Source organism: Streptomyces sp. NPDC006309 (genome assembly GCF_040613095.1).
Lineage (GTDB): Bacteria > Actinomycetota > Actinomycetes > Streptomycetales > Streptomycetaceae > Streptomyces.
In genome coordinates this window covers 319,358-430,443 of the sequence record NZ_JBEXRO010000003.1, presented here as the reverse complement: position 1 = coordinate 430,443, position 111,086 = coordinate 319,358, and the positions used below count along the sequence as shown (strand labels likewise).

General features: G+C 72.6%; 106 protein-coding genes, 1 tRNA gene, 2 pseudogenes and 1 riboswitch (2 of these 110 running past the window's edge). Of the genes and pseudogenes, 63 read left to right on the top strand and 46 right to left on the bottom strand.

The window, feature by feature from the left end; genetic code table 11:
- Positions 1-485, bottom strand: partial view of a DUF2993 domain-containing protein gene (locus ABZ117_RS06765; RefSeq protein ID WP_356818046.1) — the 5' portion only. 253 nt of this gene lie to the left of the window's left edge; the window shows 485 of its 738 coding nt (coding positions 1-485); its start codon is at positions 483-485; the stop codon falls past the left edge of the window.
- A 130-nt stretch (positions 486-615) separates the two neighbouring features.
- Here ABZ117_RS06765 and ABZ117_RS06760 point away from each other — a divergent pair, with 130 nt between their 5' ends.
- On the top strand, positions 616-879 hold the full coding sequence (locus ABZ117_RS06760; protein ID WP_356818044.1) for a DUF3099 domain-containing protein: 264 nt from the start codon (positions 616-618) through the stop codon (positions 877-879).
- Positions 880-1,013: 134 nt separating this feature from the next.
- Here the strand turns inward: ABZ117_RS06760 and ABZ117_RS06755 are convergent, their stop codons facing one another.
- Positions 1,014-1,376 (bottom strand): DsrE family protein, encoded by a 363-nt coding sequence (locus tag ABZ117_RS06755; protein WP_356818042.1) that lies wholly within the window; start codon positions 1,374-1,376, stop codon positions 1,014-1,016.
- Positions 1,377-1,433: 57 nt separating this feature from the next.
- Here ABZ117_RS06755 and ABZ117_RS06750 point away from each other — a divergent pair, with 57 nt between their 5' ends.
- The 5 genes from ABZ117_RS06750 (at position 1,434) to ABZ117_RS06730 (ending at position 4,545) form a co-directional block, all read left to right on the top strand.
- Positions 1,434-1,592 carry a hypothetical protein gene (locus tag ABZ117_RS06750; RefSeq protein WP_356818040.1) on the top strand — a complete coding sequence of 53 codons (159 nt, stop codon included), beginning with the start codon at positions 1,434-1,436 and terminating at the stop codon, positions 1,590-1,592.
- Between the two features lie 238 nt (positions 1,593-1,830).
- Positions 1,831-2,406, top strand: a complete 576-nt coding sequence (locus tag ABZ117_RS06745; protein WP_356818039.1) for an FABP family protein — start codon at positions 1,831-1,833, stop codon at positions 2,404-2,406.
- A 200-nt stretch (positions 2,407-2,606) separates the two neighbouring features.
- Positions 2,607-3,443 carry an alpha/beta hydrolase gene (locus ABZ117_RS06740; RefSeq protein WP_356818037.1) on the top strand — a complete coding sequence of 279 codons (837 nt, stop codon included), beginning with the start codon at positions 2,607-2,609 and terminating at the stop codon, positions 3,441-3,443.
- Positions 3,436-4,020 carry a WHG domain-containing protein gene (locus ABZ117_RS06735; protein ID WP_356818036.1) on the top strand — a complete coding sequence of 195 codons (585 nt, stop codon included), beginning with the start codon at positions 3,436-3,438 and terminating at the stop codon, positions 4,018-4,020. Before ABZ117_RS06740 ends, ABZ117_RS06735 begins: the two co-directional genes overlap by 8 nt.
- 111 nt (positions 4,021-4,131) lie before the next feature.
- Entirely contained in the window at positions 4,132-4,545 is a 414-nt protein-coding gene (locus ABZ117_RS06730; protein ID WP_356818035.1) for a hypothetical protein, read from the top strand.
- Between the two features lie 176 nt (positions 4,546-4,721).
- Here ABZ117_RS06730 and ABZ117_RS06725 read toward each other — a convergent pair whose 3' ends face one another.
- Positions 4,722-5,300: a TetR/AcrR family transcriptional regulator gene (locus ABZ117_RS06725; protein WP_356818034.1), complete on the bottom strand. Its 579-nt coding sequence runs from the start codon at positions 5,298-5,300 to the stop codon at positions 4,722-4,724.
- 89 nt (positions 5,301-5,389) lie between these two features.
- Between ABZ117_RS06725 and ABZ117_RS06720 the strand changes: the two genes are divergently transcribed.
- From ABZ117_RS06720 to ABZ117_RS06705, 4 genes are all read left to right on the top strand, one after another.
- The gene (locus ABZ117_RS06720; protein ID WP_356818033.1) at positions 5,390-5,836 is read left to right on the top strand and encodes a DUF1772 domain-containing protein; all 447 of its coding nucleotides are present in this window, start codon (positions 5,390-5,392) and stop codon (positions 5,834-5,836) included.
- A 144-nt stretch (positions 5,837-5,980) separates the two neighbouring features.
- Positions 5,981-6,151 (top strand): hypothetical protein, encoded by a 171-nt coding sequence (locus tag ABZ117_RS06715; RefSeq protein ID WP_356818031.1) that lies wholly within the window; start codon positions 5,981-5,983, stop codon positions 6,149-6,151.
- A gap of 28 nt (positions 6,152-6,179) precedes the next feature.
- Entirely contained in the window at positions 6,180-6,617 is a 438-nt protein-coding gene (locus ABZ117_RS06710; protein WP_356818030.1) for a transcriptional repressor, read from the top strand.
- 9 nt (positions 6,618-6,626) lie between these two features.
- Positions 6,627-7,592, top strand: coding sequence for a folate-binding protein (locus ABZ117_RS06705; protein WP_356818028.1), 966 nt, complete (start codon positions 6,627-6,629; stop codon positions 7,590-7,592).
- A 252-nt stretch (positions 7,593-7,844) separates the two neighbouring features.
- Here ABZ117_RS06705 and dtd read toward each other — a convergent pair whose 3' ends face one another.
- Positions 7,845-8,270 carry a D-aminoacyl-tRNA deacylase gene (gene dtd, locus ABZ117_RS06700; protein ID WP_356818026.1) on the bottom strand — a complete coding sequence of 142 codons (426 nt, stop codon included), beginning with the start codon at positions 8,268-8,270 and terminating at the stop codon, positions 7,845-7,847.
- Positions 8,271-8,479: 209 nt separating this feature from the next.
- On the opposite strand from dtd, the gene ABZ117_RS06695 reads away from it, so the two are divergent.
- The 5 genes from ABZ117_RS06695 to ABZ117_RS06675 all read left to right on the top strand — a co-directional run bounded on the left by ABZ117_RS06695 (position 8,480) and on the right by ABZ117_RS06675 (position 14,771).
- The gene (locus tag ABZ117_RS06695; RefSeq protein ID WP_356818024.1) at positions 8,480-9,100 is read left to right on the top strand and encodes an aerial mycelium formation protein; all 621 of its coding nucleotides are present in this window, start codon (positions 8,480-8,482) and stop codon (positions 9,098-9,100) included.
- Positions 9,101-9,604: 504 nt separating this feature from the next.
- On the top strand, positions 9,605-10,513 hold the full coding sequence (locus tag ABZ117_RS06690; protein ID WP_356818022.1) for a winged helix-turn-helix domain-containing protein: 909 nt from the start codon (positions 9,605-9,607) through the stop codon (positions 10,511-10,513).
- A gap of 114 nt (positions 10,514-10,627) precedes the next feature.
- Entirely contained in the window at positions 10,628-11,506 is an 879-nt protein-coding gene (locus ABZ117_RS06685) for a winged helix-turn-helix domain-containing protein (RefSeq protein WP_356818020.1), read from the top strand.
- A gap of 62 nt (positions 11,507-11,568) precedes the next feature.
- Positions 11,569-12,249 carry an HAD-IA family hydrolase gene (locus ABZ117_RS06680; protein WP_356818018.1) on the top strand — a complete coding sequence of 227 codons (681 nt, stop codon included), beginning with the start codon at positions 11,569-11,571 and terminating at the stop codon, positions 12,247-12,249.
- 293 nt (positions 12,250-12,542) lie between these two features.
- Complete coding sequence (locus ABZ117_RS06675; RefSeq protein ID WP_356818016.1) at positions 12,543-14,771, top strand: aminoglycoside phosphotransferase family protein; 2,229 nt, start codon at positions 12,543-12,545, stop codon at positions 14,769-14,771.
- A 94-nt stretch (positions 14,772-14,865) separates the two neighbouring features.
- Here ABZ117_RS06675 and ABZ117_RS06670 read toward each other — a convergent pair whose 3' ends face one another.
- Positions 14,866-17,250 carry an excinuclease ABC subunit UvrA gene (locus tag ABZ117_RS06670; protein WP_356818180.1) on the bottom strand — a complete coding sequence of 795 codons (2,385 nt, stop codon included), beginning with the start codon at positions 17,248-17,250 and terminating at the stop codon, positions 14,866-14,868.
- Between the two features lie 176 nt (positions 17,251-17,426).
- Here ABZ117_RS06670 and ABZ117_RS06665 point away from each other — a divergent pair, with 176 nt between their 5' ends.
- The 3 genes from ABZ117_RS06665 (at position 17,427) to ABZ117_RS06655 (ending at position 19,071) form a co-directional block, all read left to right on the top strand.
- On the top strand, positions 17,427-17,900 hold the full coding sequence (locus tag ABZ117_RS06665; RefSeq protein ID WP_356818014.1) for a helix-turn-helix transcriptional regulator: 474 nt from the start codon (positions 17,427-17,429) through the stop codon (positions 17,898-17,900).
- An 82-nt stretch (positions 17,901-17,982) separates the two neighbouring features.
- Positions 17,983-18,612, top strand: coding sequence for a hypothetical protein (locus ABZ117_RS06660; protein WP_356818013.1), 630 nt, complete (start codon positions 17,983-17,985; stop codon positions 18,610-18,612).
- Between the two features lie 108 nt (positions 18,613-18,720).
- Positions 18,721-19,071 carry a DUF2516 family protein gene (locus ABZ117_RS06655; RefSeq protein WP_356818011.1) on the top strand — a complete coding sequence of 117 codons (351 nt, stop codon included), beginning with the start codon at positions 18,721-18,723 and terminating at the stop codon, positions 19,069-19,071.
- Between the two features lie 1,044 nt (positions 19,072-20,115).
- Here ABZ117_RS06655 and ABZ117_RS06650 read toward each other — a convergent pair.
- The 3 genes from ABZ117_RS06650 to ABZ117_RS06640 all read right to left on the bottom strand — a co-directional run bounded on the left by ABZ117_RS06650 (position 20,116) and on the right by ABZ117_RS06640 (position 23,818).
- Entirely contained in the window at positions 20,116-21,417 is a 1,302-nt protein-coding gene (locus ABZ117_RS06650) for a fused response regulator/phosphatase (RefSeq protein WP_356818009.1), read from the bottom strand.
- Between the two features lie 282 nt (positions 21,418-21,699).
- A complete protein-coding gene (locus tag ABZ117_RS06645) occupies positions 21,700-22,869 on the bottom strand; it encodes an NlpC/P60 family protein (RefSeq protein WP_356818008.1) in 1,170 nt (389 codons plus the stop codon).
- A gap of 211 nt (positions 22,870-23,080) precedes the next feature.
- Positions 23,081-23,818 (bottom strand): class I SAM-dependent methyltransferase, encoded by a 738-nt coding sequence (locus tag ABZ117_RS06640; RefSeq protein WP_356818178.1) that lies wholly within the window; start codon positions 23,816-23,818, stop codon positions 23,081-23,083.
- A 340-nt stretch (positions 23,819-24,158) separates the two neighbouring features.
- Here ABZ117_RS06640 and mshA point away from each other — a divergent pair, with 340 nt between their 5' ends.
- Both mshA and ABZ117_RS06630 read left to right on the top strand, forming a co-directional pair.
- The gene (gene mshA / locus ABZ117_RS06635; protein ID WP_356818006.1) at positions 24,159-25,496 is read left to right on the top strand and encodes a D-inositol-3-phosphate glycosyltransferase; all 1,338 of its coding nucleotides are present in this window, start codon (positions 24,159-24,161) and stop codon (positions 25,494-25,496) included.
- Positions 25,489-25,989 carry a YbjN domain-containing protein gene (locus ABZ117_RS06630; protein ID WP_356818004.1) on the top strand — a complete coding sequence of 167 codons (501 nt, stop codon included), beginning with the start codon at positions 25,489-25,491 and terminating at the stop codon, positions 25,987-25,989. The genes mshA and ABZ117_RS06630 overlap by 8 nt, the downstream gene beginning before the upstream one ends.
- A 300-nt stretch (positions 25,990-26,289) precedes the next feature.
- Here ABZ117_RS06630 and ABZ117_RS06625 read toward each other — a convergent pair whose 3' ends face one another.
- A complete protein-coding gene (locus tag ABZ117_RS06625; RefSeq protein ID WP_356818002.1) occupies positions 26,290-27,084 on the bottom strand; it encodes an AraC family transcriptional regulator in 795 nt (264 codons plus the stop codon).
- Between the two features lie 49 nt (positions 27,085-27,133).
- On the opposite strand from ABZ117_RS06625, the gene ABZ117_RS06620 reads away from it, so the two are divergent.
- The gene (locus ABZ117_RS06620; protein WP_356818000.1) at positions 27,134-27,559 is read left to right on the top strand and encodes a DUF2000 domain-containing protein; all 426 of its coding nucleotides are present in this window, start codon (positions 27,134-27,136) and stop codon (positions 27,557-27,559) included.
- A gap of 14 nt (positions 27,560-27,573) precedes the next feature.
- Here the strand turns inward: ABZ117_RS06620 and ABZ117_RS06615 are convergent, their stop codons facing one another.
- From ABZ117_RS06615 to ABZ117_RS06600, 4 genes are all read right to left on the bottom strand, one after another.
- Positions 27,574-28,047, bottom strand: coding sequence for a carboxymuconolactone decarboxylase family protein (locus ABZ117_RS06615; protein ID WP_356817998.1), 474 nt, complete (start codon positions 28,045-28,047; stop codon positions 27,574-27,576).
- Positions 28,048-28,157: 110 nt separating this feature from the next.
- The gene (locus ABZ117_RS06610) at positions 28,158-29,414 is read right to left on the bottom strand and encodes an MFS transporter (RefSeq protein ID WP_356817996.1); all 1,257 of its coding nucleotides are present in this window, start codon (positions 29,412-29,414) and stop codon (positions 28,158-28,160) included.
- Positions 29,415-29,631: 217 nt separating this feature from the next.
- On the bottom strand, positions 29,632-31,623 hold the full coding sequence (locus ABZ117_RS06605) for a stealth family protein (RefSeq protein WP_356817995.1): 1,992 nt from the start codon (positions 31,621-31,623) through the stop codon (positions 29,632-29,634).
- A gap of 12 nt (positions 31,624-31,635) precedes the next feature.
- Positions 31,636-33,456 carry a stealth family protein gene (locus tag ABZ117_RS06600; protein WP_356817993.1) on the bottom strand — a complete coding sequence of 607 codons (1,821 nt, stop codon included), beginning with the start codon at positions 33,454-33,456 and terminating at the stop codon, positions 31,636-31,638.
- A 192-nt stretch (positions 33,457-33,648) separates the two neighbouring features.
- On the opposite strand from ABZ117_RS06600, the gene ABZ117_RS06595 reads away from it, so the two are divergent.
- The 4 genes and pseudogenes from ABZ117_RS06595 (at position 33,649) to ABZ117_RS06580 (ending at position 38,719) form a co-directional block, all read left to right on the top strand.
- On the top strand, positions 33,649-34,410 hold the full coding sequence (locus ABZ117_RS06595; protein ID WP_356817991.1) for a phosphoglyceromutase: 762 nt from the start codon (positions 33,649-33,651) through the stop codon (positions 34,408-34,410).
- A 199-nt stretch (positions 34,411-34,609) separates the two neighbouring features.
- Positions 34,610-35,932: a VanZ family protein gene (locus ABZ117_RS06590; RefSeq protein WP_356817989.1), complete on the top strand. Its 1,323-nt coding sequence runs from the start codon at positions 34,610-34,612 to the stop codon at positions 35,930-35,932.
- Positions 35,926-36,177: pseudogene (locus ABZ117_RS06585) on the top strand (IS5/IS1182 family transposase); the annotation flags it as partial. The gene ABZ117_RS06590 and the pseudogene ABZ117_RS06585, both read left to right, overlap by 7 nt.
- A gap of 469 nt (positions 36,178-36,646) precedes the next feature.
- Positions 36,647-38,719 (top strand): SpoIIE family protein phosphatase, encoded by a 2,073-nt coding sequence (locus ABZ117_RS06580; RefSeq protein ID WP_356817987.1) that lies wholly within the window; start codon positions 36,647-36,649, stop codon positions 38,717-38,719.
- A gap of 99 nt (positions 38,720-38,818) precedes the next feature.
- On the opposite strand, the gene ABZ117_RS06575 is transcribed toward ABZ117_RS06580, so the two are convergent.
- Positions 38,819-39,298 (bottom strand): ATP-binding protein, encoded by a 480-nt coding sequence (locus ABZ117_RS06575; protein WP_356817985.1) that lies wholly within the window; start codon positions 39,296-39,298, stop codon positions 38,819-38,821.
- Positions 39,299-39,475: 177 nt separating this feature from the next.
- Here ABZ117_RS06575 and ABZ117_RS06570 point away from each other — a divergent pair, with 177 nt between their 5' ends.
- From ABZ117_RS06570 to ABZ117_RS06560, 3 genes are all read left to right on the top strand, one after another.
- On the top strand, positions 39,476-40,390 hold the full coding sequence (locus tag ABZ117_RS06570; protein ID WP_356818177.1) for a helix-turn-helix transcriptional regulator: 915 nt from the start codon (positions 39,476-39,478) through the stop codon (positions 40,388-40,390).
- Entirely contained in the window at positions 40,347-40,484 is a 138-nt protein-coding gene (locus tag ABZ117_RS06565) for a DUF397 domain-containing protein (RefSeq protein ID WP_356817983.1), read from the top strand. Before ABZ117_RS06570 ends, ABZ117_RS06565 begins: the two co-directional genes overlap by 44 nt.
- Positions 40,485-40,764: 280 nt before the next feature.
- Entirely contained in the window at positions 40,765-41,622 is an 858-nt protein-coding gene (locus ABZ117_RS06560; protein ID WP_356817982.1) for a hypothetical protein, read from the top strand.
- 256 nt (positions 41,623-41,878) lie between these two features.
- On the opposite strand, the gene ABZ117_RS06555 is transcribed toward ABZ117_RS06560, so the two are convergent.
- Complete coding sequence (locus ABZ117_RS06555; RefSeq protein WP_163010735.1) at positions 41,879-42,034, bottom strand: hypothetical protein; 156 nt, start codon at positions 42,032-42,034, stop codon at positions 41,879-41,881.
- 493 nt (positions 42,035-42,527) lie between these two features.
- Positions 42,528-43,217, bottom strand: a complete 690-nt coding sequence (gene phoU / locus ABZ117_RS06550; RefSeq protein WP_356817980.1) for a phosphate signaling complex protein PhoU — start codon at positions 43,215-43,217, stop codon at positions 42,528-42,530.
- 233 nt (positions 43,218-43,450) lie between these two features.
- Between phoU and ABZ117_RS06545 the strand changes: the two genes are divergently transcribed.
- Both ABZ117_RS06545 and ABZ117_RS06540 read left to right on the top strand, forming a co-directional pair.
- Positions 43,451-44,698 carry an ATP-binding protein gene (locus ABZ117_RS06545; protein WP_356817978.1) on the top strand — a complete coding sequence of 416 codons (1,248 nt, stop codon included), beginning with the start codon at positions 43,451-43,453 and terminating at the stop codon, positions 44,696-44,698.
- Positions 44,695-45,375: a response regulator transcription factor gene (locus ABZ117_RS06540; protein WP_010358452.1), complete on the top strand. Its 681-nt coding sequence runs from the start codon at positions 44,695-44,697 to the stop codon at positions 45,373-45,375. The genes ABZ117_RS06545 and ABZ117_RS06540 overlap by 4 nt, the downstream gene beginning before the upstream one ends.
- 84 nt (positions 45,376-45,459) lie before the next feature.
- Here the strand turns inward: ABZ117_RS06540 and ABZ117_RS06535 are convergent, their stop codons facing one another.
- The gene (locus ABZ117_RS06535) at positions 45,460-46,158 is read right to left on the bottom strand and encodes a DUF461 domain-containing protein (RefSeq protein WP_356817976.1); all 699 of its coding nucleotides are present in this window, start codon (positions 46,156-46,158) and stop codon (positions 45,460-45,462) included.
- Between the two features lie 661 nt (positions 46,159-46,819).
- Here ABZ117_RS06535 and ABZ117_RS06530 point away from each other — a divergent pair.
- The 7 genes from ABZ117_RS06530 to ABZ117_RS06500 all read left to right on the top strand — a co-directional run bounded on the left by ABZ117_RS06530 (position 46,820) and on the right by ABZ117_RS06500 (position 53,678).
- Positions 46,820-47,302: a CarD family transcriptional regulator gene (locus ABZ117_RS06530; protein ID WP_003953493.1), complete on the top strand. Its 483-nt coding sequence runs from the start codon at positions 46,820-46,822 to the stop codon at positions 47,300-47,302.
- A gap of 337 nt (positions 47,303-47,639) precedes the next feature.
- A complete protein-coding gene (ispD, locus tag ABZ117_RS06525; protein WP_356817974.1) occupies positions 47,640-48,392 on the top strand; it encodes a 2-C-methyl-D-erythritol 4-phosphate cytidylyltransferase in 753 nt (250 codons plus the stop codon).
- On the top strand, positions 48,382-48,894 hold the full coding sequence (ispF, locus tag ABZ117_RS06520; RefSeq protein ID WP_356817973.1) for a 2-C-methyl-D-erythritol 2,4-cyclodiphosphate synthase: 513 nt from the start codon (positions 48,382-48,384) through the stop codon (positions 48,892-48,894). The genes ispD and ispF overlap by 11 nt, the downstream gene beginning before the upstream one ends.
- 55 nt (positions 48,895-48,949) lie before the next feature.
- Positions 48,950-49,354: a PPOX class F420-dependent oxidoreductase gene (locus ABZ117_RS06515; protein ID WP_356817971.1), complete on the top strand. Its 405-nt coding sequence runs from the start codon at positions 48,950-48,952 to the stop codon at positions 49,352-49,354.
- A gap of 59 nt (positions 49,355-49,413) precedes the next feature.
- Positions 49,414-50,817: a cysteine--tRNA ligase gene (gene cysS / locus ABZ117_RS06510; protein ID WP_356817969.1), complete on the top strand. Its 1,404-nt coding sequence runs from the start codon at positions 49,414-49,416 to the stop codon at positions 50,815-50,817.
- A 94-nt stretch (positions 50,818-50,911) separates the two neighbouring features.
- Entirely contained in the window at positions 50,912-51,853 is a 942-nt protein-coding gene (gene rlmB, locus ABZ117_RS06505; protein ID WP_356817967.1) for a 23S rRNA (guanosine(2251)-2'-O)-methyltransferase RlmB, read from the top strand.
- 157 nt (positions 51,854-52,010) lie between these two features.
- Positions 52,011-53,678 (top strand): DoxX family membrane protein, encoded by a 1,668-nt coding sequence (locus ABZ117_RS06500; protein ID WP_356817965.1) that lies wholly within the window; start codon positions 52,011-52,013, stop codon positions 53,676-53,678.
- A 119-nt stretch (positions 53,679-53,797) separates the two neighbouring features.
- Here ABZ117_RS06500 and ABZ117_RS06495 read toward each other — a convergent pair whose 3' ends face one another.
- The 3 genes from ABZ117_RS06495 to ugpC form a co-directional block, all read right to left on the bottom strand.
- A complete protein-coding gene (locus ABZ117_RS06495; RefSeq protein WP_356817964.1) occupies positions 53,798-54,529 on the bottom strand; it encodes a nucleotidyltransferase family protein in 732 nt (243 codons plus the stop codon).
- A gap of 83 nt (positions 54,530-54,612) precedes the next feature.
- Positions 54,613-55,077, bottom strand: coding sequence for a hypothetical protein (locus tag ABZ117_RS06490; protein ID WP_356817962.1), 465 nt, complete (start codon positions 55,075-55,077; stop codon positions 54,613-54,615).
- 196 nt (positions 55,078-55,273) lie between these two features.
- The gene (gene ugpC / locus ABZ117_RS06485; protein ID WP_356817960.1) at positions 55,274-56,410 is read right to left on the bottom strand and encodes a sn-glycerol-3-phosphate ABC transporter ATP-binding protein UgpC; all 1,137 of its coding nucleotides are present in this window, start codon (positions 56,408-56,410) and stop codon (positions 55,274-55,276) included.
- A gap of 219 nt (positions 56,411-56,629) precedes the next feature.
- Here ugpC and ABZ117_RS06480 point away from each other — a divergent pair.
- From ABZ117_RS06480 to ABZ117_RS06465, 4 genes are all read left to right on the top strand, one after another.
- Positions 56,630-56,704 (top strand) — tRNA-Thr (locus tag ABZ117_RS06480).
- Positions 56,705-56,833: 129 nt separating this feature from the next.
- A complete protein-coding gene (locus ABZ117_RS06475) occupies positions 56,834-57,487 on the top strand; it encodes a rhomboid-like protein (protein ID WP_356817958.1) in 654 nt (217 codons plus the stop codon).
- Positions 57,488-57,497: 10 nt separating this feature from the next.
- Positions 57,498-58,904, top strand: coding sequence for an FAD-dependent oxidoreductase (locus ABZ117_RS06470; protein WP_356817956.1), 1,407 nt, complete (start codon positions 57,498-57,500; stop codon positions 58,902-58,904).
- 32 nt (positions 58,905-58,936) lie between these two features.
- Positions 58,937-59,419 (top strand): GNAT family N-acetyltransferase, encoded by a 483-nt coding sequence (locus tag ABZ117_RS06465; RefSeq protein WP_356817954.1) that lies wholly within the window; start codon positions 58,937-58,939, stop codon positions 59,417-59,419.
- Positions 59,420-59,441: 22 nt separating this feature from the next.
- On the opposite strand, the gene ABZ117_RS06460 is transcribed toward ABZ117_RS06465, so the two are convergent.
- Together ABZ117_RS06460 and ABZ117_RS06455 are read right to left on the bottom strand one after the other, a co-directional pair.
- The gene (locus tag ABZ117_RS06460; protein ID WP_356817952.1) at positions 59,442-60,959 is read right to left on the bottom strand and encodes an MFS transporter; all 1,518 of its coding nucleotides are present in this window, start codon (positions 60,957-60,959) and stop codon (positions 59,442-59,444) included.
- 89 nt (positions 60,960-61,048) lie between these two features.
- On the bottom strand, positions 61,049-62,209 hold the full coding sequence (locus ABZ117_RS06455; protein ID WP_356817950.1) for an FAD-dependent oxidoreductase: 1,161 nt from the start codon (positions 62,207-62,209) through the stop codon (positions 61,049-61,051).
- 141 nt (positions 62,210-62,350) lie between these two features.
- On the opposite strand from ABZ117_RS06455, the gene ABZ117_RS06450 reads away from it, so the two are divergent.
- Entirely contained in the window at positions 62,351-63,055 is a 705-nt protein-coding gene (locus tag ABZ117_RS06450; RefSeq protein WP_356817948.1) for a pentapeptide repeat-containing protein, read from the top strand.
- Between the two features lie 10 nt (positions 63,056-63,065).
- On the opposite strand, the gene ABZ117_RS06445 is transcribed toward ABZ117_RS06450, so the two are convergent.
- Positions 63,066-63,566 carry a hypothetical protein gene (locus ABZ117_RS06445; RefSeq protein ID WP_356817947.1) on the bottom strand — a complete coding sequence of 167 codons (501 nt, stop codon included), beginning with the start codon at positions 63,564-63,566 and terminating at the stop codon, positions 63,066-63,068.
- A gap of 70 nt (positions 63,567-63,636) precedes the next feature.
- On the opposite strand from ABZ117_RS06445, the gene ABZ117_RS06440 reads away from it, so the two are divergent.
- Positions 63,637-65,028 (top strand): M1 family metallopeptidase, encoded by a 1,392-nt coding sequence (locus ABZ117_RS06440; protein WP_356817945.1) that lies wholly within the window; start codon positions 63,637-63,639, stop codon positions 65,026-65,028.
- A 69-nt stretch (positions 65,029-65,097) separates the two neighbouring features.
- Here the strand turns inward: ABZ117_RS06440 and ABZ117_RS06435 are convergent, their stop codons facing one another.
- A complete protein-coding gene (locus ABZ117_RS06435) occupies positions 65,098-65,673 on the bottom strand; it encodes a TerD family protein (protein WP_356817943.1) in 576 nt (191 codons plus the stop codon).
- A 177-nt stretch (positions 65,674-65,850) separates the two neighbouring features.
- Here ABZ117_RS06435 and arfB point away from each other — a divergent pair, with 177 nt between their 5' ends.
- Complete coding sequence (gene arfB, locus ABZ117_RS06430) at positions 65,851-66,288, top strand: alternative ribosome rescue aminoacyl-tRNA hydrolase ArfB (RefSeq protein WP_356817941.1); 438 nt, start codon at positions 65,851-65,853, stop codon at positions 66,286-66,288.
- A gap of 41 nt (positions 66,289-66,329) precedes the next feature.
- Here arfB and ABZ117_RS06425 read toward each other — a convergent pair whose 3' ends face one another.
- A complete protein-coding gene (locus tag ABZ117_RS06425) occupies positions 66,330-66,899 on the bottom strand; it encodes a flavin reductase family protein (RefSeq protein ID WP_356818175.1) in 570 nt (189 codons plus the stop codon).
- A gap of 396 nt (positions 66,900-67,295) precedes the next feature.
- Between ABZ117_RS06425 and cdgB the strand changes: the two genes are divergently transcribed.
- Together cdgB and ABZ117_RS06415 are read left to right on the top strand one after the other, a co-directional pair.
- Positions 67,296-68,951 (top strand): diguanylate cyclase CdgB, encoded by a 1,656-nt coding sequence (gene cdgB / locus ABZ117_RS06420; protein WP_356817939.1) that lies wholly within the window; start codon positions 67,296-67,298, stop codon positions 68,949-68,951.
- 118 nt (positions 68,952-69,069) lie between these two features.
- Positions 69,070-70,005: a carbohydrate-binding protein gene (locus ABZ117_RS06415; RefSeq protein WP_356817937.1), complete on the top strand. Its 936-nt coding sequence runs from the start codon at positions 69,070-69,072 to the stop codon at positions 70,003-70,005.
- Between the two features lie 62 nt (positions 70,006-70,067).
- On the opposite strand, the gene ABZ117_RS06410 is transcribed toward ABZ117_RS06415, so the two are convergent.
- The 3 genes from ABZ117_RS06410 to ABZ117_RS06400 all read right to left on the bottom strand — a co-directional run bounded on the left by ABZ117_RS06410 (position 70,068) and on the right by ABZ117_RS06400 (position 73,301).
- A complete protein-coding gene (locus ABZ117_RS06410; protein WP_356817936.1) occupies positions 70,068-70,997 on the bottom strand; it encodes a 1-phosphofructokinase family hexose kinase in 930 nt (309 codons plus the stop codon).
- Positions 70,998-71,112: 115 nt separating this feature from the next.
- Positions 71,113-72,240 (bottom strand): N-acetylglucosamine-6-phosphate deacetylase, encoded by a 1,128-nt coding sequence (nagA, locus tag ABZ117_RS06405; RefSeq protein ID WP_356818173.1) that lies wholly within the window; start codon positions 72,238-72,240, stop codon positions 71,113-71,115.
- A 110-nt stretch (positions 72,241-72,350) separates the two neighbouring features.
- Positions 72,351-73,301: an ROK family protein gene (locus ABZ117_RS06400; RefSeq protein WP_356818171.1), complete on the bottom strand. Its 951-nt coding sequence runs from the start codon at positions 73,299-73,301 to the stop codon at positions 72,351-72,353.
- Positions 73,302-73,443: 142 nt separating this feature from the next.
- Here ABZ117_RS06400 and ABZ117_RS06395 point away from each other — a divergent pair, with 142 nt between their 5' ends.
- From ABZ117_RS06395 to otsB, 3 genes are read left to right on the top strand one after another with little or no spacing between them, the layout of a single operon-like run.
- Positions 73,444-74,688 carry an extracellular solute-binding protein gene (locus tag ABZ117_RS06395; RefSeq protein ID WP_356817934.1) on the top strand — a complete coding sequence of 415 codons (1,245 nt, stop codon included), beginning with the start codon at positions 73,444-73,446 and terminating at the stop codon, positions 74,686-74,688.
- 35 nt (positions 74,689-74,723) lie between these two features.
- On the top strand, positions 74,724-74,948 hold the full coding sequence (locus ABZ117_RS06390) for a DUF3263 domain-containing protein (RefSeq protein ID WP_121788170.1): 225 nt from the start codon (positions 74,724-74,726) through the stop codon (positions 74,946-74,948).
- A 35-nt stretch (positions 74,949-74,983) separates the two neighbouring features.
- On the top strand, positions 74,984-75,841 hold the full coding sequence (otsB, locus tag ABZ117_RS06385) for a trehalose-phosphatase (protein WP_356817932.1): 858 nt from the start codon (positions 74,984-74,986) through the stop codon (positions 75,839-75,841).
- A gap of 1,003 nt (positions 75,842-76,844) precedes the next feature.
- On the opposite strand, the gene ABZ117_RS06380 is transcribed toward otsB, so the two are convergent.
- Together ABZ117_RS06380 and ABZ117_RS06375 are read right to left on the bottom strand one after the other, a co-directional pair.
- Positions 76,845-78,290 (bottom strand): trehalose-6-phosphate synthase, encoded by a 1,446-nt coding sequence (locus tag ABZ117_RS06380; RefSeq protein ID WP_356817930.1) that lies wholly within the window; start codon positions 78,288-78,290, stop codon positions 76,845-76,847.
- 74 nt (positions 78,291-78,364) lie between these two features.
- Positions 78,365-79,309 carry a glucosyl-3-phosphoglycerate synthase gene (locus ABZ117_RS06375; protein ID WP_356817928.1) on the bottom strand — a complete coding sequence of 315 codons (945 nt, stop codon included), beginning with the start codon at positions 79,307-79,309 and terminating at the stop codon, positions 78,365-78,367.
- 154 nt (positions 79,310-79,463) lie between these two features.
- A riboswitch (SAM riboswitch) is annotated at positions 79,464-79,620 on the top strand.
- A gap of 17 nt (positions 79,621-79,637) precedes the next feature.
- Between ABZ117_RS06375 and thrC the strand changes: the two genes are divergently transcribed.
- The 5 genes from thrC (at position 79,638) to ABZ117_RS06350 (ending at position 85,229) form a co-directional block, all read left to right on the top strand.
- Positions 79,638-80,921: a threonine synthase gene (gene thrC, locus ABZ117_RS06370; protein ID WP_356817926.1), complete on the top strand. Its 1,284-nt coding sequence runs from the start codon at positions 79,638-79,640 to the stop codon at positions 80,919-80,921.
- Positions 80,918-81,193, top strand: coding sequence for a MoaD/ThiS family protein (locus ABZ117_RS06365; protein ID WP_356817924.1), 276 nt, complete (start codon positions 80,918-80,920; stop codon positions 81,191-81,193). Before thrC ends, ABZ117_RS06365 begins: the two co-directional genes overlap by 4 nt.
- 440 nt (positions 81,194-81,633) lie before the next feature.
- The gene (locus ABZ117_RS06360) at positions 81,634-81,837 is read left to right on the top strand and encodes a cold-shock protein (RefSeq protein WP_004929928.1); all 204 of its coding nucleotides are present in this window, start codon (positions 81,634-81,636) and stop codon (positions 81,835-81,837) included.
- 413 nt (positions 81,838-82,250) lie between these two features.
- Positions 82,251-83,873, top strand: coding sequence for a chaperonin GroEL (groL, locus tag ABZ117_RS06355; RefSeq protein WP_356817922.1), 1,623 nt, complete (start codon positions 82,251-82,253; stop codon positions 83,871-83,873).
- A gap of 234 nt (positions 83,874-84,107) precedes the next feature.
- Positions 84,108-85,229, top strand: a complete 1,122-nt coding sequence (locus ABZ117_RS06350) for an NADH:flavin oxidoreductase (protein ID WP_356817920.1) — start codon at positions 84,108-84,110, stop codon at positions 85,227-85,229.
- A 29-nt stretch (positions 85,230-85,258) separates the two neighbouring features.
- On the opposite strand, the gene ABZ117_RS06345 is transcribed toward ABZ117_RS06350, so the two are convergent.
- From ABZ117_RS06345 to ABZ117_RS06325, 5 genes are all read right to left on the bottom strand, one after another.
- Positions 85,259-85,828 (bottom strand): hypothetical protein, encoded by a 570-nt coding sequence (locus ABZ117_RS06345; protein ID WP_356817918.1) that lies wholly within the window; start codon positions 85,826-85,828, stop codon positions 85,259-85,261.
- A 437-nt stretch (positions 85,829-86,265) separates the two neighbouring features.
- Positions 86,266-87,423: an acyltransferase gene (locus ABZ117_RS06340; protein ID WP_356818169.1), complete on the bottom strand. Its 1,158-nt coding sequence runs from the start codon at positions 87,421-87,423 to the stop codon at positions 86,266-86,268.
- Positions 87,424-88,235: 812 nt separating this feature from the next.
- Positions 88,236-89,747, bottom strand: coding sequence for a PTS transporter subunit EIIC (locus tag ABZ117_RS06335; protein WP_356817916.1), 1,512 nt, complete (start codon positions 89,745-89,747; stop codon positions 88,236-88,238).
- A 16-nt stretch (positions 89,748-89,763) separates the two neighbouring features.
- Positions 89,764-90,687, bottom strand: a complete 924-nt coding sequence (gene murQ / locus ABZ117_RS06330) for an N-acetylmuramic acid 6-phosphate etherase (RefSeq protein WP_356817914.1) — start codon at positions 90,685-90,687, stop codon at positions 89,764-89,766.
- Between the two features lie 121 nt (positions 90,688-90,808).
- On the bottom strand, positions 90,809-91,714 hold the full coding sequence (locus ABZ117_RS06325) for a MurR/RpiR family transcriptional regulator (protein WP_356817912.1): 906 nt from the start codon (positions 91,712-91,714) through the stop codon (positions 90,809-90,811).
- Between the two features lie 55 nt (positions 91,715-91,769).
- Here ABZ117_RS06325 and ABZ117_RS06320 point away from each other — a divergent pair, with 55 nt between their 5' ends.
- Together ABZ117_RS06320 and ABZ117_RS06315 are read left to right on the top strand one after the other, a co-directional pair.
- Positions 91,770-92,153 (top strand): hypothetical protein, encoded by a 384-nt coding sequence (locus ABZ117_RS06320; RefSeq protein WP_356817910.1) that lies wholly within the window; start codon positions 91,770-91,772, stop codon positions 92,151-92,153.
- A 7-nt stretch (positions 92,154-92,160) separates the two neighbouring features.
- Positions 92,161-92,436 carry a DUF4031 domain-containing protein gene (locus tag ABZ117_RS06315; protein WP_356817908.1) on the top strand — a complete coding sequence of 92 codons (276 nt, stop codon included), beginning with the start codon at positions 92,161-92,163 and terminating at the stop codon, positions 92,434-92,436.
- Here ABZ117_RS06315 and ABZ117_RS06310 read toward each other — a convergent pair.
- Positions 92,418-93,509, bottom strand: coding sequence for a GNAT family N-acetyltransferase (locus ABZ117_RS06310; protein WP_356818167.1), 1,092 nt, complete (start codon positions 93,507-93,509; stop codon positions 92,418-92,420). The genes ABZ117_RS06315 and ABZ117_RS06310 overlap by 19 nt on opposite strands.
- Before the next feature lie 36 nt (positions 93,510-93,545).
- Positions 93,546-94,190, bottom strand: coding sequence for a hypothetical protein (locus tag ABZ117_RS06305; protein ID WP_356817906.1), 645 nt, complete (start codon positions 94,188-94,190; stop codon positions 93,546-93,548).
- A 128-nt stretch (positions 94,191-94,318) separates the two neighbouring features.
- Between ABZ117_RS06305 and ABZ117_RS06300 the strand changes: the two genes are divergently transcribed.
- A complete protein-coding gene (locus ABZ117_RS06300) occupies positions 94,319-95,017 on the top strand; it encodes a copper homeostasis protein CutC (RefSeq protein ID WP_356817904.1) in 699 nt (232 codons plus the stop codon).
- 12 nt (positions 95,018-95,029) lie between these two features.
- Here the strand turns inward: ABZ117_RS06300 and ABZ117_RS06295 are convergent, their stop codons facing one another.
- Complete coding sequence (locus tag ABZ117_RS06295) at positions 95,030-97,072, bottom strand: UvrD-helicase domain-containing protein (RefSeq protein WP_356817903.1); 2,043 nt, start codon at positions 97,070-97,072, stop codon at positions 95,030-95,032.
- Positions 97,073-97,426: 354 nt separating this feature from the next.
- Between ABZ117_RS06295 and ABZ117_RS06290 the strand changes: the two genes are divergently transcribed.
- Together ABZ117_RS06290 and ABZ117_RS06285 are read left to right on the top strand one after the other, a co-directional pair.
- Complete coding sequence (locus ABZ117_RS06290) at positions 97,427-98,449, top strand: glycosyltransferase 87 family protein (RefSeq protein ID WP_356818165.1); 1,023 nt, start codon at positions 97,427-97,429, stop codon at positions 98,447-98,449.
- Positions 98,450-98,502: 53 nt separating this feature from the next.
- Positions 98,503-98,838 (top strand): hypothetical protein, encoded by a 336-nt coding sequence (locus ABZ117_RS06285; protein ID WP_356817901.1) that lies wholly within the window; start codon positions 98,503-98,505, stop codon positions 98,836-98,838.
- Between the two features lie 15 nt (positions 98,839-98,853).
- Here the strand turns inward: ABZ117_RS06285 and ABZ117_RS06280 are convergent, their stop codons facing one another.
- Positions 98,854-100,497 carry a DNA repair helicase XPB gene (locus ABZ117_RS06280; RefSeq protein WP_356817899.1) on the bottom strand — a complete coding sequence of 548 codons (1,644 nt, stop codon included), beginning with the start codon at positions 100,495-100,497 and terminating at the stop codon, positions 98,854-98,856.
- Between the two features lie 99 nt (positions 100,498-100,596).
- Positions 100,597-103,272, bottom strand: a complete 2,676-nt coding sequence (locus ABZ117_RS06275) for a helicase C-terminal domain-containing protein (protein WP_356817897.1) — start codon at positions 103,270-103,272, stop codon at positions 100,597-100,599.
- 97 nt (positions 103,273-103,369) lie between these two features.
- On the opposite strand from ABZ117_RS06275, the gene ABZ117_RS06270 reads away from it, so the two are divergent.
- Positions 103,370-104,410, top strand: a complete 1,041-nt coding sequence (locus tag ABZ117_RS06270) for a hypothetical protein (protein ID WP_356817896.1) — start codon at positions 103,370-103,372, stop codon at positions 104,408-104,410.
- A gap of 80 nt (positions 104,411-104,490) precedes the next feature.
- Positions 104,491-105,123, top strand: coding sequence for an HAD family hydrolase (locus tag ABZ117_RS06265; protein ID WP_356817894.1), 633 nt, complete (start codon positions 104,491-104,493; stop codon positions 105,121-105,123).
- On the opposite strand, the gene ABZ117_RS06260 is transcribed toward ABZ117_RS06265, so the two are convergent.
- Entirely contained in the window at positions 105,099-105,350 is a 252-nt protein-coding gene (locus tag ABZ117_RS06260; protein WP_356817893.1) for a hypothetical protein, read from the bottom strand. The two genes, ABZ117_RS06265 and ABZ117_RS06260, sit on opposite strands and share 25 nt — an antisense overlap.
- Positions 105,351-105,513: 163 nt before the next feature.
- Between ABZ117_RS06260 and ABZ117_RS06255 the strand changes: the two genes are divergently transcribed.
- Complete coding sequence (locus ABZ117_RS06255; protein WP_356817891.1) at positions 105,514-105,897, top strand: cold-shock protein; 384 nt, start codon at positions 105,514-105,516, stop codon at positions 105,895-105,897.
- 13 nt (positions 105,898-105,910) lie between these two features.
- Here ABZ117_RS06255 and ABZ117_RS06250 read toward each other — a convergent pair whose 3' ends face one another.
- The 4 genes from ABZ117_RS06250 to ABZ117_RS06235 form a co-directional block, all read right to left on the bottom strand.
- The gene (locus ABZ117_RS06250) at positions 105,911-106,789 is read right to left on the bottom strand and encodes a 1,4-dihydroxy-6-naphthoate synthase (protein ID WP_356817889.1); all 879 of its coding nucleotides are present in this window, start codon (positions 106,787-106,789) and stop codon (positions 105,911-105,913) included.
- Positions 106,779-107,546 (bottom strand): futalosine hydrolase, encoded by a 768-nt coding sequence (locus ABZ117_RS06245; protein ID WP_356818163.1) that lies wholly within the window; start codon positions 107,544-107,546, stop codon positions 106,779-106,781. The genes ABZ117_RS06250 and ABZ117_RS06245 overlap by 11 nt, the downstream gene beginning before the upstream one ends.
- Entirely contained in the window at positions 107,519-107,992 is a 474-nt protein-coding gene (locus ABZ117_RS06240; protein WP_356817887.1) for a DUF2771 domain-containing protein, read from the bottom strand. The genes ABZ117_RS06245 and ABZ117_RS06240 overlap by 28 nt, the downstream gene beginning before the upstream one ends.
- Before the next feature lie 148 nt (positions 107,993-108,140).
- The gene (locus ABZ117_RS06235) at positions 108,141-109,484 is read right to left on the bottom strand and encodes an MFS transporter (protein WP_356818161.1); all 1,344 of its coding nucleotides are present in this window, start codon (positions 109,482-109,484) and stop codon (positions 108,141-108,143) included.
- Positions 109,485-109,854: 370 nt separating this feature from the next.
- Between ABZ117_RS06235 and ABZ117_RS06230 the strand changes: the two genes are divergently transcribed.
- Positions 109,855-110,781 (top strand): DUF3027 domain-containing protein, encoded by a 927-nt coding sequence (locus tag ABZ117_RS06230; protein WP_356817885.1) that lies wholly within the window; start codon positions 109,855-109,857, stop codon positions 110,779-110,781.
- A gap of 32 nt (positions 110,782-110,813) precedes the next feature.
- Here ABZ117_RS06230 and ABZ117_RS06225 read toward each other — a convergent pair.
- Positions 110,814-111,086 (bottom strand): annotated as a pseudogene (locus ABZ117_RS06225) (ATP-binding protein) (its annotated part continues 126 nt past the right edge of the window); the annotation flags it as partial.

The following is a 111,086-nucleotide window of genomic DNA, read 5'->3' as shown; positions in this document are numbered from 1 at the left end:
GCGACGGTTCCCTCCACCGCGACCTTGATCTTCCCGTTGCCGCCGTCGGAGAGCCCGACGATCCGGGCGGTGACCCCGGGAGCCACCTCGGTCGGCTCGGACTTGGCGGTCTTCAGCAGTTCGGCGTACGAGACCGTCGCGGTCCCGGTCGCCGCGTCCGCGATGGCGGAGCTGTAGTCGCCGGAGAACTTCACGCCCTTCATGTGGGCCTTCAGGTCGTCCACGCGGATGGTCGTGCCGGCCTTGCCGGTCGCCGCCCGGTAGCCGTCGATGCCGACCTCGACGTCGTCGAGGGAGCCGCCCGCCAGCTGGGTCAGGAACGGGAAGCCCTTGATGTCGACGTCCGGGGTGGACGCCAGGTTCTCCGTCGCCTTCAGCTTGTCCGCGGCCTTGCCCTCCGCGAAGTGCACGGCGACCCGGTCCGCGATCACGAACAGCCCGCCCAGGATCACGACGAGGATCAGCAGTATTCGCAGGGCGCGCATGTGGTGGGTCCCCCGGGTCGGTGACGGTGGTCGGGATGCGTACGTCCACGCCACGGTAACCCCGCGGGTGCCGGGGGGACGGCCATTGTCGATCAGTTGTGACAGGGCCGTCCGGCCCTACCCTGGAAGCATGTACGCCCGGCGGCGGCACCTCTACTTCGCCATGATGGGGATCTGTATCGGCCTCTTCGTCCTGGCGTGGGGGGTCGTGCGAATGTGGTCCGTGCCGGCGGCCGTCGGCATGTGCGTCGTGGCCATGGTCATCCCGCCCGTGGCGGCGATGGTCGCCAACCGCCGCGGCCCGGAGGACCGCTGGTGGGACGACCCCTCAGGGGACCCGGAGTCGGACGACTGGTGGGACGAACTGGACGGCAGGAAGCGCCCGCGCTCCTGACGCCGGCCGCGGGGCTCAGACACGAGCGGTCGTGGGGCTCGGCACACGAGCGGCGTGGGGCTCGATACACGAGCGGTCGTGGGGCTCGATACACGAGCGGCGTGGGGCTCAGTACACGAGCGGTCGTGGGGGGGTCAGTACACGAGCGCCTGGGTGTCGTCGGCCAGCGCCTCCTGCACGAACACCTGCGCGCCCGCGATCCGCACGCCCTCGATGACGTCCTTCTCGGTGATCTCCCGGCGGGCGGCGCACTGCGTGCACAGCGTGAGGCGCCCGGCCGCGAGGACCGAGTCGAGCAGGTCCGGCAGCGGCGCCGCGTGCGGCAGCTCGAACTCGGCGGCCCGGCCCGGCAGCGCGAACCAGGACGACTCCCCGGTCAGCCACAGGGAGACCTCGACGCCACTGGCCACGGCCACCGCGGCCACCGTGAACGCCTGCGAGCAGCGCTCGGGGGCGTCCGCCCCGGCCGTCACCTTGATCACGAGCTTCTTCGCCATGACCGAAGCGTAATGCGCTTGCCCACAACTGCATGCGCTGCCATCAGTCCCCTGTGCGTGCCCAAGCCCTCCGAGGGCCGGCCGGGCAAGCCTGCGGCCACCGGACCGAGCGCCCTGCTGCTGCCCTACGGCGAGGACCGGTACGGGCGCGGTCCGGACGTGGCCGAGCTCGGTTCCGACACCGAGCTGTCGCCGTCCCGTTCCGGCAGACCGTGACCCTCTCCGGACCGAGCTGCTCACCTCAGCAGACCTCGTCGGGAGGGTGGGGTCCGGGCCGCGTAAGCTGGTCTGCGGCTCTGTCGTCCGTCCACCTCCGCTCAAGGAGCACCCGTGGAACTCTTCTACGAAATCCTGCTCGTCCTGGTCTGCGTCGGCGTGCTGGCCTTCGCCGGTCTGACCGTGAAGAAGCTGTACCAGGGCCAGCGCTGACCCACCCCAAGGAAAGCTGTCGCTCATGATCGAGATCCCGTCCGACCTGCACAAGGACCTCGTCCCGCTCGTTTTCCTGCTCGGCAACTGGGCCGGTGCGGGCGTGTACGACTTCCCCGGCTCGCAGAAGTGCAACTTCGGGCAGGAGGTCGCCTTCACCCACGACGGCCGGGACTTCCTCGAGTACCGCTCCCACACCTGGGTGCTGGACGGTGACGGCAACAAGGTCCGCCCGCTGGAGTCCGAGCACGGCTTCTGGCGGATCGACGCCGACCGCAAGGTCGAGGTGACGATGACCCGCGACGACGGCGTCATCGAGATCTGGTACGGCGAGCTGGCCGACAAGAAGCCGCAGATCGACCTGGTGACGGACGCCGTCGCCCGCACGGCCGCCTCGCAGCCGTACAGCGGCGGCAAGCGGCTGTACGGGTACGTGAAGGGCGACCTGATGTGGGTCGGCGAGAAGCAGACCCCCGAGGTACCGCTGCGCCCCTACATGTCGGCCCAGCTGAAGAAGGTCGTCACCCCGGACGACGTCGAGCGCTGGGCGAAGGCCCTGCCGGACGACCTCCCGGACGACGGCATCGCCTTCTTCAAGTAGGCGTTCCCGCCCCCATCTTCCCGATGGCCCCAGCGCACTGCGCCGGGGCCATCAGGCGTTTCAGGCGGCTCGCGTCCGTTTCCGGTTCGCCACCGGAGCGTGAGGACTGGGCACGTGGTTGACACTCTTGGCTATGGACATTAGCTTCTTGCTAGTCGCATTAGCTTGTAGCTATTGCGCTTAACCAACAGGGGGATGTCATGGCTGAGTTCGTCTCCGTCCCGGGCGGCATCATCGCCTACGAGACGGCTGGAGAAGGCCCGCTGGTCGTTCTGGCCCACGGCATGGGGGACAGCCGCACGGCCTACAGGTTCGTCCTGCCGCGTCTGGTGGCGGCGGGGTATCGAGTGGCCGCGGTCGACCTGCGGGGCTGTGGGGAGTCGAGCGCGCAATGGCCTTCCTACTCGCGCACCGACATCGCGGGCGATCTGCTCGCGGTGATCCGCCACATCGACAGCGGCCCGGCCGTCCTGGTCGGCCACTCGATCTCCGGCGGCGCCGCCACCATCGCGGCCGCCCAGGATCCCGGCCTGGTCAGGGGCATCATCGAGCTGGGCCCCTTCACACGTGCCCAGTCGATCAAACTCGGTGACTTCCGCTCGAAGAGCTACCGCAAGGGTGCCTTCCGGCTGCTCGGCGCCAGCCTCTTCGGCAGCGTGGGACTGTGGTCCCGCTATCTCGACCATGCCTACCCGGGCCGTAAGCCGGCCGACTGGACCGACCGGCTGGCCGGCATCGAGGCGATGTTGGGCGAGCCCGGCCGGATGCGGGCGATGCAGAAGATGGGGCAGTCGGCGCCGACCGACGCCGGCGCCCAGTTGGGCAACGTACGGTGCCCTGCCCTGATCGTGCAGGGCTCGCTCGACCCCGACTGGGTCGATCCGCGCGCCGAGGGCGAGGCGATAGTGGCTGCAATGCCGGCCGGTGTCGGAGAGCTCGCGGTGGTCGAGGGAGCCGGCCACTACCCGCACGACCAGTACCCCGAGGAGACGGTGTCCCTCATGCTGGCCTTCCTGGAAGCACACGTCCGTGCCTAGGGCGGGCCTCGATAGGAGCGCCGTCGTCGCGGCGGGAGCAGCGCTCGCCGACGAGGTCGGTTTGGCCGACCTGACCATGGGGCTGCTGGCCGACAGGCTCGGCGTACGGCCGCCGTCCCTGTACAAGCACGTCGGCTCCCTGCACGAACTGCGGCACGGCATCTCCGTCCAGGCCAAGGGCGAATTCGCCCGTCAGCTGGCCCGGGAGTCCGTCGGCCGTTCCGGCCCGGACGCGGTCCGGGCGTTCGCCGACAGCTACCGCCACTGGGCCCTGGAGCATCCCGGCCGCTACGCCGCCACCGTCCCCGCTCCGGTAGCCGGTGACGAGGAGGACCGCCGCGTCAGCGAAGAGGCGTTGCAGGTTCTGCTCGACGTGCTTGCCGGTTTCGGCTTGCCCGACGCGCGGGTGGTCGACTCCGCACGGGCGCTGCGATCGGCACTTCACGGGTTCGTCACCCTTGAGGGCGCCGGTGCCTTCGAGATGCCCCGCGACGTCACGCGAAGTTTCCGCTTCCTCATCGACACCCTGATCGCCGGCTTCCAGGCCGACCCTCCTGATCACGCCTCCGAAGGATGACATGGCCGCCACCGATCCCTCCCTATCCACCCTTAGCCAGCTGTGAACGGGAAGACTCCGGCCGAACCGTTGTCCGAGGCGCCCCCTGCCGATCGAGGTCAGGAGGCCGCCGTGAACACCGTGAGGAACAAGACGCAACGGCCGGGGCACGACTACGTCCGAGGTGGCGTGCGCTTCGCCGGCGAGGTGACCGCTTGGGTGTGCACCCCCTGGGCCCTGTGGTCGCACTCCATCCCGCTGGCGATCGGCGCCGTCCTGCTGCTCATCGGGCTGCCTGCCGTCTTCAGCACCCCGGACGACCGGCCCGGCGGAGACGCGCCCGTCGCGGTGCCGGGCATCGTCACCATCTTGCTGGTCGTGCTCCATCTGGTGGCGGCGGCAGCGTCTGCGTGGGCACTGTGGGGGACGTGGATCGCCGCAACGGTGACTGTCCTGTGCCTGATCGTGCCGTTCACCGAGCTACCGCGCTGGCGAGCCCTGTTGAGTGCGACCCATGATCGAACTGAGCGCCCAGCGCGCCGGTGACTGCGAAGACCTGGGCTCTGTTTTCAGCATCGCAGCCTCCGGGGTGGGTGCCCCGTCTGGGGTGCGGGGTCCGGCGGTCTGCGGCTGCGCCGTGTCGGTGCGAGTGATCGGAAGCGTCGCTGCGGGCAGGCGGCGGGGTCCGAGGGCCCCGGCTGCGTGCCCGCCGGGACGGTGTGTCAGACCATGGCGAGCCGGTCCACCAGCAGCTCCACCCTCGGCTCGGCGTCCTCGGGCAGCAGACGGCCCGCTCGGGTCAGGGTCGCCAGGCCGTGCAGAGCCGCCCAGAACACCTCGGTGAACATCCCCGGGTGGACGCCGTCGCCGGTGACCTCGGCGAGGCACTCGAGCAGGGCGGCGAAGGCGTCCTTCAGCGGCTCGGGGGTGTCCTCCTGCGCGTACGCCAGGCCGCCGTCGAGCTGGAACAAGGCGTCGTAGACCGCCGGGTTGTGCTCGGCGAAGTCGAGGTAGGCGCGGGCGAGGGCGGCGACCCGCTCGCGCGGGCTGTTCGCTCTGGAGGCCGCGGCACGCACCGCTGCGGCCAGCTCGGCGGCGCCTTCCAGGGCGACGGCGCCGATGATCTCGCGCTTGCCGCGGAAGTGGCTGTAGAGGACGGGCTGGCTGTATTCGATGCGCTCGGCGAGCCGGCGGGTGGTGACTGCGTCCCAGCCCTGCTGCTCGGCGAGTTCGCGGGCTGTCGCCACGATGAGGCGCTCGCGCTCCGCCCGTTCGCGCTCCTTGCGTTCCTGTACCGACATGACCTGATTCTAGCATCGCTAGACAATCGAGCGTCAGCAGGTCTAGCGTTGCCTCATCATCTAGCAACGCTAGTTCACGAGGGGTCGTCGTGCTCAACACACTTGAGGTCGTCACCATCGTCGTCGTCGGCCTGATGGTGGGGGTGGAGTTCTCCGTCGTCTTCATCATGAACCGGATCCTGGACGCGCTTCCCGAGGACAGCGGCCAGCTCGGCCATGCCCACGGCGGCCGGATGCTCGGCGCCCTGATGCCGTTCTGGTACATGGGCTCGCTGGTCCTCAGCGCGATCTGGGTCGTCGCCGGACGGCACCACCACGGCGCCGGACTCGTCGTCACCGCCGCCGGACTGCTGATGCTCAGCGTGGTCATGTCGGTCCTGCTGCTCGTCCCGATCAACAACCGAAACAAGACCTGGACCCCCGAGAACCGGCCCGCCGACTGGAAGGAGCAGCTGCACCGCTGGAACCGCTACCACTACATCCGCGTCGTCGTCATCGTCGCCGCGTTCACCCTGCTGGTCGCCGCCCTCGCCTGATACCACCGCTGCCCCGACATCCACTGGTTCGCCCCTGCATACCGGCGGCTTTTGCCCCGTCGGGGTGAGCCGGAGAGGGCATCGGATCTCTGACTCCGCGGGCCGAGGCCGCGCCGGTGGCCGATCCCCACTCAGCAGCTCCCGGTGTCGCTGCCCCCGCTCGACCGGCAGAGGGAGACCGGAACCGCTCTCCACGCGGTCGACGAGAAGATCAGGGCACACGAGGAGATCATCCGGGCAAGCGTGGATCTGCGCGCGATCCTCTCCGATCTTCTGATGTCGGGCCGCCTGCCCGCCGACCCTTCGACCGCCTGACGCGCCGCGGCACTCCTACACTGGGCCTGTGGTGAGCACCGACTGGAAGAGCGACCTCAGGCAGCGCGGCTACCGGCTGACGCCGCAGCGCCAGCTTGTCCTCGAAGCCGTGGACACCCTCGAACACGCGACCCCCGACGACATCCTCGTGGAAGTGAGGAGGACGGCGTCGGGGGTCAACATCTCCACCGTCTACCGGACGCTGGAGCTGCTGGAGGAGCTGGGCCTGGTCAGCCACGCCCACCTCGGCCACGGCGCGCCGACGTACCACCTCGCCGACCGCCACCACCATCTGCACCTGGTGTGCCGGGACTGCGACAACGTCATCGAGGCGGACACCGCGGTGGCCGCGGAGTTCACGGCCAAGCTGCGCGAGCAGTTCGGGTTCGACACCGACCTGAAGCACTTCGCGATCTTCGGCCGGTGCCAGGACTGCTCCCTGAAGGGCCCAACCACCTCGTCGTAGGCTTGCGGTATGAAGAGCCCCCTGCTGTCCCTGCCCGGCGCCGTCCCCGCCGAGGGCGTGGACGAAGGCGTCGCCGCCCACTACGGCGACCTGTTCCGTGAACAGCGCGCCCTCGCCGACGGCAGCGGCTTCGTCGACCTCTCGCACCGCGGTGTCGTCACCGTCAGCGGCGAGGACCGGCTGAGCTGGCTGCACCTGCTGCTCACCCAGCACGTCAGCGAACTGCCCGCGGGCGAGGCCACCGAGGCCCTGATCCTCTCCGCGCACGGACACATCGAACACGCGCTGTACCTGGTGGACGACGGCACGACCGTCTGGGCACACGTGGAACCCGGCACCCAGGAGGCGCTGATCGCGTACCTGGAGTCGATGAAGTTCTTCTACCGGGTGGAGGTCGCCGACCGGACCGCCGACATCGCCGTGGTCCACCTGCCCGCCGGCTCGATCACCGAGCCGCCCGCGGACGCGGTCGTCCGCGAGACGCCGTACGGCCGTGACCTGTTCCTGCCGCGCGCCGCGCTGGAGGACTTCGCCGCCGGACACGGACCGGCCGCCGGGATCCTCGCCCACGAGGCGCTGCGCGTGGAGCACCACCGGCCCCGGCTCGGCTTCGAGACCGACCACCGCACCATCCCGCACGAGCTGGGCTGGATCGACACGGCCGTCCACCTCCAGAAGGGCTGCTACCGGGGGCAGGAGACCGTGGCCCGGGTGCACAACCTGGGCAAGCCGCCCCGGCGGCTGGTCTTCCTGCACCTGGACGGCAGCGAGGTCCACCTGCCGCCGGCGGGCACGGAGCTCCGGCTCGCCGACGAGGAGCCCGACGGCCGGAAGATCGGGTTCGTCACCACGTCCGTACGTCACCACGAACTGGGACCGGTGGCCCTGGCCCTGGTCAAGCGGAACGTCCCGCTCGACGCGCGGCTCCTGGCCGGGGACACGGCGGCCGCCCAGGAAGTCGTCGTGGCGCCCTAGTTCGTGTCGTCGGACTCCCGCCGTTCGCCCGGAGGGCGGGCTCTGCGGCTAGGTGCGTGCTCTCGGCGTGCCGGGTCCTGACTCTCGTACTGGACGTACTCGGGTCGGGGCCCGGTGCGGCGAGAGTGCGTGCATGGCGTCGTGGAGCAGGCGGGAGTTCGACGACACGGCCTACCGGATCTCCGGGCGGCCCGCGTCTCGTGGGGTCCCCGGCGTCCTGAGTCTCCTCGGCGGCCCCGGGCTTCCGGCGTCCTAGATCTCCAGCAGCACGGTGAACGGGCCGTCGTTCGTCAGCGACACGCGCATCTGCGCGCCGAAACGGCCCGTCGCCACCGTCGCGCCCAGCGCCCGCAGCCGGGCCACCACCTCGTCCACCAGGGGCTCGGCGGCCTCGCCCGGGGCCGCCGCGTTCCAAGTGGGCCGGCGGCCCTTGCGGGCGTCGCCGTACAGGGTGAACTGGCTGATCACCAGCAGCGGGGCGGCGGTGTCGCTGCACGACCTCTCGTCGTGCAGCATCCGCAGCGTCCACAGCTTGCGGGCCAGCTGAGCCGCCTTCTCCGGGGTGTCCTCATGGGTCACCCCGACCAGGACGCACAAGCCCTCGCCCTCGATCGCGCCCACCGTCTCGCCGTCCACGACGACGCTCGCGCCGTCCACTCTCTGCACCACCGCACGCATGCGGACCATCATGCCCGGTGCCGCACACCCGGCCGCGGGGGGCCGCGGGGGGCCACGGGAGGCCACGAGGGTCGTGGGCGGGCCGCGGCGGGCCCAATTTGGTTCCGTTACCGCCCATCTGGGGCTGTTCGGGCGCACTCGGTCACATAGTGGCCGGTTGGGGTGGCACGATGCTGTCACACGCCGGGCGAGGGGACGGTCACCACCTGATGAGCACACCGAGTACCAGCGGGCGGCTGGGGACACAGAAGGCGTGCCGGCCGCCCGCACAGCGCGCCGACGGCACCACGGGTTCGGAGTCCCGCCCGGTTCTCCCGGGCGCGGGGTGCCCCCAGCCGCACGACCTGGCCCGGCTGAGCCTGCCCGAACTGCGCGCCCTGCGCCGCGACGCCCAGCGCGACGAGGCCGACCTCAGCTATGTGCGGCGGCTGTTGCAGGGCCGGATCGACATCCTGCGCGCGGAGCTGGGCCGGCGGGGCCGGACGTCGGTGCCGGCGCCCGTGGACGGCTCGGTGGTCGACCGGCTCCCGGAGATCCTCCAGGACGCCCCGGCCCGGCAGCGCTCCTCGGCCCGCCATGTCACGCTCGGCACCCCGCACAACGAGGAGTTCCGGCAGCTGGCCACCGAGATGCTCGGCGAGGTCGAGCTGTCCGACCTGACGGCCCGGACCGACCCCGAACTCGCCGCCGCCATGGGCCGGCTGGTCTGCTACGAGCAGGACGTCTCCCGGCGCCGCCAGCGGCTCCAGCGCACGGCCGACGATTGCAGCGGGGAGATCACGCGCCGCTACCGGGTGGGCGAGGCCCAGATCGACGACCTGCTGATCTGACGGCACGCGCCCGGCCCGGGATCGGCACGCGCCCGGCCCGCGATCGGCGAGCGTCCGGCCTGGATCGGCGGGCGCCGGTGCCGCCCGGGGGTGTGCGGGGCGTCCGGGGTGCGCGCCGGGCGGGCGAGAGGGCGCCGTCCGGTGGCCGGCGCCCTGGTGTGCCCGTCCGGGCGGCTGCGCTGCCCGGACCGTCGCGGCGGCTCCCCTCTTCCGGCGGCGCTGGCTGTTCATCCGTAGCGAGCTGTTCAGTTGTGGCTGTGCGATGCGGATGTTCAGTTGTGACTGTGCTGGATGTTCAGTTGTGACTGTGCGCTCCGGTGGCCGTCCCCGGTCCGGGCTCCCGGCTCCCCTCCGGGGGGAACCCGGGCGGCCAACCACTGGGAAGCTCGACCAGGTCGGACAAGTTGGCTGCCAACTTCACTGTACTTATCTCCGCCGGGAAGCGGCTCATAACCAGCTGCCGGCGAACTGCCCAAAGTTGGCGGGAAGTTGTACGGTTCAGGGGTGGACCCGGAGCACGCCGCCGCCAGTGGGCGGACGAGGCCCCAGCGGCACCGCCCGTCCCACCGCGAGATCGCCGACGAACTGCGCCACCGGATCAGGTCCGGAGTGCTGCGCCCGGGCGAGCGCATGCCCACCCAGGCGAGGCTGGCCGACGAGTTCGGGGTCGAACGCGGGGCCGTACGGCAGGCGCTGCGCATCCTCCAGTCGGAGCATCTGCTCACCGACGTTTCCAAGGGCAGCCCCGCCACCGTGGCGGCGGACCCGGGGTCCATGCGCCCCCCGGCCGGCCCGGCGGCGCCGCCGCAGCCCACCATGGTGGCCCTCGCGCCGCGGATCGCCGGCGCCTTCGCCGCCCCGCACGTGCGGATCGACGCGCTCTGCCTGACCGCCGTCTCGCTGACGATGGCGATCGGTGAGCCGCTGCGGCAGATCCACGCGGGACAGCTGGAACCGGCCAAGATCGACCTCCGGCTGCTGCTGCCCAGCCGGAACATCGACCTCGCCTTCCCGGCACCGGTGGACGCCGGTGACGGCGGCCGGCTGCACCGGCGCTGGCTGTCCCAGCGCAACGCCCAGGGCCTGGTGCTGCGGCAGAACCTGCTGGCCCTGCGCGCCACCCACGGCATCGACGTGCGCATCTCCTTCCGGGCGCTGCCCTTCACCCCGCCGGTGAAGCTGTATCTGCTCAACGGGTCGGAGGCGCTGTTCGCGTACTACACGCTGGGGCGCCGCGAGCGGGAGATCGAGCACGAGCCCATGGAGATGTACGACGCCGACGGCACCCGGTCCGTCCTGTTCGCGTTCGGGGAGCGGACCGGGCGGCGGGACGCGGCGTTCGTGGAGCAGTCCCGCCTGTGGTTCGACGCCCTGTGGGAGACGATCAGTTCGGAACTGGCCCTGACCCCCTGACAGCCGCCAACCCGGCCGAGATGGCAACCAACTTCACGTCGCCCATCCTCACTTGGCCGGCCAGCGCGCACAACTTGCCCGCAACTCCCCAGAGATGGATCAGGGGCGTAGCTTTTGGTCGTGACCCAGGAGAACATGGCAGCCAACGGCGGCGGACGGCGCACGTCGCAGCAGATCGCCGACGCCCTGCGCGACCGCATCCGGTCCGGCGCCCTGCGGGCCGGTGAGCGGCTGCCGACCCAGGCCGAGCTGGCCGGGGAGTTCGGCGTGGAGCGGGGCGCCGTACGCCAGGCCCTGCGGGCACTTCAGGAGGACGGCCTGCTCAGCAACGTCAGCAAGGGCAGTCCGCCCCGGGTCGCCGGGCCGCCGCCCGCGCACGACGAGCCCCAGCCGACCATGGTGGCCCTCGCCCCCCGGCTGACCGAGGCCTTCGCCGCGCCGCACGTGCGCATCGACGCCGTCTGCCTGACCGCGCAGAGCCTGATACCCGCCCTCGGTGAACCGCTGCGGCTCATCCACGACGGCCGGCTGCGGCCCGGCCGGGTCGACGTCCGCGTCCTGCTGCCGTCCCGGGACATCGACCTCGCCTTCCCGGTCTCCGTCGACGCCGGCAGCGACGACGACGCGGTCCACCAGCGCTGGCTGGCGATGCGCAACGCCCAGGGCCAGGTCCTCCAGTACAACCTCCAGGCGCTGCGCGGCACGCACGGCATCGACGTCCGGGTGACGTTCAGGGCGCTGCCGTTCACCCCGCCGGTGAAGCTGTACCTGCTCAACGGATCGGAGGCGCTGTTCGCGTACTACACGGTCACCCGCCGCGAGGAGTCCACCGAGGACGGGACGCTGGAGATGTACGACGCGCTCGGCTCCGAGTCCCTGCTGTTCTCCTTCGAGCGGCGGGCCGGACAGCGGGACGCGGCGTTCGTGGAACAGTCGCAGAAGTGGTTCGACGCCCTCTGGGAAACCATCACCACGGACCTGACACTCTCCTAGTGACTTCTGATGCGACTTCTGATGCGACTTCTGTTGCGAGCGAGATCGAGAAGCTACGGGAATTGATCACACCGGCCCGTTTCGTGCTGTGGGACTTCGACGGGCCGATCTGCCGGCTGTTCGCCACGCACCGGGCCGAGCGGGTGGCCGCGGACCTGGTGGACTGGCTGGAGCGGCAGGGCCTGCGCGGGCTGCTCACCGACGCCGAGCGGGAGACCCTGGACCCGCAGGTCGTCCTGCGTGCCGTGGGCCGCCGCCGCCCGGGCAGCGACCTCGTCACCGGCCTGGAGGAACGGCTCACCCAGGAAGAACTGCGGGCCGCCGCCTCCGCGCTGCCCACCGCCTACGCCGACCCGCTGATCCGCACCTGGACGGCCGTCGGCGCCCGCCTCGCCGTCACCACCAACAACTCACCCCGGGCCGCCCGCACCTACCTCGAGTCCCGCGGCACCGCCGGCTGCTTCAGCCCTCACCTGTACGGCCGCACCGAGCACCTGCACCACCTCAAACCGGACCCGCACTGCCTCAACCGGGCCCTCAGCGCGCTGGGCGCGGCCCCCACGACGGCCCTGATGATCGGCGACTCCGTCTCGGACCTGACCGCGGCCCGCCGGGCCGGCGTCCCCTTCCTGGGCTACGCGCGCCGCGCCCAGAAGGCCAAGGCCCTGCGCGCGGCGGGCGCGGACCACGTCGTCCGCTCACTGGAACCCCTGCTGCGGCTGCTCCGCGGCGCCCACCGCTAGCGTGCCGCCCCCGTGCCGTGCGGTGCGTTACGATGCCGCCACTGCGGGCCACCACCCGGGACGTGTACGTCACACCCGGCGCAGGTGAGCGGCCGACCACCCGTCGGGCCGCTCGTCCTGGGCGCGTGGGCCCGGCGGACCCCCGCCGGCTCCGGCGCTCCGACCGACGGGGCTCCGGCGGCGCCGTCCCGCGGCCCGCCTGTCCCGACCCGCCTGCGCGACCCCTCCTTTCTCGACCCTCCTTTCTCGACCCTCCTTTTCCGACTTTCCGCACGACCTACCCGGAGCGGCCCGTGGGCGCACCGCCTGTTCCCCGTGCCGTGGCCGGGGAGCACGCCGGCACAGCCCGGACCGACGCCCTCGTCCGGGAGTTCGTGGCCCGTGCCGTCGCGGCCGGCCGGGCGAGCGGCGGCCACCGCCACCGCAACCACGTCGTGCCGCTCCCCGCACCCCTCGCCGGTCTGCTCGGCCGCGAGCCCGGCACCCCGGTGACCGTACGGGTGCCGCGTCCGGACGCGGTGCCGGTGGTCATCCGGACCTGGTGGAGCGAGCCGGAGATCCTGCGCGCCGTGCGCAGGGCCCTGCCGAACGTGCCCGCATGCCTGGCGGCGGGGCCCGGCTACGCCGTCCACAGCCATGTGGACGGCATCGTGCTCGCCGACGTCTGCGGCCCGGGCGAACCGGTCGACGGACCGCTGCTGCGGGAACTGGCGGACCTGCTCGCCGCGATCACCCAGGTGCGCGGCGGCGTCCTGCCGCCCCTGCCGGCCCACTGGCCGCGCAACCACACCGACTCCCAGGGCTTCCTGCGCACCCTCGCCCACCTGGCCGACCAGCAGATCCACCGGCCCAACCGGCGCCGCTACGGCGGCCTGTTCACCGCCCTCGGCGTGCCCGAGGACGCCCTGTCGCGGTTCGCCGACCGCGTCCCCGCGCTGGCCCGGCGGCCGTACGGGCTGATCCACGGCGACCTGCACCGCGGCACCCTCGTCCGGCCGGCCACCGGCCACCCACCGCTGACGTGCGTCGACTGGGAGCTGGCGAGCTACGGCGACCCGCTGCACGACCTCGCCGTCCACCTGGTGCGGATGCGCTACCCGGAGCACCAGCGGCGCGAGGCCGTCGACGCCTGGGCCGAGGCGGTGCACCGGGTACGGCCCGCCGCCACGGCCGGCCTCTCCCGGGACCTGCGGCACTACCTTGCCTTCGAGTACGCCCAGTCCCTGTACGCCGAGGTCATCCGGGCCGCGCGTTCGCTGGAGGACGCCTTCGACCAGCGCCGCCTGGACGCGGCGGCGGCCACCGTCCGCGACGCGCTGCGCGCCGCCGCCGGCCCGCTGCGGCTGGGCCGGGTGCCCGAGCGGCGGGAGATCGAGCGGATCCTGTTCCGGCGGGCGGCGTCCGGAGCCGTGCCCCGGCGTCCCGCGCCCGTCCGCGCCCTCGGCTGGACCCCCGACCGGCGCGTCCCCGAACACCCCGACTTCCCCTACCCCGCCGTCGCCGACGCGCTGTTCCTGGAGGGCGCCGCCCCGGCCGACCGGGTGTTCAAGGGGGCCGCGCACCTCACCACGGTGCTCCGGGTGCCCGGAACCGCCTTCCCCGTCGTGGTCCGCCGTGAGGCGACCGTCGTCCTGCGGCGCGAGACGGGCTTCCTCAGCGAGCACGCCGTGCTCCGGGCGATCGAGCGCTCCGGGGTGCCCGTGGCCGCGCCCCGGGTGCTCGCGCTGGGCACCAGCCACGCCACGGATCCCGCCCACCGGTACGGCGGGGACGCGTTCACCGTCCACACCTACGAGGGCGCCCGCGACCTCGGCCGCCGCCCCGAGCACCCGGTGCACGGACTGCTGCCGCACGAGGCGGACTGCCTGGTCGACCAGCTGGCCGCGCTGACCGGCGTCGACTACACCCCGACCGACCCGGTGGCCGGCGGCCCCGGCTTCTACGGCTGGCTCAGCGACCAGCTGGTCGCGCTGGTCGCGGGGCTGCCCGGGGAGTCCCAGCGGGCGGCCCGCTTCCTCGGTCTGCCGGACGCGCCCCGGCTGCGCGAGATCCTCGCCCGGCACCGGGTCACCGACCGCGCCTGCGCCCTGCTGCACGGCGACCTCAACCCCTGGAACCTGGTGCGCCGCGACGACGGCCCGCCCCTCACCCTGATCGACTGGGAGATGGCACTGGTCGGGGACCCGCTGTACGAGCTGGTCCGGCACATGCACCTGACCCCGACCCGGCCGGAGATCCGGGACCGTATGTTCCGCCGCTGGGACGCCCGGCTGCCCGCGCGCTTCACCGAGGGCTGGCAGCGGGACTGGCGGGTGTACCGGTGGATCGAGATCGTCCGTTCCGCCTACGTCGACCTCGACCGCCTGGTCACCGGCACCGGTCTGGACGCCCCCAACGTGCGCCGCGCGGTGGACTCGTACGCCATGACCCTGGCCGCGGCCACCGCCTCCCTGGGCCTGTCGACCCGGCGGCGCGGCACCCCGCACCCGGCCTGGCCGACCGGCCCCGGCGCCCCTGCGTAGGCTCGCTCCATGGGTGAGATGGGCACGTGGTGCACACCCGCCCCCTGCCGTTCTGACTGCGGGCGGGCGCTCCGACACCGGCCCGGGGGGACGCTCAGGCGCCGACGTACTCCGCCAGGTGCTCGCCGGTGCGGGTGGAGCGGGCCGCCACCAGGTCGGCGGGAGTGCCCTCGAAGACGATCCGGCCGCCGTCGTGACCCGCGCCGGGACCCAGGTCGATGATCCAGTCGGCGTGCGCCATGACCGCCTGGTGGTGCTCGACGACGATGACCGACTTGCCGGAGTCCACCAGCCGGTCCAGCAGGCCCAGCAACTGCTCCACGTCGGCGAGATGCAGCCCCGTGGTCGGCTCGTCCAGGACGTAGACCCCGCCCTTGTCGCTCATGTGCGTGGCCAGCTTGAGCCGCTGCCGCTCGCCGCCGGACAGCGTGGTGAGCGGCTGGCCGAGGGTGAGATAGCCCAGACCCACGTCGGCCATGTTCCGCAGCACCCGGTGCGCGGCCGGGGTGCGCGCGGCACCCGCGCCGAAGAACTCCTCCGCCTCCGTCACCGTCATCGCCAGCACCTCGCTGATGTCCCGGCCGGCGAGGCGGTACTCCAGCACCGAGGCGTCGAACCGCCTGCCCTCGCACTCCTCGCAGGTCGTCGCGACACCGGCCATCATCGCCAGGTCGGTGTAGACGACACCGGTGCCGTTGCAGCCCGGGCAGGCGCCCTCGGAGTTGGCGCTGAACAGCGCCGGCTTCACACCGTTGGCCTTGGCGAACGCCTTGCGGACCGGGTCGAGCAGCCCGGTGTACGTCGCCGGGTTGCTCCGGCGCGAGCCGCGGATCGGCGCCTGGTCGACCGACACCACACCCTGCCCGGCCGGCACCGACCCGTGGACCAGCGAACTCTTCCCCGAACCGGCGACACCGGTGACGACGACCAGCACCCCGAGCGGGATGTCGACGTCCACGCCCCGCAGGTTGTGCCGCGTCGCCCCGCGGATCTCCAGGACCCCGGCCGGATCGCGCACCGACTCCTTCGGCGCCGCCCGGTCGTCCAGGTGCCGGCCGGTGAGCGTGCCGCTCGCCCGCAGCCCCGCCACGCTGCCCTCGAAACAGACGGTGCCGCCCGCCGTACCGGCACCCGGGCCGAGGTCCACCACATGGTCGGCGATCGCGATGACCTCCGGCTTGTGCTCCACCACCAGCACCGTGTTGCCCTTGTCCCGCAGCCGCAGCAGCAGGTCGTTCATCCGCCGGACGTCATGCGGGTGCAGGCCGGCCGTCGGCTCGTCGAAGACGTACGTGACATCGGTGAGCGAGGAACCGAGGTGGCGGATCATCTTCGTACGCTGCGCCTCGCCGCCCGAGAGCGTGCCCGCGGGCCGGTCCAGCGAGAGATAGCCGAGGCCGATCTCCACGAACGAGTCCAGGGTCTCGCCCAGAGACCTCAGCAGCGGCGCCACCGACGGCTCGGCCAGCTCGCGCACCCACCCGGCCAGGTCGCTGATCTGCATGGCGCAGGCGTCGGCGATGCTGATCCCCCGGATCTTCGAGGAGCGGGCCGCCTCGCTGAGCCGGGTGCCGTCGCAGCCGGGGCACGTGGTGAAGGTGACCGCCCGGTCCACGAACTCCCGGATGTGCGGCTGCATGGCCTCCCGGTCCTTGGCCAGCATCGACTTCTGGATCCGCGGGACGAGCCCCTCGTACGTCATGTTGATGCCCGCGATCTTCATCCGGGTCGGCTCGCGGTACAGGAAGTCGTGCAGCTCCCGCTCGGTGAACGCGCGGATCGGCTTGTCGGGGGAGTAGAGACCGGACTCGGTGTAGAGGCGGTGGTTCCAGCCGCCGGACTTGTAACCGGGAACGCTGAGCGCGCCCTCGCCGAGCGACCTGTCCTCGTCGTACAGCTGGGTCAGGTCGATGTCGGTGACCGAGCCCCGGCCCTCGCAGCGCGGGCACATACCGCCGGTGACGCTGAACTCGCGCCGCTCCCTCACCGTCCGCCCGCCGCGCTCCACGGTGACCGCGCCCGCCCCGCTGATCGAGGCGACGTTGAAGGAGAACGCCTTGGGTGAGCCGATGCGCGGTGTGCCGAGCCGGCTGAACAGGATCCGCAGCATCGCGTGCGCGTCGGTGACGGTGCCGACGGTGGAGCGCGGGTCGGCCCCCAGGCGCTGCTGGTCGACGATGATCGCGGTGGTCAGCCCGTCGAGGACGTCGACGTCGGGCCGCGCCGGCGTCGGCATGAAGCCCTGCACGAAGGCGCTGTACGTCTCGTTGATCAGCCGCTGCGACTCCGCGGCGATGGTGTCGAACACCAGCGAGCTCTTGCCCGACCCGGACACGCCCGTGAACACCGTCAGCCGGCGCTTGGGAATCTCGACGGTGACGTCCCGGAGGTTGTTCTCACGCGCGCCGTGCACGCGGATCAGCTCGTGGCTGTCGGCGGCGTGCGGGGTGTCCGCCCGCGCGTCCGTCATCGTGCCCATGCTCATCGTCTCTCCGTCCGTCGGGCCGCCCCGCCACGCTAACGGCGCCCCTCCCCCCACCGCTTCTCGATTCCTGACCGATCCGGAGGGGGCGTCGTGAGGGGTGCCGGCCGACACGGCACACTTTTGCAAGCAGGTGCTTGCAAAAGTTAGCGCGGGTGGGGCAAGGTGGAGGCATGGCATCGCTGAACGTCGGCAACCTCGGTGAGTACCTGCGCGAACAGCGGCGGAACGCCCAGCTGTCGCTGCGGCAGCTCGCCGACGCCGCCGGGGTGTCCAATCCGTACCTGAGCCAGATCGAGCGCGGGCTGCGCAAGCCCAGCGCGGAGGTGCTCCAGCAGGTCGCCAAGGCCCTGCGCATCTCCGCCGAGACGCTCTACGTCCGCGCCGGCATCCTCGACGCCGAGCGGGACGGGGAGGAACGCCTGCGGGAAGGCGCGACCCGCGCCGTCATCCTCGCCGACCCCTCGCTCGACGAGCGGCAGAAGCAGGTGCTGCTCCAGATCTACGAATCCTTCCGCAAGGAGAACGGATTCGGGGGCGGCCGGCCCGCCGAGGACGAGGAGACCGGCTCGGGCGCCTACGCGGCCGGCGCGGGCGATGCCACCGGAAGTGACACAGACGCCGGTCCACGGCGGACGGCCGGGTAACGCCGGACCAGGGCTCCGGACGCCCGCCGCGGACCACACCAACCCAGTCGAACGCGAATCCGATCCGGGAGGACCCTCCACCATGGCCATCACCGACGACCTGCGCAAGACCCTCAGCGACCCCACTCCGCTCTACTTCGCCGCCGGTACCGCCAACCTGGCGCTCCAGCAGGCCAAGAAGGTGCCGGCCCTGGTCGAGCAGCTGCGCGCCGAGGCCCCGGCCCGCATCGACGCCGTGCGCAACACCGACCCGAAGGCCGTGCAGGAGAGGGCCGCCGCCCGCGCCAAGGAGGCGCAGGAGACCTTGCAGACCCGGGTCAACGAGTTCATCGGTTCCATCGACGTGAAGAAGTTCGGCGAGACCGCCCAGGACCTCGCCCTGCGCGGTGTCGGCGTCGCCGCCGAGTACGCCGTCAAGGCCCGTGAGACGTACGAGAAGGTCGCCGAGCACGGCGAGCAGGCCGTTAAGACCTGGCGCGGCGAGGCCGCCGAGGAGATCGAGGAACTGGCGATCGCCGTCGAGGGCAAGGCCGAGCCGGGCGACATCAGCGTCGACGAGCCCAGGCCGGCGGCCGCGCCGACCGTCGCCCCCACGCCGGCACCGGCCGGGACGACCGCCCTGTCCACCGAGGACAAGCCGGCGGCGCGGAAGACTCCGGCCGCCCGCAAGACCGGCACCACCACGAAGAAGGCCACCCCGCCGGCCAAGTGACCACGACCGGCGTGGCACGTCCGGGCCGGGCACCTGTGGGGTGTCCGGCCCGTTCTCTGGGTACGGTGGCGGCGTAGCAGGATCGGGAAATCAACGGGCGGTGCACGCATGCTGATGTTGGGCTTCGCGGGATTCATGGGCATCTTGAAGATCGCCCTGATGGCCCTGGCCGCGTTCGGGCTGTTCGACGCGGCGTTCCGGCGCGAGGACGCGTTCCGCGCGGCCGACAAGCAGAACAAGGTCTTCTGGCTGATCATCCTCGGCATCGCGCTGGTGGTCAGCTACCTGTTCACGATCCTGTCCATCCTGCCGATCGCCGGCGCCGTCGCCGCCATCGTGTACCTGGTGGACGTGCGCCCCGCCCTCCAGCAGGTCGGCGGCGGCGGCCGCGGCTGGGGCCGCCGCGGCGGCGGCAGCAGCAGCGACGGCCCGTACGGGCCGTACAACGGCGGCCGGTAGCCGGTAGCCGGTAGCCGACGGCCGGCGGTGGGGCGGTTGCCGGCGGGTCGGTGGGCCGGCTTCCGCTGTTTCAGCCGGGCTTCGCTGTTTCAGCCGGGCTCTCGCCGATGCGACGGGGCCTCGCCGTGCGCCTCGTTATTGCCGTCTCCGCCGGGCTCTCGCTGACGCGCCGGGATGTCGCCGTGCGCCTCGCTCTTGCCGTTTCGGCCCAGTCTCGCCGCCGCGCCGGGTTCCCGACCGTCCGCCCGGCTTCCGCCGTTCCGCTGGCTCCCGCCGTCTCAGCCGGACGTTCGCCGCCGCGCCGGGCTGTCGCCGTACACCGGGCTCGCGTGGATCGCCGCGCGGCGTCCGAGCCTGGCGCCACGTGCGCCCGGCGCCGTCCGCGCCATGTGCGCCGCGCGCCGCTCGCGCCGCGCGCCGCCCGCGCCGCGCGCCGCCCGCGCCGCGCGGCATCCGCGGCCCGGAGCCCGCCGCGGCGGGCTTGCCGAGGGGGATAGCGCCCGCCGAGGGCACACTGCGCCTGCCCGCTGAGCGGCACGGGAGCTGTGCGCCTCCCGACCGCTGCGGGAGCTGTCCGCCTCCCGACCGGCACGGGAGCTGTCCCCCCGGATGGGCACGGGAGTGGCCCGCCCCCGACCGCTGCGGGAGCTGCCCGTTTACCCGACCGGCCCGGGGACTGTCCGCCGCCCGACCCGGCACGGGAGTGGCCCGCCCCCGACCGCTGCGGGAGCTGCCCGTTTACCCGACCGGCCCGGGGACTGTCCGCCGCCCGACCCGGCACGGGAGCTGTCCGCCCCCGACCGCTGCGGGAGCTGCCCGTTTACCCGACCGGCCCGGGGACCGTCCGCCCCCCGACCCGGCCCGGGGACTGTCCGCCCCCCGACCCGGCACGGGAGCTGGCCCCCCGGATGGGCACGGGAGCTGTTCGCCCCGACCGCTACGGGATCCGTCCGGCCCCCGACCGGCACGGTGTTCGTGTGAACCGATCGACGTTCGCTGCCCGGCGCCGGTGACGGGCCCCCTGTGGCCATGACCGGGCCTCGGTCAGGGGGTGCGGTCCAGCAGGACCACCGCGACGTCGTCGGTCAGCTCGCCCCCGTTGAGGTCGCGGACCTCGCTGACCGCGGCCCGCAGCAGTTCCTCACCCCGCAGCCCCTCGGTGAGCTGGCGGCGGATCATCTCCACCATGCCGTCCTGCCCGAGGCGGTCCCCGTCCGCGCCGACCCGGCCCTCGATCAGGCCGTCGGTGTAGAGCATCAGGCTCCACTCGGCGCCCAGCTCCACCTGCATCCGCGGCCAGCGGGCACCGGGGAGCAGTCCGAGGGCGGGGCCGTTGTTCTCGTACGGCAGCAGCCGGGCGGGCCGGCCGGGGCGGGCGATCAGCGGGGCCGGATGTCCGGCCAGGCACAGGCCGGCGCGGCGGCCGTCGGGGGCGATGTCCACCGTGCACAGCGTCGCGAAGATCTCCTCGTCGGCGCGCTCGTGCTCGAGCACCTGCTGGAGGGTGTTCAGCAGCTGGTCCCCGCACAGCCCGGCCAGGGTCAGCGCCCGCCAGGCGATGCGCAGCTCCACACCGAGCGCGGCCTCGTCCGGGCCGTGCCCGCAGACGTCGCCGATCATGGCGTGGACGGTGCCGTCGGGGGTGCGGACGGCGTCGTAGAAGTCGCCGCCGAGCAGGGCACGGGAGCGGCCGGGGCGGTAGCGGGCGGCGAAGCGCAGCCCGGAGCCGTCCAGCAGCGGGGTCGGCAGCAGGCCGCGTTCCAGGCGGCGGTTCTCCTGGGCGCGCAGCTTGCCCTCGGCGAGCCGCCGCTCGGCGGTGTCGGACCGTTTCCGCTCCACCGCGTAGCGGATGGCTCGGCTGAGCAGCCGGCCGTCCAGCTCGTCCCGGAACAGGTAGTCCTGGGCGCCCACGCGGACGGCCTCGGCGCCGCGCTCGGCGTCGCCGGAGGCGGTCAGCGCGAGTACGGCGTGCCGGGGCGCGAGCTGGAGCACGTGCCGCAGCACGGCCAGCTCGTCGTCGGTGTCGCTGCCGCCCGGCGCCGGGAGCGCCAGGTCCAGCAGGATGCAGTGGACGTCGTCGGTGAGCAGTCGTCCGGCCTCGGTGAGGTTGCGGGCGGTGCGGACGCGGATCGGCTTGCCGGCCGGGTCCAGCAGGTCGGGCACGATCGGCATACCGGCCGGATCGTCCTCGATCAGCAGCAGGGTGAGAGTGGCGCCGGTGCTGTGCACGGGCGTGGCGTCGCGGTGGGCCTCTTCCTTGAGGGGGCCGCCGACTGCGCGGGCGGCCTGCGCCTGACCACTCTCCACGGCCGGGATCGCTCTCTGCCGCGGTACGGGTACGGGCATCGTCCTGGGTTCCTTCCCTCCCCCCGAGGGCACGGCGGCGTCGAGGGTCTCGACCCACCGACGGGTGACCCTAGCCGCTGCCACCGCCCCGGCGGAATGGTGTGAGCCGCGTCGCTCGGCCACCCGCCGCTGTCATATGCCGCGTTCCCTACCGCAGTTGGACACCGCCGAGGCGGGCGGGGAATGACGAAGCTCACGTCCTGTACCGGTTTGGGCGGGCGTTGGGCGTGCGGTGGGTCACATGACGCGTACCTCACCGGGCAGATGACCGCGCGGGGCCCGTCACGCGTCCGGCCGGCCGTGTGCGGGAGCCGTCGCGTGCGGCCGTCCGCGCGAAGGAGCCGTGGCGTGCGGCCGGCCGTGCGCAGGGTCCGTGGCGTTCGGCCGTACGACCCCGAGGACCGGCATCGAGCCGGCGCCCGCGACCGTCACCGTGCGCCCGGGACGCGGGGCGTGGATGATCCTGCCGTCGCCGATGTACATCGCGACATGGCTGGCGTCGTCGAAGTAGATGATGAGGTCACCGGGGCGCATGTCCTTGACGTCGACGTGCGGGAGCTGTCTCCACTGCTCCTGCGAGGTCCGCGGGACGGGGTGCCCGGCCGCCGCCCAGGCCTGGGAGGTCAGGCCCGAGCAGTCGAAGGAGTCCGGTCCCTCGGCGCCCCACACGTACGGCTTGCCGAGCTGGGCGGTGGCGTACCGCACGGCCTCGTCGCCCTGGACGGAGGTTGTGCCGTCGGCCCGGTCGAGGACGCCGGTGTCCAGCCAGGCCGTCTGCGCCTTGGCGGCGGCCTCCCGCTCCAGCTGGGCGAGCCGCTCCTTCTCCTTCTTCTCCAGCCGGGACTGGAGCTTCTCGGCCGTGTCGATCTGCCTGCGGATCTTCCGCTGGGCGGCGGCCCGGGCCTTGCGGTCGGCCTCCAGTTCCTTCCAGCGGGCGGCGGCGTCGTCGGCGTACTCCTGCAAGTCCCGCTGCGCGCGGGCCACTTCGGTGATCAGCGTCTTCGTCGCCTGCTGGCCCTGGAGCACCCGGCCGGCGCCGTCCAGGAACTGGCCCGGGTCGTCGCTGAGCAGGAACTGTGCCGTGGGTGACAGGCCGCCGGTGCGGTACTGGTCCCGGGCCGCCGCGCCGGCCCGGTCCTTCAGCTCCGCCAGCCGCTGCCGCCCCTGGGTGATCTTCTTCGTCAGGGCGGTGATCTCGGCGGACTGCTTCTTCGCCTTCTCCTCGGCGCCGTTGTAGGCGTCGGTGGCGACGGCCGCGTCGTGGTAGAGCCGGTCGAGCTTCTCGCGGACCTCTTCGAGATCCTTGTCGGGCGGGGGAGTCGCCGTCGGTGTGGGGGCCGGAACGGGTAGGGGGGCGGGGGCCGCGAACGCCGTGCCGGGTGCCGCGAGAACGGTCACCGCGCAGATCACGGTCAGGGCGGCGGTGAGCAGGCCGCGCTTGCCCGTACCCATACCTGGTCCCCCCAGCTGATTTACCGTCAGTAACTTAGGTTGTCCGGGGGATCGTGCCACGGTCGCGCGCAAAACGACAGAGGTCGTCCGAAGCCGGATGCCCCCGGCCCGGGCCCGCCCCGCTCACGTCCCCACGCGTCGCCGCCCGTACGGCGATCCCTCCGCGATGTGACGAACGGCGCGGGGAAACCGTTCCCCTGGCCGGTGCCGCTCAGCGGACCGGCGCCAACGCCTCCCAGGACACGGTGACTTCACCCTGCCGCCGACGGGCCGGCGGATCCATGACGGGCCAGTCCGCCGCCAGGTCCCGTACCGCGCGCAGCCAGCGCTGACGGGCGCCGTAGGAGGCGTAGGGCGCGGCGGCGGCCCAGGCGCGGTCGAAGTCGCGCAGGAAGGCGTGCACCGGCTCGCCGGGGACGTTGCGGTGGATCAGTGCCTTCGGGAGGCGTTCGGCGAGGTCGGAGGGGCGGTCCAGGGAGCCCAGCCGGGTGGCGAAGGTGACGGTGCGGGGGCCCTCGGGGCCGAGTGCCACCCACACGTGCCGCCGGCCGATCTCGTCGCAGGTCCCCTCGACCAGCAGTCCGCCGCGCGAGCCGCCGCCGGCCGGGGCGAGCCGGGCGCACAGCCGCTCCCACACCGCGCCGACCTGGTCCTCGTCGTACTGCCGCAGCACGTTCGCGGCCCGGATCAGCACCGGCCGTCCGGGCACGGGGACCTCGAAGCCGCCGTGCCGGAAGGCCAGCCCCTCCCGCTCGTACGGCCTGGCAGCCGCCACCCGCTCGGGTTCGATCTCGACGCCGACCACGCGTGCGCGGGGTGCGACGGTGCGCAGCCGGCCGAGCAGCTCGACGGCGGTCCAGGGTGCCGCGCCGTAGCCGAGGTCGACCGCCACGGGATCCGCGGCGCGGCGCAGCTCGGCGCCGTGCACGGCCGCGATCCAGCGATCCATGCGGCGCAGCCGGTTGGGGTTGGTCGTCCCGCGCGTCACCGTTCCCACGACGGAGGACCCACCGGTCGAGCGGAGCCGGGAGTGGGGGAGGGTCGTCGCGCGGGCTGCCATACGTACGAGGGTAAGAGGACGGCGGAGGACGGCGGCCCGGACCCGGTCGCGGCAGAGGGGCGCGAAGCTCCGCCCACGCTCACCGATCTCGAACAGTTGACCCCCTTCAGGTAATGATTCGGCAAAGCCGCTTGATCGGGAAATGGCCGGGCACCCGCTCGCTGTTGCACTCCGTGGAGGGCGACGGCGGCCCTCCGGCAGGCATGCCCGCAGCGAGGAGGAACGCCACGTGAGCCAGTACGTCAGCAGGCTCGGGCGACGCTCCCCGTCGGCCGCCACCCTGCTCCGGCTGCACCGGCGCCCCCGCCGCGTCGCCATGCTCTCCGTGCACACCTCCCCCCTCCACCAGCCCGGCACCGGCGACGCCGGCGGCATGAACGTCTACATCGTGGAGCTGGCCCAGCGGCTCGCCGCGATCAACATCGAGGTCGAGATCTTCACCCGGGCCACGGCCGGCGGCCTGCCCCCCGCCGTCGAACTGGCCCCCGGCGTCCTGGTCCGGCACGTCGACGCGGGCCCCTACGAGGGCCTCGCCAAGGAGGATCTCCCGGCCCAGCTGTGCGCCTTCACACACGGCGTGATGCAGGCGTGGGCCGGCCACCGCCCGGGCTACTACGACCTCGTCCACTCCCACTACTGGCTCTCCGGCCACGTCGGCTGGCTCGCCGCCCAGCGCTGGGGCGTCCCCCTGGTGCACGCCATGCACACCATGGCCAAGGTCAAGAACGCCAGCCTGGCCGACGGCGACACCCCCGAGCCCGCCGCCCGGGTCATCGGCGAGACCCAGATCGTGGCCGCCGCCGACCGGCTCGTCGCCAACACCGAGGAGGAGGCCGGCGAGCTGCTGCGGCACTACGCGGCCGACCCCGCCAAGGTCGCCGTGGTCCACCCCGGGGTGAACCTGGAGCGCTTCCGCGCCGCCGACGGCCGGGCCGCCGCCCGCGCCCGCCTCGGCCTGCCCCCGGACGCGCTGATCCCGCTCTTCGCCGGCCGCATACAGCCCCTGAAGGCGCCGGACATCCTCCTGCGTGCCGTGGCCCTCCTGCTGGAGGAGCGTCCGGAGCTGCGCTCGCGCATCCTCGTGCCGGTCGTCGGCGGCCCCAGCGGCAGCGGGCTCGCCAGGCCGGAGGGGCTGCACAAGCTCGCCGCCCGACTGGGCATCGCGGACGTCGTGCGGTTCGTCCCGCCGGTCGGGCAGGAGCGGCTGGCGGACTGGTTCCGGGCGGCGTCCGTCCTCGTCATGCCGAGCTACAGCGAGTCCTTCGGCCTGGTCGCCATCGAGGCGCAGGCGGCCGCGACCCCGGTGATCGCGGCCTCGGTCGGCGGCCTGCCCGTGGCCGTGCGCGACGGCGAGACCGGCTTCCTCGTCCAGGGCCACAACCCGGCCGACTACGCGCGCGTGCTGCGCCGCTTCGCCGACGAGCCGGCCCTGACCCCGCGCCTGGGCGAGGCCGCCGCCCGGCACGCCCAGTCCTTCGGCTGGGACACGGCGGCCGCCGCCACCGCCGACGTCTACACGGCCGCGACCCAGTCCCACCGCCGTCGCGTACGCTCGCACCATGGGTGACGTCGAGAAGGCCGGACAGGTTCTGGAGGCCGTCTTCAAGGACGCCGGACTGGAGTGGGAGAACCCCGAGCCGGGGAACTACGTCGTCACACTCCCCGGCACCCGCAAGCTCTCCACGACGGTCGCCTTCCTCGTAGGCCGCCACTCCCTCTCCCTCAACGCCTTCGTCATCCGCCACCCCGACGAGAACGAGCCGGCCGTGCACCGCTGGCTCCTGGAGCGCAACCTCCGCCTGTACGGCGTGAGTTACGCCGTGGACCGCCTCGGCGACATCTACGTCACCGCGCGCCTCCCCCTCGCCTCCGTCACCCCCGACGACGTCGACCGCCTCCTCGGCCAGACCTTGGAGGCCGCCGACGGCGCCTTCAACACCCTCCTGGAACTGGGCTTCGCCTCCTCCATCCGCAAGGAGTACGCCTGGCGGGTGTCCCGCGGCGAGTCCACCCGGAACCTGGACGCGTTCAAGCACCTGATCGACCGCCCGACGGCCTGACCGGTGCCGACCGGGGCCAGGGCGTCGGCCGGTTCCTTCTCGGTCGGCAGCTGGTCGCCCTTCTTGCCGGAGAACCCCGTCTTGAGTGGCAGCGAGCGGGTGTGGCCGGAGAAGGGCCCCTCCTCGCCGGCGCCACCGCCGCGACCAACGCCGCCGCTAGGGATTCTCACCGTCCTGCGTATGGCGTGCACGCCGCAGTCGATCCCCGGTCCGCGTGCGTTCCGCGAGTCCGTCCAGCCGCGAATTCCAGGAGCTGTACGGCACGACGGACGCCGTACGCCCGCGCGACCTGTACGAGGCTCAGCGCGCGCCGCGGTAACGCCCGGGCGTCACCCCGACCAGCCGCCTGAAGTGCCGGGTGAGATGGGCCTGGTCGTGGAACCCGGTCACCGGCGCCACCTCGCCCGGCGCCAGCCCGTCCAGCAGCAGCCGGCGGGCCCGGCCGACCCGGCGGGACATCAGGTACTGGTGCGGGGGGATACCGTACGCACCGCTGAACGCCCGTACCAGATGCGCCGGATGGGCGTGCAGCAGTCGCGCGGCCTCCGCCAGCGGGATCCCGTCGACGACCCGGGCGTCCAGCAACTCCCGCAGCCGGCGGGCGAGTACCGGGTCACGGTGCCGGCGCGGCACATCCGCCCGGTGCCGCAGATGGTCCCGCAGCCGCTCCCCGACGAGGGTCAGCCGGCTCTCCGCCTCCAGTTCGTCCCCGGGCCGGGCGAGAGCGGCGTGCAACTGCCCGACCCGCAGCCGCAGTACGGGATCCCGCAGGTCCGGCCCGTCGACGGCCGCACCGATGAACTCGTCCCCGAGCCGGCTGCTGTCGAGGTAGACGACCCGCTTGCGGAACCCGCCCGGCGTGGCCGGTGAACCGTTGTGCGGCACATGCGGCGGCAGCAGCGACACGGTGTCGTGCGGGGTGCCGTGCTCCTGCCGGTCGAGGTCGTACCGTACGGCCCCGTCGTCCACGATGAGCAGCGTCCAGGCGTCGTGGACGTGCATCGGATAGGCGTACTCGGTGAAGTGGGCGTGGAAGACCTCGGTGACCCCCGGGACACGGGGGCGCCACGCGGTGACTTCCTGCCGGACGGACATGCAAAGAACGTACAAGACGAGGGCGTACGGCGGTCGGCAGTCTCGTCCCATGAGCACTGAACCCCGCCGTCACGACACGAAGATCGCCGTACTGCTCCGCGCGGACCTGGCCCCCTGGCAGCGGCTGAACGTCACCGCGTTCCTGGTCAGCGGCCTGGGCGCGGCGGCCCCCGAGGTGATCGGCGAGCCCTACGAGGACGCGGACGGGGTCGCGTACCTCCCCATGTTCGGACAGCCCGTGCTGATCTTCGAGGGCACCGGGGAGACCCTGCGGGCGGCCCACGGCAGGGCGCTGAGCCGCGCCCTGCCCCGGGCGGTGTTCACGGCCGACCTGTTCGCCACCGGCAACGACGAGGACAACCGGGCGGCGGTGCGGGCCGTGTCCACCGCCGGCCTGGATCTGGTCGGGCTGGCGGTGTACGGCCCGCGCAACGGAGTCGACAAGGTGCTGAAGGGCGCGCGCATGCACCCGTGACTCCGCGGCCGCCCTCAGCCGAACATGCCGGGCACGTAGTCACCCGCGGGCTGCCGCACGATGACGTTGACGCGGTTGTAGGCGTTGATCACGGCGATCAGCGCGATCAGTGCGGCGAGCTGGTCCTCGTCGTAGTGCTTGGCCGCGTTCGTCCAGGCCTCGTCCGTGACGCCGCCGGCCGCGTCGGCGATCCGGGTGCCCTGCTCGGCCAGCTCCAGCGCGGCCCGCTCCGCATCGGTGAACACCTTCGCCTCCCGCCAGACCGCGACCATGTGCAGCCGGGTGGCGCTCTCCCCGGCCGCGTCGGCGTCCTTGGTGTGCATGTCCGTGCAGAACGCGCACCCGTTGATCTGGCTGGCCCGGATCTTCACCAGCTCCTGCGTGGCGGCCGGCAACGCGGACTCCCCGATCACCCTGCCCGCCGCGTTGAAGTGCTTGAACAGCTTCCCGGCCAGCGGGTTGTCGAGAAGGTCGAGCCGAGCTTCCATGATCTGCTCCTACGTGGTCGAGGCGGTTTACACCTCATTGACGGCCACGCCGGACGGGATGTGACACGGGCGAGTGTGGCGCGCGTCACGTGCGGTGCGGCCCGGCTCTCTCAGGCCGTACGGACCTCCGCCTCCGTGTCGGTCCGCATGCCGCCCGGCGCCGGGCGTTCCGTCGGCAGGCGTCGCATCACCACTCCGTACCCGACCCCGGCCGCCGTGCCGACCACCGCGCACATGCCCCACAGCCACTGCGCGCCGAGGCGGTCGATGACCGTGCCGGACATCAGGGGGGCGACCAGGGCGGCGACGGACCAGGAGAGGGTGTACACGCCCTGGTAGCGGCCCCGGCCGTGGACGGGGGAGAGGCGGACGACGAGGCCGGTCTGGGTGGGGGCGTTGACGATCTCGGCCAGGGTCCACACGCACACGGTCAGCATGAAGGCACCGACGGAACCGGCGAAGACGGTGAGCCCGAAGCCGTACCCAGCGAGCAGCGAGGAGGCGATCAGGAGGGTGCGCGGGTCGCGGTGTTCGATGAAGCGGGTGACGGGGATCTGGAGGACCACGATCAGGATGCCGTTGACGGCCAGGGCGCTGCCGTAGTCGGCGGGCGAGAACCCGGCCCGGCCCATCGCCACCGGCAGTCCGACCGAGCCCTGCTGGAAGACCAGGGCGACGAGGAAGGACAGCCCGACGACGGCCATGTACCGCCCGTCCCGCAGCACCGTGCGCAGGCCCACTTCGGCCGCCCCCGCCTGCCGGGCCGGAGCCGCGGGCCGGGACTCCGGCACCCGGGCGAAGACGACGACCGCGCAGGCCAGGGTCATCCCGGCCTCGATCAGGAACCCGGCGAGATAGCTGACCTCGGCGATGAACCCGGCGGCCGTCGAGGAGACGGCGAAACCCAGGTTGATGGCCCAGTAGTTGAGGGAGAAGGCCCGCACCCGGTCCTCGGGGCGGACGATGTCGGCCATCATCGCCTGCACGGCCGGCCGGGAGGCGTTGGAGGCCATGCCGACGAGGAAGGCGACGCCGGCGATGGCGGCCGGGTCGGTCACGAAGCCGAGCGCGGCGACGGAGGCGGCGGTGGCGGTCTGGGCGATGAGCATGGTGGGCCGCCTGCCGAGCCGGTCGGCCATGACCCCGCCGCCCAGCGAGGAGACGACCCCGCCGAGGCCGTGCAGGGAGGCCACGAGACCGGCGTACGACGCGGAGTAGCCCCGGTCGAGGGTGAGGTAGAGGGCCATGAACGTGGCGACGAACGCGCCGAGCCGGTTCACGAGCGTGCTGGTCCACAGCCACCAGAAGGCGGGAGGGAGTCCGGAGACGGACTCCCGGGCAGCACGTCGCAGACCGGTTGGTGACATTCGCGATCCCCCGCATAAGTAAGTGCCCCGACTGGCATGCGCAACTTACCGAAGCGGCTCGCGGCGGCGCCAGCCGTTTAGCGGGGCGCGGAGACGGCCGGGACGGGAGGGAACGACTGGGGTGGGAGGAGGGGGCTGCTCGGGCGGGGGGATATGCGATATGCCTCGCCCAGTTCGCGGTACGCGTCCGGCGTCAGTTCGCGGGGCGGGTCGGACGTCAGCTCGCGGGGCGGGTCGGACGTGCCGGTGCCGCTGCTGCCGCCCTCACCGTCGCCGCCACTCCCGCGGGGCCCGCCGCCGGGGCCTCACCGCGCGCACCGTGGGCGCCTCGCGCCCCACGAGCCCCACGGCCGAGCCCCGTGCGTCCCGTACGCCCCGCACGGTCCGTACGTCCCCCGACCGCGCCACTCCGGGCGGTCTCCCGGGGTGCTCCGACCGGATACGGCCCGCCGCGCGCCGTCCGCTCGAAGCGGCTCGGGAAGGGGAACTTCCGCTCCAGGAACGCCCCGATGGCCGCCCCGGCCGCCGCCCGGTCCGCCGGGTCGGTGTCCACGTCGTTGAGGCAGAAGAAGTCGATGTCCTCGCCGGCCGCCAGGCGGGCCAGGCGGCGCCGCATGTCCGGCGTGCCCAGCTGCACGTACCGGAAGCGGTAGTCGGCCGGGACCGCCCGGCCCGTCGCGATCGCCCAGTGGTGGTGCAGCGTCGACGCCGGAGCCACGTCTGCGGTGGAACGGAACCGGGAGTACGACGTCCGCTCCAGCTCCTCGATGCGGAGATCCTCCATCTCCCTCATGACCGACAGCAGTTGAGGGTGCGGGGTGTGCAGCGACTTCTGCGTGACGTACCGGCCGTGGAAGCGCCGGATCACCTCGCGCGCGTTCTTCCCGGCGGAGTTCGGCGCCGGCTCCAGCGGATGCGGGGCCCCGGCGCCCAGCTTCAGCGGAGACAGCGGGATGCGGGCGATGCCGTTGCCGTGGAAGAAGTGGCCCGCACCCACCGGGCGGTTGATGAAGACGTCGTCGTTGAAGTACAGGTAGTGCTCGGACAGACCGGGTATGCGGTGCAGCCGGCTCTCGATCGCGTGCGAGTTGAAGACGGGCAGCGCGTCGGCCGGGAGGATGTCCCGGTGGTCGACGACGGTCAGGCCCGCCGCCTCCGGGTCCAGCCAGGACGGGATCTGGGAGTCGGTCACCAGGTAGACGTGCCGGACGAAACCGGCGTACATCTCCAGCGAGCGCAGCGCGTACCGCAGCTCGTCATGGCTGGTGTAACGGGACGCGCCGGTCTCGCGGGCGGCGATGACGTTGTCGGAGAGCACCTGATGCGCGCGGCGCTTCACGGCCATCGCGGGGTCGTCCCCGTCGACCCACGTGTACACGGCGTCGACGGGGAAGCGCACCTCGTCGATGCCCGGCTCGGCGAACGCCGCGAACGTCGGCACATCGCGCCGCGGCCCGGCCGTGCTCATGGTCGCGTGTCGGTCCGCGGTCACCGCCGCGGGCTGCCGTGCCGTGTCCGGCAGTACCTCGGACACGGCGTTGCGGCGCGGTGCGACCAGAGCCGGACCGAAATCGTCCGCCAGCCTGCTGCCGGGCACGGTGAGATGCCCGGGATCCCCGCCCAGCTCCCGGCCGTACCGCCAGAATTCCAGCTCGCAGCCCGTCTCCAGCCCGGTGAGCACCTGCCCGCCCGGGCCGAGGCGCACCACACCGGTACGCAGCACCGGCGCCCGCCGCAGCGCCCGCGGCAGCCGGCCGTCGGCCCACAGCACCGCACCTGTCACGGTGCCGTCCGGCCCGACCGCGCCGACGTAGGCGGCCGTAGGGGCCAGGTGCCGCGCGGCCTGGGCGAGGACCGCACCACGGTGGGACTCCTCCACCCCGATCACCTGTCGCGGCGCAGCGGACCCCTGCTCGGCGGGGACCAGGAAGTACGGGACGCCGGCCGCCTCCAGCAGGGCGCACACCTGCTCCAGGTCGGCCGCGGCGGCGTCCGCGGCGGTGTAGGCGGCGACCGTACGCCCGTACAGCCGCGCCGGTCCGCACGTGATCCGGCGCAGCCCCGGGACACCCGCCCGCAGCCGCCGGCGGGCCGGGGCGGCGCGCAGCGCCCAGAGCCGGGCCGACAGCCACAGCCGCAGCCGCGACAGGAGGTCACGGACGGTCCGCAGCCCCGTCGGCCGCGCCGCGAAACGGTGACGGATGTCCATGGCCGCGGCCCGTCAGCTCTGCGTCTCGTAGGAGGCCGGAGCGGGGACCGAGGGGGCCGTCCGCGGTGCCGCGGGCGCCGTTTCCCGCTTCTCGGAGGGGCTGGCCGGCTCCCGCTTCTCGAAGGGGCCGGGCGTCTCCCGCCTCTCGAAGGGGCTGGGGAAGGGGAAGTAGTTCTCCAGGAACTCGTGCATCCGCGCGCCGACCTCCTCCCGCTCCTCCGGCGGCACGTCGACGTCGTTGAGGCAGAAGAAGTCGAACCGGCGGTTGCGCCGCAGGTCGGCCAAGCGCCGCTCGGCGTCCGGACGGCTGATGTTGACGTACCGGAAGCTGAACTTGCCGGGTACGCCGTGGCCCGTCATCAGCGCGTACTGGTAGAGCAGCGGCGCCGTCACGGCGATGTCCTGCGGCGAGCGGAACCGGGACGCGGTGGTGCGGCGGATGTCCTCCGGGAACAGCTCCTCCAGTGCCTGGAGTGTCGCGCGCTGCTGCGGCAGCGGGGTGTGCATGAAGTTGTTCGTCGTCATCCGCCCGAACGCCTCCAGCAGCAGCCGCCGTACGTTCTTGCTGGCGGAGTTGGTCGCCGTCTCCTCGGCGTGCGGCTCACCGACGCCGATCTTCAGCGGGGAGACCGGGATCTTCATCAGGCCACTGCCGAAGAAGAAGTGCTCGGGGGTGATCCGGCGGCCGACGAAGACGTCGTCGTTGAAGTACAGGTAGTGCTCGGACAGGCCCGGTATGTGGTGCAGCCGGGTCTCGATCGCGTGCGAGTTGAAGACGGGCAGGACGTCCGCGGGAAAGATGTCCCGGTGGTCGACGACCGTGATCCCGGGGATGCTGTCGTCTAGCCAGTGCGGCTTCTGGCCGTCGGTCACGAGGTAGATGTGCCGCACGAAGTCGGCGTACATCGCGAGCGAGCGCAGTGAGTACTTCAGCTCGTCGTGGCTGGTGTAGCGGGAGGCGTTGGTCTCCTTGTCCAGGATCTCGGCGATGCCGTGGTCCTGGTAGCGGGCCCGCTTCGCCCGCATCGCCGGTTCCTCGCCGTCCACCCACGTGTAGACGACGTCGACGGGGAACGTCACCTGGTTCACGGTCGGCAGGGCGAGCGGGGCGAAACTCGGCAGTTCCCGGTCACCGACCCGGACGGTGACCGGCGTCTGCCCGGAGGCCGGCAGCACGTCCGTGATCCCGTTGTTCCGGGGCGTGACCAGCGACTCGGCGAAGATGCCGGCCGACGCCTGCGGCTGCACCTTGGCCAGCCGCCGGGGTCCGTCGGCGGACGCGAGCAGTTCCCCGCCGTCCTCCCAGAACTCCACGTCACAGGCCAGCTCGGGCCCGGCCAGCAGCTGCCCGGCGGGCCCGAGGTGGTTCTCCCCGATCCGCAGCACGGGCGCCGTACGCAGCGGGGCCGGCAGCGCGCCGTCGAGGAACAGCGCGGGGTGCTTGAGCTGACCGCCCGGCAGGGGGCGGCCGATGAACACGGCTGTATCGGCGTTCCGCTCCTCCAGGGCGGCGAGGAACCGCTCCCGGTCCACGACGTTCACGGCGACGGTGTGACGGATCCGGGACGACGACGGCACCAGGAAGTAGGAGATACCTTCCTGCTCCAGCGCCGCGACCACCAGGGCGAGGTTGGAGGCGGCCGCCTCGGCCGCGCCGAACCGGTCCACGACCCGGCCGTAGAGCCGCTGGCCGCGCACGGCCACCGGGCGCAGCACCGGATCCGTGACCGCCGCCCTGCGGCGCCGCCGCATGGTACGCAGCTGCCACACCCGCTCGGCGGCCTTCCGCTCGACCCGCGGACGCATCCGCCGCGCAAAGGAACGCACGGTCACGTTCTGGGCTCCTCTTCGTCGGCCCGACCTTCCTGACGACAACAAGACAGTGAGATGTGACCAAAGGTTGTAGAAGAATTAACCGGAACGTGCAGAAGGGGCCCGCGACGACCCCGGCCCCCGGCCGGGTGGCCCGTGCAGCTCCCCCGGCGGGCGGCGCGGCCCCGAGACCCCTTAGGTAGGCTGAAGGCCATGGCCGACGCACCGTACAAGCTGATCCTCCTCCGCCACGGCGAGAGCGAGTGGAACGCGAAGAACCTGTTCACCGGCTGGGTGGACGTCAACCTCAACGAGAAGGGCGAGAAGGAGGCGGTCCGCGGCGGTGAGCTGCTCAAGGACGCCGGCCTGCTGCCCGACGTGGTCCACACGTCCCTCCAGAAGCGCGCCATCCGCACGGCCCAGCTCGCGCTGGAGGCCGCGGACCGCCACTGGATCCCCGTCCACCGCTCGTGGCGCCTGAACGAACGCCACTACGGCGCCCTCCAGGGCAAGGACAAGGCGGCCACGCTGGCCGAGTTCGGCGAGGAGCAGTTCATGCTCTGGCGCCGCTCGTACGACACCCCGCCGCCCCCGCTGTCGGACGACTCCGAGTTCTCCCAGGCCCACGACGCGCGCTACGCGACGATCCCCCCGGAGCTGCGCCCGCGCACGGAGTGCCTGAAGGACGTCGTCAACCGGATGCTCCCCTACTGGTACGACGCCATCGTCCCCGACCTCCTGACCGGCCGCACGGTCCTGGTCGCCGCCCACGGCAACTCGCTCCGCGCCCTGGTCAAGCACCTGGACGGCATCTCCGACACCGACATCGCGGGCCTCAACATCCCGACGGGCATCCCGCTCTCCTACGAACTGGACGCCGACTTCCACCCGACCACCCCGGGCGGCACCTACCTCGACCCCGACGCGGCGGCGGCGGCCATCGAGGCGGTCAAGAACCAGGGCAAGAAGAAGTAGGTCTTGTGATCACGCCCCTGAGCAGCGCAGATGGCGCGACTCGGGGGCGTTTTCACGGCCTGGGCCCTCGCTGGCCCTCAGGCCCCCGGCTGCTCGGCATGAGGTGCGCGTGCATCTTGCCGCCAAAACAGACACCGTCCGCACCCCGTCATTGCCTACTATACACACTACGTATACGCAGTATGTATAGTGCCGCCTCATGACGGACGTATATCTGCTGCCGATCCGCACGGCCGCCCTGATCTTCCCGGGACTCGCCCTCCTGATGTTCGTGCCGACAGCGGTCGTCATTTACCGGCGGCACGGCGTCATGACCCGCTGGCGTGTGCTCTCGCTCTACGGGGGCGTGTACTACGCACTCACCGCCTTATGCCTGACGATCGTGCCGCTTCCGTCCCCGTCGGTGGACGTCTGCGCCAAGTACCCGTCCTTTGCCCATCCCCAGTTCACGCCCGGCAGGGCCTTCGCAGACATCTGGAAGGAGGCGCACCACCGAGTCACCCTCGACGCTCTGGTGCTCGGCAACTCGGCCGTCTGGCAGACCGTGTTCAACCTCCTCCTGCTGCTGCCGCTCGGAGTCTTCGTACGGATTCACTTCCGCAAGGGGCTGATTGCGGCCACCGCGGCAGGACTCGCCGGGTCACTGCTCTTCGAGCTCACCCAGTACACGGGGTTGTGGGGTCTGTACGCGTGCCCGTACCGCCTTTTCGCCGTGGATGATCTCATCGCCAACACAGCGGGAGCGGCGCTCGGCTGGGCGGCGGCCGGGCCCCTGGCCCGCGTTCTGCCGGCCCTGACCACCTTGGACGACCGCGCGCTTGATTTCCACAAGGTCCCCTTCGGGCGCCGCCTGGTGGCCCTGCTGCTGGACATGACGGGTGCCGCTCTACTGACCGGAGCCGTCGCCGGTCTCGTCTTCCTCGGCCTGGGGGCCGACGCCGTGCTGTGGGTCCCGCCCGTGGTCTGGGTGCTGTGGTTCGTGGTGGTGCCGCGGTGGAGCGGCGCCACTCCGGGCAAGCACGTCCTGCTGCTGAAGCTCGTCACGAGGAGCGGCGCCAGGCCGGGGCACGGTGCGCTCGTGCTGCGCGCAGCGGCGCTCGGCCTGCCCTTCGCTGTCGTGTGGCTCATCGTGGGAGCGACTCTGCCGAACGCCGCCGCCGATCCCTCCGCCCTGATCGAGATCGCGGGCGGGGTCGGTTACCGGGACGTGGCCCACTCGATGGCAGCAGACCCGGCCGGCGGGCTCGCCATGCTCCTTGCCCCAGTCCCCTGCATGGTCCTCATCGTCTGGTGCGTACAGGCAGTCCGCACGCACCCCGAGGGTCTCGGTCTTCACGAGACCGTCTCCGGAGTGCGGAACGAGGCCTTGCCGCACACCAGGGCCCGGCGAGGAGGGAGGGCCGGGCAAACCCGTCGACAGCCGCCCTCTGCATGGATGAGCGTCACTGAGGCATGTGCAACCACCCAGGATCGCACCGAGGTGGAGCGCCCGCAGTCGCAGCCGAGGACGAAGGACCTTTAGGGGCAATGCCGGGCCTACGCCGACGGCGCCCGGCCAAGCTCCATGCCGCTAAGGGTTGCGAGGCGTCGAGTCCCCACAGCGGCTCGGCCGCCTCCACTGGGTCGGCGAGAGAACGGTGTCGTGGCTGACCGGGTGCCGGCGTCTACGAGCGCAAGGCCGAGCACTTCCTTGTCTTCGTCGGCATAGCCGTATCCTTCATCGGCTACCGTCGGCTGACCGCCCCGCTCAGGCTGCGGCATAGGTGAGTGGGCCGCTGGCCGAACTGATCAACGGTCCGGCAGCCCAGGGGATGTGTCCTCGACATCCTCGGTGGTGTCACACCACCGACCGGAAGACTCCCACGTCGCACTGACAGACACGTGAGTCAGCCCCAGCACGTGCCGACCGGGCACGGCCCTCGGCATCGAGGACTGCAACAAAGAGCCGGCGCACCCGCCGCCGTGGCTGACTTCCGGTGGCTCAGGTCGCGCGTTCAGTGCGGTAGTGGGTGACCATGGGGTGAAGAAGGTTGAAGAGGAGCGTCGTGCCCGCCGGGAGAGCGGAGGTCGGCAAAGCGCGATCCTGCACCGGAGGAGGCCTGCCGCGCGGGGCTCACCCGGACCGCCGCTCCGCTCGGTCGTGAACAGGACGAAGCGGCCGGCTGAGCGATTCAGGGGCGTGGGGACGCCATCCACCCTGCTGGAGTGATGCACCGTGCCTGACGAGCTCCCCTCCGTGGCTGAAGTCCTCGCCCAGGAACCGGCCGTCCTGGTGCTGGATGCCAGGGGAGCCGTCCTCACCTGCACACCCCCTGCTCTGCGGCTGTTCGAGGGCTCCATCGACGAGATCCGCGGCGTGGAGATCTCGGCTTTCTTCGACGATCCATCCGTGTGGGCCGAGCTTGTCGCCGGTGCTCTGGGCGGGATCATGCTGAGCGCGCGGGCCGACTTGCACTCCGTCCGCGGTGCGCCTTTCTCGGCGGTGGCGGCAGCGACGGTGCTGGCAGAGGGAGCGGAGGGCCGTTTCCTCGTGCGGCTGATTCGGGCGGAGTCCCCGGATTCCGGGCCCCAGACCGTACGCCGTACGGTGCCCACCGCGGAGCAGGTACTGGCGACAGATCCACGAGCACTCGAGCGGCTGGAGCTGCTCCATGACGCGGCGACCCGCATCGGTGGCTCCCTGGACATCACCCGCAATGCCGAGCAGTTGCTCGACGTCCTCGTACCGGCGTTCGCCGACCTGGGGGCGGTGGACCTGACCGAGAGCGTATTGCTCGGTGAAGAGCCGATGTCTTTCCCTCCCGGCACGCCCATGCAACGGATCGCTGTAGCGGCGGCCAGTGGGTGCTGGCCCCGGGAGAGCCACGCGGTCGGCACGACCTTTCGGATCGGCCATGAAGAGGCCGAGCATCTGCGCAAGGGCACGCCCGGGGTTCTGCCGGATCTGCACCTGGCCCGGGCGGCGCTGAAGGACGATCCGGAAAGAGCCGCGCTCATGCTGCCCCCGGATGCCACCTCGCTGATGGTGCTGCCGCTTCTGGTCCGGGGAGGGGTATTGGGGGCGGTGGGGCTGTGGCGCGCCGGGGGGCGGGCCCCTTTCGATCCGGCCGATGTGACTCTGGCCGACGAGATCGGCACCCGGGCCTCGCTGAGCCTCGACAACGCTCGGCGCTACAACCTGGAACGCCGCACCGCGGAGGCGTTGCAGCAAGGTCTGCTGCCACGGCCGGTGGTGGAGGTCGAGGCTGCGAAGACGTTCGGTGCGCATCTGCCGGCGCGCGCGGTGACGGGCATCGGCGGCAGCTGGTACGACGTGATCGTGCTGTCGTCGAGCCGGGTGGGCTTTGTCGTGGGCAATGCGGGCGGGCAAGGGATGAACGCCACGGCGGCGATGGGGCGGCTGCGAGCGGCGGTGCAGACTCTGACGGACCTGGATCTCAGTCCCGACGAGTTGCTGTCCCACTTGAACGACCTGGTGGTTCGGTTCGCTGAGGATGAGGAGCAACGGGACGCCGTCCCTGCCGGCAGCGTGCACGGCGCGACGTGCCTGTACGCCGTGTACGACCCGATCACCTGCCGCTGCGTACTGGCCAGTGCCGGACACCCCGGGCCGGTGCTGGTCTCGCGGGGCGGTGAAGCCGACATGGTGTCCGTGCGTCCGGGGCTGCCCCTGGGCCGAGGCGCCGAGCCCTTCGAAGCCACCGAGCTGGAACTGAGCCCCGGTGACGTGCTGTCCTTCTACACCGGCGCACTGGCGCGAGATCCGTTCCACACGCGCGGACTGACCCTGGTGCGGGAAGGCACGGCTGGTGGCGCTGAAGGCGGCCGCCCGGTCACGGAAATCGGTGGCCGAATTCTGGAAAAACTCCTGCAGGAGCCCTTGGACGACGACCTGGCACTTCTGGTGACCCAGGTGTGCCGACTCCCGGAAGATGCCACTGCCACCTGGGAGGTGGCCGCCGACCCCAGCATCGTCGCAGGCATACGCCGTCGGGTCGCCGATCGGCTGACCTCCTGGGGATTGGAACACCTGGTGTTCACCACAGAGCTGATCGTCAGCGAGCTGGTCACCAACGCCATCCGCTACGGCGGTGCCCCAGTGGGCCTGCGGCTGATTCGCGATCAACGTCTGATCTGCGAGGTGTCCGATGCCAGTCAGACGCAGCCACATCTGCGACGGGCCCGACTGACGGACGAGGGTGGCCGCGGTCTGTTCCTGGTGGCGCAGCTGACCCATCGCTGGGGCAGCCGCTACACCGTTGCGGGCAAAACCATCTGGACCGAACAACTGTTGGAGCAGGAGCCCTGAACCTACGGGCCCGGTTGTCTGGCCGTATGGCTTGGCAGCCGTTCCCCTCGCCGGGATCATCGGCGAGTACGACGGCTGCGGTGCCGCCTCCCGAAGACCTCATCCTCTCGGTGTCTCGATGGGCACATCCGCCCACACCGTCTTGCCGACAGGGTGACGAGGGGCCGATCCCCAGCGCGCGGCCAGGACGTCCACCAGGAGCAGCCCTCGGCCGGACTCGCCCTCGGGGTACGACGACGGCGGAGCCGTCGGCGGTCGCTTGGCCGAGGCGGCGTCCGCGACCTCGATGCGGACCAGGCTTGTAGCCGTGTCGAAGGTGAGCCGGAGGCCGAAGTCGCGTCCGGGGACCCGGCCGTGCCGCACTGCGTTCGCCGCGAGTTCGCCGACGATGAGGGCGACCGTGCACGACGCGTCCGAGGCCGGCGGGTAACCCCACTCCTCCATGTGCCGGACGGCAAGACGCCGGGCGAGCTGCGCGCCGCGCGCCGTGGAGACGAACTGCGCAGAGCAGGACAGGAGTTCACGTGCCGCGGTGGCCCGGCTCGGCTCGTCTTCCGGGGTGGTCGTTCCTGTGAGCACGGCTTGTCCGTCCTTGTCTGTCGGGCACGAGGCTTTCCGTCGGGTACGCGAGTCGTCACGTTCCGTGCCCAAGGGTCGTCTCATCGCCCTACGCTCGACAGGTGGAGCAGGCTTACCTTTCGGGCTGTAAGTGAAGGAAGTGACGCTATGGCCAATGCAATTGATCCCAGTGCGTCGATGGCGGCTCTGTTCGGCGCGCGGGTGCGCAGGCTCCGTACGGCGGCCGGACTGACCCAGGCCGAGCTCGGCGCGAGAACGCACGTGGTCAGCACGCGGATCACGCAGATCGAGCGGGCGTCCGGGGCCAAGCCGACGCTGGAACTGGCGCGTGCGCTGGACACTGCCCTCGGTGCGGACGACCTGCTGGTCGAGCTGTGGCCGTACGTGTACCGGGAGGCCTTCCCCGACTGGTCGCGGGCCTTCATCGCACACTCGGAGCGGGCCGTGTCCATCAGTGAGTATGCGGCCCACGTGGTGCCCGGCTTGTTGCAGACCAAGGAGTACGCGAGAGCCGTTCTGAGCGTCGGCCTGACGCTGAGCGGTGAGGAGCAGTTGGAAGAACGGCTCGCCTTCCGCATGGCGCGGCAGCGGCGGCTCGGTTCCCCCGACCGGCCGGAGCTATGGGTGATTTTGGACGAGGCGGTACTGAGGCGCCCGATCGGCGGCCATGTCGTGATGCGGGAGCAGTTGGCGCGACTGCTCGACGCCGCGACGGAACGCCACAACACCGTGCAGGTGCTGCCCTTCGACCAGGGCGAGCATGACGCTATGGGCGGCTCCTTGACGGTGCTCACGCTGCCGGACGGCTCCGAAGTCGCCTACACGGAGGGCGCGCATTACGGCCAACTCATCGAGGATCCGGCCGAGGTCAGGCACTTCGCGGTGACCTACGATCGGCTACGGGCGAATGCCCTGCCCCCGCTCATGTCGCTCGACATGATCCGATCCGCGATGGAGGGCTACAACCGTGGAGCGAATGTCCCGTCCCGATCTGAGCGCCGCCGTCTGGCGCAGGAGCAGCTACAGCAATCAGGAGGGCGGCAACTGCGTGGAGGTGGCCGAAGGATTCCCGGTCGTCGTCCCGGTTCGTGACAGCAAGGCCCCGCAGGGACCGGTGTTGTGCTTCGGTACCGCCTCCTGGCACGCCTTCATAGGCGAGTTGAAGGCCGCACACCGCCGTCCCTGAGGCAGCCGGGCTCCGGTCGTCGTCCACGGTCCGGGCCCACCGGACCCTTGTCCGCGAGGGTTCGGTGGGCCACTGACCTCCTGAAAGAACCGGGGAACAGAACTACCCGCCCACCCACCCTCCCCGGCCGGAAGCCCGCGTCACCCGTCCGAGTGACCAGCTTGCCGGGGAGGGATACGGACGGTTACGTTCGCCCCGACAACCGCAAACAGATACGGCCCCCGGCCGGGACTGGCATCCCGATCGAGGGCCTGACCGATCAGGAAGCAGAACCTTCCCGATGGCTGACCCGCAGTCTAACGCGCCCCTGCGCGCCGCCGCCGGAACTCCGACCTCCGGCGTGATCCACGTACGCACCCGGCTGACGGCCGACTTCACCGTGATCTCCAACGCCCTCGCCCAGCGGCGCGGCAGCGCGGTCACGATCGGCGTCGCGGCGTACATCGCCTCCCTGCCCGACGGCTCCCGCGTGAGCATCACCGCCCTGTGCGAGCACTTCACCGAGGGCGAGATCCTGATCTCCCGCGCACTCGGCGAACTCGAAGCCGCCGGTTACCTGGAACGCCGCCGCGAACGCCTGCCCACCGGGCGGATCCGCACCCGGACGTACTTCTACGACGTACCCCGCGGTCACCCGGCCCCGGCCGGGCCGCCGAAGCCACCCGCAGCGGACATGGCGCCGCCCCCGTCGGCCCCCACCACCGAACCGGCGCCCGCCCCTGCCGGCCCGGAGGAAACGGCGGCACTCTCCGACGCCGACCCCGGGGCCCTGGCCGTTCTGACGTCCCTGCGCCGCGTCGATCCACGTCTCGTCCTGTCCGAGCGGGAGGCCGTGCGGCTGGCACCGGCCGTCACCCAGTGGCTCGCGGCCGGTGTCGCGCCCGCCCAGATCACCGCCCTGCTGACCAACCGGCTCCCCGACCGCTTCCTGAGCCGACCGGCGCGCATCCTCGCCTTCCGCCTCCGGGAGACACCACTGCCCGCGCCGACCCCGCGCCCGCTCGTCGAAGAGGCGGCGCGTACGGCCGTACTGCCCTTCCACACCTGCGACGGCTGCGAACGGGCGTTCCGCGCACCGGAACCCGGGCGCTGCCGGGACTGCCGGCGACGCGGCGCACTCCTGCCCGCAGCCGCTTGAACCGACGACTCAGGGCGCTCGGCCAGCCTGGACAGGAGGCCGACACCGTGGGTACGACATTTGTCTGTCGTGCTCACGGTGAACCGCGTTGCCGAACCGCCGACGGCGCTGACCGTCGCCGTGATCACGGGAACGCCCGGCCCCGCCTCCCCCCACGTGTCAGTGGGTGCGCGTGATTCTGGCGCTGGCGTGACAGAGCCGCCCTGACCGGCGAAGGCCGGTGTGAAGGGTGCTCACACCGGCCCCTGGGTGTGGGTCAGCCGCACTGGCAGGGGTTGCCCGACTGGCATCCGCAGCCGCATCCCGAGCCGCAGCCGCACGCGCCGAACAGCGGGAGGCTCCTGATCTCGGCGGGCTGGTCGGTCTCGCGTTCCTGAGTGGGATCGGGGGTGGTGCCGGGGGATTCGGCCATGGGTCCCTCCTAGACGCTGGGGCAGGGATGCCCTCGCCCCATTCATGCCCGCCCCGCCGGGCGCATCAACGGCGCACGGAGGCGCCCCCGCGCCCGACCGGACGGACAACAGGCTCCCTCCGCCCGGCAACCGGCAGCTCGCAGGCCCCCTCCGCCGGCGGCCGGCAGTTCGCAAGCCCCCTGCGCCCGGCAGCCCGCAGGCCCGCCCGGCAGCCGGCACCCCGCAAGCCCCTCCGCCCGGCAACGGGCAGCTCGCAAACCCCCCGCGCTCGGCAACCGGCAGCCCGCAGCCCCTGCGCCCGGCAGCCGGCACCCCGGCCGCCCCCGGCCACCCGCCGAGCCCCCTGGCAACCCACGACTCCGACCACCCCCCCCGGCGACCCGGAACGCAACCTCCGTAACCCCGACCAACCTCCGACTCGCCCCGGACCGACGCCGAGCCGACCCCGGGGACCCCGGGCCGACCCGAGCCGACCGCCGCCCCCCGGCAGGGCTACGCGCCCTCGACCCCCGTCACCGGCTGGACATCCGCCTGGAGGGCGTCCGCGTGTTCGCCCGTGACGAGGTAGACGACCCGCTTGGCGACGGCGACGGCGTGGTCGGCGTAGCGCTCGTAGTAGCGGCCCAGCAGGGTGACGTCCACGGCCGTCTCGATGCCGTGCTTCCAGCGCTCGTCGATCAGGTGCTGGAACAGCGTGCGGTGCAGCAGGTCCATCTCGTCGTCGTCCTGCTCCAGCTGGAGCGCGAGGTCGACGTCCTTCGTGATGATCACCTCGGCGGCCTTGGCCATCAGCCGCTGCGCGAGCTGGCCCATCTCCAGGATCGTGGCGTGCAGGTCCTGCGGGACGGCCCGCTGCGGGAAGCGCAGCCGGGCCAGCTTCGCCACGTGCTGGGCGAGGTCACCGGAGCGCTCCAGGTCGGCGGACATGCGCAGCGACGTGACGACGATGCGCAGATCCGTGGCGACCGGCTGCTGCCGGGCCAGCAGGGCTATCGCCCGGGCCTCCAGGTCGTGCTGGAGTTCGTCGACCTTCTGGTCGGCCTCGATCACGCTCTCGGCCAGCTTGAGGTCGGCGTCGAGGATGGCGGTCGTGGCGCGTCCGATCGCCGATCCGACCAGGCGGGCCATCTCCACCAGTCCGTCGCCGATCGAGTCCAGTTCCTCGTGGTACGCGTCCCGCATCAGGGTTCCCTCTCGTACGTGTGCTTGGGGGTCTACGGGGGATGTGACACCACGCGCCCCGTGGCGAAACCGGCGGTGCGAACCCCACGCTCCCACGTTCCGTCCCGTACGCGTCCGTTTCCGCCACCCCAAATGAACCACCACCGGCCCCCAGGTGAACTCTGGGCGACGAGTGTTCGAGGTCGCACCTCGGTGGCTGTGGGTATGTCGTACCCCATGCCTAACCTAAAGGCATGGACGTGAACGCGGCGGTCGCCGCAGCGGCAGCGATCGCCGGGGTACTCACCGGTGTCATCGCCATGCTGGCGTTCCGCTGGAGTGAACGCGACCAGAAGCGGCCGACCAGGACTTCTCTGCACACCGATGCCGTACTGCCGCCCGGCGTGGACACCGTGCTGTCGGTGCTGCGCTCCTCCGCCGTCGTCCTCGACGAGGCGGACGCCGTGGTCAAGGCCAGCTCCGCCGCGTACGCCCTCGGGCTGGTGCGCGGCGGCAAGCTCGCCGTGGAGCCGATGCTCCAGATGGCGCGGGACACCCGGCGGGACGGCGAGATACGGCAGGTCGAGCTGGACCTGCCCCGGCGCGGCACCGGACGCGGCGAGGCCCTCGCGGTCTCCGCGCGGGTGGCGCCGCTCGGCTCGCGCCTGGTGCTGCTGCTGGTCGAGGACCTGACGGAGGCCCGCAGGATCGAGGCGGTACGACGGGACTTCGTGGCGAACGTCAGCCATGAGCTGAAGACACCGGTCGGCGCGCTGTCCCTGCTCTCCGAGGCGGTGATGGACGCGTCCGACGACCCCGAGGCCGTGGAGCGCTTCGCCGGCCGGATGCAGATAGAGGCGACCCGGCTGACCAACCTGGTGCAGGAGCTGATCGACCTGTCGAGGGTGCAGAACGACGATCCGCTCGAGGACGCGGAGCCGGTCCGGGTGGACGAGCTGGTGGCCGAGGCCGTCGACCGCTGCCGCCACCAGGCCGGTACGAAGCAGATCACCATGGCCGCCGGAGGCGCCGACGACCTGCGCGTCTGGGGCAACCGCGGCCAGCTGGCCGCCGCCCTGGGCAACCTGGTGGAGAACGCCGTCAACTACTCGCCGGCCCGCACCCGCGTCGGCATCGCCGCCCGGCAGATCGCCACGCCCGGTGGTGACATGATCGAGATCGCCGTCACCGACCAGGGCATCGGCATCTCCGACAAGGACAGGGAGCGCATCTTCGAGCGCTTCTACCGAGTCGACCCGGCCCGCTCGCGGGCGACCGGCGGCACCGGTCTGGGTCTGGCTATCGTCAAGCACGTGGTCGCCTCGCACGACGGGGAGGTCACGGTCTGGAGCGCCGAAGGCCAGGGCTCCACCTTCACCATCAGGCTGCCGGAGGCGGCCGCGGCCCGCGACCGCGCACAGCAGCACCCCGACCTCGACGACGAGGCCGGCCCCGACCCATCCCCGTACGCACCGCTTCCCGCCCCGGAGGTCCTTCCGTGACCCGAGTGCTCGTCGTCGAGGACGAGGAGTCCTTCTCCGACGCTCTGTCCTACATGCTGCGCAAGGAGGGCTTCGAGGTCGCCGTGGCGGCGACCGGTCCCGACGGACTGGACGAGTTCGAGCGCAACGGCGCCGACCTGGTCCTCCTCGACCTGATGCTGCCGGGGCTGCCCGGCACCGAGGTCTGCCGCCAGTTGCGCGGCCGTTCCAACGTCCCCGTGATCATGGTGACCGCGAAGGACAGCGAGATCGACAAGGTCGTCGGTCTGGAGATAGGGGCCGACGACTACGTCACCAAGCCCTTCTCCTCGCGCGAGCTGGTGGCCCGTATCCGCGCGGTGCTGCGCCGCCGCGGTGAGCCGGAGGAGGTCACCCCGGCCGCGCTGGAGGCGGGTCCGGTCCGCATGGACGTGGACCGGCACGTGGTGACCGTCAGCGGCTCCAAGGTCGACCTCCCGCTGAAGGAGTTCGACCTGCTGGAGATGCTCCTGCGCAACGCGGGCCGGGTGCTGACCCGCATGCAGCTCATCGACCGGGTCTGGGGCGCCGACTACGTGGGCGACACCAAGACCCTCGACGTGCACGTCAAGCGGCTGCGCGCCAAGATCGAGCCGGACCCGGGCGCGCCGCGCTACCTGGTGACGGTGCGGGGGCTGGGCTACAAGTTCGAGCCGTAGGCCGTCGGGCCGCAGGGCGCGGCACCTGTGTACGGCGAAGGGCGGCACCCCGCGCGGGGTGCCGCCCTTCGCCGTACGGGCGGTTCAGTGACCGGCGGTCGACTGCGAGGCCGAGTCGCTCGGAGTGGCGGGCGCGCCGGAGGCGCTGGACGACGAGCTCGCCCCGTCGCCCTTGCCCGGCTTGCCGCTCGCGGTGGCGGTCGCGCTGCCGGTCGCGCTGCCGGAGGCCGTGGCGCCGGGGGCGCCACCGGCGGACGCGGAGGCGGACGGGATCTCGGTCGGGCCCCACTGGCCGAAGTAGCTGCCGGCCGGGACGACGAAGGCGCGCAGGCTCACCTTGCCGGTCTTGCTGAAGGTGAAGGTGATCTGCTGGGCGTCGCCGTCCTTGACGGCCTCACGGCCGCTGGGCAGCACCGCGGAGGCGTTGCCCTTGCCGCCGAGGATCAGCGAGCCGCCGGCCGGGACGGTCAGGCTCTGCCCCTTGGCGGCCTTCAGCTGGGCGGACGTGCCGCTGCCCGCCACGGTGACCGACTGGAGGGTCTGGTCGGTCCTGCCGTTGTTGAACAGGTTCGCGGAGATCACCGCGGGGCCCGTCGCCTTCAGGTCGGGCTGGGTGATGACCACGGCGTTCTGGATCTTGATGTCACCGACGTGGACGGCCGCGTTGTCCGGCTTGATCTCCAGCGTCTGGGCGTTGTTTCCGGCGCCGCAGGCGGCGAGCGAGGCGATCGAGAAGGCGATGGCGGAGGCGGCGAGGGCGCCGCGTCGAAGGCTGCTGCTCACGGCGGCGGCAACTCCTTGAACGCGCGGGCGGCTCCCCTGATAAAGCCGCCCTAAGGGTCTGTCAGCGGGCTCAGGTTACCGAGCCGTCCCCGGGCGACCGCACCCGACCCTCCCCCAAGCAGCGCCCTTCCCTCCGGGTGGGGGTACCCCACGGGCCCGCGAGCGGCACCCTCGTCACATTGCGGGGCCGCTCGTCTGTCATTCACATAACGCGGCGGGCGAGCGGCTCACGGGAAACGCCGAGAGGCCCGCGGCAAGACACGCGACATCCTCGCGGCACCACTCGCGAGTTTTCCGTGAAGGATTCCGCACCGCCCCCGATATTGATCACGGAGCGCCGCTCCGGTGGCCGTTGATCAATTCCGGATTCGGCTCACATCCGCCTGTGGTCACCGAACGGAGTAGCGGAAGTCGTACGCTTGGAACCGGACATATCAGGACGTTCAGCCACTCGGGGGGACCTGCCCGGGTGTGTGACGTACTCGTTTCAGCCTGCCCGCAGAGCCCCTCCGACCTGCGAATACCCGCTTCCGCGGGCGCTCCGCAGCACGTTCCGGTTGCTGTTGTCAAGCCCCGAGATATGCCCTGACCTGCGAAAACGCCATTCAGAAGCCGCCGTATCCGTGTTACCCTGGATAGCCACGGAAGGGGTACCTGTCACATGACGTTCAAGGTTGGCGACACCGTGGTCTATCCCCATCACGGGGCCGCGCTGATCGAGGCTATCGAAACTCGTCAGATCAAAGGCGTGGACAAGACCTACTTGGTGCTGAAGGTCGCCCAGGGTGACCTGACGGTACGTGTGCCAGCGGACAATGCGGAGTTCGTCGGCGTGCGTGATGTGGTCGGTCAGGACGGGCTGGACCGGGTCTTCGAGGTGCTGCGTGCGCCGTATGCCGAGGAGCCCACGAACTGGTCGCGTCGTTACAAGGCAAACCTGGAGAAGCTCGCCTCCGGCGATGTCATCAAGGTCGCGGAAGTCGTGCGTGACCTGTGGCGTCGTGAGCGCGAGCGCGGACTCTCCGCCGGTGAGAAGCGCATGCTCGCCAAGGCCCGCCAGATCCTGGTGAGCGAGCTGGCCCTCGCGGAGAACACGAACGAGGACAAGGCCGAGGCCCTGCTCGACGAGGTACTCGCCTCCTGACGCGCAGCGGCAGCGAACCCTCGCTTCCGGCACGCCCAGCACAGTAAATGCCGCGGTGCCCGATGACACTTACCCTGTCGCCGGGCGCTGCGGCATGTTCGTCCCCGGAAGAACCGCGGCAGAACCCCGGAAGATCCCACCCCGGAAGATCCCCGACGGCCGGACGGGACGCCGGAACGCCTGCCGGGCACCTCGGGAAAAGCCCCCCGTACGCGTCGTGCCGGGCTTGCACCGACGGCTCGACCGGGGTCACGGAAAGGGTCCGGTCAAGGCGTCGCGCCCGCACTCCTCCAGGCCATACCCACGTAGGTCGAGCACACAAACCTGACAGGAACCGATGTCTGACGAATCGCGCCCCACGCCCGCGCAGAGCCCCGTCGCCGCCGTGATTCCCGCCGCCGGCCGGGGCGTCCGCCTCGGTCCGGGCGCCCCCAAGGCACTCCGCGCGCTGAACGGCACGCCGATGCTCATCCACGCGGTCCGCGCCCTCGCCGCGTCCCGCCATGTCTCCCTCGTCATCGTCGTGGCCCCGCCGGACGGCACCGCCGAGGTCAAGTCCCTGCTCGACGCGCACGCCCTGCCCGAGCGGACCGACTTCCTCGTCGTGTCCGGCGGCGAGTCCCGGCAGGAGTCGGTCCGGCTCGGCCTGGACGCCCTGCCGCCCGAGTACGGCGTCGTCCTCGTCCACGACGCGGCCCGCCCGCTCGTCCCGGTCGACACGGTCGACGGGGTCATCGAGGCCGTGCGCGACGGCGCGCCCGCCGTGGTCCCCGCGCTCCCGCTGGCCGACACCGTCAAGGAGGTCGAGCCCGCGGCCGTCGCCGGCGACCCGGAACCGGTCGTGGCCACGCCACGCCGGGACCGGCTGCGCGCCGTCCAGACGCCCCAGGGCTTCGACCGGGCCACCCTGGTCCGCGCCCACGAGGACGCCACCGGCGACGTCACCGACGACGCGAGCATGGTGGAACAGCTGGGCCTGACGGTCGTCGCCGTCCCCGGCCACGAGGAGGCCTTCAAGGTCACCCGCCCCCTCGACCTCGTCCTCGCCGAGGCGGTCCTCGCGCGCCGGAGGCTCAACGATGGCTTCTGAGGCAAGCGGCCCCCAGCCGCTGCCGGTGCTGCCCCGGGTCGGTGTCGGCACCGACATCCACGCCTTCGAGGAGGGCCGCGAGCTGTGGTGCGCGGGCCTGCGCTGGGAGGGCGAGGGCCCCGGGCTGGCCGGGCACTCCGACGCCGACGTCGTCGCGCACGCCGCGTGCAACGCCCTGTTCTCCGCCGCCGGGCTCGGTGACCTGGGACAGCACTTCGGCACCGGCCGGCCCGAGTGGTCCGGCGCGTCCGGGGTCACCCTGCTCACCGAGGCCGCCCGGATCGTGCGCGCGGCGGGTTTCGCCGTCGGCAACATCGCCGTCCAGGTGGTCGGCCCCCGTCCGAAGATCGGCAAGCGGCGGGACGAGGCGGAGAAGATCCTCTCCGCTGCGGCCGGCGCCCCCGTCTCGGTCTCCGGCGCCACCACCGACGGGCTCGGTTTCCCGGGCCGCGGGGAAGGGCTGATGGCGGTGGCCACGGCACTCGTGGTGCGGGTGAGCTGAGAGCGTGCGAGGGTACCCGGACAGTCACCGCTGACGGCTTTGTGTGGAGGTATCCGTGTCCGCTGCCCTGTCCGACCGTGTGAAGTCCCTGCTCGACGGCACCGTGTTCATCGTCGTCGGCACCCTCCAGCCCGACGGCAGCCCGCAGATGTCGCCGGTCTGGGTGAAGCGCGACGGTGACGACGTCCTCTTCTCCACGACGGTCGACCGCCGCAAGTACCGCAACCTGGAGCGCGATCCCCGGGTGACCGTCGTCGTCATGAACCCCGAGCAGCCCTACGAGTACGCCGAGATCCGCGGCGTCGCCGAGATGACCACCGAGGGCGGGCGGCAGCTCATCGACGAGCTGAGCCGCAAGTACACCGGCAAGGACTACGCCGACTTCAACCCGGCCTCGGCCCAGGACGCCGAGCGGGTCGTCGTACGGATCCGGCCGCGGAAGGTCGTCGGCATGTCGTGACCCGTGGCGTTCCCGGCGGTGGGCGCACGGCACTGTCCGGCGCCCACTACCCTGGAGTGGTGACTATTCGCCTGTACGACACCAGCGCCCGGCAGATCCGTGACTTCGCCCCGCTCCAGCCGGGTTGCGTCTCGATCTACCTCTGTGGCGCCACCGTGCAGGCGGCCCCCCACATCGGCCACATCCGCTCGGGCCTGAACTTCGACATCATGCGCCGCTGGTTCGAGTACCGCGGCTACGAGGTGACGTTCGTCCGCAACGTCACCGACATCGACGACAAGATCATCGCCAAGAGCCACGAGCAGAACCGCCCGTGGTGGTCGATCGGGTACGAGAACGAGCGCGCCTTCAACGACGGTTACACCGCCCTCGGGTGCCTGCCGCCGGCGTACGAACCGCGCGCCACCGGCCACGTGCCGGAGATGATCGAGATGATGCAGCGCCTCATCGAGCGCGGGCACGCCTACGAGGCCGACGGCAACGTCTACTTCGACGTGCGGTCCTTCCCGTCGTACCTGGAGCTGTCCCGGCAGGAGCTGGACAACCTGCTCCAGCCGTCCGGGGAGGGCGAGACCGGCAAGCGGGACCCGCGCGACTTCGCCATGTGGAAGTCCGCCAAGCCGGGCGAGCCGACCTGGCCGACCCCGTGGGGCCCCGGCCGCCCCGGCTGGCACCTGGAGTGCTCGGCGATGGCCCACAAGTACCTGGGCAGCGCGTTCGACATCCACGGCGGCGGCCTGGACCTGATCTTCCCGCACCACGAGAACGAGATCGCCCAGGCCAAGGCCTACGGCGACCAGTTCGCCCGCTACTGGGTGCACAACGCCTGGGTCACCATGGCCGGCGACAAGATGTCCAAGTCGCTCGGCAACAGCGTCCTGGTCAGCGAGATGGTCAAGCAGTGGCGCCCCATCGTGCTGCGGTACTACCTGGGCACCCCCCACTACCGCTCGATGATCGAGTACAGCGAGGAGTCGCTGCGCGAGGCCGAGTCGGCGTTCGCGCGGATCGAGGGCTTCGTGCAGCGCGTGGTGGAGAAGGCCGGGGGTGCCGTCGAGCCCGCCGCCGAGGTGCCGCCCGCCTTCGCCGAGGCGATGGACGACGACCTGGGCGTGCCGCAGGCCCTCGCCGTCGTGCACACCACCGTCCGGCAGGGCAACAGCGCGCTGGCCGCCGACGACAAGGAGGCCGCCGTCGCGCGGCTCGCCGAGGTGCGGGCCATGCTCGGCGTCCTCGGCCTGGACCCGCTCGACGCGCGGTGGACGGGCGACGGCGGCGACCGGGGCGAGGACCTGCACGGCGTGGTCGACAGTCTCGTACGGCTCGTCCTCGACCAGCGCCAGTCCGCCCGCACCCGCAAGGACTGGGCCACCGCCGACGCGATCCGCGACCAGCTCAACCAGTCGGGCCTCGTCATCGAGGACAGCCCCCAGGGCCCCCGCTGGAGCCTGGCCCCGCGCTGACCGTCGGCCCGGCCCTTGATCGATTGTGCCGCCCGGCCGTCCGGGCGGCACACTGCACAGACGTACACACACTTCCGTAGAGGACAGGTAGATCATGGCCGCGAACAACCGTCGCATGTCCGGCAAGAAGGGCGCGCAGGTCGGCAGTGGCGGCCAGCGGCGCAGGGGCCTGGAGGGCCGGGGGCCGACCCCGCCCGCCGAGATGCGCAAGGGCCACAAGAAGAACCGCGTCGCCAACGCCAAGGCGAAGCAGGCCGTGCGCCGCCCCGTGGTCCGGGGCCGCGGCGGGAAGTCCGCCTCCGAGCTGGTCGTCGGCCGCAACCCGGTCTTCGAGGCGCTCCGCGAGGGCGTGCCCGCCAACACGCTCTACGTCCAGCAGTTCATCGACAACGACGAGCGCGTCCGCGACGCCCTCCAGCTCGCCGCCGAGCGCGGCAACATCAACCTGATGGAGGCCCCGCGCCCCGAGCTGGACCGCATGACCAACGGCCTCAACCACCAGGGCATGGTCCTCCAGGTCCCGCCGTACGAGTACGCGCACCCGGACGACCTGCTCGACGCCGCTGCCGGCAACGGCGAGGACCCGCTGGTGGTCGCCCTCGACGGCGTGACCGACCCGCGCAACCTCGGCGCGGTCGTCCGCTCCGCCTCCGCCTTCGGCGGCCACGGCGTGATCGTCCCGGAGCGCCGTTCGGCCGGCATGACCGCCGGTGCCTGGAAGTCCTCCGCCGGCACGGCCGCCCGCACGCCGGTCGCCCGGGTCACCAACCTGACCCGCATGCTCGAGTCGTACAAGAAGGCCGGCGTGACGGTGGTCGGTCTGGCGGCGGACGGCGAGGTGGAGGTCGGCGACCTGGCGGCCCTGGGCGGCCCGGTCGTCATCGTCGTCGGCAGCGAGGGCAAGGGTCTGTCCCGCCTGGTCGGCGAGACGTGCGACCACCGGGTGCGCATCCCGATGCCGGGCGGAGCCGAGTCCCTCAACGCCGGTGTGGCCGCGGGCATCGTGCTCTACGAGGCGGCCCGCAGGCGCGCCTGAGAGCAGCCCGGACGGGAGCGGCGTGCGAACGCCCGTCCGGTAGCTCGCCCCCGTGGGGTAATTCCGGCGCCCCCGGGGCGTGACGGGCGGTTCTTGACGGGGTCCGGACACTTCCGGGCGGTCAAGGCAGTGTCCTAACGCCACATCACTCGGTTAGATGAGTGTGGACACCAGAACACCCCGCACACCCACGGGGGACCGCTCGTCGGGTTTCGACGACGTTCCCGCGCTGAGCATGGTGAAGGTGCCGAGCGATCCGGCGCAGGTCATCGTCAATCACGCCAGCTTCCGCGTGCAGCTGGGCGCGTCGGCGGCACGCGGCCAATCCCCGCGGATCGCCCGGCACCTGAGCGTCGGCCAGGACGCGTCCCGGATGCCCGTCGTGGGCACGGCGGGCCACGCGGGCGCCACCGGCCGCCGCCGTCCCGTCGTGTGGAGCGGCAGGTCCGCCCCCGACGACACCGGCGCCCACCGGCTCCTCCAGGCCGTGCGGGGCAGCAGCGTCCGCCACACCGACGAGTCGGCGGCCGGCGCCACCCGGGTCATCCCGCGCGTCCAGACCGGGTACGCCGACACGTACGACACCCTGGACCCGACCGTCGAGACCCCCGTCGTCGGCCACCAGCGCACCGCGGCCGAGGCCGACGGCACCCGCCTCCTGCCGCACATGCGCTCGGTGACCAGCGCCTACGACGAGCAGACCTACCCGGACACCGGGTACGGGCCGTACGACGCGTACCCGGACGACACGGACGCCGACCCGGACGGCGGCGCCCCGCGCCCCGCCAAGCGCCACGGCGACGACCCGGCCCGGCACGCCTACTACCCCGGCCGCCGGCTCAACCTCGGCGTCGTCCTGCTCCCGCTGCGCATCTTCCTCGGCTTCATCTCGCTCTACGCCGGGATGGGCAAGCTCTGCGACCCCGTCTACTTCGACGGCGGCAAGCGCGGCTCCATGGTCACCTGGCTCAACACCCTGCACCCCTGGGCCGTCGCCGAACCCCTGCGCCAGCTGGCCCTGCACCACCCCGTCGGCTCCGGCCTGGTCATCGCCTTCCTCCAGGTCGTCGTCGGTGTCCTGACCGTCCTCGGCTGCTGGCAGCGCGTGGCCGCCGTCGTCGGTGCCCTGCTCTCCGCCGCCCTGCTCGTCACGGTCAGCTGGAAGACGGTCCCCGCCTACGACGCGCCGGACATCATCTACCTCGCCGCCTGGTCCCCGCTGATCATCGCCGGCGCCCCCGTCTACTCCGTCGACGGCCGCCTCGCGGGCAGCGCCTGGCGCCGGCTCGGCCCCCGCGCGGACATCTGGGACCTGCGCCGCTACGTCCTGCGCCGTGGCGCGGTGCTCACGGCCGTCAGCGTCGGCCTCACCCTCCTGGTCGGCTCCGTGCTGGGCGGCGCGGTCCGCGACTCCAGCCGCGTGGTCGTCCCCGGCCCCGGCGAGGCACCCCGCAACCAGCTCCCCGGCTCCCCGCTCCCGCAGGAGCCCGAGCGGCACCGGAAGGCACCGGCGGCCACCAGCACCCCCACGGGCGGTGCCACGGCCGGCGCGGTGCCCTCCGGCGCGGCCACGACTCCGGGCACGAGCAGCCGCGACACCGGCGCCACCACCACGACGCCCAGCCAGACGCAGGGCACGACCGGCCAGGTCCCGCCCCGCCGGATCTCGCCCACGGGCGGCGGCGCCCCCAGTACGACAGCGGGCCCGACCAGCGCGGGCGGCACCACCTCGACGGGCGGCACCACGTCGACCGGCGGCACGACCGGCTCGGGCGGCAGCTCGACCTCGGGCAAGCCGGGCCTGGTGGGCGGCCTGCTGGGCTGACACCCCGCGACCGGGAAGGGCCCCGTACCGAGGACGGTACGGGGCCCTTCTCCGTGCGGCCGGTCAGGTGCCCGGGCGGTCGTGAGGCCGGCGGCGCACCCGGCGCTCCGGCCCCCCGGCTACCGTCCGAGCGCCGCCAGCTCCTTGGCGGCCTCCGTGAGGTCCTTGGCCGTGTCGATGGCCCGCCAGTAGGACCCGTGCGGAATGGTGAAACCCGCGAGCCGCTTCTCCCGGGCCAGCCGCGGGAACGTGGTCCGCTCGTGGTCCCCGCGCTCGGGGAGCATCGCGGAGAACTCGGGGGAGAAGACGTACACGCCCGCGTTGATCTCGAACGTCGACGGCGGCGCCTCGATGAAGTCGGTGATGTGCCCGAACCCGTCGGTCCTCACCGCGCCCCAGGGGATCCGCGGCCGGGCCAGCGCCAGGGTGGCCACCGCGTCCCGCTCCGTGTGGAAGTCGGCCATGTCGCGCAGGGAGAACCGCGTCCAGATGTCGCCGTTCGTGGCGTACCAGGGCCGTTCGGGGTGGGGGAGGCGCGCGGCCGCGTACCGCAGGCCGCCGCCGCGGCCGAGCGGCTCGCTCTCCACGACGGTGGTGACGGAGACCGGCAGGTCGGCCGAGTCCAGCCACTTCTCCAGGACGTCGGCGAGGTGACCGCACGAGACGACCACGTCCGTGACGCCTTCCTCGGCGAGCCAGGTGAGCTGATGGCCGATGATCGGCGTTCCCGTGCCGGGGATCTCGACCATCGGCTTGGGCCGGTCATCGGTGTACGGGCGCAGCCGGGAGCCCTGGCCACCGGCCAGGACCACGGCTTGAGTGGGGCGCGACGCGGCGCTCGGATGGGTCATGACGGCACTGTACGTGGCGCCCCACCGCCGGGTGCGAGCGGCAACACGCTCTTGGGGTGCGGTTGCCCGGTGCCCGCCGGTGCTCAGCTGTGCGCGGCCAGGACGCCCGAGGCGAAGGCCGTGTCACACACCGGGCGGGCGTAGGACTGGGCACGCGAGGCGCCGTAGATGCCCACCGCGGCCCTGCCGAGGGCTCGGGCGATGGAGGAGCAGTGCCGTGCCAGCGCCGGATGTCCGTTGACGGCCTGCTGGAGGTGCGTGAGGACGACCCCGGGGTTCTTCTCCTGGAGTTCGGTCATCAGGTGGTCGCGGAGCACGTCCTGCGGCGCCTGGGCGGCGGCCTTCCTGACGGGGACCACGGCCGACGAGACGTCGGAGGCGGCCAGCACCGAGCTGGAGGGGCTCCCCGTCCAGTTGACCCGGGTGACCGCGAGGGTTCCGGAGAGCACCAGGAAGACGGGCAGGACGAGGGCGAGTGTGCGGCCGATCCGGCGGGCAGGGCCGCCCCGGTGGCCGCGTCGCGTCTGTGGGGTGGTGGAGTGCTTCACGCGTGTGAGGGTAGCGTCCGGTAGTGACATGGCGACAATCCGTCACTCTTATGGGGGATGAGATGACGGCGCTTTCGGGGTAACGGGTTGACGCCCGCCGCCCGGAACGACTACTGCGCCGGGGTATCGCCCCCCGCACGCGGCAGAGGCCCCGCACGCCGTGCGCGCGGGGCCCCTGGCCGTACGAGTGGTGCCGTCAGTCGGTCAGCCGCTCACCGGTGGACGTGGAGAACACGTGGATCTCGCCCGGCCGCGGCACGACGTGCAGCGTGGCGCCCTTGTCCGGGACCTGACGTCCGTTGACGCGGACGACCAGGTCCTTGACCTCGGCGCCGACCTCGGCGGTGCCGTAGACGTAGCCGTCGGCGCCCAGCTCCTCGACGACGTTCACGGAGACGGCCAGACCGGCCGGCGCGTCCGCGCTGTCCTTCGTCAGGGCCGTGGCGGCGCCGCCGCCCAGCTCGACCACGTCGAAGTGCTCGGGACGGACGCCGACGGTCACGGTGCGGTCGCCCTTGTCGGCGGCGGCCTTCAGCGCGTCCCGGTTGACGGGGACGACGCTGTTGCCGAACTTCACGCCGCCGTCGGTGATCGGCACCTCGACCAGGTTCATGGCGGGGGAGCCGATGAAGCCGGCGACGAAGAGGTTCGCGGGCTTGTCGTACATGTTCCGCGGCGAGTCGATCTGCTGGAGCAGACCGTCCTTGAGCACCGCCACGCGGTCGCCCATCGTCATGGCCTCGACCTGGTCGTGGGTGACGTACACGGTGGTGATGCCGAGGCGGCGCTGGAGGGAGGCGATCTGCGTACGGGTGGAGACGCGGAGCTTGGCGTCCAGGTTGGACAGCGGCTCGTCCATGAGGAAGACCTGCGGCTCGCGCACGATCGCGCGGCCCATGGCGACACGCTGGCGCTGACCGCCGGAGAGCGCCTTCGGCTTGCGGTCCAGGTACTCGCTGAGGTCGAGGATCTTCGCGGCCTCCTCGACCTTCTGCCGGATCTCCGCCTTGTTGACGCCGGCGATCTTCAGCGCGAAGCCCATGTTGTCGGCGACCGTCATGTGCGGGTACAGCGCGTAGTTCTGGAACACCATGGCGATGTCCCGGTCCTTGGGCGGCAGGTGCGTGACGTCGCGGTCACCGATGCGGATGGTGCCGCCGTTGACGTCCTCCAGACCCGCGAGCATCCGCAGGGAGGTGGACTTGCCGCAACCCGACGGGCCGACCAGGACGAGGAACTCGCCGTCCTCGATCGCGATCTCCAGCGAGTCGACGGCGGGCTTGGTGGAACCCGGGTAGATCCGGGTCGCCTTGTCGAACGTGACAGTGGCCATGGTGAATGGACCCCTTCTACCGGCAGGAACGTGCCGGACGATCCGTTGTAGGAAGGTGGTTGGTGTAGTCCACGTGAGTGAACCGGATCGAGACGGTACCCGCCGTTCACTCGCTCTGTCAGTACCCGGGCCCCTGTGACCTTCGGGAAAATTCCCCGCGGAGCCGCTCCGGGACCTGGGTACACTGCACTGGCACGGCGCTGCCACGCGCGCGTGCATGCCTCCTTAGCTCAGTCCGGCCAGAGCAACGCACTTGTAATGCGTAGGTCGTCGGTTCGAATCCGACAGGGGGCTCCGACAGCCCGGGCGGCCTTTCCCGCCTGGGCTTTTCTCACGTCCGGCCGGAGGGCCGGCAGGTGTGCCGGGGATCGCAGGGGATGTCGATCACGTGCCGGGCGATGCCGGTTGTGGCTGAATCGGTGCATGCGATCTCGGCTGGGTGTGCGCAAGGTGCGGGCGTACGTCCGCGCCGCTCCCGGCACGTACGTGTGGCTGGGGATCCTGTTCGTCACGACGGTCGTCCTGCACCACGTGCCGCCGGAGTTCGAGGAGCACTTCCTGCGGCACCGGTCGACGAACCTGCACGAGCTGTCGAGCAGCCCGGTGCGGGTGCTGGTGGTGAGCGCGCTGTGGATCGAGGGCGGGAACTGGGTGCCGTACCTCTTCCTGTACACGGTGTTCCACGCGCCGGCTGAGCGGTGGCTGGGGACGCTCCGCTGGCTGGCGGTCTGCGTGCTCGCACACGTCCTGGCCTCGCTGGTCAGCGAGGGGGTGCTGCTGAGGGCGATCCGGGAGGGCATCGCGCCGCGCTCGGCGTTCGACGCCCTGGACATCGGGGTGAGCTACGCGCTGGCGGGGGTGATCGCGGTGCTGGCGTACCGGATCGCGGTGCCCTGGCGGTACGGGTACCTGGTGGCGGTGCTGGCCGTGTCGGGGCTGCCGCTGGCGGCCGCCCCGACGTTCACGGATTTCGGTCACTTCGTGGCGGCGCTGATCGGGCTGGCCTGCTATCCGCTGGTCAGGGGCCGTGGAAAAGCATGGAATCCGAAGGAGACACTGGCCGGGCTCAGGGGTTAACGTCCCGGCCATGAGCAGCTCGGCGAGCAGTGTCGTGAACGGCGGGATCTCCTTCTGGTACGCGGACGACGGTCTTCCGGCGGTACGGGAGCCGCTGTCCCAGGACGCCTCCGCGGACGTCGTCATCGTCGGCGGCGGATACACGGGCCTGTGGACGGCGTACTACCTGAAGAAGGCGGCCCCCTTCCTGCGGATCACCGTCCTGGAGCAGAAGTTCTGCGGCTACGGCGCCTCCGGGCGCAACGGCGGCTGGCTCTACAACGGCATCGCCGGCCGGGACCGGTACGCGAAGCTGCACGGCCGTGAGGCCGCCGTCCGCTTGCAGAAGGCGATGAACCACACCGTGGCCGAGGTCGTCGCGGTGGCCGGCGCGGAGGGCATCGACGCCGACGTGCACCGGGGCGGGGTGCTGGAAGTGGCGACCACACCGGCCCAGCTGGCGCGGCTGAGGGCCTTCCACGAGCACGAGCTGGCGTACGGCGAGACGGACCGGGAGCTGTACGGCGCCCGGGAGACGGCCGCGCGGATCCGGGTCGCGGACGCGGTCGGCTCGGCCTGGACCCCGCACGGGGCCCGGCTGCACCCGGTGAAGCTGGTCAAGGGGCTCGCGGCGGCGGTGGAGGCGCTCGGCGTGACCGTCCACGAGTCGACACCGGTGACGGAGATCCGGCCCAAGCACGCCGTGACCCCGTACGGCACCGTCCGCGCCCCCTACGTTCTGCGCTGCACCGAGGGCTTCACGGCCTCCCTCAAGGGCCAGCGGCGGACCTGGCTGCCGATGAACTCGTCCATGATCGCCACCGAGCCGCTGACGGAGGAGCAGTGGGCGGCGATCGGCTGGGACGGCCGGGAGACCCTCGGCGACATGGCCCACGCCTACATGTACGCCCAGCGCACCGCCGACGGCCGGATCGCGCTCGGCGGGCGCGGGGTGCCGTACCGCTTCGGCTCGCGCACCGACAACGACGGCCGCACCCAGGAGGCGACCGTCGAGGCCCTGCGGGAGATCCTCACCCGCTTCTTCCCGTCGCTGGCGGGCACGCGGGTGGCCCACGCGTGGTCGGGGGTGCTGGGCGTCCCGCGCGACTGGTGCGCCACGGTCACCCTGGACCGCTCCACCGGCCTCGGCTGGGCGGGCGGCTACGTCGGCTCCGGCGTCGCCACCGCCAACCTGGCCGCCCGCACCCTGCGCGACCTGGTCCAGCAGGACTCCGGCCAGGGCGGCCGCACGGAACTGACGGACCTGCCCTGGGTGAACCACAAGGTCCGCAGATGGGAGCCGGAACCTTTCCGCTGGCTCGGCGTCCAGGGCATGTACGCCACCTACCGCGCCGCCGACCGGCGCGAACGCCTCCGTCCCGGCACGGAGTCCTCCCGCCTGGCCAAGGTGGCGGACCGGGTGGCGGGACGGCACTGAGACCCGGGGGACCGGCCGGTTAACCTCCCCCCATGATTCGCACCGCGACCCCCGCCGACGTTCCCGTCATCCACGCCCTCGTCCGTGAACTGGCCGAGTACGAGAGGTCGCTGGAGGAGGTGCGGGCCGATGCCGGGCAGTTGCGGGAGGCGCTGTTCGGGGAGCGGCCGGCCGCCTTCGCGCACCTGGCCGTGGACGACGTGAGCGGGGAGCCGGTCGGTTTCGCGCTGTGGTTCCTGAACTTCTCCACGTGGCGCGGGGCGCACGGCATCTACCTGGAGGACCTGTACGTCCGTCCCGCCGCGCGCGGCGGCGGGCACGGCCGGGCCCTGCTGGCCGAGCTGGCGCGCATCTGCGTGGAGCGCGGCTACGAGCGGCTGGAGTGGGCGGTGCTGGACTGGAACCGGCCCGCGATCGGCTTCTACGAGGCGCTCGGCGCCCGCCCGCAGGACGAGTGGACGGTGTACCGGCTCACGGACGGGGCGCTGGCGGGACTCGCCGGGACGGAGCGCTGAACCCCTCTGCCGGCCGGGCCGGTCAGGGTACCGACTCCGGTACCGGCGCGTCGGCCGGTGTCCCGTACCCGGGCGCCGCGGCCGTCACCATGAGCCCCGCCACCAGGCCCGCCAGGAGCATCACGACGGCCGCCCACCCGATGGCGACCGTGTAGCCGTGCACCACGCCCGCCGGGACGACGGTGGCCCTGGCGGCCGGGCTGCGCAGATGCGCGGCGACGTAGCCGGCGCTGCTGGTCGTGGCGACCGTGTTGAGCAGCGCCGTACCGATGGAGCCGCCGACCTGCTGCGAGGTGTTGACGGTCGCTGAGGTCACTCCGGCGTCGCGGGGTGCGACGCCGGAGGTGGCGGTGGCGAACACCGGCATGAAGGTCAGGCCCATGCCGAGGCCCAGCAGCAGCAGGGCGGGGAGGATCTCGCCGGTGTACGTGGAGTGGACGGTCATCCGGGTCAGGAGGAGCAGGCCGGCGGCGGCGAGCAGCATGCCCGGCACCATGAGCAGGCGTGGTGCCACGCGGTGCAGCAGGCGCGCGGAGATCTGGGTGGACCCGGTGATGATCGCGGCGGTCAACGGCAGGAAGGCCAGCCCGGCCCGGACGGGTGAGTAGCCGAGGATGTCCTGGAGGTAGTAGGTCATGAACAGGAACAGCCCGAACATGCCGATCACCGCGAGCATCATGGTGAGGAAGCAGCCCGCGCGGTCGCGGTCCCGGATGATGTGCAGCGGCAGGAGCGGGCTGGGCGCCCGGGCCTGCCACCGGACGAACGCGGTGAGCAGGAGGGCACCGGCCGCGAACAGGGCGAGGACCAGCGGGTCGGTCCAGCCGCGCGGTTCGGCCTCGCTGAAGCCGTAGACGATCGCCACCAGTCCGCCGCAGCCGAGGACGGCACCGGGTACGTCGAGGCGGACGCCGGTGTGGCCGGGACGGTCGTGGAGCAGGGCCAGGGCCCCGAGGACGGCGGCGATCGCGATGGGCACGTTGACGTAGAGGCACCAGCGCCAGTTCAGGTACTCGGTGAGCAGGCCGCCGACGATGAACCCGATCGCCGAACCGCTGCCGGCGAGGGCGCCGTAGATGCCGAAGGCCTTGCCGCGCTCGCGCGGGTCGGTGAACGTCGTCGTCAGCAGGGACAGCGCGGACGGGGCGAGGAGGGCGGCGAAGGCGCCCTGGAGCGCGCGGGCGCCGAAGAGCATGCCGGAGCCGGTGGCCGCGCCGCCGAGCGCGGAGGCGACGGCGAAGCCGCCGAGCCCGATGACGAAGCCGCGTCTGCGGCCGATGAGGTCGGCGATCCGGCCGCCGAGCAGGAGCAGTCCGCCGAAGGCGAGGGTGTAGGCGGTGATCACCCACTGCCGGTTGCCGTCGGACATGTGCAGGGCGTGCTGGGCGGACGGCAGCGCGATGTTCACGATCGTCGCGTCGAGGACGACCATGAGCTGCGCGAGGGCGATGACGACGAGCCCCCACCAGCGGTGCGGATCGGCTCCGTCCGCCGGGGTGGCCGGCGCCGCCGGGGGCTCACCCGTTCGGCCGGCACTCATCTCGCCAGGACACCATGGTTCGGCAGGGGCCGCATCCGGGTGGGGGCGGGGCCCCGGCTTCTCCTGGGTGCCGGCCTGCCCGGGCCTGCTCAGGCCTTCTTGAGGTCGCGGGCGGGCCGGCCGAGGATCAGGGACACCGCGGTCACCGCGCTGTTGAAGGACACCTCCGACAGCACGCCCGGGGCGGCCACCTGGTCGCCCGCGAGGTAGACGCCGTCGCCGCGGTCCACGGCGGGCCGGTCGCGCCAGGTGCGGCCCGGCGGGTCCACGGCTCCCGTACGGCCGTCCGCCAGGGCCACCCGCCGCCAGGTCACCCGCTGCCGCCAGTCCCGGAACGCCAGGTCCAGCAGGTGTCCGGCGCGGGTGAGCCCGTCGGCCCGGGTCTCGTCGGGACCGACCGGGAACTGGCCCTGGAGCAGCTGTTCCCCGGCCGGGGCGAGGGCCGGGTCCCACGCCGTGAACCGCTCCAGCCGGCCGGGCGCGTCCAGGTCGCCCACGGCACAGGCGTCCCCGCGCCGGGTGCGCAGGGCGAGGTCGAGCAGGACGGTACGGCCGCTGGGCCAGGTCAGCGCGGGGTCGCGCAGCAGGCGCCGGGCGGCGGGCAGGGAGGTGGCGACGACGACGGGGGCGCCGCCCGGCAGGTCGTCCAGCCGGGCCCCGGTCTCGATCCGTACGCCCATGTTCCAGGCCCGCGCCGCCATCCGGTCGACGACCGCGCCCCAGCCGCCGCGCGGGTGGTGCGCCTCCGGCGGCAGCGCGGTGGCCCGGCGCAGACGCTCCTGCACGAACGCGGCGGACAGGCTGCCCGGGTCGTGGTGGAACAGGGCCGCCGCCGCGTAGTGGGCGGCGGCCCGGGCGCCCTCCTCGCCGGCGATACCGGTCGCCCAGCCGAGGAAGTCGGCGTCGACGGGGGCCGGGCCGAGCCGGGGCCGCAGCAGCTTGAGGAGCGCGAAGGGCGGGGTGCGGCGCAGGACGCCGTGGTGGCGCAGGCGCAGCCGGGTGGCCTCCAGGGGCGGCAGGGCGGCGAGGGGACCGGTCAGCTCCCGCTGCCGCAGCCAGGCCCAGTGCGGGCCGCCGGCGTGGAAGGAGTGCGGTCCCTCGCCGGTCCGGTACGGTCCCGCGGCGGTGCGGGCCCGGCCGCCCAGCATGTGGCGGGCCTCGTACACGGTGACCCTGGCGCCTGCCTCGGCCGCGGTGATCGCGGCGGTGAGTCCGGCGAAGCCGCCGCCGATGACGGTGATGCGGTGCATGGGGTCTCCCCGGGTCGGTTCACCTGGTCCGCCTGTACGACGGCCCGGCCCCGCGGAACGTGACATCGGCGCCGGCCGCCGCCCGGTGCCTCCTCCCGCCGGTCCGGGGCGGTTGTCAGTGGCGGGGTGCAGCATGGGGGCATGGTGAGACGAGCGGCGGGCGGCGGGCCGGCGGAGCGGGCAGGGGTGCGGGCGGCGGTGCGGGGCGCGCGGCGGCCGGAGGTGCGGCTGCCGGCCCTGGAACCCTGGGCCGGACCGGAGCTGGAGCCGGACGGTGACTATGACGGGCTGGAGTTCCGTGAGCTGGACCTGGCCGGGCAGGACGGCATGGGCGCCCGGTTCATGGACTGCGCGCTGACGGGCTGTGTGGTGGACGGCACGGCGCTGGGCCGGGCCCGCGTGCTGGACTCGGTGCTGACCGGGCTGCGGGGTGTCGGCACACAGCTCGCCGAGGCCACGTTCCGCGACGTGGAGCTGGCCGACCCGCGCCTGGGCGGCACCCAGCTGCACGGCGCGGTGCTGGAACGGGTCGTCATCCGCGGCGGCAAGATCGACTATCTGAATCTGCGCGAGGCCCGCCTGAAGGACGTCGTCTTCGAGTCCTGTGTCCTGGTCGAGCCGGACTTCGCCGGTGCGCGGCTGGAGCGGGTGGAGTTCACCGACTGCGCGCTGCGGGGCGCCGACTTCGGTGGCGCGACCCTGACGGACGTGGACCTGCGCGGTGCCGCCCCCCTGGACGTGGCCCGCGGCCTGGACCGCCTCTCGGGGGCGGTCATCAGCACCGGTCAGCTGCTGGACCTGGCTCCGGCGCTGGCGGCGGGGCTGGGGATCCGGGTCGAGGGCTGAGCCGCTGGGGTCACGGCACCCGGGGGAAGCGGGCCTGGAGGGTCCACAGGGCCGGGTTCTCCGCCAGGTCCTCGTGGAGGTCGGTGAGGTCCGCGATCAGGTCGTGCAGGAAGTCGCGGGCCTCGCGCCGGAGTTCGGTGTGGGCGAAGGTCAGCGGGGACTCCTCGGCCGGCTGCCAGTCGGAGGTGATCTCCACCCAGCCGAAGCGGCGCTCGAAGATCAGCGCGTCGCTGGACTCGGTGAAGTCCAGTTCGGCCCGCTGCGGGCGGGCGGCGCGGGAGCCCATCGGGTCCCGGTCCAGTTGCTCCACGATGTCGCACAGCGCCCACGCGAAGTCCAGCACCGGTACCCATCCCCAGGCCGTGGACAGCTCCCGGTCCGCCTCGGTGTCCGCGAGGTACACGTCCCCGCAGAACAGGTCGTGCCGCAGCGCGTGGACGTCCGCGCGGCGGTAGTCGGTCTGCGGCGGGTCCGGGAACCGGTTGGAGAGGGCGTAGCCGATGTCGAGCACGGAAGAGATGGTGTCACGGCGGTCCGCCCGAGCCCGTCCGCGGTGCGTCCCGCCGCCTAGGATCACTGACATGTCCAGATCGGTGCGTTGTGTCCCGGCCGTCGCCGCCCTGCTTCTCCTCGCCGTCACCGGCACCGCGTGCGACGGCGGCACACAGGGCACCGCGGGCGGGTCCGGCGTGCACGACCCGTACTTCCCGCAGGCCGGCAACGGCGGCTACGACGTCGGCCACTACGCCCTCACGCTGGACTACACCCCGGGCACCCGCCATCTCACCGGCACGGCCGTCATCACCGCCCGGGCCACCCAGGAGCTGTCCGCGTTCGACCTCGACCTGGCCGGGCTGCACGTCGACTCGGTCACCGTCGAGGGCAGGGCCGCCCGCTGGAGCCGCGGCGGCCGGGAGCTCACCGTCCGCCCGCACGACGGCCTCAGCGACGGTGAGACGTTCCGCACGACCGTGCGCTACTCGGGCACCCCGCGCACCCTCACCGACCCCGACGGCTCCAAGGAGGGCTGGCTGCCCACCGCCGACGGCGCCCTCGGCCTCGGCGAACCGGTCGGCTCCATGGCCTGGTTCCCCGGCAACCACCACCCCGCCGACAAGGCGTCCTACGACATCACCGTCACCGTGCCGAAGGGTCTCCAGGCCGTGTCCAACGGCGAGCTGACGGACCGGAGCACGAAGGGCGGCCGTACGGCCTACCACTGGCACACCGCCCAGCCCATGGCGAGCTACCTCGCCACCGTCGCAATCGGCCACTACGACATCGCCCGCACCACCGGCCCGCACGGCCTGCCCGTCGTCACCGCGGTCGATCCCGCCCAGGCCGGGGCGAGCGCCAAGGTGCTCGCGAAGATCCCGGACATCATCGCGTGGGAGGAGTACAACTTCGGGCCGTACCCCTTCTCCTCCGCCGGCGCGATCGTCGACCGCCCGGCCGACGCCGGGTACGCCCTGGAGACCCAGACGCGCCCCGTCTTCCCCGGCGCCCCCGACACCTCCACGCTCGTGCACGAACTCGCCCACCAGTGGTACGGCGACTCGGTCACCCCCGCGTCCTGGCGGGACATGTGGCTCAACGAGGGCTTCGCCACCTACGCGGAGTGGCTGTACGAGGAGGACCACGGCGGCCCCAGCACCCGGGAGACCTTCACCGGCTACTACGACGGGGACCACGAGGAGATCTGGGCCTTCCCGCCGGCGAAGCCGTCCAGCGCCGCGCACATCTCCGACAGCCCGGTCTACCAGCGCGGCGCGATGGTCCTGGAGAAGATCCGCCGCACGACCGGCGACGACACCTTCTACGGCATCATCCAGGGCTGGGCCGCCGCACACCGCCACGGCACCGCGAGCACCGCGGAGTTCACCGCGTACGTGGAGAAGAAGGCCCCGGACAAGGACTTCGGCGAGATCTGGAAGGACTGGCTGTACGGCGACGGCAAGCCGCGCCACCCCTGAGAGCACGGCACCGGCGGCGTGCGCCCGGGAAGGGCGACGCCACCGGTCCCGGCGGACGCGCGGAGGGCGTCAGACGTTCACGCCGAAGTCCTGGGCGATGCCCACCAGGCCCGAGGCGTAACCCTGGCCCACCGCGCGGAACTTCCACTCCGCGCCGTTGCGGTACAGCTCGCCGAAGACCATGGCCGTCTCGGTGGCCGCGTCCTCCGAGAGGTCGTAGCGCGCGATCTCGGCGCTGCCGGCCTGGTTGACGACGCGGATGTAGGCGTTGCGGACCTGGCCGAAGTTCTGGCCGCGGTTCTCGGCGTCGTAGATGGAGACCGGGAAGACGATCTTGTCGATGTCGGCCGGGAGCGCGGCCAGGTTGACGTTGATCGCCTCGTCGTCGCCGGCGCCCTCGCCCGTGCGGTTGTCGCCCGTGTGGACGATGGAGCTGTCCGGGGTCTGCTTGTTGTTGAAGAAGACGAAGTGGGCGTCCGAGTAGACCTTGCCCTCCGCGTTGACCGCGATCGCGGAGGCGTCCAGGTCGAAGTCCGTGCCGGTGGTGGTGCGGACGTCCCAGCCGAGGCCCACGGTGACGGCCGTCAGGCCCGGAGCCTCCTTGGTGAGCGAGACGTTGCCACCCTTGGACAGGCTTACAGCCATGTTGGGAGTCCCTTCCCTAGTTACCCGTGCATACCGGCACATCTGTGCCGATGAAGCTATCGACGAAGCTACCGTCACCCGGAACAACGTCGGGGGGCGTCCCGGTGGTTCCGGATGCCTTTACCTTTTTTACCGAACCGGAAATCCAGGTGACGTGCACCCCGCGGGACCGGGAACATGGCATACATGTCCGGGCCCTACCTCATCCGCGGCTCCGTCTCGCTTCCCGAGGCCGAGCTGACGTGGCGTTTCTCCAGGTCCTCCGCGCCCGGCGGACAGCACGTCAACACCACCGACTCGCAAGTGGAGCTGCGCTTCGACCTCGCCGGGACCGAGGCCCTGCCCGACGTGTGGAAGGAGCGGGCGCTCCAGCGGCTCGCCGGCCGCCTCGTCGACGGGGTGCTGTCCGTACGGGCCTCCGAGCACCGCTCCCAGTGGCGCAACCGCGAGACCGCCGCCGTACGCCTGGCCGCCCTCCTCGCCGAGGCCACCGCGCCGCCGCCGAAGCCCCGCAGAGCCACCCGCATCCCGCGCGGCATCAACGAACGCCGGCTGCGGGAGAAGAAGCAGCGCGCCCAGACCAAGCGCGGACGCACGGGCCGGGACTGGGGTTAGCCGGGCCCCCGTACCCGGGCCATGCAATCCGCGGCGGCGGCTCAGTCCAGTTGCCGGTACCGGCCGCGGAAGTACAGCAGCGGGCCGCCCTCCGCGCTGGGCACCCGCGCGGTGAGGACCCGGCCGACGACCAGTGTGTGGTCCCCGGCGGCCACCCGCTGCTCGGTACGGCACTCCAGGGTGGCCAGCGCGCCCCCGGCCAGCGGGGCGCCGGTGACCTCGCCGCGGACGTACGGGATGTCCTCGAAGAGCAGCCGGTCGCTGATGCGGCCCTTCATGGCGAAGCGGCCCGCGATGTGCCGCTGGCTCTCGGCGAGGACGGACACCGCCCACAGCGGCTGCTCGGCGAGCAGGTCGTCCATGCGGGAGCCCTCACGCAGGCTGACCAGGACCAGCGGCGGGTCGAGGGAGACCGACATGAAGGCGGTGGCGGTCATGCCGACGTCCTCCATGCCCGGCGCGTCGGGGTCGTCGGGGTCGAGCGGCGGTTCCTGCGCGGTGACCAGCACTACGCCCGCGGCCAGCCGGGACATCGCGGCCCGGAACTCGTCGTTGCTCACCCCCTCAGCATGCCCGGGAGGCAGGGGGGTGATGGGGGAGGGAGTCTTCAGCACGCCGGAAACGCTAGTGTCCCCGCCGCGCCGGGCGCATCGGCCCTCCGCCCGAGCCGGGTCCTAGGACCAGCGGCGCACGCGGGCGTACACCGCCCGTATATCGACCCTGCACGCGGTGTGCGCGGGTCGTGCAGGATGGAGCGCGACCGCACACTCCGTGTTCGGAATGCGCACGGGAGAAACGCAGAAACTCCACTCAATTGTTCACGTTCTTCTGTGACTTGAGTCACAGGAGGCAGTAATTGTTGACCCTGTGTACCGAGTGGGCAGCGCGCTGTGATTCAGTGGCGGAGAGCCGTACGAGTACACGTCGGAGCCAACGCGAGAGCCATCGTAAGGAAGCGCCGAAGACAAACCCTTGATTCGCTGCGAGGTCTCGGGGGGAGGGCGAGCATGGAGGCCGAGTCGGAGCCGTACGTCCGTCTTGCGTCCCTGCGACAGCTGCACCAGGTCATGGCCGACATGAACACGGCACGCAGCCTGGCGGACACGTTGCAGACCGTCGCGGACGGTGTCGTGGGCGCCCTGGGATACGAGATGGCGGCCGTCAACCTGGTGCGCCCCGACGGAGACCTCGTCGTCGCCGCCTTCTCCGGGAACTCCGCCGCCGAGGCCCTGATCACCGGCCGGGCCGGCTCCCGGGACTCCTGGGACCGGCGGCTGGGCATGGGCGAACGCTGGGGCGACCTCGTGTTCATACCGCACACCGAGGGCTGGGTCCTCGACGACGACGACGTCCCCCAGTGGTACACCGACGGACCCGCGCCGCGCTTCGAGGACGAGTGGCACCCCTCCGACCGGCTCTTCGCGCCCATGTACACCCCGGGCGTGCAGGGCGGCTCCTGCGGCGACCTGCTCGGGGTCATATCCGTCGACCGCCCGCGCAACGGCCGCCGCCCCGGCGCCTGGGGCCGCGAGGCGTTGCAGATGTACGCCTTCCAGGCCGCCATCGCGATCAGCAACGCGCGCCTGCGGGCCAACATGCAGCGGGCCCTGGTCCGCCTGGAGCGCGAGCAGCAGGCCCTGCGCGCCAGCGAGGAATCCTTCCGGCAGGCCTTCGAGTACGCCCCCTCGGGCATGGCCATCGCCGAGATGGGCGGCGACCAGCACGGCCGCATCCTGCGCACCAACGACGCCCTGTGCCGGCTGCTGGGCCGGCCCGCCTCCGCGATGCGCCGCTACTCCTTCGCCGACCTCGTCCACCCCGAGGACATCGGCACCCTGCTGCGCACCTCCGCCGAGGGCGGGCGGGCGGAGCTGCGGCTCGGCCGGCGGGACGGCACGTACGTGTGGGTGTCCCTGCGCAACAGCGTCGTCGCGGACGCCGCCGACGGCCCCCGCTTCCTGCTCAGCCACGTCGAGGACATAGAGGAACGCAAGCGCCGCGAGCTCCAGCTCGCCCACCGCGCCTCCCACGACTCGCTGACCGGCCTGCCGAACTCCGCCGAGCTGCGCTCACGCCTGGCGGCCCGGCTCTGCCAGCGGCCCGCGCAGGCCGGCGCCCTGGAGTCCCTGGACGCGGCCTACGGCCACCCCGCCTTCGACGCGCCGGCCGGACACGGCTTCGACTTCGCGCCGGACACGGAGGCGTTCGACGCCTACGACCACCATGTGCACACCGCCGCCCCCGAGGAGGGCCGCGACGACGGCACCAAGGGCCTCGCCGTCCTCTTCTGCGACCTCGACGGCTTCAAGTCGATCAACGACCGCTTCGGGCACAACGCGGGTGACGCGGTCCTCATCGAGGTGGCCCGGCGGCTGAGCAACGGCGTCCGGGACGGTGACACGGTCGCCCGGCTCGGCGGCGACGAGTTCGTGATCCTCGCCGACGGCCTCGGCCGGGCCGACGCGCAGGACCTCGCCGTCCGGCTGCGCAACGAGATCATCCAGCCGATCCGCGCCGAGGGCCGGGCGGTCCGGGTGGGCGCGAGCTTCGGCATCGGCTGGGCGCACTGCGGCATGACGGCGGACGAGGTGCTGAAATCCGCTGACGAGCGGATGTACGTAGAGAAACGATCTCGTCCCAAACAGCATCGCCGCGCCGGATGACCCGCAGGTCAGCGGGTTGATGCGGTCCGGGTCACCCGTTTGGGTGAGTGAGAGCGGGTAGGCTCGCCATTCAAATCCGTACCGCATCCGCCCGCACCTGTTGAGGAGTACCCAAGGGATGACGCCCGGCGACAACGGCGCGAGCCCGCCCGAGGACGACGACCCGTTCGGCTACCTGTACGCAGACGGCCAGGCCCGGGGAGCCCAGCCGCCCTCCGGCGGCGGTTACGGCTATCCGAACTCGGTCAGCAGGGTCCGCGCGGTCGGCGAGCGCACCTACGGCCAGCAGGTGTCGTACGGCCAGCCGCCGCAGGCCGCGCAGCAGGGTTCCCACGGTCAGCCGAGCGCCCACTACCAGGCCCCCGAGACGCTGCCCGGCGGCGCGCAGTCCGGCCGCCCGCCGGCGCGGCCCACGTCCGGCCGGCGCGGCCCGAACACCAAGGGCCTGCTGATCGGCGCGGTCGCGGTGGTCGCCGCGGTCGTCATCGGCATCGGCATCGCGATGATCAACGGCCACACGGACGACGACAAGTCCGGCAACCAGGCGGGAACCTCCCCGACCCAGCCGCAGCCGCACTCCCCGAGCCCGTCCGGCAGCGGCAAACCGACGCCGGGCGAGCTGCCGAAGGTGGACGGCGCCGACAAGAGCCTCCAGCTGGCCGGCGGCGCCGCCGGAGCCTCGGACGTCTCCGGGGCACGGTCCGCGGACGGCAGCTACGTGGGCGGGCTCAACCAGGTCGGCGCCTCGGTGACCTGGACGGTCAGCGACATTCCCGAGGACGGCCCGTACACCCTCTTCGTCAACTACAGCACCAGCGGCCAGGACCAGTCCATGTCGGTCACCGTCGACGGCAAGCCCTACGGCGGCAAGCTGGGTCTGAAGAACTGGCGCAGCGCCCCCGACGGTGCCTTCGACAAGGGCTGGACCAAGTCCTACGCGTGGCTGACCCTCCAGAAGGGGTCCAACACCATCGCCGTCTCCTGCCAGCCGGGTGACAAGTGCAACGTCCTGATCGACCAGATGTGGATCAAGAAGGGCCAGGTCACGAGCTGACCCGGTTCCGCCGGGCGCTGCGCCGCTCTGCCTAGGTGGTGCCGTTCGACGACACGGCCTGCCTAGGCCGCGCTGAACTCCCCCGTCACCGCCACCCGTTGCAGCAGTTCCGCGTAGAGCGCGGGGTCGTGGTCGCCCGCTGTCGGTGCGTGGACCGTTGCCGTCGCGAGGGCTACCGCTCGGGTCAGGCGGGCCGGCCAGGGGAGGTTCTCCACCAGGGCCGAGAGCAGGCCGGCCACCGCAGCGTCGCCCGCGCCGGTGGGGTTGCCGTGGACGCGGGCGGGCGGGGCGGCGCGCCAGCGGCCCTCGGGGGTGACGGCGAGCAGGCCGTCCGCGCCGAGGGAGGCCACGACCGCGCGGGCGCCCCGTCGGCGGGCGTCCTGGGTGGCGCGTGACGGCTCGTGGGATCCGGTGAGTTCGGCCAGTTCGTCGGCGTTGGGCTTGATGACGTCGGGGCGCGCGGCGACGCCGCGGCGCAGCGGCTCGCCGCTGGTGTCCAGCAGGACGGGGACACCGAGGGCGCGCGCCGTCCGTACGAGCGTCGCGTACGCCCCCACCGGCACCCCCGGCGGCAGGCTGCCGCACAGCGCCACCGCCGAGGCGCCGGCCAGCAGTTCCTCGTAACGGTCCAGGAAGGCGCCCCACTCGGCCGGGGCGATCTGCGGGCCGGGTTCGTTGAGCTGGGTGGTGTCGCCGGACCGCTCGTCGACGACCGCGATGGTGCGCCGGGTCGCCCCGGCGACCGGGACCAGCGCGTCCACCGGCCCGGGCACGCCCGCCAGCCGCTCCCGCAGCACCTGTCCGGTGGGGCCGCCCGCGAACCCGGTGACCGTCACCTCGTGCCCGAGCGCGGCCAGCACCCGGGCCACGTTCACGCCCTTGCCGCCGGGCCGCTCGACGACCTCCGAGACCCGGTGCGAGGTGTGCGGACGCAGCGACGGCACCCGATAGGTGAGGTCGAGAGCGGTGTTCAGCGTGACCGTGAGGATCACCCGGGCCGACCTCCCCTCGACGTCCCTGCGCGGTTTCCGGGGACACGATCATGCCAAAGAGACGGCGGCCGGCCCAGTGCGCGGGCGCCGGCCGCCTCCCCGACGGGGTTGCAGATCAGGGCAGTTGGGGAGCTACCACCCATTCGCCCCGGCGCATGACGCCCTTCACGTGGAAGCCGGCGTCCAGCAGGACCAGGTCGGCGTCCTTGCCGGGCTCCAGGGAGCCGATGCGGTCGGAGAGGCCGAGCAGCCGGGCCGGGTTGGCGGACAGCGCGGTGACGGCGTCCTCCACCGGCAGCCGGTCGACGGTGACCGCCCGCCGGAACGCGCGGTCCAGGGTGAGGGTGGAGCCGGCGATCGAGCCGCCGTGCACGAGCCGGGCCACGCCGTCGCTGACCTCGACCTCCATGGGGCCGAGCATGTAGCGGCCGTCGCCGATGCCGGCCGCGTCCATGGCGTCGGTGATGAACGCGACCCGGTCGGCGCCGGCGTGCCGGAAGGCCAGCTCCAGCGCGGCGGGGTGCAGGTGCGTGCCGTCGTTGATCAGCTCCACCGTGACCCGCTCGTCCTCCAGCAGGGCGGCGATGGGGCCGGGGGTGCGGTGGTTCAGGCCGGGCATGGCGTTGAAGAGGTGGGTGGCGACCGTGGCCCCCGCGTCGATGGCCTCCACCGTCTGCTCGTAGCTGGCGTCCGTGTGGCCGATCGCCGCGATCACCCCGTGCTCGGCGAGCAGCCGCACGGAGTCGATGCCGCCCGGCAGTTCGGTGGCGAGGGTGACCATCTTGGCCTTGCCGCGCGCCGCGTCGATCAGTTTGCGGACGTCCGCCGGGTCGGGGTCGCGCAGCAGGTCCTCGGCGTGCGCGCCCTTGCGGCACGGCGCGATGAAAGGCCCCTCGAAGTGGATGCCGGCGATCTCGCCCTGTTCGGCCAGCTCGCTGAGCAGGCCGGCCTGGCGGGCGAGCAGGTCCATCTCGTCGGTGACCATGGAGGCGACGAGGGTGGTGGTGCCGTGCCGCCGGTGGGTGCGGACGGCGGTGAGGATCTCCTCGGCGGTGCCGGAGAAGGCGGCGCCGCCGCCGCCGTGGTTGTGGATGTCGACGAAGCCGGGCACCAGCCAGTGGCCGGTGACGTCGACGACCCGCGCGCCGGCCGGGGCGGTGGCGGCGATGCGGGTGCCGTCCACGGCCAGCCGGCCGTCGCGCACGACTCCGGTGGGGAGCACCACGTGAGCGCCGGTCAGCACCTGCGGGTCCGCCGTGGCGATCCGCGCCCCGCGGCCGGGCCGCGGATCCCCGCCGTCCCGCGTCCCTCGCGGGGCGCTGTCCGGGGCCGGAGTTTCCCGCTCGGTTGCCATCAGGTGCTTACCTCCGGAGTCGTGGGAGTGGTGGTCGTCAGCAGGTCCCGGGCGAGCAGGCCGGCGCCCAGGCAGCCGGCACTGTCGCCGAGGGCGGCGGGGACGATGGTGGGCAGTTTCTGGAAGGTGACCCGTTGCCGGACGGCGTCCCGCAGCGGCTGGAACAACACTTCCCCCGCTTCGGCGAGCCCGCCACCGATGATCATGGTGCGGGGGTTCAGCAGGGTGAGCGCGGTGACCAGGCCGTCGGCGAGCGCGTCCACCGCCTCCTGCCAGACCCGGACGGCGTTCGGGTCGCCGGACACGACGGCCCGGGCGCAGTCCGCGGCGTCCGCGTCCGGGTTCCCGCAGGCGGCGGCCCAGGCCGCGCTGACGGCGGACGCGGAGGCGTACCGCTCCAGGCAGCCGTACTGCCCGCAGGGACAGGCGACGCCCTGGTGGGGGCGTACCCGGATGTGGCCGATCTCGCCCGCGAAGCCGTCCGCGCCGGCCTCCACCCGGCCGTCGATGCCGATGGCGCCGGCGATCCCGGTGCCGAGCGGCACGAACAGGAACCGGTCCGCGCCCCGGCCCGCGCCGATGCGGCCCTCGGCGAGTCCGCCGGTGCGCACGTCGTGGCCGAGGGCGACGGGCATCCCGAGCCGGTCGGTGAGCAGGGCCCGCAGGGGTACGTCCTTCCAGCCGAGGTTGGCGGAGTAGACGGCGGTGCCCTGTGCGTCGTCGACGATGCCGGGGACGGCGATGCCGGCCGCGGCGGCCGGTGCGCCGTAGTGCTCGACGCCGTAGGCGCGCAGGTCGGCGGCGAAGGCGAGGATGCCCTCGATCACCGCCTCGGCGCCGCGCTCGCGGCCGGTGGCGCGGCGGGCGCGGTGCAGCAGGGCGCCGTCGTCGCCGATGAGGGCGGCCTTCATCCCGGTACCGCCCACGTCGAGGGCGATGACATGTCTCACCACGGGCCCTAGTGTGACCCTCCCACCCGAGAAAGGTCTAGTCCACTCACGTGGTGTAGACCTTACGTGTCCATATATCGAACGGTCAGACAGCAGGATTGGGGTTTCGAGGGTGCGTCGGCGTACGGCAGGAACGATCGCGGTGGTGTCCGCACTGGGCATGACGGCGGTTCTCGGCGGCTGCGGGAGCACGGGCTCCTCCGACGTGACGCTCAGACTCGTCGCCGCCGACTACGGCGACTCCGCCGCCAACAGCTCCAAGAAGTACTGGGACCACCTGGCCCAGGACTACGAGGCGCACCACTCGGGCGTGAAGATCGAGGTCAGCGTCTACTCGTGGAACGACGTCGACCGCAAGGTCAAGGAGATGGTCGACGCCGGCCACGCCCCCGACCTCGCCCAGATCGGCGCCTACGCCGACTACGCCGCGGCCGGCAAGCTCTACCAGGTCTCCGACCTGCTCTCCATCCGCACCCAGGCCGACCTGCTCTCCCAGCTCTCCGACGCCGGCGAGTGGAAGCACATCCAGTACGGCATACCGTTTGCCGCCTCCACCCGGGTCCTCTTCTACAACAAGACCCTGTTCGCCCAGGCCGGCATCACCCCGCCCACCACCTGGGACCAGCTGGCCGCCGACGCCCGCGCCCTGAAGGACAAGGGCGTGAAGTACCCCTACGCCCTGCCGCTCGGCCCCGAGGAGGCCCAGGCCGAGACCATGCAGTGGCTGCTCAGCGGCGGCAGCGGCTACACCGACGACGTCGGCACCTACACCCTCGACTCCGCGCAGAACATGCAGACGTTCGCCTGGCTCAAGGACGAGCTGGTCGGCAAGGACCTGACCGGCCCCGTCGCCCCCGGCAAACTCAACCGCGCCGACGCCTTCGCCGCGTTCGCCGACGGCCAGGTCGGCATGCTCAACGGGCACCCCACGCTGATCCAGCAGGCCGGCCGCAAGGGCGTGAAGTTCGGCACGGTGCCGATGCCGGGCCGCACCGGCAAGGCCCGGGCCTCCATGGGCGTCGCCGACTGGATGATGGGCTTCCGGCAGAACGGGCACGCCGAGCAGATCGGCGACTTCCTCGACTTCGTGTACAGCGAGAAGAACGTCCTCGCCTTCTCCCGCATGTACGGGCTGCTGCCGGTCACCGGCTCCGCCTCCACCGCCATGAGCACGTCCGGCAAGGCCTCCGACAAGGTTCTGCGCCCCTTCCTGGACCAGCTGCCCACGTCCGAGCTGTACCCCGTCGGCAAGACCTCCTGGGCGTCGGTCAGCGCGGCCGTGAAGCAGAACATCGGGCAGGCCGTCGCCCCCGGCGGCAGCCCCTCCGGTGTCCTGACCCGCCTCCAGTCCACGGCCACGGCGGCCGACAGCGGCACCGCCGGCTAGCCCGGCTGTCGGTGCCCGGCGCTACGGTGGCTCCCATGGAACTGGGCAGCCGCGAGAAGGCCATCCTCGCGCTGGAGCGCCGGGCGTTCCCCGGGCCCGGCGCGAAGGAACGCGCGATCCGCGAGGAGCTGGATCTGTCCCCCGTCCGCTACTACCAGCTCCTCAACGCCCTCCTGGACGACGCGCGGGCCCTGGCCCACGACCCGGTCACCGTCAACCGGCTGCGCCGGATCCGGCAGACGCGGCGCGCCGAACGCTGAGGAGTGGACCGGCCTTCCGTGGATAGGGTCGCCGTATGGGCACCCATACGACGGACTCCCTGCACCCGCTGCCGCTCCCGGCCACCCAGGCCGGCCGGGACGGACTCGCCGCGCTGCTCGCCCGGCCCCGTGACGCCGTGATCGGGCTGGACTTCGACGGCACACTCGCCCCGATCGTCGCCGACCCCGAACAGGCCCGCGCCCACCCCGGGGCCGTGCCCGCGCTGGCCGCGCTCGCCCCCAAGGTGGCCTCCGTCGCCGTGATCACCGGCCGGCCGCCCGAGGTGGCGGTCCGGTACGGCGGTTTCGCGGACGTCCCCGGCCTGGAGCACCTCACCGTCCTCGGCCACTACGGCGCCGAACGCTGGGAGGCGGCCACCGGCAAGGTCACCGCGCCGCCCCCGCACCCGGGCGTGGCCGCCGCCCGCGCCGAACTCCCCGGCCTGCTGGAGCGCGCCGGCGCCGGGCAGGGCACGTGGATCGAGGAGAAGGGCCGGGCGCTGGCGGTCCACACCCGGCGCGCCGCCGACCCGCAGGCCGCGTTCGAGGCCCTGCGCGGCCCGCTCGCCGGCCTCGCCACCCGGCACGGCCTGATCGTCGAACCCGGCCGCCTGGTCCTGGAGCTGCGCCCGCCGGGCATGGACAAGGGCGTGGCCCTCCTGGACCACGCCCGCGCCACCCGGGCCGGCTGCGTCGTCTACGCCGGCGACGACCTGGGCGACCTGCCCGCCTTCGCCGCGGTCGACGAACTCCGCGCCGCCGGCACGCCCGGCCTGCTGGTGTGCAGCGGCAGCACGGAGGTCACCGAACTCGCGGACCGCGCCGACCTGGTGGTGGCCGGCCCGGAAGGCGTCGTGGAACTACTACGGGCACTGGCGACCCAGCTGACCTGAACCCCACCCGACCGAACAACTCCCCGGGGCCGCGGTCCGCAGGGTCCCGGCTCCGCAGGGTCCCGGCTCCCCGGGGTCCCGGCTCCCCGGGGTCCCGGCTCTCCGGGGTCCCGGCTCTCCGGGGTCCCCGGTTCCGCAGGGTTCCGGCTCCCTGGCTCCTCGCTCCCCGGGGCACGAGGACCCGGAACGCCGGGTGTCGTCGGTCGGCTCCGCAGGCCGCCGGCCTGCCGGATCCTGGGCCCGGGTGCCGGAATGGTCGGCTCCCAGGGGCGCCGGGTGCTGGCGGTCGGCTCCTCGGGGTGCCGGGTGTGGGCTGGTCGGTTCGGCAGGGTGCCGGCTCCGCAGGGGGCGCCCGGGTGTCGGGTGCGGGCTGGCCAGTTCTTCGGGGCGTGCCCCGGCCGTGCCCGGGGTGCGGGGGCAGGTCAAGCCCCCCGAGTACCGGGTGCTGGTCGGTCGGTTCGGCAGGGTGCCGGCTCCGCAGGGGTCGGTCGGGGGCGCCCGGGTGTCGGGTGCGGGCTGGCCAGTTCCTCGGGGCGCGCCCCGGCCGCGTCCGGGGCGCGGGGGGTCGGCGTTCGGCTCCGCGGGCCGTCGGCCTGTCGGATCCTGGGGGGCCGGGTGCCGGAATGGTCGGCTATCCGGAACGCCGGATGCCAGCTGGTCGGTTCCTGGGGTGTCGGGTGCGGGCTGGCCAGTTCCTCGGGGCGTGCCCCGGCCGTGGCCGGGGCGTGGGGTGCTGGCGGTCGGGTCCGCAGGCCGCCGGCCTGCCGGACCTGGGGGGCCGGGTGCCGGAATGGTCGGCTATCCGGAACGCCGGTGCCAGCCGGTCGGCTCCCCGGGGCACCGGGTGCCGGCCGGTCGGTTCGGCAGGGGCGCCGGGTGTGGGCTGGTCGGTTCGGCCGCGTCGGCTCCCCAAGCCACGGATACCGGCGGTCAGCCCCCAGGGCACCGGTGCCGGCGGTCGGCCCCCCCGCCCCGCCGGGTCCGGGGTGCCGGGTGCCGGGGGTCAGTCGCGTAGGGCGTCCAGCTGGTCCAGGAACCAGCGTGCCGGCGGCAGCGCGGTCGCCGCCGCGGCCAGCCGCTTGGACCGCTCCGCCCGCTCGGCCACGGGCAGGCTCAGGGCCGCGTGCAGCGCCTCGGCCGTCCCCCCGATGTCGTACGGGTTCACCACGATGGCGTCCTCGCCCAGCTCCTCGTACGCCCCGGCCTCCCGGGACAACACCAGCGCGCAGCCCTCGTCGGAGACCACCGGGACCTCCTTGGCGACCAGGTTCATGCCGTCGCGGATGGGGTTCACCAGGGCCACGTCGGCCAGCCGGTAGGCGGCCAGCGAGCGGGCGAAGTCGTCCTTCACGTGCAGGACGACCGGGGTCCAGCCCGCCGTGCCGTACCGCTCGTTGATGTCGTCCGCGACCCGCCGCACCCCGGCGGTGTACTCGCGGTACACGGCGAGGTCCTGCCGGGACGGGTACGCGAACGCCACGTGGACGACCTTCTCCCGCCATTCGGGGTGGTCGTCGAGCAGCTGCCGGTAGGCCAGCATCCCGCGCACGATGTTCTTGGACAGTTCGGTGCGGTCCACCCGGACGATCGTCCTGCGCGCCGTCCCGTCGGGGCCCCGGCCGATCTCCTCGCGCAGTGCCGTCATCCGTTCGGCCACGTCGTCCTGGTGGGCGCGCCCGCGCAGGAAGTCCGCGTCCGCGCCCAGACCGTGCACCCCGATCCGGGTGCCGGCGGCGGCGTCGGGCCCGAGGACCACCTGACAGCAGGCGGTGAAGGCGTCCGCCCACCGCTGGGTGAGGAACGCCGCGCGGTCCGCGCCCAGGATGCCGCCGAGCAGCTCGGCGGCGATGTCGTCGGGCAGCAGGCGGAAGTAGTCCGGCGGCGCCCACGGGGTGTGCGAGAAGTGGCCGATGCGCAGGTCGGGGCGGAGTTCGCGGAGCATGCGCGGGGCGAGGGCCAGGTGGTAGTCCTGGATCAGCACCGCCGCGCCCTCGGCGGCCTCCTCGGCCAGCGCCTCGGCGAACGCCTGGTTGTAGGCCCGGTAGGACGCCCAATGCCGCCGGAACTCCGCGTCGAAGACCGGCTCCATCGGGGTCTGGTACAGCATGTGGTGGACGAACCAGAGCACCGAGTTGGCGATGTCGTTGTAGGCCTCGGCGTGCACGGCCGCGTCGATGCCGAGCATCCGCACCCGCTGCCCGCCGGTGTCCCCGGCCGGCAGCAGCGCGCCGGCCGCGCGCCGTACGGCCTCGCGGTCGCCGTCGCCGAGCGCGGCGCACACCCACACGGAGTCCGCGTCGGACCCGATGGCCGACAGCCCGGAGACGAGCCCGCCGCCGCCCCGCCTGGCGTGCAGCGATCCCTCCTCGTCGATCTGATACGAAACCGGGCCGCGATTGGACGCGACCAGCACCTGAGCCTGTTCAGCAGCGCCGTGCGTGGAAGCCATACGCCTCAACCTAGCCCGGCCCACAAACGCTCAAACGTACGGTCCGCCCACGAAGCGGGCCGTATACGGACTGTTCACGCCACCTTGCGCTCGGCGTACTCGGCGATCTCCACCATGGGCGGCCGTTCCTCGGTGTCCACCGAGTAGGTGCGCGGCTCGAACCCGTTCTCGCCCCGTTCGAACTGGGTCAGCGCGGGCCGGACCAGATGGCCGCGGGCCAGCCGGAGCTGGGCGGTGCGGTAGATCGCGGCGGCCATCCGGCCCAGGGCCTGCCCGTCCTGGTGGCGGTGGAGGCGCACGCCCACGTCGACCTGGGCCAGCGCGTCCAGGCCGGCCAGGTGCAGCGCGTCCACCAGCATCCCGAGCTCCACGCCGTAGCCGACGGGGAACGGGAGCTGTTCCAGCAGGGAGCGCCGGGCCGCGTACTCGCCGCCCAGCGGCTGCACGAAACCGGCCAGCTGCGGCCAGTGCATGTTCAGCAGCGGCCGGGCCATGAGTTCGGTGACCCGGCCGCCCTGTCCGGCCGCGCCGCCGAGCGGGCGGTCGTACATCGCCTTGACCAGGTCGACGCCGGGGTCGGTGAGCAGCGGGCCGACGATCCCGGTGACGAAGTCGGAGGAGAACTCGCGCAGGTCGGCGTCGATGAAGCAGACGATGTCCCCGCCGGTCACCAGCAGCGAGCGCCACAGCACCTCGCCCTTGCCGGGGACGGCGGGAATGCGGGGCAGGATGGCGTCGCGGTGGACGACCCGGGCGCCGGCGCGCGCGGCGACCTGCGCGGTGCGGTCGGTGGAGCCGGAGTCGACGACGACGATCTCGTCGACCAGCGGTATCTGCTCCACGAGGTCGTGGCGGATGACCGCGACGATGTCGCCGACCGTCTCCTCCTCGTTGAGCGCGGGCAGCACGACGCTGATCGTCTGGCCCGTGCGCTGCTTGGCGGCCAGGATCCGGTGGGGCGGGCGGTCGGTCACGGACCAGGAGCGGTCGGCCAGCCAGCGCTCGACTTCTTCCAGCACGGTCTGTGGTTCCTCACTGTCACGACCACACACACGGTGTGATCCATCTCGCGGTACGGACGACTATCTCAACTGTCCTGGCCTTCGGTTACAGTCTTGGACAACGCCGGTGACCATCGCATGTCGGGGGTCGCCCGCGTCCACAACCACATATTGCTCATCCAGAGGGGCAGAGGGACACGGCCCGATGAAGCCCCGGCAACCCTCCAGTCGGTTCTCGTAGATCAGTTCTGATCGTCTTCGCGAGGCTCCCGGCTAGGGAAGGTGCCAAATCCGTCTCACGGCGAAGTGCGTCGTGAGGAAGATGAGGAGAAAGGGCCTCGCCTCCATGGCTGTGCAGACAGTTGCAAGCACCGGCAGTTCCACCGTCGACCTCGGTCCCGCCACGGCTCTGAGCTGTCGCGAGTGCGGTCACCGGGTGCCGCTCGGCCCGGTCTTCGCCTGCGAGGAGTGTTTCGGTCCGCTGGAGATTGCCTACGACTTCTCCGCCTACGACACCGAAGAGCTGCGCCGCCGTATCGAGGCGGGCCCCGCGAACATCTGGCGGTACGCCCCGCTGCTGCCGGTCCCCGCGGACGTCGCCGGCAAGCCCAACCTGAACCCGGGCTGGACCGAGCTGGTCAGGGCGGACAACCTGGCGCGCGAGCTGGGCGTGACCGGCGGGCTGTACGTGAAGGACGACTCCGGCAACCCGACGCACTCCTTCAAGGACCGGGTCGTCGCCCAGGCCCTGGAGGCCGCCCGCGCCTTCGGCTTCACCACCCTGTCCTGCTCCTCCACGGGCAACCTGGCCGGCGCCGTCGGCGCCGCCGCCGCCCGGGCGGGCCTGCGCTCCTGCGTGTTCATCCCGCACGACCTGGAGCAGGCCAAAGTGGTCATGGCCGCCGTCTACGGCGGTGAGCTGGTCGGCATCGAGGGCAACTACGACGACGTGAACCGCTTCTGCTCCGAGCTGATCGGCGACTCGGCCGGCGAGGGCTGGGGCTTCGTCAACGTCAACCTGCGGCCGTACTACGCGGAGGGCTCCAAGACCCTGGCGTACGAGATCTGCGAGCAGCTCGGCTGGCGGCTGCCCGACCAGATCGTGGTCCCGATCGCCTCCGGCTCCCAGCTCACGAAGATCGACAAGGGTCTGAGGGAGCTGATCGAACTCGGTCTCGTCGAGGACCGGCCGTACCGGATCTTCGGCGCGCAGGCCGAGGGCTGCTCGCCGGTGTCCACCGCCTTCAAGGCCGGGCACGACGTCGTACGGCCGCAGAAGCCGAACACGATCGCCAAGTCGCTCGCCATCGGCAACCCGGCCGACGGTCCGTACGTGCTGGACATCGCGCGCCGCACCGGTGGTGCCGTGGAGGACGTCACCGACCAGCAGGTGGTGGACGCGATCAAGCTGCTCGCGCGGACCGAGGGCATCTTCGCGGAGACCGCCGGCGGTGTCACCGTGGGCGTCACCCGCAAGCTGATCGAGAACGGTGTGCTGGACCCGGCGAGGACCACGGTCGTCCTGAACACCGGTGACGGCCTGAAGACCCTGGACGCGGTGGCCGGGACCGGCCTCACCGCCACCATCCGCCCGACCCTGGACTCCTTCCGAGAGGCTGGCCTCGCATGAGCGTGACCGTTCGCATCCCCACCATCCTGCGTACCTACACCGGCGGTTCGGCCGAGGTCGCCGCCGAGGGCGCGACCCTCGCCGAGGTCATCGCGGACCTGGAGAAGAACCACGCCGGGATCGCCGCCCGGGTGCTGGACGACCAGGGCAAGCTGCGCCGGTTCGTCAACGTGTACGTGAACGACGACGACGTCCGCTTCGAGCAGGGCCTCGAGACCGCCACGCCGGACGGTGCGGGCGTCTCGATCATTCCGGCGGTCGCCGGCGGCTGATCCGCCGCGTCATTACCCTCGGTAACGTCAGTTACATGCCGTTCATGTGATTGCCCCCTCCGTAAGAGAAGCGGAGGGGGCAATTCTGTGTGATTGAGCGCGGTAGAGTTGGGGAACACGGTCGCGGTCCGCAGGTCGGTGGCCCTTCCATTCATGCCGCGCACCCGACAAGAAACAGCCAAAGTGCTGGGGTGCTCCGCGGCATTTGTTCCCTTTGCGGGGCCCGACTTGCCCTGAAGTCGGATGAATTCTCGCCACATTCCGGACCGCCCGAGTCCAGATTTCTCGTCCGATTGACCTGTTGCAGACGGCAGTTGGACAGATACATTCAGCCGCGGTCGACGCGTTCCGGCGCACGCCCCCGGCCAGTGGGGGGCGAGGTCTGACCCGGGTCCGCGAAGTGTGGATCTGTGCAAGGGCCAGTAATAGGGGAGTTAGGCATGGCTCAGGGCACCGTCAAGTGGTTCAACGCGGAGAAGGGGTACGGCTTCATCGCGGTCGACGGTGGTGCGGACGTCTTCGTCCATTACAGCGCCATTCAGATGGACGGCTACCGCACCCTGGAAGAGGGCCAGCGGGTGGAGTTCGAGATCTCGCAGGGCCAGAAGGGCCCGCAGGCCGACATGGTTCGCCTCAGCGCCTGAACGTTTTTCGTTGGCGAAGGGCCCGCACCGGCACAGGGTGCGGGCCCTTCGCCGTGCCCGGGCCCGCGCCGGTCCGGGGCGGGGTGCGTGCCCGGTCCGGGGCGGGGTCCGCGCCCGGTCCGCGTCCGCGTCCGTGCCCGGTTCGCGCCCGGCCCGCGCCCGCGTCCGCGCCCCGGACAGGTGTTCGCGGGGGGCTGACGGAGGGCTCGTACCCCCCGAGGCGCTTGCACTCGACCATGCCGAGTGCTAATCATTGGCATTAGCACTCTGAAGGTGAGAGTGACAACGAAGGACCGGGTCGGTGAGGCCCGCAGGCCAAGTGGGGCAAGGAACCACGCGGCCGGCGAGCCGTCCGTCGCGGGCGCGGGCGCGGTCCGAAGGAATCACCCCCAGTCCTGGAGGGACCACTTCACATGGCCAAGATCATCGCGTTCGACGAGGAGGCGCGGCGCGGCCTCGAGCGCGGCATGAACCAGCTCGCGGACGCCGTAAAGGTGACGCTCGGCCCCAAGGGCCGCAACGTCGTCCTCGAGAAGAAGTGGGGCGCCCCCACGATCACCAACGATGGTGTTTCCATCGCCAAGGAGATCGAACTCGAGGACCCGTACGAGAAGATCGGCGCCGAGCTGGTCAAGGAAGTCGCCAAGAAGACGGACGACGTCGCCGGTGACGGTACGACCACCGCGACCGTTCTCGCCCAGGCCCTGGTCAAGGAAGGCCTGCGCAACGTCGCCGCCGGCGCCAACCCCATGGCCCTGAAGCGCGGTATCGAGAAGGCCGTCGAGGCCGTCTCCGCCGCCCTGCTGGAGCAGGCGAAGGACGTCGAGACCAAGGAGCAGATCGCCTCCACGGCGTCCATCTCCGCCGCCGACACCCAGATCGGCGAGCTCATCGCCGAGGCCATGGACAAGGTCGGCAAGGAAGGCGTCATCACCGTCGAGGAGAGCAACACCTTCGGTCTGGAGCTCGAGCTCACCGAGGGCATGCGCTTCGACAAGGGCTACATCTCCGCCTACTTCGCGACCGACATGGAGCGCATGGAGTCGGTGCTCGAGGACCCCTACATCCTCATCGCCAACTCCAAGATCTCCTCGGTCAAGGACCTGCTCCCGCTCCTGGAGAAGGTCATGCAGTCGGGCAAGCCGCTGCTGATCATCGCCGAGGACGTCGAGGGCGAGGCCCTGTCGACCCTGGTCGTCAACAAGATCCGCGGCACCTTCAAGTCCGTCGCCGTCAAGGCCCCGGGCTTCGGCGACCGCCGCAAGGCCATGCTCGGCGACATCGCCATCCTCACGGGCGGCGAGGTGATCTCCGAGGAGGTCGGCCTCAAGCTGGAGAACGCGACCCTGGACCTCCTGGGCCGCGCCCGCAAGGTCGTCATCACCAAGGACGAGACCACCATCGTCGACGGTTCGGGCTCCTCCGAGCAGGTCAACGGCCGGGTCAACCAGATCCGCGCCGAGATCGAGAACAGCGACTCGGACTACGACCGCGAGAAGCTCCAGGAGCGCCTGGCGAAGCTCGCCGGCGGCGTCGCGGTCATCAAGGCCGGTGCCGCGACCGAGGTGGAGCTCAAGGAGCGCAAGCACCGCATCGAGGACGCCGTCCGCAACGCCAAGGCGGCCGTCGAGGAGGGCATCGTCGCCGGTGGTGGCGTGGCCCTGCTCCAGGCCTCCCAGGTCTTCGAGAAGCTGGAGCTCGAGGGTGACGAGGCGACCGGCGCCAACGCCGTGCGCATCGCGCTCGAGGCCCCGCTGAAGCAGATCGCCGTCAACGCCGGCCTCGAGGGCGGTGTCGTGGTGGAGAAGGTGCGCAACCTCACCCCGGGCCACGGCCTGAACGCCGCGACCGGTGAGTACGTCGACCTGATCGCCGAGGGCATCATCGACCCGGCGAAGGTGACGCGTTCCGCGCTCCAGAACGCCGCGTCGATCGCCGCGCTGTTCCTCACCACCGAGGCCGTCATCGCCGACAAGCCGGAGAAGAACGCCGCTCCGGCCGGCGGCGGCATGCCGGGCGGTGACATGGACTTCTGATCGGCCTCCGGCTGATCGCCTGTCCTTCCGACCGAGGGCGGTACCCCTGCTGAGGCAAGGGGTACCGCCCTCGGGCGTTTCCCGCCGCGGGTGCGCGGTGTGTGACCGGGGTCACGGAGGCGGTGCGGTGCGGGTGGAATGCGCGGACGCGCGCCCGGAGTTCATTCAGTAGGTGCAACATTGCGCGCGCACATACCGCGTGGTCTACCGAGCGAATTCCCGAGGAGCCCCTACGTGACCGCCACGACCCCCGCCTCCCGCACGGCCCGGATCCTGTCCCGGCCGATCGCCCTCAACGGCCTCACCGTCCCCAACCGGATCGTGATGGCGCCGATGACCCGCATGTTCTCCCCGGGCGGCGTCCCCGGTGAGGACGTGCGCTCGTACTACGCCCGCCGCGCCGCCGCCGGCGTCGGCCTCATCGTCACCGAGGGCACCTACGTGGGGCACGCGTCGGCCGGCCAGAGCGACCGGGTCCCGCGCTTTCACGGCGAGGAGCAGCTGGCGGGCTGGGCGAAGGTCGCCGAGGACGTGCACGCGGCCGGCGGCACGATCGTCCCGCAGCTGTGGCACATCGGCACCGTCCGCAACCAGGGTGACGCGCCCTTCCCGGACGCCCCCTCCCACGGACCCTCCGGCCTGCGCATCGACGGCACCGCGGACGCCACCCCCATGACCCAGGCCGACATCGACGCCGTCATCGGCGCGTTCGCCCGGGCCGCGGCGGACGCCGAGCGCATCGGCTTCGACGGCGTGGAGATCCACGGCGCCCACGGCTACCTCCTCGACCAGTTCTTCTGGGCGCACACCAACCGCCGTACCGACGGCTACGGCGGCGACCCGGCGTCCCGGGCGCGGTTCGCGGCGGAGATCGTCGCCGCCGTCCGCGACGCCGTCTCCCCGGAGTTCCCCGTCATCTTCCGCTACTCGCAGTGGAAGCAGGAGGCGTACGACGCCCGGCTCGCTCAGACCCCGGAGGAGCTGGAGGCCATCCTCACCCCACTCGCGGAGGCCGGTGTCGACGCCTTCCACGCCTCCACCCGCCGCTACTGGCTCCCCGAGTTCGACGGCTCGGACCTGAACCTGGCCGGCTGGACCAAGAAGCTCACCGGCAAGCCCGTCATCACTGTCGGCTCGGTCGGCCTCGACGGTGACTTCGTGCACGCCTTCCAGGGCGAGGGCTCCCCGGTCCGGGGCCTCGACAACCTCCTGGACCGCCTGGAGGCCGACGAGTTCGACATGGTCGCCGTCGGCCGCGCGCTCCTCCAGGACCCTCAGTGGGCCGCGAAGGTGCTCGCCGACCGCTTCGACGAGCTGGCGCCGTACGACGCGGCGGCGGTCAAGACCCTGAGCTGACCCGCTCGCCGGGCCGGTCGCCGGCCCGGCTACAGGTTGCCCATGGGCTCGATGTCGACCCGTAGCGGGGTTCCCCACACCCGCAGCACCTCGTAGTCGGTGAACTCGTGCACGAGCCGGTACGCCATCGCCGGCCGGGAGCCGCGCCGCTGGGCCGCGAGGTACGCCTCGGCCTCGCGGAGGTCCCGCCGGGGTGTGCCGCACAGCTGCCACTCCTGGCCGTTCCACAGCTCCGGCAGCCACCGCTGCTGGGGCTGCGGACGGTCGCCGCGGACGCCGTAGCGGGAGGGAGCCGACGGCACCGGCTCGCCGGGCCGGGGCCTGCCCTGGAACTCCGAGCGGCGGGCGGCCCGGCGCCGGGTCTCGCACAGCAGACACAGGTCTTGGGCGCTCTCGTCGACCGGCCCCTGCGGATGCTCGGGGCACCGGGTGGCGGGCGCGCCGGCCTTGACGCTGTCGTCCAGCAGGTCGAGGGCGCGCCGCAGGTCGCTCCTGATCTCGTGCAGCCGGGCGTCGGGCGTGTCGGCGGTCAGGGCCTCTCCGTGCTCCCCGAGCAGCCGCAGGGCCCGTCCGAGGGCGGTGAGCTGGGCATGGTTCATGTCGATCGGTCGCCTCCTCCCCACCATGGTGCCCTGCCCCAGGAAAACACCGGCCCGCGCGGGCGCCCCCACCGCCAGGCGCCGCGGTAACGGACGGCTCTGTGTACCGCCGCCGTCCGCGCGCCCTGAAGACGCACGGCGCCGATTCGGAGGCAAGCACAGCCGACCGCGCCGTCCGACCACCGCCTCTCGCGCCCACGCAGGGAGCCGGGCCGCGCGGGCGCCGCACCGCCCGGGTAGGAACCGGTGTTGCTATCAGCGGTAGCTGTCACGCTTGACGGACCCAGCCCCCGCCACGCCGCGCAGGGCACCATCGCGTCCTCACGGGTGGAGCCCCGCGCCGCACCGAGCCTTGGCCAATGAGGCCGCGCGTACGGCTGAGGCAGTGGTGGACGTCCTTCACATCTGCGTCGAATGTGACGTGCAGGCCGGCGTCGTCAGCCGGGGAGTCCAGCCCCAGTGCGCCGGCGACCGCGCGGTAGGGCTTCGATCAGGAACCTCCACGACCGGTTCCGTTTGAAGGGCATCTCAAAGATCTTGGAAAAGAGCCATGCCCCGAGCGCCGAGACAGGGAGGGCAACGATAAGTGTGAACCAGAACGTGGGCAGGCCTGGCGAGAAAAAAGGGGGTGCCACGCGGCGTACCACTGTCATGACGATGGGGAGATGGATCAGGTAAAGGCTGTATGAGAAGCTGCCGAGACTTCGAATGGGGCGCGCGGTCAGGAGTCGCACAAGGGTGGCAGGTCTGCCGGTGGCGACCGCAGCGAGTAACAGAGACATGGCAGGAGCGATGGCGAGATCTATCCAGAAATAGTGTTTCACCGTCCAAACAGAACCTTGTATGACGCCGAGAGCCAGGACAGGCAGGGCTGCCAGGGCAGCGAACCATCCCCATGGCAGGCGTCGAACTCTGTCCGAAGCGGTGACGACTGCGGCGCCTACCAGACCTGCGACGAACACGGGAGCGAGGTGTGGAGCGAGCCAGTTGTCGCCTTCCGCAGGAGAAGCGTTCGCTGCCACCAAGCCGCGGGCGATCACCGGAATCGTCACGCACGCAACCAGGGCCGCCGCACCCACGCGGCGCCGAACGAAAAGGAGAAGGGGGAAGAGGAGATAAAGTTCGACTTCCACTCCGATCGACCAGAACGCGCCGTTCGGTGTGGCGGCGGTGAACATGTCCTGAGCGGCCAGGCCGTACACCAGAATTGTCGTGCCAGTGGGTGGCCCAGAGTGCGAAGCCGGCACGATTGACAAGGAAATTATTAGGCTCATGGCCAGCGCTGCCCAATACGGAGGCAGGATGCGCCAGGCGCGACGGCGCAGAAACCGGCCGACGCCGCCCGACCGCCAGCCGTGACGGGCCGGAGAGATCGCCAGGGAGAAGCCGGACAGCACGAGAAAGAAGACGACGGCCAGGCGCCCGAACATGAGGCCCTCCAGCCACGGAGGTGCCGAGCTGTCGGGGTATCCCGGGAAGGTGTACAGCCAGCAGTGGAACAGGACCACGTATAAGGCCGCCAGGCCGCGGAGACCATCCAGGCCCACCAGCTGCCGCCGATCTTGTGCACTGCTCGCCCTCGCCTCCTGCCCCATCGGAGCGGCCAGGTCAAGAGAACTGCTGACCGGATGACTCGAATCCACTAAAATCGTTCGACCCTTTCTCTGGGCACCGCGTTCGCCGCACACCGCCGCCTCGGCAGGCGCTGCACCATGCGATCGGCAACAAGTACGGCCAACGGCGCATAGGCCGCTCAATTCCGCTGCGACGGATCGGCCAACCAACCAGGGCTGGTCCTGGGAGTGACCGAACCAGCGGGCAAGCCGTGAGATGGGGGTTGCAGCCTGCCGACGCTATCCACCGGTGGTGACCAATCAGCTCACTCGCACCGCCCCGCTGTCGGCACCCACTTCTCCCGCGCCGCTGCCGTACGGGCCGCCCAGCTATCACACACATGAGGTGACGCTCTGGGCTGGGATCGGGGATCGCCTGATACTCCGCTGGGTCACCTGGCACCGTCGCGCGCGAATCACGCCGACGCTCAGGGAGATGGCGGTGCCCACCACAACGCCCTACCTTGCTGTTCGACCTCGTCGACCAAGCGACTGGTGGACAAGAAGGTGGTGCTGCCAGGGGTGACCGTGCTGGAACGCTTTGGTCTCCGGCACCCGTGAGCGCGTCGAGAAGCGGCTGTGGGCGACGCTGGCCGTGGCTCCGACCGCCGCGCAGGCCGAGCGCCCTCAGCAACTGGTCGTCGTTACCGTGGGCAAGCGCCTGTCGAGCTGGACCGCTTGCACCGCCCCCCCCCGCGCGGGGTGGGCAAGGCCCTTGAACGCTACGAGTCGCTGCGCGCCTTCGGCGGTCACGCCTGGGATCTGGACCTGATACCGCCGGGCCGGCTCCAGTGTCAGGCGGCGGGGGCCGGGGCGGTCGGGGGTGTGGAGGTGCCGGTGGGGGCGGGGCGGAAGGTGGCGTAGGTGGCCAGGAAGCCCACCAGGTAGCCGGTGAGGAGGCCGCCCGCGTAGACCGCGGCCAGCAGGGCCGGGCCGCGGTTCCCGGCCAGCAGCGGGAACAGGGCCCAGCCCGACGGGCCGATCGCCGTGGCGCCCACCCGGGTGCCGAGCATGGCGAAGAAGCCGATGAACGCCCCGCCCGCCGCCCCGCCCGCGCAGGCGGTCAGGAACGGCCGGCCGAGCGGCAGGGAGACGCCGTAGATGAGGGGTTCGCCGACCCCCAGCAGGCCCGCCGGGAGCGCCGACCTGATGGTCGTCCGCAGCGGGACGTCGTGGCGGAGGCGGACGTAGACCGCGAGGGCCGCGCCCACCTGGCCGGCGCCCGCCATCGCCAGCAGCGGCAGCAGGGCCGTGTAGCCCTGCTGTTCGATGAGGGTGGCGTGCAGCGGGATCAGGGCCTGGTGCAGGCCCAGCATGACCAGCGGGAGGAACAGGCCGCCGAGGAGCAGCCCGGCGAGGGCCCCGGTGGTGGCGAGCAGCCAGGTCGCGGCCGTGCCGATCGCCGTCGCCACCGTGCCGGCCACGTACATCAGGCCGTACAGCGTCACCAGGCCGGCGACGAGGACCGTCACGGCCGGGGTCAGCAGCACGTCCAGCGCGCCCGGGACCCGGCCCCGGCACCACTTCTCCACCCGTGTGGCCAGGAACGCCGCCGCGAGCGCGCCGAGCACGCCGCCCTGCCCGGGCGCCAGATGCACACCGAACGCCGTCACCTTCGCCACGCCCGGGTACACCACGACCGCCGCGACCGCCCCGCCCAGCACGGGCGTGCCGCCGAACTCCTTCGCCGTGTTGTAGCCGACGAACACCGGGATCAGCGCCATGAACGCGGAGGCGATCGCGGACAGGGCGGGGGTGAGCGCGGGCAGCAGGCCGGTGTTCAGCAGCAGGCCGTTGAGCCCGGCCAGGATGCCGCAGCCGATGAGGGCGGGGATCAGCGGGACGAAGACGTGGGCGACGCGGCGCAGGGCGGTGCGGACGGGGGTGGCGTCGCGGTGCCGATCGGCCGCCGAAGTGCGGGTGTCCTGGCCGGCGGCGGCCTCGGGGCCGGCGCCGAGGTGCCGCAGGAGGTCCTCGGGGGCCCGGTCGCCTCCCGGGGCCCGGGTGCCCGGGGCGGCCGGCGCACCGGGGGCGGCGCCGTCGGCGGCCGGTGCGGCCAGCAGCGTCCGCACCTCGGCCGTGACCGCGTCGACCACCCCGGGCCCGAGCACGATCTGCCACACGTCCCCGCCGCTCACCACCCCGAGCACGCCGGGCAGGGCCCGCAGGGCCTCCTCGTCCCCGGCCGCCGGGTCGGCGAGGGTCAGCCGCAGGCGGGTCATGCAGTGGGTCACGGAGACGACGTTGGCCGGGCCGCCCACCCGGGCGAGGACGGCGGTCGCGGTGGAGGCGGGGTCGTTGCGCACGCCCCGAGCGTGCGGGTCAGCGGGGGGCGTGCGCCAGCGCGGCGCGCAGATGGCCGTCACACTCCTCCAGAAGGCGGGCGGCCGTCGGGCCGTCGACTCCGGCGAGCAGGGCCAGGATCGCGTGCTTGACCTCGCCGCCGGTCTGGGCGAGGGCCTTCTCGATCTCCTCGTCGCCCGCTCCGGTGGCGAGCGCGACGATCCGGCGGGAGCGGGCCCGCAGTTTGTCGTTCGAGGCGCGCACGTCGACCATCAGGTTCCCGTACGTCTTGCCGAGCCGGATCATCGTGATGGTCGACAGCATGTTGAGCACGAGCTTCTGGGCCGTGCCCGCCTTGAGCCGGGTGGAGCCGGTGACCAGCTCCGGGCCCACGACGACCTCGATGCCGTGCTCGGCGGCGGCGGCCAGCGCGCTGTGTTCGTTGCAGGCCAGGCCGACGGTCAGGGCGCCCAGGGCGCGGGCGTGCTCGACGGCGCCGACCGCGTAGGGGGTGCGGCCGGAGGCGGAGACGCCGACCACGCTGTCGTCGGCGTTCAGCTTCAGCGCGTCGAGGTCCCTGCGGGCCAGTTCCCCGGAGTCCTCGGCACCCTCCACGGAGGTCACCATGGCGTCGGGGCCGCCCGCGATGAGGCCGACGACCTGGGCGGGATCGGTGTTGAAGGTGGGCGGGCACTCGGAGGCGTCCAGCACGCCCAGCCGGCCGGCGGTCCCGGCTCCGGCGTAGACGAGCCGTCCGCCGCGGGCCATGCGGGCGGCGACGGCGTCGACGGCGGCGGCGATCCGCGGCAGCTGGGTGGCGACGGCGGCGGGCACGCCCGCGTCCTCGCCGTTCATCAGCCGGGCGATCTCCAGGGTGGGCAGCCGGTCGATGTCGGCCAGCTCGGGCCGGAAGGCCTCGGTGGTCAGGGAAGCCAGTTCGGTGCGCAGGTCATGAGAGGTCATGGGGGGTGGCTCTCTCCGGGGGCTCTTTCGACAGGGGGCCAGTGAACCGCTCCGGGGCGCGGGGAACTGCGCGACAAGCCCAGTGAGCCCGCGGATCCCCGCGAACGGTCCGTCCTACGTTCTAGCGCGAAGCACTGCGGTGGCGGTGGGCCAGTGCCTCGTACGACGCGGCCAGCGCGGGCGCCGCCGTCTCGTACGTCCGCTGGGCGACCCCCACGAACAGACAGTCCACGACGAGCAGTTGACTCGTCCGGGAGGACATCGCGGCGGGCCGCAGCTCCGACTCCCGCGAGGTGGACGTGGTCAGCACCAGGTCGGCGTACTGGGTGACGGGGGAGTCGGGCCGGCCGGTGATGGCGACGGTCGTCGCCCCGTGCTCGAAGGCGGCCCGGAGCGGTTCGATGACGTCCCCGGTGGACCCGGAGTGCGTGATGGCGATGGCCACGTCTCCCGGGCGGAGCTGCACCGCGTTGGTCACGGCGAGGTGCGGGTCGCTGTGCGCGTGGGCTATGAGCCCTATCCGCAGCAGCTTCTGGGTGAGGTCCTGGGCGACGAGCCCGGAGGCTCCTATGCCGTACACGTCGGTGCGCCGGGCGCCGGTGAGCGCGGTGACGGCCGCGCCGAGCTGGCCGGTGTCGAGTCCGGCGGCGGTGTCGGCGAGGGTCTGCTGTTCCTCGTAGGCCAGCTTGGCGACGACGTCGGCCAGGGGGTCGTCCACCGCGATGTCGGTGGTGATGGCGGGCGCGCGGCCGGACTGCTGCTGGGCGGCGAGTCCGGCGAGGGCGAGGCGCAGGTCGCGGTAGCCGGGGTAGCCGAGCAGCCGGGCGGTGCGCACGACGGTGGCCTCGCTGGTGCCGGTGAGCCCGGCGAGGCCGGTGACCGTGAGGGCGGCGCAGCCGGCCGGGTCGCTCGCGACGGCCTCGGCGACGCGCTGCATGGAGCGGGTCATGGAGGGGGCGAGGGTGCGCACCTTGGCGGCGAGGGAGCCGCCCGGACTGCCGAAACTTTCCTTCAGGTCCTGGGTCACCCCTGAAAGATATTTTCGGTTCCTTGGCCGGGTCAAGAGTGCGCACAATGGGTGCATGGATCCCATCAGCCCCCTGGAACAGGCGTTGCACGCGGCCCGCGCCCTGGTACTCGCGGACCTCGTCGCGGGTGGGGCCGCGGAGCCCGACGTGGTCTCGCTGGTGGAGGACTCCGTCGTGCAGCGCCGCTGGTGGGTCGGGCAGTGGCCGCAGGGCGCCGGCTATGTCGCCGGGCTGGTCGCGCAGGACGTGCAGGACGCGCTGCTGGACCGGTACGGCCGCTGGCCGCTGTGCCCGGTGTGCGGGGGCGGCGACCCCCACGCCCTGGAGGTGGAACCGGAACTGGGCCCCGATCCGCACTGGGTGTGCCACAAGGCGGGCGTGAAGGTCGCCCCGGTGGGCTCGCTCAGCTCGGCGACGGGCGGGACGGCGTCCTCGTGAGGCGCCGATGACCGTCTACATCGACCCGCCGGCCTGGCCCGGACACGGGCGCATGTGGTCGCACCTGGTGAGCGATATGTCCTACGACGAGCTGCACCGGTTCGCCGAGGCGCTGGGCGTCCCGCGGCGGGCCTTCGAGCGCGACCACTACGACCTGCCGTCGCACCGGTACGCGGACGCGGTGGCCGCCGGGGCGGTGGAGGTGCGCAGCCGCGAGGTGGTGCGCCTGCTGCGGGCGTCCGGGCTGCGCCGGCCGAAGGGGCGTCAGGCGCGGCGCACGTAGAGCCGGAGGCCGCTGTCCATGTCGTACTCCTCGTGGGCGGTCCGCTCCTCGTCCACGGTCGCCCGGACGAACCCGGCCCGGGCCGCCACCTGTTGCGAGGGGACGTTGTCCGGTTCGACCGTCGCGACGACCGTGTCGACGTCGTCCCGGGCCAGCGCCCACTCGGTCAGGGTGCGCACCGCCTCGGTCGCGTAGCCGTCGCCGCGGGCGCCCTCGATCAGGTCGTAGCCGATCTCCACCCGGCGCTCGTCGTCCGGGGCGCCGTGGAAGCAGACGCCGCCGATCGCCCGGCCGTCCTCCTGCCGGACGAGGGCGAAGACGCCGAACTCCGGGCGGTGGGCGCCTGTTTCGTAGGCCTTCATCAGATGCGAGCAGGCCTGCCGGGTGCCCTCGTGCGGGCCGTCCCCGAGCCAGTCCAGGCCGCCCCTGCCGCCGAGGCGCACGTCGTCGGCGACGGCGGGGCGGATGCCGGTGAGGAGGAGGCGCTCGGTGGGGAGGACCAGGTTGTTGTACAAGGTCCAGTCGGTGACGCGGGCGCGGCCGGGCAGTTCGCCGCGGCCGGTCGCCCACAGCAGGGTCGGCCAGGGCTCGGGGCCGGGCTCGACGTGGGGGAACAGCCAGGCGAGGACGGCCGCGGCGAGGTCCGGGTCGGGTTCGTGGGCGAGGCCGAGCCCCCCGGCGATGTCGTGCGTGTGCAGGAGCGCCTCGTTGACGGCCAGCGCCGCGAAACCCTCGCGGTCGGCGGTGCCGAAGGGGTGGGGGTGGTACGCGCGGACCCCGGGCGGCGCGGTGCGGACGGCCGCGGCCACCAGGGCGCCGGTCGCCTCGATCACCTGGAGCAGTCCGGCGTTGTCGGTGCCCTCGGGGAGGGTGAGGGCCAGCGGGAAGCGCTCCTGGGCGCGGCTGGCGAGACGGCTCGCGTAGTGGGTGAAGGCCTGGGCGATGTGGAAGGCCGTCGTACGGCAGGTCCACTCCATGCCGGCCGCGTGGACCGCTTCCCAGTCCCGGTCCACTCCCGCGCGCAGTGTCGCCGTGCAGTGCGCGACGGCCGCGTCCACCTGGTCCCCGCTCATCATCCGCATGCGCGCACAGTACGGCGGGGGCCGTTCTCAGGTCGACAGCATTTCCAGCTCGCCGGCCAGGTTGTGGCGGGCGGTGGCCTCCCAGTGCTCCTGGCCGTACGGCGTGCGGAACAGGCTTGGCAGCTCCAGGAGTTGGCGCAGGACCGCGGAACGGCCGGTGCGGAAGGCGGCGTCGGGGACGAAGTGGTACTCCTCGCGGATCCGGGCGGTGTAGGCGGCGTACGCCGACGGGGGCGCGGCCAGGACGGCCAGGTCGGCGTCGCACAGCACCTGCCCGTCGCGGTCGGAGGCGGCCGGGTCGTGCGTGACGGTGAGCCGGACCAGCCGGGCCACCTCGGCGGTCTTCGCGCCGGGCACGCCGGCCTCGGGCAGGGCGCGCTCGGCCAGCCGCGCGGACCGTTCCTCGTTCTCGGACCGTTCGGGCAGGTAGACGGCGTCGTGGAACCAGGCGGCCAGGCGGACGACGTCCGGGTCGGCGGCGCAGGGCGCCAGGGTGTCGACGTGGTCGAGCACCTCGGTGAGGTGGGCCACCGTGTGGTAGCGGCGCTGCGGCTCCTGCCAGCGGATGAGCAGGTTGTCGGCGTACGGCGTGGGGTCGGGGCCGCCGCCGGGGGCGCGGGCGGCTTCCAGGGCACGGGCGAAACGGAGGCGCAGGGCGTCGAGATCGGCCATGGACGGCATTCTGCCGCGCCGCCCGCCCGCCCACGGGCGCCCGGGTTCCGTTTCGGGTGAGGGACGTCCCCGTTCCGGCGTACGCTTTGATTGGACTAGACCTGTAGTGGCGGAGGGAATGGGGTGCCATGAGCAAGCGTGCAGTCCTGGAGGTGATCGCCCTCGACACCGAGGACGCGGTCGCCGCCCAGGCCGGAGGCGCGGACCGGCTGGAGCTGGTCACCGAGATGGCGGCCGACGGGCTCACCCCCTCGCCCGCCACCGTCGCCGCGATCCGCGCCGCCGTCGACATCGACCTGCGCGTGATGCTCCGCCTCGCGGACGGCTTCGCCGCCGGTGACGTGACACGGCTGGCCGGGGTCGCCGGCGAGCTGCGGGCGGCCGGCGCCGACCAGTTCGTGCTCGGCTTCCTGGACGCGGCCGGCGGTGTCGACCTGGCCGCGGTGGAGCGGGTCGTGGCCGCGCTCGACGGCTGCCCGTGGACGTTCCACCGGGCGATCGACCGGGCCGCCGACCGCGACGCCCTGCGCAAACACCTCGCCGACCTGCCCGGCCTGGACACCTACCTCACCGCCGGCTCCGCCACCGGCGTGGACGACGGCCTGCCCACCCTGCTCGCCGAGGCGGCACGCGGGGGCGAACCCGGGTACGCGCAGCAGATCCTGGTGGGCGGCGGCCTCCGGCTCGACCACGTGCCCCGGCTCCGGGCCGGCGGCCTCACGGCGTTCCACATCGGCGGCGCGGCCCGCCCCGACGGCTGGCAGGGCCCGGTCTCGCCGGACGCGGTCACCCGCTGGCGCACGACCCTGGACGCCGACGCCGACTAGCCGTGTCGCGCGCTACCCGGCGAGCTGGGCGGGCAGGGGGTGCGCGTGGGTGACGATCAGACCCGACACGGCGCGGGTCAGCGCCACGTACAGCCGGCGCAGGCCCGTGCGTTCGTCCGGTTCGCCGTCCACCACGGCCCGCGGCTCGTCCAGGACCACGTAGTCGTACTCCAGGCCCTTGGCGAGGGAGGCCGGGACGAGGGTCAGCCGGGTCTCCCGGGTCGTCTCCTCGCCCGGCCCCAGGTATCCGAGGTTGGCCGCGGTCAGCGCCTCGGCCAGCTCCGGGATCCGGGCGTCGGCCGCGATCAGGCCGGTCGAGCCCTCGTTGCGCAGCAGCTGGGCGCAGGCGGCGACGACACCGGCCGGCTCCGCGACCGTACGGATCTCGAAGAAGCCCGGGTTCTCCCGGACGGAGGCGACCGGGGTGAGGCCGGGCGCGATGTGGGGCAGCAGCCGGGAGGCGTACGTGATCACGTCCGTCGGCACGCGGAAACCGGCCGTCAGCTCCTCCACGACCCCGTCCGGCTTGCCGAGGTGGCCCAGCGCCTCCGCCCAGCTCCGGGTCGCCCACGGGGTCGTGCCCTGCGCGAGGTCGCCGAGGACGGTCGCGCTGCCGGTGGTGCAGCGGCGGCCGACCGCGCGGTACTGCATCGGGGACAGGTCCTGCGCCTCGTCCAGGACGACATGGCCGAGCGAGGACGTGCGCTGGATCAGGTCGGCCGCCTCGTCGATCAGCACGGCGTCCGCCGCCGACCACCTGGCCGCCTTCACGCTCCGCACCGGCCTGTCCCACAGGATCGTCCGCTGCTCGTCCTCGTCCAGGAGTCCGGCGGCGTGCTCGGCGAGGAACTCCGCGTCGGTCAGCAGCCGCAGCACCAGCTTCGCCGGGTCGACGGCCGGCCAGACGCTCTTCACGGCCGCCTTCACCGCGGCGTCGCGGGCGACCGCGTCCTGCACCCGGTCGTCCGGGGCCTCCCCGGCCCGCTCCATCTGCACGAGCACCGCGTGCGCGATGCGCTGCGGCAGGGCCTCGCGGGCGGCCCCGTAGCGGATGTCCCGCGCCAGCAGCTCGCGGACGATGTCCTCCAGCTCGTACGCCGGGACCCGCCGGCGCCGGGAGCCCCGCACCACCACGACCGGCTCGGCCGGCATGGTCACGTGGGAGTACAGGGCCCGGCGCAGCACCTCGGCCATCCGGGCGTCGCCCTTGACGACGGCGGCGGGCGCGTCGTCGGTGCCGCGCACCTCCACATGGGCGACGAGGTCGTCCACGGTGGCCTGCTGCACGGCCAGCTCGCCCAGGGCGGGCAGGACCTGTTCGATGTAGTGCAGGAAGGACCGGTTCGGTCCGATGACGAGGGTGCCGGTGCGGGCCAGCCGCTCGCGGTGGGCGTAGAGCAGGTAGGCCACCCGGTGCAGGCCGACGGCCGTCTTGCCGGTCCCCGGCCCTCCCTGCACGCAGACGGTGCCGCCGAGCCCGCTGCGGACGATCTCGTCCTGCTCGGGCTGGATGGTGGCGACGATGTCCCGCATCGGGCCGACGCGCGGCCGTTCGATCTCCTGCTGGAGCAGCTTGCTGGTGGGGCCGTCCTCCATCGGGCCGGCCGGGTCGGCCGGGTCACCGAGGTGCTCGTCCTCGTACGCCGTGAGGTCCCCGCCCGTGTAGCCGAAGCGGCGGCGCAGCCCGACGTCCATGGGGTCCTTGCGGGACGCCCGGTAGAACGGCTGCGAGACCGGTGCGCGCCAGTCGATGACCATGGGGTCGCCGTGGGCGTCGTGCACGTGCCGCCGCCCGATGTAGAAGCGTCCGCCCGTCTCCCACCGCTGTTCCCGGTAGTCGAGGCGGCCGAAGAACAGCGGGGTGCCGCTGAGGTCGGCCAGTGCCTTGACGCGCGCCTCGATCTGCCGGGCGAGCACTTCGGCGTTGACCCAGTTCGCGGTGACGTCCCGGATGTCCAGGGCTTCCGCGTCCTCCCGCATGGCGCGCAGGGCGGCACGGGAAGCGGCGAGGTGGGCGCGTTCGCGGGCGAGGGGGTCGTCGGTGGGCGTGGACAAGGGGGTGCCTCCGGTGGGCCTGCTGCGTGGGCTGTGACGATGCCGTCCGGTTTCCGGCCGGGCGGCGGCGCTCCGTGGCGGAGGCGGGCAAGAGCGGAGATTGTAGAGGGGCCGACGGGCGGGGGCCACCGAATATCGGGGCCGCACATCGGTGCCGCGGGGATTCTCGGCACGCGCGGCACCGAAGATCGACATAAGGTCACATCCGTGCGGAAACGGACGGTGACGCCTCTCCTCCCGGCCCTCCCCCCGGCCCCTGCCCCTCCCGCGTCCGTTCTGCCCGTCCTGCCTGTGCTCCTCCTGGCGCTCTCCCTCGGCTGCTTCGCCGCCCTGTGCGTGGTGCAGCGGGCCCCGATGGCCGACCTGCTGGTGTACCGGGCCGAGGGGGCCGCCGCGGCCCACGGCGGCGACCTGTACGGCTTCACGGTCACCGGGTGGCGGCTCCCGGCGACCTACCCGCCCTTCGCGGCCCTCCTCTTCGTCCCCGCGGCCTGGCTCCCCCTGCCCGTCCTGAAGGCGGCCTCCCTGGCGGGCAACGCCGCTCTGCTCGCCGGCCTGGTCGCCCTCTCCGGCCGTCTGGCCTCCCGCCCGCTGTCCCCGGCCCGGTTGTGCACGGCCACCGCCGCCGCGCTCTGGCTGGAACCGGTGTTCCAGACGGTCCTGTTCGGCCAGGTCAACCTGGCCGTCGTCTGCCTGACCCTGTGGGACCTGACCCGGCCGCCCGGCGCCCGCGCCCGGGGCCTGGCCCTCGGCGTGGCGGCCGGTGTCAAACTCACCCCGGTCCTCTTCCTGGTCTACCTGCTGCTGCGCGGACGCCGGCGGCAGGCGGCCACGGCGGCGGCCGGTCTCGCCGCCACCGTCCTGCTCGGCTTCCTGCTGCTCCCCGCGGCGAGCGCCGACTTCTGGACCCGGCGGCTGTACGAGACCGGCCGGGTCGGCAAGGCGTGGATCGTGGACAACCAGTCCCTGCGGGGGCTGCTCGCGCGGGCCCTGCACGACCCCGCGCCGGGCCTCGCCTGGGCGCTGCCGGCGGCGGCGGTCGCGGTGGCGGGCCTCGCGCTGGCCCGCCGTGCCCGCCGGGAGAGCCACGGCGTCCTGCTGACCGCGTTCACGGCCCTGCTGGTCTGCCCGGTCAGCTGGACCCACCACTGGGTGTGGTGCGTGCCGCTGCTCGCGGTGCTGCGGGCGGAGGGCCGCACCCGTACGGCCGTGCTGGTGGCCCTCGTCTTCACCGCCCGCACGATGTGGCTGGTCCCCCACCACGGCTCCCTGGACCTGGAGCTGCCGTGGTGGCAGCAGCCGTTGGCGGCCCCGTACGCCCTGCTGCCGTTCCTGCTGCCGTTCCTGTTGCCCGTTCGGACGGGCCGGCTCGTGTGACAGCATGATCAACCGTTGTCCGAACCTCACGACCGAACGAACGGGGATACCGCATGCCGTTCTCGACGCTTCCGATCCGTAAGGCGGTGGGCGCTCTGACCACCGCCACCGCCCTCGCCCTGGGCGCCACCGTCCTGGCCGCGCCCGGCGCCTTCGCCGTGGACTCGTCCGGGTGCACCAAGAACATCAAGGACGCCACCTACCCGGTCGTCCAGTGGGACCACGCCGACATGCACACCGGCCCCGGCTACACCTACAAGGTGAAGAAGTCCGTCTTCGCGGGCAGCAAGGTGCGCGTGTACTGCACGGCGTACAAGAAGGGCGTCACCTGGTACTACGGAAAGTCCGGCACGACCAAGGGCTGGATGGACAGCTACGCGTTCTTCTAGGCCGAACGAGAGGCCCTAGCCCTCCGCCAGGATCTCGTCCGCGTCCATGATCCGGTACGCGTACCCCTGCTCCGCCAGGAACCGCTGGCGGTGGGCGGCGAAGTCCTGGTCGAGGGTGTCGCGGGCGACGACCGAGTAGAAGTGCGCCTGGTGGCCGTCGGCCTTGGGGCGCAGCACCCGGCCGAGCCGCTGGGCCTCCTCCTGCCGGGAGCCGAACGTCCCCGACACCTGGACGGCGACCGTGGCCTCCGGCAGGTCGATGGAGAAGTTGGCGACCTTCGACACCACCAGCACGCTGATCTCGCCCTGGCGGAAGGCTTCGAAGAGCTTCTCCCGCTGCGCGTTGGAGGTCTCGCCCTTGATGACGGGCGCGTTCAGATGCTCGCCCAGCTCGTCCAGCTGGTCGATGTACTGGCCGATGACCAGGATCTGCTGCCCCGCGAACCGGCGGACGATCGCCTCCGTGACCTTCCGCTTGGTGGCGGTGGTCGCGCAGAAGCGGTACTTCTCCTCGGCCTCGGCGGTGGCGTACGCGAGCCGCTCGGCGTCGGTGAGGTTGACGCGGACCTCGACGCAGTCGGCGGGCGCGATGTAGCCCTGCGCCTCGATCTCCTTCCAGGGCGCGTCGAACCGCTTCGGCCCGATCAGCGAGAACACGTCCGACTCGCGGCCGTCCTCGCGGACCAGGGTCGCCGTCAGCCCCAGGCGCCGCCGCGCCTGGAGGTCGGCGGTGAACTTGAAGACGGGCGCGGGCAGCAGGTGCACCTCGTCGTAGACGATCAGCCCCCAGTCCCGGGAGTCGAACAGCTCCAGGTGCGGGTAGACGCCCTTCCGCCGGGTCGTGAGGACCTGGTAGGTGGCGATGGTGACGGGACGGATCTCCTTGCGCGTCCCGCTGTACTCGCCGATCTCCTCCTCGGTCAGCGACGTCCGCTTCACCAGCTCGTGCTTCCACTGCCGGGCCGAGACGGTGTTGGTGACGAGGATCAGGGTGGTGGACCGGGCCTGGGCCATCGCCCCGGCTCCGACCAGCGTCTTCCCGGCGCCGCAGGGCAGCACCACGACGCCGCTGCCGCCGTGCCAGAAGTTCTCCACGGCCTGCTTCTGGTACGGCCGCAGCGCCCAGTCGTCCTCCAGCAGGTCGATGGGGTGCGCCTCACCGTCGACGTACCCGGCGAGGTCCTCGGCCGGCCAGCCCAGCTTCAGCAGCGTCTGCTTGATCTGCCCCCGCTCCGAGGGGTGCACGGCCACGGTGTCCGCGTCGAGGCGGGTGCCGACCAGCGGGGCGATCCGCTTGGACTTCAGCACCTCCTCCAGCACCGGGCGGTCTGTGGTGGTCAGGACGAGTCCGTGCGCGGGGTGCTTGCTGAGGGTGAGGCGGCCGTAGCGGTCCATCGTCTCGGCGATGTCGACGAGCAGCGCGTGCGGCACCGGGTACCGGCTGTACTCCACCAGGGCGTCCACGACCTGCTCGGCGTCGTGGCCGGCGGCGCGCGCGTTCCACAGGCCCAGCGGGGTCACCCGGTAGGTGTGGATGTGCTCGGGTGCCCGCTCCAGCTCGGCGAAGGGCGCGATGGCGCGCCGGCAGTCACCGGCCCGCTCGTGGTCGACCTCCAGGAGCAGGGTCTTGTCGGACTGGACGATCAGTGGACCGTTCACGCGCGGCACACCCTTTCCGCAATAGCCAAACGTCCAGTGTGCCTCATCCGGCGGGGTTCCCCCCAGGTTCCCGGGGCCGGTGGCGTTACCGGGGCGGTCTCACTCCTCCGCCAGCTCGGCGACCCCCGTGATCCGGTGCAGCGGATACGTCCGCACCTCGTCCGCCGTGTGGTCGTACGCCGTCACGAAGCCGCCCTCGACCCGGATCGGCGCAATGACCCGCTGGCTGGCGGCACCCTCGGCGTTGACGTAGCCGATCCACACGGAGTCGCCGGTCAGGACGGCGGCCTGCATGGTGGCCAGGGTGTCGGCGGAGGACGTGCGGGGCAGCTCGCCGCCCGCCGGGGAGCCGTCGACGGCCTTGCGCGGGGTGGTGGCGGCCAGGTCACCGGCCCGGATCGCGCGGACCGCCGCCGCGAGGAGCGTGGCGTCGGGCGGCGGCGGCCCCTCCGGCACCGGCTCGGGCGCGGCGCGCGGCGGGGTGCGGTGGGCGTGGGCGCGGGCGATCAGCACGTCGCCCTCGGCGGACTCGGCGGCGGGCGCGTACCCCATGCCGCGCAGCCCCTCCAGCAGCGTCACCGGGTCGTTCTGCGAGGCCAGCACGGTCGGGGCGAGGCGGCGCAGGCGCAGGCCGGCGGCGCGCCGGTCGGCGAGGATCTCGTTCAGCAGGGCGTCGTCGTCGCAGCGGACGTACGCGGAGGCCGCGCCGACCCGCAGGTGGCCGTGTCTGCGGGCCACGTCGTCGATGAGGTAGGTGAGCGGCTGCGGGACCGGGGTGCGGGAGTGCTCGGCGAGGAAGGCGTGCAGGTCGGCGGCGGCCCGGCCGGCGTCCAGGGCGCGGCGCACGGACGCCGGGGTGAACCGGTACACGGTCGCGCCGCCCTTGGACTCCACGTCCGCGAGCACCCCCAGCATGTCCGCGAGGGGACGGCGCAGCGGGCCGGGGGCGACCGCGGTCAGGTCGGCCTGGAGCAGCACGTGGTCCAGGGGCTCGGGCAGCAGCGGGGCGAGCAGCCGGGCCGCGGCGGCGGTCGCGGCGGCCTGGTCGGTGCCGGAGAGGGGCGCGAGCCGGACGGCGGGCCGGTGATGGTGCACGGGCAGCTTGTCACCGGGTCCGGCCGGGTCCGCGGCGCCGGATGCGCCGGAAGCGGACGCACCACCGGGTGCGGGGGAGCCGGGCACCGGCGGCCCGGCCTCGGGCGCGGCGGGCCGGGCGGCACCGGAGCGGGCGCCGGAACCGGAACCGGCGGGGGGTGCCCCGAGCAGCGCGCGGCCGTGCGCCGACAGGGCGCCCCGCCCGGTGACGCCCAGCAGCTCGGCCTCCGTCAGGGTCCAGCGGGCGAGCCGGGAGCGCAGATCCTCCTCGCCGCCGTCCTTCCCCCACGCGCCGCCGCGCTCGCGCGGGGCGGTACTCGCGGGGCCGCGCAACGGGTGCTCCCAGCGCAGCCGGGACAGCACCGACCCGGCGTCCGGGGCCGCGCCCTGCGGCAGCGCCGCCAGCAGGGCCAGCACCCGGTGCCGTACCTCGGGCGCGGCGGACCGGTCCAGGCCCGGGCCGAGCGCCGACAGCGTGCGGTCCTTGGCGTCCCGGCCGCCGATCAGCCCCGGGGCGCGGGTGGCCGTCAGCCAGGCCTGGGCGAGCCGGCCCCAGCGTTCGGCGGGGGGCGTCCGAAGCCACTCGTCGTAGGCGGGCGTGGCCGCGTACCGCTCGTCGGCCTCGCCGTCGGAGGCGATCAGACCGGCCGCGTAAGCCAGCTCGACCCAGAACGCGGCGACCGGTTCCGACACGTCCAGGGCGACGGCGGTCCGCTTCAGGTCACGGACGCTCAGCCCGCCCGCCCGCAGCACCGCCGGGCCGCCCTCGTCCCAGTCCTTCAGCAGCTCCTCGACGGTGGCCAGGGCGGTGTACGCCTGCCCGGCGGCCGTCGCGTCCACCACCTGCGGGCTGTGCGTCGCGGCCGGCGCCACCGCGGGCGGCAGCGGTTCGGGCGTGCGGTGGGCGCGGCCCTCCCGCAGATGCAGGGCCACCTCGCGGGGCAGGACGACCGTGCCGGGGGCCGTCGGCAGGAGCAGCCCACGGTCCAGCAGCCAGCGCAGATGCGCGGCCGGATCCGCGGTGACCTGCCCGTACGGCGGCCCCCACACCAGCCGGGACAGCACCTCACGGGCGGCCTCCGGCGCCCCGGCGAGCAGCTTCGCCATCTTCTTGCGATGGGTGAAGAGCCCGGTGAGCGCGGTCACCGCGGACACCGAGTCATGCGTCGACGCCAGCCCCGCCGTCGTCACGATCTCCTGGATCCGGCCCGGCGACATGCCCGAGGTGGCCTCCTGCACGGTGGGGCCCAGCCCGGTCGGCGACGGATGCTGCGGGGACGGCGCGAGCAGCTCGCGGGCGGTGCGCACCAGCCGCAGCCGGACGTCGTCGCCCCACACCAGCGCCTGCTCGCGCAGGGTGCCCAGGGCCCGCGGCAGCGCGGCGGCCACCGCCTCGTCCACGGCGTCCCCCGCCATCAGTCCCAGCAGTGTGTCGTAGGACGCCGGGTCCGGGGCCACCGCGAGCGCCTCCGCCGTCTGCAACGCGAACCGGTCCAGCCGCTCCAGCGCGCGCAGCACCGAGGCCCGCGTGCCGGCGCGGGTGGCGAGCTGGGTCAGGTCGGTGGGGACGGGGGTGATGAGGTCCGGGCGGCTGCGCAGCAGCGCGGCCAGGGAGGCGTCGTCCCTGGCGCGGAGCGCTTCCGCGAGGGACCGAGGGACTGAGTGGGCCTCGGGGCTCATCCGGCCAACGGTAGCGGACTTCCCCGTGCCGGGGGCGCCGGGAAAGAAGCGGTACGGTCCTCACGGGTTTCAGTCGGCGTCACCCCGGAGGGGTTTCGTGGGGATCGAGAGCGACCAGGTCGTCTACGAGTATCTGAGCCGCGTCGGGGACATCGCGCAGCGACGGCAGCTGCCGTCGGCCACCCGGATGCGGCTCGTGTCGGAGCTGCGCAACGAGATCGACCGGTCGCGGGCGAGGACGACGGTGGACTCGCCCGCCGCCGTCCGCCGCATCCTGGAGCGCCTGGGCACCCCCGACGAGGTCGTCTCGGCGGCGGACGGCGCCGCCGGGGGACCGCAGCCGCCCAGCACCGCCGTGCCGGCGCAGCCCGCGGACCGGGAGCGGGCGCCGGGACGGGGGCCCGCGGCACCGCCGGAGTCGGCGCGGGGCCGGTGGGGGCGGGCCGTGCCGCGTCCGCGCGCCGCCGAGCCGGCCCCGCCCGCCGCGTCCTCCCCGCCGCATCTCGCGCCCGCGCACGAGCTGGGGGACACGGTGGCGGCGCCCGACTGGTGGCGGATGAGCGCCGGCGGCCCGTCGCCGGACCTCGATCCGGTGCCGGGGTTCGTCGGCGGGGTGGAGATCCCGGAGCTGCTCAGACGGCCGCCGGAGGCCGCGGGGGCGGACGTCCGGAAGGCCGACGGGGCCGGTGCTCGCAAGGCCGGGACGGTGGCGGAGTCCGGCGGGGACGGAGACGGGGACGGGGACGGGACCGAAGCCGGCGTCGTGGCCGGGACCGGCCGGCGCCGCCTTCCCCGGTTCGCGGCCGGCTGGTCCAACCCGCTGTTGCTGCTCGGGGCCGCCGCGCTGGTCGCCGGTGCCGTGTTCGGCAACTGGATCCCGCTGCTGCTGGGCTGGCTGATCGCCTACGGCTCCCGGCGGCTGACGCCCGCGGAGACGAAGTGCGCGGTGCTGGTGCTGCCCGGTACGGCGGTCGCGGCCGGGGTGGTGTGGCTGTGGGGGCGCAACGAGGGCCGGTGGGGGGAGCCGATCGCCCAGGGCCACCTGAACGACGCCGTCGGGGAGACGTGGCCGTGGGTGGTCAGGGGAGCGGCGGTGGCCACGGCGCTGTTCCTGGCGTGGCGCTCGCAGCGGAAGTGACGCCGTCGGCCCGGCGGTGCGGTCCGGGTGCGTCGTTGGGTGCTCGCGCGGTTCCCGCGCCCCTGCCGGGGACCGGCAGAATGTGGGGTATGGCTTCCTCACTGACCGTCGGGTTCGACCTGGACATGACCCTCATCGACTCGCGGCCGGGCATCCGTGCCTGTTATCTGGCGCTGTCGGAGCGGACGGGGACCTTCATCGACGCCGATCTGGCGGTGACCCGGCTGGGGCCGCCGCTCGCCGAGGAGCTGATCCACTGGTTCCCGGCCGATCAGGTGCCGGTGATGGCCGATCTGTACCGGGAGATGTACCCGTCGAGGGCCATCACCGCGACGCCGGCCATGGACGGGGCCCGGGAGGCGATCGACGCGGTCCGCGCGGCCGGCGGCAGGACGATGGTGGTGACGGCGAAGTACGAGCCGAACGCCGAACTGCACCTGGCCCACCTCGGCATCGAGCCGGACGTGGTCGTCGGTGACCTGTGGGCCGAGCAGAAGGCGGTGGCGCTGCGCGAGCACGGCGCGGGCGTGTACGTGGGCGACCACGTCGGCGACGTGCGCGGGGCCCGCACGGCGGGGGCGTTGTCGGTGGCCGTGGCGACCGGCCCGTGCCCGGCCGAGGAGCTGCGCGCGGCCGGGGCGGACGTCGTCCTGGACGACCTGTCGGCGTTCCCGGCGTGGTTCGCCGGCTACCGGGAGGCGTCCCTCGCCTGACGCCGTCCCGCGGCGACGGACCGCAGGACACCGGCGCCGGCGACGAGGAATCCGACGGCCATGAGCATGCTCAGGCCGAACATGTACGTCGGGAAGGGCGTCGCGCCGAGCAGCATCGGTGCCACCGTGACCAGGGTGGCCACCGCCCCGACGAAGAAGACGACGGCACCGGCGCGGATCAGTCCGTCACCGGGCGCGGTGGAATTCGGTTGGGTTTTGTCACGCACCGGACCAGGGTAGTTCCTGGCGCGAGAGAACAGCCGGGGGCCGTCTTGTCACCGGCCCGCAGACCATTAGCCTTGGTAGCGGCGGGTCACGGTCGACCCGCTCTGTGCTATCAAGAGCCGTTTCCGAAGCATTCCCCCAACGAGTACGAGGACGAGGACAGACGTGCCTACCGGCAAGGTCAAGTGGTTCAACAGCGAGAAGGGCTTCGGCTTCCTCTCCCGCGACGACGGCGGTGACGTCTTCGTTCATTCCTCTGTTCTCCCCGCCGGAGTCGATGTGCTCAAGCCGGGCCAGCGCGTGGAGTTCGGGGTGGTCGCCGGCCAGCGCGGCGACCAGGCGCTGTCGGTCATCGTGCTCGACCCGACGCCGTCGGTCGCCGCGGCCCAGCGCAAGAAGCCGGACGAGCTGGCCTCGATCGTGCAGGACCTGACGACTCTCCTGGAGAACATCACCCCGCAGCTGGAGAAGGGCCGTTACCCCGACAAGGTCTCCGGCAAGAAGATCGCCGGCCTGCTCCGCGCGGTCGCCGACCAGCTGGACGTCTAGAGAGCCGTCGCCGTCAGGGAAACGCGAGCGCGTCCGGGCCGAGGGGTGGTACGAGCCCCTCGGCCGCCGCGCGCGTGAGCAGTCCGCGGACCGCGGCGTAACCGTCCTCGCCGAGGCCGGCGGTGAACTCGTTGACGTACAGCCCGATGTGCTGGTCGGCGACGGCCGGGTCCATCTCCTGGGCGTGCGCCAGGACGTACGGGCGGGAGGCCTCCGGGTCGTCCCAGGCGGCCCGCACCGAGGCGCGGACGGACTCGGCGAGCCGGCCGAGCGTCTCGGCGCCCAGCGCGCGCCGGGCGATGATCGCGCCGAGCGGGATCGGCAGCCCGGTGGTCAGCTCCCAGTGCTCGCCCATGTCGGCGAGCTTGTGCAGCCCGTAGTCCTGATAGGTGAAGCGGGCCTCGTGGATGACCAGTCCGGCGTCCACCTTGCCGTCCCGTACGGCCGGCATGATCTCGTGGAACGGCAGGACGACGATCTCGCCGACCCCGCCGGGCAGCGTGTCCGCGGCCCACAGGCGGAACAGCAGGTAGGCGGTGGACTTCTCGCTGGGCACCGCGACCGTACGTCCGGTGAGGTCGGCGCCCGGCTCGCGGGTGAGGACCAGCGGTCCGCAGCCCCGGCCCAGCGCGCCGCCGCACGGCAGCAGCGCGTACGTGTCGAGAACGTACGGCAGGACGGCGTACGACACCTTCAGCACGTCCGACTCGCCGCGCTCGGCCATGCCGTTGGTGATGTCGATGTCGGCGAAGGTCACGTCCAGCGCGGGGGCGCCGGGGACGCGCCCGTGGGCGAGGGCGTCGAAGACGAAGGTGTCGTTGGGGCAGGGCGAGTACGCGATCTTCAGCGGTTCGACGCCCGCCGGCTCGGTGCTCAGCGGCTCAGTGCTCATGCGGGTTCCAACTCTCCAGTGCGGGCGCCAGCTTCCTCTCCAGTGCGGGCGCCAGCTTCCCGAAGCCCTCGGTGAGGGCGGCGAGGGCGTCGCCGATGCGCCAGGCGGCACGGTCGCGGGGCCCGACGGGGTTGGAGACGGCGCGGATCTCCAGCACGGGCACCCGGTGCGCGGCGGCGGCCTCGGCCACCCCGAACCCCTCCATGCCCTCGGCGAGCGCGCCGGGGTGCCGGGCACGCAGGGCGGCGGCGCGGGCGGCGGTGCCGGTCACGGTGGAGACGGTCAGGATGGTGCCGGTACGGGCGCCGGTGGCCTCGGACACGACTCGTACGAGTGATTCCGGCGGGCGGTGGGTGACGGTTCCGAACCCGAGTTCGGTGACCGGCAGGAAGCCGTCGGCGGTCTCGGCGCCGAGGTCGGCCACGGTGACCGCGTCGGCGACGACGAGGGAGCCGACGGGCGCGCCGGGCGCGAAGCCGCCGCCGATCCCGGCCGAGATCACCAGGCCGTAGGGCCGGCCGGCCAGCGCGGCGGCGGTGAGGGCACCCGCGGTGGACGCGGCGGCGAGCGCCGGGCCGACCCCGGCGGCCAGCAGGTCCCAGCCGGCGGCCGTACGGCACAGCACCGCGCCCGGCAGCCGTATCTCCTCGGCCGCGGGCAGCGCCCGGGCCACCGCGTCCCGCTCGACGGGGACCGCGGTGGCGACCAGGACCCGTACCGCCGTCGTGATCAGGCCTTCTTCAGCTTGAAGGACCAGACGCCGTCGTTCGACTTGCCGCCCATGCGGATGGACACCGTGTTGGTGTTGCCCTGGGTGCCGTACTGCGTGTTGAAGAAGGCGCTGCTCGGGATCGTCCGGTACGTCTCCTTGCTGGTGTCGGTGAACTGGCGGCCGTTCACCAGGAGGACCCAGCCGGCGTCCGCGATCTTCGGGTCGACGCCGACGCGGACGGTCTCGTCCTGGCCGACCTTGATCGACTCGACGTCGCCGGCCTTCTTGACGCACTTCGCCAGCGACTTGTCGTCGAGGGCCTTGCCGTCGTTGTAGCAGAGGGCCTCGGCGTTGACCGAGCTCCTGCCGACGGTGATCGTCGCGACGGGTGTCGGCTTGTCGCAGGCCGACAGGGCGAGCAGTCCGGCGGAAACGGCGCCGGCGGCGGCGACGGCGCGGCGGCGTCGCACAACGGATTGCAGCGTGGTCATGGCCGAAGGCTATCGGGCGCCCGTGGCCGACCGCCCACGCGGGGTGCGGCGTGCCCGGTTCGTTACGCCGGGCGTGCCCGCGGCCGGGCGGCCCGTACCCGGATCGTCACGCCACCCGCGCCCGCGTCCGACCGCCGTGCCGGGGCCGTCACGCCACCTGGGCCCGGGCCCGGGTGCCGTGCCGGGCCGAGGCGAGCAGCCCCCGCAAGGTGCTCAGCCAGCCGACGGCCACGAACGCGGCGCCGGTCAGCAGCCCCACCGTGCCGTTGAGCGGCATCACGATGCCGACCGCGCCGCCGAACACCCACGCCATCTGGAGCAGCGTCTCCGAGCGGGCGAACGCCGAGGTCCGCACCGCCTCCGGCACGTCCCGCTGGATCAGCGCGTCGAGCGCCAGCTTGGCCAGGGCCTGCGCGAACCCGGCGACCGCGGCGAGGCAGGCCACCAGGAACGCCCCGAAGAACACGGCGGCGATCACCCCGGCACCGAGGACCACCGCGACCACGGTCACGATGATGATCTCCGGGGCGCGGGACCTCAGCCATGCCCCCACGGCCGTCCCCAGCGCGTTGCCCGTGCCCGCCGCGACCCCCACCACGCCCAGCGACACCGCCGCGCTCTCCCCGGTCAGAGGGTGCTCACGCAGCAGGAACGCGAGGAAGAAGATAAGGAAGCCGGACAGGCAGCGCAGGCCGGCGTTGGCGCCGAGCGCGTGCGTGACGGCGGGCCCGACGGTCCGCAGCCCCGGCCGCTTCGGCGGGGTGCGGCGCGAGCCGTGCCGGTGCTCCTCGTCGGCCGCGAGCAGCGCCCTGCCCTCGCCCTTGGCCGAGTCGACCGTGGGCGGCAGGGAGAACGACAGGATCGTTCCGCCCACGAAGATCACGAAGGAGCCGTACAGCGGCCACGGGTCGCCCATGGCGTGCAGCCCCGCCGCGACCGGGGCGGCGGCACCGGTGGCCAGCAGCCCCGCGAGGGTCACCCGGGAGTTGGCCTTCACCAGCGAGAACCCGCGCGGCAGCAGCCGGGGCACGACGGCGCTTCTGATCACGCCGTACGCCTTCGACGCCACCAGCACGCCCAGCGCCGCCGGATACAGCTCCAGGCTGCCGGTCGCCACCGCGCCCGAGATGATCAGCGCGAGCAGCGCCCGCGCGAGCATCGCCCCGGCCATCGCCGCCCGCCGCCCGTGCGGCAGCCGGTCCAGCAGGGGCCCGATGACGGGGGCGAGCACCGTGAACGGCGCCATCGTGATGGCGAGGTACAGCGCGACCCGCCCGCGTGCCTCGTCGGTGGGCACGGAGAAGAACACGGTGGAGGCGAGCGCGACGGTGATCATCACATCGCCGGCGCCGTTCACCGCGTGCAGTTCGATCAGCTTGCCCAGGCCCGACTCGCCGGCCCCGTGCGCGTGCGTCACCTTGCGGATGCCGCGCGCCGTACCGGTGACCGGAAGGTGCAGGGCGCGGCCCACCGAGCGGACGGCACCTCCCACCCGGCCCGAACCGCCGCCCCGACCCTCTACCTTGTCCGCGGCTGCCACGACGTTCATAGTGCCCCGAGATCGGCTTCGATAGTGCCCTCCGTACGCGTGTGGCGGCGTACAAAGCTCTGATCGGGGCCCGCCGGGGCTTCGGAACGGGGTTCCGCGACCGCCACTCGGCCGGGGCGGGTGGCCGGGTCGGGGAATCCACGAATCCCGCCCGGTGTAGCGTGCCTATCTCAGCCATAACGCAGAATGGATGGCAGAGGTGCGCCCGGGCGCGCGGATGCAGACGTCGATGCGGTCCCCAGGTCCGCTCCGTAGGCGAAACCGCCGGAGGCAGCCGCACTCGATGAGACGGCGTAGGAGAGAAGCGATACCTGTGAGCGCAGCGACCACGCGAAGCCGCACCCCCGACCGCCTGTGCGCCGAGGCCGTCGACCTCGCACGCGCCGCCGCCGAGGAGGCCGCCGCGCCCGGCGTGGTCGGTGAGCACAGCGGCCTGGTGTCCGAGGGCGACCGCGTTGTCACGCACTTCTTCGACTGCGAGGAGCTGGGCTACCGGGGCTGGCGCTGGGCCGTGACGGTGGCCCGCGCCTCCCGCGCCAAGGCCGTCACGCTCGACGAGGTCGTCCTCCTGCCGGGCCCCGACGCCCTCCTCGCCCCCGAGTGGGTCCCGTGGAGCGAGCGCCTGCGCCCCGGCGACCTCGGTCCCGGCGACCTGCTCCCCACCGACCAGGACGACCTGCGCCTGGAACCCGGCTACACCGGCGAGGAGGAGCCGCTGCCCAGCGCGGCGGTCTCCGAGGAGATGCGGGAACTGGCCGAGGCGGAGGACGCCGACGTCACCCCCGGCACCCCCGCCGTGCAGCAGCCCGTCCCCGCCCGGGGGACGATCGCCGCCGTCGCCGAGGAACTCGGCATGCGCCGGGCCCGCGTCCTGTCCCGCTACGGCCTGCACAGCGCCGCCGACCGCTGGGAAGACGCCTTCGGCCCCAAGACCCCCATGGCCCAGGCGGCCCCCGCCAGCTGCGTCAGCTGCGGCTTCCTCACCCCCATCGGCGGCTCCCTCGGCCAGGCCTTCGGCGTCTGCGCCAACGAGTACTCGCCGGCGGACGGCCACGTGGTCTCCCTCGCCTACGGCTGCGGCGGCCACTCCGAGGCGGCGGTCATGCCCAAGCCCCCGCAGCCGGCCGCGCCGGTCGTCGACGAGACCCGCGTCGACCCCTTCCCGCTCCGCCCCGCCCGCGACTCCGGCTCCGTCCCGGACACCGGCGACGACGAGACGGCGGAACTCGGGCACTCCTGACCCACGGCCGCCGCCGGGCCGCCCCCTGACCGCAGACACACCTCCGCCCACACGGTCTTCCTCGGCGACGGCCCCGGCGCCGTACCCCACCGCCGCGCGAGCGCGTCCACGAGCAGCAGCCCCCGGCCCGCGTCGGCATCCGGCGCGGGCCGCCCCGGCTCGGGCAGCCGGTCACCGCGCGTGTCGGTCACCTCGATCCGGAGGGTGTCCCCGACGGCGTACAGCGTCAGCCGGAAGTCGCGGCCCGTGACCCGGCCGTGAGTGGCCGCGTTGGCGGCCAGCTCCGCCACGATCAGCTCCGCGGG

Bases quoted from the DNA above. Each gene is read 5' to 3' on its own strand.
- ABZ117_RS06760 (WP_356818044.1), top strand. From the start codon at position 616: ATGTACGCCCGGCGGCGGCACCTCTACTTCGCCATGATGGGGATCTGT.
- ABZ117_RS06755 (WP_356818042.1), bottom strand. From the start codon at position 1,376: ATGGCGAAGAAGCTCGTGATCAAGGTGACGGCCGGGGCGGACGCCCCC.
- ABZ117_RS06745 (WP_356818039.1), top strand. From the start codon at position 1,831: ATGATCGAGATCCCGTCCGACCTGCACAAGGACCTCGTCCCGCTCGTT.
- ABZ117_RS06740 (WP_356818037.1), top strand. From the start codon at position 2,607: ATGGCTGAGTTCGTCTCCGTCCCGGGCGGCATCATCGCCTACGAGACG.
- ABZ117_RS06725 (WP_356818034.1), bottom strand. From the start codon at position 5,300: ATGTCGGTACAGGAACGCAAGGAGCGCGAACGGGCGGAGCGCGAGCGC.
- ABZ117_RS06705 (WP_356818028.1), top strand. From the start codon at position 6,627: ATGAAGAGCCCCCTGCTGTCCCTGCCCGGCGCCGTCCCCGCCGAGGGC.
- dtd (WP_356818026.1), bottom strand. From the start codon at position 8,270: ATGCGTGCGGTGGTGCAGAGAGTGGACGGCGCGAGCGTCGTCGTGGAC.
- ABZ117_RS06695 (WP_356818024.1), top strand. From the start codon at position 8,480: ATGAGCACACCGAGTACCAGCGGGCGGCTGGGGACACAGAAGGCGTGC.
- ABZ117_RS06670 (WP_356818180.1), bottom strand. From the start codon at position 17,250: ATGGGCACGATGACGGACGCGCGGGCGGACACCCCGCACGCCGCCGAC.
- ABZ117_RS06665 (WP_356818014.1), top strand. From the start codon at position 17,427: ATGGCATCGCTGAACGTCGGCAACCTCGGTGAGTACCTGCGCGAACAG.
- ABZ117_RS06660 (WP_356818013.1), top strand. From the start codon at position 17,983: ATGGCCATCACCGACGACCTGCGCAAGACCCTCAGCGACCCCACTCCG.
- ABZ117_RS06655 (WP_356818011.1), top strand. From the start codon at position 18,721: ATGCTGATGTTGGGCTTCGCGGGATTCATGGGCATCTTGAAGATCGCC.
- ABZ117_RS06650 (WP_356818009.1), bottom strand. From the start codon at position 21,417: ATGCCCGTACCCGTACCGCGGCAGAGAGCGATCCCGGCCGTGGAGAGT.
- ABZ117_RS06645 (WP_356818008.1), bottom strand. From the start codon at position 22,869: ATGGGTACGGGCAAGCGCGGCCTGCTCACCGCCGCCCTGACCGTGATC.
- ABZ117_RS06640 (WP_356818178.1), bottom strand. From the start codon at position 23,818: ATGGATCGCTGGATCGCGGCCGTGCACGGCGCCGAGCTGCGCCGCGCC.
- ABZ117_RS06630 (WP_356818004.1), top strand. From the start codon at position 25,489: ATGGGTGACGTCGAGAAGGCCGGACAGGTTCTGGAGGCCGTCTTCAAG.
- ABZ117_RS06625 (WP_356818002.1), bottom strand. From the start codon at position 27,084: ATGTCCGTCCGGCAGGAAGTCACCGCGTGGCGCCCCCGTGTCCCGGGG.
- ABZ117_RS06620 (WP_356818000.1), top strand. From the start codon at position 27,134: ATGAGCACTGAACCCCGCCGTCACGACACGAAGATCGCCGTACTGCTC.
- ABZ117_RS06615 (WP_356817998.1), bottom strand. From the start codon at position 28,047: ATGGAAGCTCGGCTCGACCTTCTCGACAACCCGCTGGCCGGGAAGCTG.
- ABZ117_RS06610 (WP_356817996.1), bottom strand. From the start codon at position 29,414: ATGTCACCAACCGGTCTGCGACGTGCTGCCCGGGAGTCCGTCTCCGGA.
- ABZ117_RS06605 (WP_356817995.1), bottom strand. From the start codon at position 31,623: ATGGACATCCGTCACCGTTTCGCGGCGCGGCCGACGGGGCTGCGGACC.
- ABZ117_RS06595 (WP_356817991.1), top strand. From the start codon at position 33,649: ATGGCCGACGCACCGTACAAGCTGATCCTCCTCCGCCACGGCGAGAGC.
- ABZ117_RS06590 (WP_356817989.1), top strand. From the start codon at position 34,610: ATGACGGACGTATATCTGCTGCCGATCCGCACGGCCGCCCTGATCTTC.
- ABZ117_RS06570 (WP_356818177.1), top strand. From the start codon at position 39,476: ATGGCGGCTCTGTTCGGCGCGCGGGTGCGCAGGCTCCGTACGGCGGCC.
- ABZ117_RS06560 (WP_356817982.1), top strand. From the start codon at position 40,765: ATGGCTGACCCGCAGTCTAACGCGCCCCTGCGCGCCGCCGCCGGAACT.
- ABZ117_RS06555 (WP_163010735.1), bottom strand. From the start codon at position 42,034: ATGGCCGAATCCCCCGGCACCACCCCCGATCCCACTCAGGAACGCGAG.
- phoU (WP_356817980.1), bottom strand. From the start codon at position 43,217: ATGCGGGACGCGTACCACGAGGAACTGGACTCGATCGGCGACGGACTG.
- ABZ117_RS06545 (WP_356817978.1), top strand. From the start codon at position 43,451: ATGGACGTGAACGCGGCGGTCGCCGCAGCGGCAGCGATCGCCGGGGTA.
- ABZ117_RS06530 (WP_003953493.1), top strand. From the start codon at position 46,820: ATGACGTTCAAGGTTGGCGACACCGTGGTCTATCCCCATCACGGGGCC.
- ispD (WP_356817974.1), top strand. From the start codon at position 47,640: ATGTCTGACGAATCGCGCCCCACGCCCGCGCAGAGCCCCGTCGCCGCC.
- ispF (WP_356817973.1), top strand. From the start codon at position 48,382: ATGGCTTCTGAGGCAAGCGGCCCCCAGCCGCTGCCGGTGCTGCCCCGG.
- rlmB (WP_356817967.1), top strand. From the start codon at position 50,912: ATGGCCGCGAACAACCGTCGCATGTCCGGCAAGAAGGGCGCGCAGGTC.
- ABZ117_RS06500 (WP_356817965.1), top strand. From the start codon at position 52,011: ATGAGTGTGGACACCAGAACACCCCGCACACCCACGGGGGACCGCTCG.
- ABZ117_RS06495 (WP_356817964.1), bottom strand. From the start codon at position 54,529: ATGACCCATCCGAGCGCCGCGTCGCGCCCCACTCAAGCCGTGGTCCTG.
- ugpC (WP_356817960.1), bottom strand. From the start codon at position 56,410: ATGGCCACTGTCACGTTCGACAAGGCGACCCGGATCTACCCGGGTTCC.
- ABZ117_RS06475 (WP_356817958.1), top strand. From the start codon at position 56,834: ATGCGATCTCGGCTGGGTGTGCGCAAGGTGCGGGCGTACGTCCGCGCC.
- ABZ117_RS06470 (WP_356817956.1), top strand. From the start codon at position 57,498: ATGAGCAGCTCGGCGAGCAGTGTCGTGAACGGCGGGATCTCCTTCTGG.
- ABZ117_RS06465 (WP_356817954.1), top strand. From the start codon at position 58,937: ATGATTCGCACCGCGACCCCCGCCGACGTTCCCGTCATCCACGCCCTC.
- ABZ117_RS06460 (WP_356817952.1), bottom strand. From the start codon at position 60,959: ATGAGTGCCGGCCGAACGGGTGAGCCCCCGGCGGCGCCGGCCACCCCG.
- ABZ117_RS06455 (WP_356817950.1), bottom strand. From the start codon at position 62,209: ATGCACCGCATCACCGTCATCGGCGGCGGCTTCGCCGGACTCACCGCC.
- ABZ117_RS06450 (WP_356817948.1), top strand. From the start codon at position 62,351: ATGGTGAGACGAGCGGCGGGCGGCGGGCCGGCGGAGCGGGCAGGGGTG.
- ABZ117_RS06440 (WP_356817945.1), top strand. From the start codon at position 63,637: ATGTCCAGATCGGTGCGTTGTGTCCCGGCCGTCGCCGCCCTGCTTCTC.
- ABZ117_RS06435 (WP_356817943.1), bottom strand. From the start codon at position 65,673: ATGGCTGTAAGCCTGTCCAAGGGTGGCAACGTCTCGCTCACCAAGGAG.
- arfB (WP_356817941.1), top strand. From the start codon at position 65,851: ATGGCATACATGTCCGGGCCCTACCTCATCCGCGGCTCCGTCTCGCTT.
- cdgB (WP_356817939.1), top strand. From the start codon at position 67,296: ATGGAGGCCGAGTCGGAGCCGTACGTCCGTCTTGCGTCCCTGCGACAG.
- ABZ117_RS06415 (WP_356817937.1), top strand. From the start codon at position 69,070: ATGACGCCCGGCGACAACGGCGCGAGCCCGCCCGAGGACGACGACCCG.
- ABZ117_RS06390 (WP_121788170.1), top strand. From the start codon at position 74,724: ATGGAACTGGGCAGCCGCGAGAAGGCCATCCTCGCGCTGGAGCGCCGG.
- otsB (WP_356817932.1), top strand. From the start codon at position 74,984: ATGGGCACCCATACGACGGACTCCCTGCACCCGCTGCCGCTCCCGGCC.
- ABZ117_RS06380 (WP_356817930.1), bottom strand. From the start codon at position 78,290: ATGGCTTCCACGCACGGCGCTGCTGAACAGGCTCAGGTGCTGGTCGCG.
- thrC (WP_356817926.1), top strand. From the start codon at position 79,638: ATGGCTGTGCAGACAGTTGCAAGCACCGGCAGTTCCACCGTCGACCTC.
- ABZ117_RS06365 (WP_356817924.1), top strand. From the start codon at position 80,918: ATGAGCGTGACCGTTCGCATCCCCACCATCCTGCGTACCTACACCGGC.
- ABZ117_RS06360 (WP_004929928.1), top strand. From the start codon at position 81,634: ATGGCTCAGGGCACCGTCAAGTGGTTCAACGCGGAGAAGGGGTACGGC.
- groL (WP_356817922.1), top strand. From the start codon at position 82,251: ATGGCCAAGATCATCGCGTTCGACGAGGAGGCGCGGCGCGGCCTCGAG.
- ABZ117_RS06345 (WP_356817918.1), bottom strand. From the start codon at position 85,828: ATGAACCATGCCCAGCTCACCGCCCTCGGACGGGCCCTGCGGCTGCTC.
- ABZ117_RS06340 (WP_356818169.1), bottom strand. From the start codon at position 87,423: ATGGGGCAGGAGGCGAGGGCGAGCAGTGCACAAGATCGGCGGCAGCTG.
- murQ (WP_356817914.1), bottom strand. From the start codon at position 90,687: ATGACCTCTCATGACCTGCGCACCGAACTGGCTTCCCTGACCACCGAG.
- ABZ117_RS06320 (WP_356817910.1), top strand. From the start codon at position 91,770: ATGGATCCCATCAGCCCCCTGGAACAGGCGTTGCACGCGGCCCGCGCC.
- ABZ117_RS06315 (WP_356817908.1), top strand. From the start codon at position 92,161: ATGACCGTCTACATCGACCCGCCGGCCTGGCCCGGACACGGGCGCATG.
- ABZ117_RS06310 (WP_356818167.1), bottom strand. From the start codon at position 93,509: ATGAGCGGGGACCAGGTGGACGCGGCCGTCGCGCACTGCACGGCGACA.
- ABZ117_RS06305 (WP_356817906.1), bottom strand. From the start codon at position 94,190: ATGGCCGATCTCGACGCCCTGCGCCTCCGTTTCGCCCGTGCCCTGGAA.
- ABZ117_RS06300 (WP_356817904.1), top strand. From the start codon at position 94,319: ATGAGCAAGCGTGCAGTCCTGGAGGTGATCGCCCTCGACACCGAGGAC.
- ABZ117_RS06290 (WP_356818165.1), top strand. From the start codon at position 97,427: ATGGCCGACCTGCTGGTGTACCGGGCCGAGGGGGCCGCCGCGGCCCAC.
- ABZ117_RS06285 (WP_356817901.1), top strand. From the start codon at position 98,503: ATGCCGTTCTCGACGCTTCCGATCCGTAAGGCGGTGGGCGCTCTGACC.
- ABZ117_RS06275 (WP_356817897.1), bottom strand. From the start codon at position 103,272: ATGAGCCCCGAGGCCCACTCAGTCCCTCGGTCCCTCGCGGAAGCGCTC.
- ABZ117_RS06265 (WP_356817894.1), top strand. From the start codon at position 104,491: ATGTGGGGTATGGCTTCCTCACTGACCGTCGGGTTCGACCTGGACATG.
- ABZ117_RS06250 (WP_356817889.1), bottom strand. From the start codon at position 106,789: ATGAGCACTGAGCCGCTGAGCACCGAGCCGGCGGGCGTCGAACCGCTG.
- ABZ117_RS06240 (WP_356817887.1), bottom strand. From the start codon at position 107,992: ATGACCACGCTGCAATCCGTTGTGCGACGCCGCCGCGCCGTCGCCGCC.